The organism is Streptomyces sp. NPDC051738, assembly GCF_044453205.1.
Lineage (GTDB): Bacteria > Actinomycetota > Actinomycetes > Streptomycetales > Streptomycetaceae > Streptomyces.
The window spans coordinates 340910-456252 of record NZ_JBITCM010000007.1 but is presented as its reverse complement, the minus strand read 5'-3'; the positions used below and the strand labels follow the sequence as shown (position 1 = coordinate 456252).

Sequence of the window (115343 nt, the reverse complement as noted above, 5' to 3'; positions counted from 1 at the left end):
CCCTCCCGGACGGTCGCCCCATCCCCCTCACGACCGGCCCCGAACTCCCCATGCTCGAAAGCTGGCTCGACTTTCACCGCGCCACCCTGGAGCTCAAGTGCGCGGGGCTGGACGACTCGCAGGTGCGGCTCGTCTCCGCCGAGCCGTCGCGGCTGACGCTGCTCGGGCTTGTGCAGCACCTGGCCGAGTGTGAGCGGAACTGGTTCCAGCGGGTGGTGGGCGGGCTGGACGTGGCGCCGGTGTTCGAGGACGCGACCGGGTACGCCCTTGATCCCGGGCGGGGGATCGACGAGGCGCTCGCGGTGTGGCGGCGGGAGATCGCGCGGGGGCGGGAGGTGTGCGCCGGGCGGTCGCCTGAGAGCGTGGGGCGGATCGAGGACGCGCCGATGGCCGGCGTCGAGGTCAGTCTGCGGTGGGTGTTCATCCACATGATCGAGGAGTACGCGCGGCACAACGGCCACGCCGACATTCTGCGTGAGCGCATCGACGGCGTTATCGGCGCGTGAATTCCGCGTAATTCCGGGAGTTTTTTTGAGGGCAGCTTCCCATACTCTTCTGCCCGCTTTTTCCAAGCCTAAACGCAAAGATTCCGCGAACGTCAACCGGAGGAATTCGGGCAGATCTCGTGAGAGTTACACGGCTGTGACGCGTTCCACATCCCGCCCGATTTGCCTGGTATTAGGGTAGCAAAAGGGGCGTTTCGCACCCCTCAAGCGGCACTGCTCACGCCCGCGTGATAACACACCCAGCCCGCACGCGTAACCCCTCACGGCCATGCAATTTCGAATTTCCCTCGGTAAATTCAATTCGCATGACTGCCGCACAAGCAGACCTGCAAATCGACCGTCCGGCGGTGGCCGACGGGGCCGCGCTGTGGCGGATTGCCAGAGACTCCAAAGCCCTCGACCTCAACTCGTCGTACAGCTATCTGCTGTGGTGTCGGGACTTCGCCGGCACGTCGGCCGTCGCGCGTGACGAGCGCGGGGAGCCGGTCGGGTTCGTGACCGGGTACGTACGGCCCGAGCGTCCGCACACCCTGCTCGTCTGGCAGGTGGCCGTGGACGACGCCCATCGCGGCCGCGGCATCGCCGCCGCGCTGCTCGACGGGCTCGTCGCACGGGTCGGCCGCGAGTACGGCATCACCAGCGTCGAGACGACCATCACACCCGGCAACACCGCCTCCGAGCGGCTGTTCGGCTCCTTCGCGGAGCGGCACGAGGCCGCCCTGGAGCGCGAGGTGCTCTTCCCCACGAGCGTGTTCCCGGACGGACCGCACGACCCCGAAGTGCTGTACGTCATCGGTCCCCTCTCCCTCTGACCTCCCCCCACGCAAACGAGGAGCGATTCGTCGTGACCATCACCCAGCCCGACCTCAGTGTCTTCGAGACCCTCGAGTCCGAGGTGCGCAGCTACTGCCGCGGCTGGCCCACCGTCTTCGACCGCGCGCGCGGCAGCCGCATGTACGACGAGGACGGCCACGAGTATCTGGACTTCTTCGCCGGCGCCGGTTCGCTGAACTACGGGCACAACAACCCCGTCCTCAAACGAGCGTTGATCGACTACCTGGAGCGGGACGGCGTCACGCACGGGCTCGACATGTCCACCAGCGCCAAGCGTGCCTTCCTGCAGACCTTCCAGGACCTGGTGCTGCGGCCGCGTGACCTGCCGTACAAGGTCATGTTCCCGGGTCCGACCGGCACCAACGCCGTGGAGTCCGCGCTGAAGTTGGCCCGGAAGGTGAAGGGGCGCGAGGCCATCGTGTCGTTCACCAACGCCTTCCACGGGATGTCCCTCGGCTCCCTGGCCGTGACCGGCAACGCCTTCAAGCGCGCCGGCGCCGGCATCCCGCTCGTGCACGGCACGCCCATGCCGTTCGACAACTACTTCGACGGCACGGTCGAGGACTTCCTGTGGTTCGAGCGGCTCCTGGAGGACCAGGGCTCCGGGCTCAACAAGCCGGCCGCCGTGATCGTGGAGACCGTGCAGGGCGAGGGCGGCATCAACGTCGCCCGCGCGGAGTGGCTGCGCGCGCTCGCCGACCTGTGCGAGCGGCAGGACATGCTGCTCATCGTCGACGACATCCAGATGGGGTGTGGTCGGACCGGCGCCTTCTTCTCCTTCGAGGAGGCCGGGATCACGCCGGACATCGTCACCGTGTCCAAGTCCATCAGCGGCTACGGACTGCCCATGTCGCTGTGCCTGTTCAAGCCCGAGCTGGACATCTGGGAGCCGGGCGAGCACAACGGCACCTTCCGCGGCAACAACCCCGCCTTCGTCACCGCGACCGCGGCCCTGGAGATGTACTGGGCCGACGGCAACGCGATGGAGAAGCAGACCCGGGCGCGCGGCGAGCAGGTCGAGCAGGGGCTGATCGCGATCTGCGAGGAGAACCCCGCCGACGTGAAGGAGTACCGGGGCCGCGGCCTGGTGTGGGGCATGGAGTTCCACGACAAGGAGCGCGCCGGCCGGATCGCCCAGCGGGCCTTCGAACTCGGGCTGCTCATCGAGACGTCCGGCCCTGAGAGCGAGGTGGTCAAGCTGCTGCCCGCTCTCACCATCACCCCGGACGAGCTGGACGAGGGCCTCAGCGTCCTCGCCCGCGCCGTCCGCGAGACCGCCTGAGCGGTCGAGAACACGAGAACACCACCACCTAGGAGGCATCGCAGCACCGTGATCGTGCGTTCGTTCAAGGAGATTGAAGGCACCGACCGGCACGTGAAGTCGGCGTCCGGCACCTGGGAGAGCAAACGCATCGTCCTCGCCAAGGAGAGGGTCGGCTTCTCCCTGCACGAGACGATCCTGTACGCGGGTACGGAGACGTCGATGTGGTACGCGAACCACATCGAGGCCGTCGTCTGTGTGGAGGGCGAGGCCGAGCTGACCGACCACGAGACCGGGCGGACGCATGTGATCACGCCCGGGACCATGTACCTCCTGGACGGGCACGAGAGGCACACGCTGCGGATCAAGGAGGACTTCCGCTGCATCTGTGTCTTCAACCCGCCCGTGACCGGCCGGGAGGACCACGACGAGAACGGCGTCTACCCGCTGCTCACCGAGCCCGAGGAGGTGTGAGAACCCCATGACCACCGCCATGACCGGAAGCGTCACCGATCTCTACCCCAGCCGAGCCGCCACCGAGGTGGCGACCCCGCGCAAGGACCCCGTCGTGTGGGGCTCGCCCGACACCCCCGGCCCGATCGCGACCACCGACCTGCAGTCCTTCGAGCGCGACGGCTTCCTCGCCATCGACCAGCTCATCACCGAGGACGAGGTCGCGGTCTACCACCAGGAGCTGGAGCGGCTGGTCACGGATCCGGGGATCCGTGCGGACGAGCGCTCGATCGTCGAGCCTAAGTCCAAGGAGATCCGGTCCGTCTTCGAAGTGCACAAGATCAGCCAGGTGTTCGCGAACCTGGTGCGCGACGAGCGGGTCGTCGGGCGGGCGCGGCAGATCCTCGGCTCGGACGTGTACGTCCACCAGTCGCGGATCAACGTCAAGCCGGGCTTCGGGGCCAGCGGCTTCTACTGGCACTCCGACTTCGAGACCTGGCACGCCGAGGACGGCCTGCCGAACATGCGGACGGTGTCCGTCTCGATCGCGCTGACCGAGAACTACGACACCAACGGCGGGCTCATGATCATGCCCGGCTCGCATCGGACGTTCCTCGGCTGTGCTGGCGCCACGCCGAAGGACAACTACAAGAAGTCCCTGCAGATGCAGGACGCGGGCACGCCGTCCGACGAGGCGCTGACCGCCATGGCGAGCGAATACGGCATCAAGCTCTTCACGGGCAGGGCCGGTTCGGCGACGTGGTTCGACTGCAACTGCATGCACGGTTCCGGGGACAACATCACCCCGTTCCCGCGCAGCAACGTCTTCATCGTGTTCAACAGCGTGGAGAACGCGGCCGTCGAGCCCTTCGCGGCTCCCGTACGGCGTCCTGAGTTCATCGGCGCCAGGGACTTCACCCCGGTGAAGTGACACTCACCCCGGTGAAGTAACCCTCACAGCCACGCCAGCGACGCGGCCCGCTCCAGTACGTTCCGTACGGCGGCCGCGTCGCCCGTGGCGCCCCTCGGTACCGTCCGAGGTGTGTACCGCCCGCCGACCAGCAGGCAGAAGTCGACCGGCTCCAGGACGAGTTCGGCCCGTACCGGCTCGTCCGCGGAACCCAGCACCCACTCCTCGCCCCCGGTGACCGAGAACAGCACCGGGGGCGCGCCGGTGCCCAGGGCCAGACCGAGGACGCGCACCGCGAGGCGGACCAGCTGCCCCAGGTGCTCCTGCGGCGGCGGTGGGACGGAAAGGCCGAGGGCACGGCCGATGTCGTCGGTGTGGACCCACGTCTCGAAGGCGCGCACCACGAAGTGGTCGGCGATGGGCAGCCGCAGCCCCATCAACGTCACGGCCCGTGCCGCGAGTTGGGGATCCCGGGCCTCGGGCGTGGCAAGCAGTTCGTCCGCCTGCGCGGTCCAGTCGGCCACGGTCTCCTCGGGCGTACGGCCGTGCTCGTGGGCGATGACGTCGGCGGTACGGCGGTCCCAGGCATCCTCCCAGGGCGTCCCCTCCTTGATCCGCGAGGGCGGCACGCGAGAGCCGATGCCCAGCAGCGCGGCCAGGTGCTCGTCGGCGGCGAGGAGGTGGGCGACGGTGGCGTGCGCGTCCCAGTCGTGCACGACCGGCATGGCCCAGCGGCCCGCCAGCTCGGGCAGCAGCGCCTGCAGCCCGGCGACGGCGGCGGCGTAGGGCGCGGCGTGCCCGGCGACACGTGCGGCTGCCGGGCGGCTGCGCAGGGCGAGGGACAGCGCGCCGTCGGCCGACCGCGCGGGAGCCGCCGGCGGCGGCCCGTCCAGCAGCCGTACCGTCTCCCGCAGCCGTGCCGCCTCCGCCGCGCAGCTCCCGCAGTCGGCCAGGTGTGCCGTGAGCGTCTCCTCCTCGGCCGGGTCCAGGGCGCCGAAGGCCCAGGCGGCCAGCAGGTCACGTACGGCCTCGTGATCGTCGGTCATCGCGTGCCTCCTCCCGGTGCCGCTTTCCCCGCGAGTACCCCTCTCGCCATCATGCGCCCCTTTCGAGCGCCGGGTCCGGCGGGTCGGCCAAAGTTTCCGCCAAGGAGCGCAGGGCCCTGCGCAGCCGGGTCTTGGCCGTGCCCTCGGGGATCCCCAGTTCGACGGCGGCCTGCCGGTAGGTGCGGCCGGCGAAGTAGGCGAGGTGCACGACCTCCCGTTGCGGCTGCGGGAGTTCGGCGAGGGCGGAGTGCAGCAGAAGGGAGCGCTCCCGGTCGACGACCGTCTCGTCGGGGCCGGGACCGGCGTCGGGGATGGCCTGGAGCGCCGAGTCGTCGGCTCCGGCGTCCTTGCGGTGCCGGGCCTCGCTGCGGACCCAGTCCACGGCCCGCCGGTGGGCGAGCACGGACAGCCAGGTGCGCAGCGAGCCGCGGTGCGGGTCGAAGGCGTACGGCCTGCTCCACAGCTGGGCGAAGACCTCCTGCGCCACGTCCTCGGCGGCGCCCGGCGAGCGGGTCACCCGCACGGCGGCCCGCCGCACCAGCCCGCCGTACGCCGCGTACACCTCGGCCAGCGCGGACTCGTCGCCGTACACCAGCCGCCGGTGCACCTGCGCGTCGGCAGACGGCTGGACGGACGTGTCGCCCGTGGACTCCACCGGTACCACCACCCCTGGTGCCCTTCCTAGCGCCCCGGGCGGGCCCGCGCCAGTGGTTCAGGCAGACAGGGCGTCCAGCAGCCGGTCGACATCCTCGACGGTGTTGTAGAGGTGGAAGGCCGCGCGCAGATGGCCCGCTCGGTTGGAGACCTCGATTCCGGCGGCGCTCAGCGCGGGCTGGCGGGTGCCGAGGCCGGGCACGGACACGATCGCCGAGCCGGGCGAGGGCACCGGTTCGTGGCCGAGGGTGGCCAGTCCCGCGCGGAAGCGGTCGGCGAGGGCGAGGTCGTGGGCCCGGATGGCGGTGACGCCGAGTTCCTCGACCAGCTCCAGCGAGGTACGCAGTCCGGCGTAGGCGAAGAGGGCGGGGCTGATGTCGAAGCGCCGGGCGGAGCGGGCGAGATTCTCGACGGGGCCGTAGCAGCTCTCCCAGGGGATCTCCCCGGCGACCCAGCCGGCGAGCAGCGGCGACAGCCCGCCGAAGTCCTCGGGGACGACGCAGAACGCGACTCCGTGCGGGCCCAGGAGCCACTTGAAGCCGACGGCGGCGAGGAAGTCGTACTGGTCGGCCTCCAACGGCAGCCATCCGGCCGCCTGGGAGGCGTCGACGTAGGTGCGTGCCCCGTGCTCCAGTGCGGCGGCGCGCACCGCGGGCAGGTCGGCGATCCGGCCGTCGGCGGACTGCGCGGCGCTGACCGCGACCAGCGCGGTGTCCGGGCGGACCGACTCGGCGAGGCGGTCCAGCGGGACGGCGCGCACCTTGAGGTCGCCGCGCATGTGGAAGGGGTTCACCAGGGAGGAGAAGTCGGCCTCGGCGGTGAGGACTTCGGCGCCGGCGGGCAGCGAGGCGGCGATCAGCCCGCCGTACTCGGCGACCGAGGCCCCGGTCGCGACCCGCTCCACGGGCACGCCGGACAGCCGGGCGAAGGAGGCGCGCACGATCTCGACGTCCTCGTACAGCGGGCCCAGCGGGATGCCCTCGGCCCGCATCCGTGCGGCTCGGTGCAGGGCGGTCACGGTGCGGGCCGGGAGGAGCCCGTTGCTCGCGGTGTTGAGATAGACGCTCTTCGGGGCGAACTCGGCACGGACGAGGCTCTCGAAGGTCTCCATGGCTCCACTGTGGGCCCTGGGCACCTATCGGTCTATTGCGATTCTTTACGTGGTTTTACTAAGCAACGCTTATATATCGGTCCCGACCTGCGGGTTCGCTCAGCGCTGCGGTACCGCGCAGCCGTCCGGACCGCACGCGTCCGCGTCACCCTGATCGATGAGCGTCAGCGGCGACCGCTCGCCCCACGCCTGCGTCAGCGCCTGCTGGAAGACCTCGGCGGGCTGGGCGCCGGAGACGCCGAACTTGCGGTCGAGGACGAAGAAGGGCACGCCGTTCGCGCCGAGCTGGGCGGCCTCGCGCTCGTCGGCGCGGACGTCGTCGGCGTAGGCGTCCGGGTCGGCGAGGACCTTGCGGGCGTCGTCGGCGTCAAGACCGGCGGCGACGGCCAGCTCCACGAGCCGCTCGTCGCCCTCGGCGAAGACGGACCGCTCCTCGGCGAAGTTCGCCCGGTAGAGGATCTGGATCAGCTCGTCCTGCCTGCCGTTCTCCTTGGCGAGGTGCAGGAGGCGGTGCATGTCGAAGGTGTTGCCGTGGTCCCGGCCCTCGGTGCGGTACGCGAGCCCCTCCGCGGCGGCCTGCGCACCGAGGTTCTCCTCGCCCGCCCGGGCCTGCGCCGCGCTCATGCCGTACTTCTTCGTGAGCATGGTGATCACGGGCTGGATGTCGCCCTTGGCCCGCCCGGGATCCAGCTCGAACGAGCGGTGCACCACCTCGACCTGCTCGCGGTGCGGGAATGCCTCGAGCGCCTTCTCGAAGCGGGCCTTGCCCACGTAGCACCAGGGGCAGGCGATGTCGCTCCAGATCTCGACGCGCATGTCTGTGGCTCTCTCCGGTCGTACGGGTACGGAGACTCCCTCCGCTTAGAACGTGAACGTTCAACCAGGAGGCTTCATTCCCGGGTGACAGGGTTCATTCCCGGGTGACGGAGAAGCGGAGGCTCAGGTGGTGGTCGCCGTTCGCGGGCGGGTTCTCCGGGTCCGGGATCCAGCCCTGACGGGCGTAGAAGCCCTGGGCGCGCCGGTTGTCGACATGCACGTCGAGGACGGCCGTCCCCTTGCCGTCGGCCCGCCACTCCTCGACGCAGGCGGCGTGCAGAGCCGTACCGACGCCACGGCTCCAGTGGTCGGGGTCGACGTGGAACTGGAACAGTTTGACCTTGTCCGCGGGGGCGTCCTCCGGGGTGCGGAACAAGGCCAGGCCGATGATGCGGCCCTCCTCGACGACGCACAGCACATGCGCGTCCGGGCGCGCGATGGCACTCTGCCAGGCGGCGAGCCAATCCGTGCCGTCCTGCGGGAGCCCGTCGGGGTAGTAGGTCGCCCGGGCGCGGGTGTGCAGTGCGACGACGTCCTCGACCTCGGCGGACAGAACGGTGCGAATCACGCGACTTGTGGTCACTCGGTCACTGATCATGCAACGGAGGACGTGACCCCGACTGCTCCGGTTCCGGTCGCGGTTGCGGTTCCGAGCCGGCTGAACTGCGCCCGATAGGCGCTCGGCGTCAGTCCCGTACGGCGCACCAGATGCCCCCGCAGCGAGTCGGCCGTGCCCAGACCGCAGGCGCGGGCCACCTGGTCCATGGGCAGGGCGGTGGTCTCCAGCAGTTCCTTGGCGCGCTCGATGCGCTGGTGGAGCAGCCACTGCAGCGGGCTCACCCCGCTCTCGGCGTGGAAGCGCCGGGTGAGGGTGCGGACGCTGACGCCGGAGTGGCGGGCCAGGTCGGTGAGGGTGAGCGGCTTGTCGAGGTTGCGCATGGCCCAGCCGCGGGTGTCGGCGCAGGCGGTGCCGCGCTCGGGCGGCAGCGGGGTCTGGGTGAACTGGGTCTGGCCGCCGGGCCGTACGGGTGCGACGAGGGCGCCGCGGGCGACCTCGTTGGCGACGGCGGCGCCGTAGTCGGTGCGGATGACGTGCAGGCACAGGTCGATGCCGGCGGCGTAGCCGGACGCCGTCAGGTACGGGCCGTCCTGTATGTACAGCACGTCCCCGCACAGGTCGATCTGCGGGTACCGCCTGCGCAGTTCCTCGGCGTGCGCCCAGTAGGTGGTGGCCTTGCGGCCCTGGAGCAGGCCCGCCTCGGCCAGTTGGAAGGCGCCGGTGCACAGCGACGCGATGCGCTTGCCGGCGTCCGCCGCCTCCTTGACGGCGGCCACGATCCGCGCCTCCGGCTCGTACGGCGCCCCGGTGCCCGCCACGATCACCGTGTCGGCGTCCCGCACCGCGTCGAGGCCGTGCCGTACGTACAGGTCGAGGCCGCCGGAGGTGGGCACGGGTCCCGGCTCGGCCGCGCAGACCAGCACCTCGTACCCGGGCCGCCCGTCGCTGACGACCTTGCCGAAGAGCATCTCCGGGATGGCGAGGTTGAACATCGACACCGGCGACGGCGCGATGACGGCGATGCGGTGCGGCGTGAACGGCTGGGACATGGCCAGAACCTCCGGGTGCATGGCATTCCGGCCACTACTGTACGGCGGCGGAGATCCGCAGCATGGAGTCATGTCATCGAACCCCACCCTCCAGGCGGACGAACTCGCCGAATCCGAGCGTGCGTTGGAGTCCACCAGGCCGTCCCCCGCGCTCACGCTGACCGCCGCCCTCCTCGGCTTCGCGCTGATCTGCCTCGACGCCTCAGTGGTGAACGTGGCGCTGCCCGCGATCGGCGACTCTCTCGACGGCGGCATGTCGGGCCTGCAGTGGGTGGTGGACGCCTACACGCTGGCCTTCGCCGCGCTGATGCTGTCCACCGGGGCGTTCGCGGATCGGGCGGGCGCGAGCCGTGCCTACGCGCTCGGCACCGTCGTGTTCACGCTCGCCTCGGTGGCCTGCGGGCTGGCGCCGAACCTGCCGACGCTGATCGGTGCGCGGGTGGTGCAGGGCGTGGCGGCGGCCGCCGTGCTGCCCGCCTCCCTCGCCCTGGTGCGGCAGGCGTACGCCGATCCGGCCCGGCGGGCCCGCGCTGTGGCGCTGTGGGCGGCGGGCGGTTCGGCCGCGGTGGCGCTCGGTCCGGTGGCGGGCGGCGCGCTGACCACGGCCTGGGACTGGCGGGGGATCTTCTTCGTCAACGTGCCGATCGGCCTGGTGATCCTGGCCCTGCTGATCCGGGCCCCGCGCTCGGAGCGCCGTCCGGCGCCGCTGGACGTACCGGGCCAGGTGACCGCGGTGGTGGCGCTCACGGCCCTGGCGTTCGCGGTGATCGAAGGCGGGACGGCGGGCTGGGCGGCGCTGGCGGTGGCCGTCGTCGCGGCCGTGGCGTTCCTGCGGATCGAGGCGCGCGGAGCGCATCCGGTCGTCCCCCTCGACCTCTTCCGGAACCGGACGGTGACGGCGACGGTCGCGGCCGGAGCGGCGGTCAGCGTCGCCTTCTACAGCCTGGTGTTCGTCTTCTCGCTCTTCTTCCAGCAGGTGCAGGGCCGTTCGGCGCTGCACGCCGGGCTGCTGTTCCTGCCGATGACCGGGCTGATCGCGGTGACGAACGTCGTGGCGGGCAAGCTCGCCGGCCGCTACGGCCCCCGGCTGCCGATGCTGGTGGGGCAGGCCCTGGCCGTCGTAGGCCTGCTCCTGCTGCTCTACGTCGACGCCGGCACGCCCTCGTCCCTGGTGGCCGTGCTCCTCGCCCCCATGGCCCTGGGCTGCGCGCTGACGGTGCCGCCGCTCACCGCGGCGATGATGGACGCCGTGCCGGCCGAGCGTGCGGGCCTGGCGGCCGGTGTGCTCAACGCGGCACGCCAGGTGTCCGGCGGTCTCGGCATCGCCGCCTTCGGGGCGCTGATCTCCGACGGGTTCGTCGGGGGGATGCGGCTGAGCCTGGTCATCAGCGCGGCCCTGCTCACGGTGACGTTCGCGCTCAGCTGCCGTCTCGCAGGTCCTTCGGCCAGTTCGGCCTGAACTCCAGGTGGTCGTAGGTCACGACGCAGCCCTCCCCCATCGGCGACTGCGTCATGAAGCCGACCAGGGCGGCGTCCGCCTCCTTCTCCTCGCCCAGCGTGAACAGCCGGACGAAGGTCCAGCGCTCACCGTCCCGGGAGGCGTGGAAGGCGAAGGCCCGCCCGGTCCGGCTCAGCCGCAGCCAGACCGAACTGCCCTCCACGGTGAAGGAGTTGGCGTCGTCGGAGTGGCCTCGCGTGACCACCGTGCACACGGTGGGCACGTCCGGGGAGTACTCCAGGCAGAGCTTGGCCCAGGCGCGCTCGCCGACATGGACGTAGAGCACCCCGGCGTCGAATGCGGCGGCGAAGCCGACGGTGACCCGGGCGATGAGCTGGAAGTCGCCCTCGGGCGACCCGAGCAGACGCGGCGCGTCGGAGGCGGGGTCGACGGCCTCACCGGTGGGCGGGACGAAACGGTCCTGCCGGGGTCCGGCCCATCCGGAGAGGAAGCCGTCCTCGTAGGACCAGTGGCCGTCGGGGCCGTAGGTGCGGAGCGGGAAGGGCAGTTCGGGAAGTTCCAGGTCCATGAGGGGATTCTTACAGGGCCCGCGCCTCGCCGGGTGTCCCCGGGGTGATCCCGTCAGCGGGAGCGAGGACGACGGTCGCGGCGGGGAGCGGGTGTTCACTTTCGTCGTTCGCGGGTGCGCCGAAGGGCGGATGCGGGCGGCCGGGGGTGAGTGTCTATCGTCTGCGCGTGGACGCAGCACTGACTCCCCGTACCGACCGGCCGCTCCGCGCCCGGCTCGTCGCCGCCTCGCCGTGGCCCCGCAAGCGGATCGTCGGGGAGGCCGTGCTCGCCGTCCTGCTCGCCGGGTTCGCGGGCCTCTTCGACGGGAAGGCCGGGTTCGGGGCGTGGACCGTCGCCGTGGCCCTGGCCGTCGCCGTCCTGTCGCTTGCCCGCCGCTCGCTGCCGGCGACGGTGGTGCTCGTGTCGTCGGCCATGGCCGGGGGCATCGCCGGTGCGACACCGCTGCTGATCTGTGCGAGCTGGTCGGCGGGCAGCCGCATTACGCGCCCCGGACGGGCACTGGCCGCGTACGCCGCGGGGCTCACGCTCAACATCGCCGTCGGAGCCCACATCGCGTCCGGCGAAGAGGTCGAACTGTCCCTTCTGATGACCGTCGTGCTGTCCGCGAGCGCGTTCCTGACGCTGGCGGTCGTGCCCGGTCTCGCCTCCCGCTACCGCGCCCAGCGCCACCGGCTGCTCGACACCCTGCGCCGGCACAACGCCCAACTGGTGCGCGAGCAGGCGATGGTGGCGCACCAGGCCCGCCTCCTCGAACGGCAGCGCATCGCCCAGGACATGCACGACAGCCTCGGCCACCAGCTCGCCCTGATCGCCGTGCACGCCGGGGCGCTGGAGGTCGACCCGGAGCTGGGCGACCGGCACCGGGAAGGGGTGGGCATCCTCCGGGAGGCCTCCAGGACCGCGATGCAGGAGCTGCGCGAGGCGGTGGGCATCCTGCGGGACGACGTCGCGGCGCCCGCCGGACAGCGGCCCGGGGCGGCCGACGCCGAGCCCCCGACGGCCCGCGTGGCGGCCTCTGTCGACGGCCTCGTCGAGTCGTCCCGGGCCGCGGGCGCGGCAGTTGAGCTGCACCGCTCCGGCACCGTACGGCCGCTCGCGCCCGCCGCCGACCACGCGGCGTACCGCATCGCCCAGGAGGGCCTGACCAACGCGCACAAGCACGCGCCGGGCGCCCCGATCACCGTGGCGCTGCGCTATGAACCGGACAGCCTGGTCGTCGAGGTGGCCAACGGGCCCGTGCCCGACTCGGCGCCCTCGGGCCCGCCCGCGGTGAGCGGCGGCCAGGGCCTGGCGGGCCTGCGGGAGAGGGCCCGGCTGGTCGGCGGCATGGTGCACACCGGGCCCACCCCCGACGGCGGTTTCCGCCTCGCCGGTGTGCTGCCCTACGGCGACGGGGAGCCCGTGCCCCGCCCCGAACGCGCGACCTCCGTCGCCCCGGACGACGACTTTCGGGGGCAGATCGCCGAGGGCGCGGCGGGCGACGGTGGAGCGGTCATCGACCGTTCCGATCCGCAAGGGGAGTTCGCCGCCATCATGAGCAGCAAGAAGAAGGTCGCCCTCGGCTGTGTCGTCACCTCCGTCGTCCTCGTCGGGGGCGTTGTCGCCCTCGGGGCCTGGGGGCTGACGGCGCTGTTCGACGAGGTGGAGAGCGGCACCATATCGGCGGGCGTGTACAAGTCCGCGAAGGTCGGCGACGCCGAGAAGGACGTCAAGGCCAAGCTGCCGGAGGGCAGTTCCCTGCTCACCGACGGACAGGAGAAGCAGGGCCCGCCGCTGCCCGAGGGCGCGACGTGCCGTCACTACCTCGACATCGACGAAGACATCGTCTACCGGTTCTGCTTCCGCGACGGGAAGCTGGTCGCGAAGGAGTCCTACAAGGACGAGCTCTGAACGGCGCCAACGAGGTCGCACGCGCGTCCGGATCGGGCATGATGGCGGGGCTTTGCCATCCGTTCATCGCACCCACACCGCGCAGGAGGCCGCGTGATCCGGGTCCTCGTCGCCGACGACGAGCCGCTCATCAGGGCCGGCATCAGGATGATCCTCACCTCGGCCGACGACATCGACGTCGTCGCCGAGGCGGCGGACGGCCGGGCCGCGGTGGAGACCGCCCGGAGCACCGCGGTCGACGTGGCCCTGCTGGACATCCAGATGCCGGTGATGGACGGACTGGCCGCGCTGGCCGAGCTGGGCCGGGCCGCGCCGGATGTGCGCGTGCTGATCCTGACCACGTTCGGCGAACGCGACAACGTGCTGCGGGCGCTGGGCCACGGCGGCGCGGGCTTCCTGCTGAAGGACTCCGCGCCGCAGGAGCTGATCCACGCGGTCCGTGCGGCGGCGGCCGGCAACGCCTATCTCTCCCCGGCCGCCACCCGGCACGTCGTGGACACCCTCGCCTCCCCCGCCGCCACCGCGCGCGGCGACCAGGCCCGCCGCCGTCTTGCCGACCTGACCGCCCGCGAACGCGAGGTACTGGCCCTGCTGGGCGAGGGCCTGTCCAACGCGGACGCGGGCGCCCGGCTGCACATGAGCGAGGCCACGGTGAAGACGTACGTCAGCCGCATCCTGACCAAGCTCGACTGCGAGAACAGGGTCCAGGCGGCCCTGCTGGCCCGGGACGCGGGCCTGGAGCCGAACAGGGGTTGACCGGGGTCAGAGCCTGTGTCATGTCTCCGGCCGGATCAGCGCGCGGCGTCATGGGGGTCCCCCCGCGCGAGGTTGTTCGAGCGTGGGGGCGCGTGCGATCGCAAGGCGCCGGAGCGCCCTCGTGGCGGAGCCACGTGGGCGGTTCGGCAACGCGGCTGGGGGTCCCCCCTCTGGGGGAGTGCGTGCCAGGCGTCGCGCGCCCGGCCGGAGACATGACGCAGGCTCTCAGCGCTCCAGCCGGCCGTTGAACCTGCGGGGCAGCCCCAGCGGGTTGTCGTCCCGCAGCTCCTGCGGCAGCAGTGCCTCGGGGACGCCCTGGTAGGCGACCGGCCTCATCCAGCGCTCGATCGCCGTACCGCCCACGGAGGTGGACGTCGAGGTCGTCGCCGGGTACGGACCACCGTGATGCTGGGCCGGGGCTACGGCCACACCCGTCGGCCAACCGTTCACCAGCACACGGCCGGCCAACGGCGTCAGCTCCGCGAGGATCTCCGCCCCGCGACCCTCACCCGCCGTCTCCTCGGCCGACAGATGAACCGTGGCCGTGAGGTTGCCGGGCAGACGGGACAGCACGGTACGGGCCTGGGCGTCGTCGTCGTAGCGGGCCACCACCGTCACCGGACCGAAGCACTCCTCCAGGAGCAGGTCGTACGCGCCCTCACTCGTGAGCTTGTCGGCCGCGACCGAGAGGAACCCGGCGCTGACCGTGTGCTCGCCGCCCGCGCCCGGCGTCACCGGCGACTCCACGTCCGGCAGCCCGGCGCGCTCGGCGACCCCGGCGACGAAGTTGTCCCGCATGCGGTGGTCGAGGAGGACACCGGCGTCCGTGTCGCTGACGGCGTCCGTGAGGGACTTGACCAGGCCGTCGCCCGCCGCGCCGGACGGCACCAGCACCAGGCCCGGCTTCACACAGAACTGGCCGACGCCCAGCGTCATGGACCCGGCAAGACCCGTGCCGATCGCCTCGCCGCGCTCGGTCGCGGCGGCCTCGGTGATCACGACCGGGTTCAGCGACCCCAGCTCACCGTGGAACGGGATCGGCACCGGACGCGCCGCGGCAGCGTCGAAGAGGGCGCGACCGCCTCGTACCGAACCGGTGAAGCCCGCGGCGGTGACCAGCGGGTGCTTGATCAGCTCGATGCCGGCCTCGAAGCCGTGCACGAGCCCGATCACGCCCTCGGGAATGCCGTGCTCGGCGGCGGCCGTACGCAGCACCTTGGCGACCAGCTCCGACAGCGCCGGGTGGTCGGGGTGGGCCTTGACGACGACCGGGCAGCCCGCGCCCAGCGCGCTCGCGGTGTCGCCGCCGGCGACGGAGAAGGCGAAGGGGAAGTTGGAGGCCGAGTAGACCGCGACGACGCCGAGGGACACCTTGTAGCGGCGCAGGTCCGGGATCGGCGGGGTGGCGGTGTCGTCGGGGTGGTTGATGACGACGTCCAGGAAGGCGCCCTCGTCGACGATGTCCGCGAAGGCCCTCAGCTGGTAGCAGGTGCGGGCGAGTTCGCCGGTGAGGCGGACCGGGCCGAGCGCGGTCTCGGCGTCGGCGGCCTCGACGAGCTGGTCCTTGGCGGCCTGCAGCCGGTCGGCGGCGCCGCGCAGGAAGGCCGCGCGGACCGTGCGGTCGGCGAGGGAGCCGCGCCCGTCGTGCGCGGCGCGGACGGCGGCGTCCACCTCCTGGGCTGTGGCCTCCACCGCAACCTGTTCACGCTGCTTCCCGGTTCGGGGGTCGACACTCCAGACTGGTGCTGCTGCCACCGCGGGTCCCTCCACATGTATTGCCGCAGTACGGGGGTCATTCACCAGGGTCGTTCGATATACTGAACGCTGTCTCTGATGATGAATATGCTGTTGGAGACTATTTCCCGTCGAACGAAGGGGTCAAGGGCGATGTCGGCTGGCGAGACGGGCGGCGGGGCGCAGGTCAAGTCCGCGGTACGGACGGTTGAACTGCTCGAATACTTCGCCGGACGCCCCGGCATGCACTCCCTCGCGTCGGTCCAGGAGGCCGTCGGATACCCCAAGTCCAGTCTCTACATGTTGCTGCGCACGCTTGTCGAGCTGGGCTGGGTGGAGACGGACGCGACGGGCACGCGGTACGGCATCGGCGTACGGGCGCTGCTGGTCGGCACGTCGTACATCGACGGCGACGAGGTGGTCGCGGCGGCGCGACCGACGCTGGACCGCCTCTCGGACGACACCACCGAGACGATCCACCTGGCCCGTCTGGACGGCACGAACGTCGTCTACCTGGCCACCCGCCAGTCCCAGCACTACCTGCGCCCCTTCACCCGGGTCGGCCGCCGGCTCCCCGCCCACTCGACCTCCCTCGGCAAGGCGCTGCTGAGCACCTACACGGACGAGCAGGTCCGCAAGCTGCTCCCGGAGACCCTCCCCGCGCTGACCGAGAACACGATCACCGACCGCGAGAAGCTCATCGAGGAGCTGCACCTGGTGCGCGAGCAGGGCTTCGCCGTGGACCGCGAGGAGAACACGCTGGGCCTGCGCTGCTTCGGCGTCGCGATCCCCTACCGCACCCCGGCACGCGACGCGATCAGCTGCTCGGTGCCGGTGGCGCGGCTGACCCCAGCGCACGAGCAGATGGTGAAGGACGCGCTGTTCGACGCGCGCGACCGGCTGACGCTGGCCACCCGTAGGCTCTGACTCCCTCGTAGGCTCTGCTGCCATGGATGTGGTACTCCGCGAGGTTCACGACAGCGATCTGCCGGTCTTCTACCGGCAGATGAACGACCCGGCGGCCCTGCGCATGGCGGCCTTCACCCCCAAGGACCCGGCCGACTGGGACGCCTTCGACGCTCACTGGGAACGGATCCGGTCCTCCTCGGACGTCCTGCGCACCATCCTGGCCGACGGTGACGTGGTGGGCAGCGCCGCCGTCTACGGGCAGCCGGGCGAGCGGGAGGTGACCTACTGGGTCGACCGCGCGTACTGGGGCCGGGGCGTCGCCACGGCCGCGTTGCGGGGGCTGATCGCCGAGGTCCCCGAACGCCCGCTGTACGCACGGGCGGCGGCGGACAACGAGGGCTCGCTGCGGGTGCTGGCGAAGTGCGGCTTCCGGGTGACCGCCCAGGCCAGGGGCTTCGCGAACGCGCGGGGCGAGGAGATCGACGAGGTCGTGCTCCACCTGGAGGGCTGAGGGCCTCTCCCCCGTCAGGCGGAGACGGATCATCGCCGCGCAGGAGGTGCCGGCCGGGGCCCTCGCGGGAGCGTGGTCGTATGACGCAGACACTCGCTCCCGCCCCTGAGACCGAGCAGCGCACGGTCGGTCTCAGCCGGGCCCGTCGCGCCCTGAGAGCCGTCGCCATCGTCTCCTGCGCGCCGTATCTCTCGCTCAAGGTCGCCTGGATCGCGGGGAGTCGGATCGGCATCCCGGACGGCAGCTCGCTGCTGGAGCACCGGGCGAGCATCGCCGTCGCCAACAGCGTCACCGTGCTCATGGACGCGGCCGTCATCGTGCTCGCGCTGGTGCTGACCCGGCCGTGGGGGCTGCGGGTGCCCGCGTGGCTGCTCGCCGTCCCCGCGTGGGTGGCCACCGGGCTGCTCGCGCCGATCATGGCCGGGTTTCCGCTCCAGGTCGCCGTCGACGCGCTCGGCGGGCCCACGAACACCACCGTCGCCGGTGGTGAACCCTTCCTCGACGCCTGGGTCTTCGGGGTCGTCTACACCGGGTTCATCGTGCAGGGACTCACCCTCGGCGCCCTGTTCGTGCTCTACGCCCGTGACCGCTGGGGCCGGTTGTGGGAGGGGCGGGTCTGGGAGCTTCCGGTCGGCCTCATCGGGGCGGCCCAGCGTGCCGTCGCCGTCGCCGCGGCCGGCTGCGCGCTACCGCCGCTGATCGTGCATGTGCTGTGGGCGTGCGGCGGCACCGCCGGGCTCGACGAGGCCCACCTCGCCGACCGCACCAGTGGCTTCTACGTCATGGAGGCCCTGTCCGCCGTGTTCCTCGCCATGGCCGTCACGGGTGGCCTTCTGCTCGCCTTCCGGCGCGGCCGGGCCCTGCCCGTGCGGCTGCCCCTCGCCCTCGCCTGGGTCGGCTCGGCGGCCGCGGTCTGCTGGGCGGCCTGGCTGTCGCTGGCCCCGCTCACGGACATGGCCGACGGCCCGACACCGGTGCTGAGCCTCACCTACGCTGGCCAGATGATCGTCGGCATCCTCGTCGCCTGCCTCGGCGTCCACTTCCTCGCGGAGCGCGCCGCGAGCGGGAAGTCCCGTACGGCGTGAGCCGGTTCGCGCGACTCCTGTTCGGGCGGCGGGCGCGCCGGCGCTGGATCCATCTGATCCTCGGCGGCGCGCTCGCCATGCCGTACGTCTTCGTGGGCCAGCTCGTCGTCGGCCCCGCCACCGACTCCCGGTACGTCTTCAACGACCTGCCCCTGCAACTGCTCTCCTTCGCCGTCGGGTTGCCCCTCGCCACGATCACCGCCGTCCTGTTCCCGCTGACCCGGTCCCTGGAGGCGGGCGCGGTGCGGTCGCTGTGCGGGGTGGAGGCGGGCCTGCTCGCCCACGGGCCGGCCCGGACGCGGGCGGCGAAGGGGCGGGCTGCGGCCTGGTTCACGCTGCATCTCGGGTTCGGCGGGATCATCTCCGGGATGTCGCTGGCGGTGCCGCCGTTCGCCGGCTTCCTCGTCGCGCTGCCGCTGCTGGTCTGGCTGGGCGGCGCCGAACTCGTCGACCTGCCCGAAGCCCTCGACCACACCTGGGTGTTGGCGCTCGCGCCGGTCGCGGGCGTGGCGACCATGGTGGCACTCGCCGGCTGCGCGGCCGTCTCCGGCACACTCCTCGCCCGCTGGGCGCCCGCGCTGCTCGGGCCCACGCCGGAGGACCGGCTCGCGGCGGCCGAGGCGCGCGCCGCCGACCTCGCCGTGCGCAACCGGCTCGCGCGCGAGCTGCACGACTCCGTCGGCCACGCCCTCAGCGCCGTGACCCTCCAGGCGAGCGCGGCCCGCCGGGTCCTGGACAGCGACCCGGAGTTCGTCCGCGAGGCCCTCGCCGCGATCGAGGACACGACCCGGCGCACGGTCGGCGAACTCGACGCCGTCCTGGGCGTGTTGAGGGAGGGCAACGCACCCGGTACGGCCCCGGCGCCCACCCTCGCCGCCGACCTGGCCGGCCTGCTGCGTCGCACGCGCGCGGGCGGACTGCGGGTGACGGCCACGCTCACCGCCGACGCCGAGGCCCTGCCGCCGGTCCTGTCCCGCGAGGCCTACCGGATCGTGCAGGAGGGGCTGAGCAACGCCCTCAAGCACGCCGGTGCCGGGGTGACCGTACTGCTGCGGATCGAGGTGGCCGACGGGCACCTGGGGATCACCGTCGAGAATCCCGTGGACGGCGCCCCCGAGTGCCGCCCCGGCGGCGGCCACGGCCTGCGCGGCATCGCCGACCGGGCGCGGCTGCTGGGCGGGACGACGGAGGCGGGCGCCGCAGAGGGGACGTGGCGGCTGCGGGTGCGGCTGCCGATGAGAGGACCTGTCGACTGCCCCTGAGAGGGACCGTCGACCGCCCGTGAAAGAACGCCCCGACTGCCCATGAAGGGACCCGCATGACGCCCCGCCCGACCATCCGGATCGTCCTCGCCGACGACGAGCGCATGGTGCGCACCGCCCTGCGCGCCATCCTCTCCGCCGAGCCGGACCTGGAGGTGGTCGGCGAGGCGGCGACCGGCGCCGAGGCGGTGTCCGTGGTGCGGGAGCGGCGGCCCGACGTGGTCCTCATGGACGTCCGCATGCCCGAGATCGACGGCATCCGCGCCACCGAGCAGATCCTCGCCACGCTCACCGACCCGCCCCGGATCGTCGTCGTCACCACCTTCGAGAACGACTCCTATGTGTACGACGCCCTGCGCGCCGGGGCCGCCGGGTTCCTGCTGAAGCGGGCGGAGGCCGACGCGCTCGTCCAGGCAGTACGGCTGGTCTCGCACACCGACACCCTGCTGTTCCCGTCGGCCGTACGCGGCCTCGCCGCCGAGCACGCGCGCGCGTGCCCCACACCTCCGCCCTGGGTGGCGCGGCTCACGGGCCGCGAGCGCGATGTGCTGCGGCTGATGGCCCAGGGCCTGACCAACGCGGAGATCGCGCGGCGGATGGAGGTCGGTCCGGCCACCGTGAAGTCGCATGTGGCGGCGGTTCTGGCGAAGACAGGCACCCGGGACCGCACACAGGCCGTGATCGCCGCGTACGAGGCGGGCTTCATGAACGCTCGATGAGAAAACGGGGCGCAAGGGAACGATTGCCCTCATCCCGCTCGTCTTCTCGAGTGGGATGAACAAGACGATCAGGCGGGTGTCCGTCTTCACACTGCTGCTGGTGCTCGCTCTGCTGGTCAGGGCGACCTGGGTGCAGTTCTACGAAGGCCAGGCCCTCGCGGACGACAAGCACAACCGGCGGAACACGATCGCGCTGTACAGCGAGCCGCTCGGCAACATCGTCGTGGGCGGCGAGGCGATCACCGGCTCGGCGCGGACGAAGAGCGGCGACCTCGCGTACAAGCGGACGTACACGGACGGCTCGCTGTACGCGGCGGTGACCGGATACAGCTCGCAGGCCTACGGCGCCACCCAGCTGGAGGGCGTCTACCAGGACCTGCTCGACGGAACCGACACCCGCCTGAAGAGCGTGCTCGACACGGTCACCAACAAGCGGTCCGACCCGGGCAACGTGATCACGACGATCGACCCGGACGTGCAGAAGGCGGCGTACGACGCGCTCGGCGACAACAAGGGCGCCGCCGTCGCGATCGACCCCACCACCGGAAAGATCCTGGCGGTCGCCTCCACTCCGTCGTACGACCCGTCGCGGATCACCACGGGCGACTCGGACGCCTGGAAGGAGCTGACCAAGGACGCCGAGAAGCCGATGACGAACCGCGCGCTGCGTCAGCCGCTGCCGCCGGGTTCGACGTTCAAGCTGGTCGTCGCGGCGGCCGCGCTGGAGGACGGGCTGTACTCGTCGGTGGACGACAAGACGGACAGCCCGAACCCGTACGACCTGCCCCAGTCGAGCAGCAAGCTGACGAACGAGAACGCGTCCGCCCCCTGTGAGGACGCCTCGATCCGGGTGGCCCTGCAGTACTCGTGCAACAACGTCTTCGGGAAGATGGCCGTCGACCTGGGCCAGGACAAGGTCAGGGCGACGGCCGAGAAGTTCGGCTTCAACGACGAGGAGCAGGACGTGCCGGTGCGGGCGTACACCAGCGTGTACCCCTCGGACATGGACAAGGCGCAGACGGCCCTGTCGGGCATCGGCCAGTTCGACGTCACCGCCACCCCGCTGCAGATGGCCATGGTGTCGGCGGCCATAGCCAACGGCGGCAAGCTGGTTTCGCCGCACATGGTGTCCAAGATCACCGACAGCGGTGGGGATGTGTTGGAGAACTACGACGGCCGGGCCGGCACCAAGGAGATCGTCAGCTCGGACACCGCGGAGCAGCTCCAGTCGGCGATGCAGACGGTCGTCGAGGAGGGCACCGGCACGAACGCCCAGATCTCGGGCGCGACGGTGGGCGGCAAGACGGGCACGGCCCAGCACGGCGAGAAGAACAGCAAGACGCCGTACGCCTGGTTCACGTCGTACGGGAAGGCCGACGGCAAGGAGGTCGCCGTGGCGGTGGTCGTGGAGCAGTCGGACGCGGCTCGGTCGGAGGTCAGCGGCAACGGGCTGGCCGCCCCCGTGGCCAAGAAGGTCATGGAGGCGGCACTCAAGAGCTAGCTCACTTGACGCCCAGGATCTGCTCGATCGGGTTGATCGCGAAGTACACCAGGAACAGCACCGAGGTCCCCCACATCAGCCAGTGGACCTCCTTCGCCTTCCCGAGCACCGCCTTGATCACGACGTAGGCGACGAACCCGGCCCCGATGCCATTGGTTATCGAGTACGTGAACGGCATGACGGCGATGGTCAGGAATGCCGGGATCGCGATCTCGTACTTGTCCCAGTCGATGTGCTTGACCTGCGTCATCATCAGGAAGCCGACCGCGACGAGCGCAGGCGCCGCCGCCTGGAGCGGAACGATGGTGAGCAGCGGGGTCAGGAACAGGGCCAGGGCGAACAGGCCGCCGGTGACCAGGTTGGAGAAGCCCGTACGCGCGCCCTCGCCGACGCCCGCCGCCGACTCGATGTAGGAGGTTGCGGAGGAAGAGGACGCCGCACCACCGGCCGCCGCCGCGGCGCCGTCGATCAGCAGCACCCGCCCGAGGTTGGGCACCTTGCCCTGCTCGTCGAGGAGGCCGGCCTCGGCGCTGATGCCGACGACCGTGCCCATGGTGTCGAAGAAGTCGGACAGGACCAGGGTGAAGATCAGCAGGACGACGGTGATGGCGGTGGTCTGGCCGAACGCGCCGAACAGGCTGAAGTCGCCGATGAGTCCGAAGTCGGGGGTGTCGACCACCTTGTCGGGCCACGCGGGCGTGGTCAGGCCCCAGACCTTGATGTCGGCGATCGAGTTGATGATCATCGCGAGGACCGTCATGGTCACGATGCTGATCAGGATCGCGCCCTTCACCTTGCGCGCGAGCAGGGCGATCGTCAGCAGAACTCCGAGGCAGAACACCAGGATCGGCCACCCGGTGAGCGTGCCGGTGCCGCCCAGCTGAACCGGCACGGTGGTGTTCGCGGCGTCCGGGATCCGGCTGACGAATCCGGCGTCGACGAAGCCGATGAAGGCGATGAACAGGCCGATGCCCACGCTGATCGCCTGCTTGAGCGGTTGCGGGATGGCGTGCATGACGGCCTCGCGCAGCCCGGTGACCACGAGCACGCAGATCAGCAGGCCTTCGAGGACGACCAGGCCCATCGCGTCGTCCCACGCCATCAGCGGGGCGATCTGGAAGGCGACGACGGCGTTCAGGCCGAGGCCCGCGGCGAGGGCGAGCGGGAGGTTGCCGCCGACGCCCATGATGATCGTCATGACCGCGGCCACCAGGGCGGTGGCGGTGGTGAGTTGGACGGCATCCAACTGGTGGCCGAACTTGTCCTTCGCGCTGCCGAGGATGATGGGATTCAGGACAAGGATGTAGGCCATCGTGAAGAACGTGGCGAGGCCGCCGCGTATCTCACGGGCGAAGGTGGATCCCCGGTCGGAGATCTTGAAGAACCGGTCGACGCTGTTCACGCCTGGTGGCGTGGCACTTGGCCGGTCGGCCACCTTCTGGGATTCGGACATGGCTCTCGCTCCTTGGTGCCTGACGGATCGGTGTGCGGATGCTGGCTGGATTGTTCCCGCGTTGAACGTGTTTCAGGTTTTCTCCGTGTTACGGAATCAGGGCTGCTCACGTGCGACGTACCACACGGCGTTCGAAGCCCCGTACGAACTGAGCATTCGATCACTGCTACGCTTCCGGACCTCGACCGGATGATCGCTAAATGATCGCCGGACGACCACATGTCATTCACATGCCACTCTCAGGGGGAGAGGTCGCCCGTGGGCACAGTCGTCGACGACGCCGCCTCCGTGGAGTTCCACGCCTTCTTCGAGCGCCACTATGCCGAACTCTCGCGCCTGGCTCATCTGTTGACGGGTGAGGCGGACGCGGCGGACGATCTGGCGGCGGACGCGTTGCTGGCGCTCTGGCACCGCTGGGACCGGGTACGCGCGGCCGACCACCCGGTGGCGTACGCGCGCGGCGTCGTGGCCAATCTGGCCCGCACCAAAATCCGCAGCGCGGTCCGGGAGCGGCGGCGGATCGCGCTGTTCTGGTCGCAGCGCGAGGAGAAGACCGAGAACCCGGACGTGGCGGGCGTCGTCGACGTCCAAGAGGCATTGCGTAGACTTCCGTTCCGCAAACGCGCCTGTGTGGTGCTGCGGCACGCCTTCGACCTTTCCGAGAAGGACACCGCGCTCGCCCTGGGCATCTCCGTCGGTACGGTGAAGAGCCAGACCTCGAAGGGGATGGCCGAGCTGCAACGGCTGCTCGGCACCACGGGAGCTCCGCTCAGGGTGCACGCGGCGGCGATGGCCCGCACCGGGAACGCCGCAGGAAGGAACCGATGATGCGGCGGGACGTGCACGACGAACTGCGCTCCCGGCTGCACGAGGCGGCCGAGACGCACCAGCCCAACCGCGAGCGGATCCTGGCCCGCGTCGAGCGGGGCATGGCGGACCCCTCCGGGCAGACCCGCCGCGACCACCGGGCGACCCTGCCGCCGGCCTACGGCTGGTTCCGGGTCGTGACCGCGACGGCCGCGGTGGCCGGTGTCCTCGCGGTCGGCGGTTACGCGGTGGCGTCCGCCGTGAAGGACGACACCCCGCAGCAGACGGTGGCCACGTCGCCGACACCCACCCCGTCCCCGGACGCGACGAGCCGCGCCCCGGTCCCGCCCGCCCCGCCGGCCGACCCGACGCCCGAGGACACCCCGGGCTCCCGCGAGACGGCGAAGCCCCCGGCACAGCCCACCGCCCCGGCCGATCCGCCCGCCGGCGAGGGCGAGGAGGACGGCCCGCTGTGGTCGGACGGCTCGGTGGACCCGCACAGCAACGACTTCTGGGCGCAGAGCAACCTGACCCTCAAGGCGAGCGAGCAACTCACCGCGCTCACCGTTCAGTTGAAGGTCGCCCAGACCGGCGGGGTCACCTCCACCGGCGCCTGGCGCTCACTGCCCGAGGACGACTTCACGTTCACGGTCGAGGAGAAGGACGGCTTCCTCGTCCACACCTGGGTGCTCAAGGAGGGCCGTACGGTCCGCGCGGGCGAGTGGGTGTTCGCGGGGCAGTACGACCATGAGCGCGGCGGCCGGGACGCGCAGCGCGACAGCTATGCGATGACGGCGACGGCGGGCGGCGAACAGCTGTCCGTGGCGGGCGACTTCGCAGGCCGCGATGACAACTCCCCTACAAATGAAGGGGATTCGTAAAAGAATCCCGAGCACGCGGCAACCCTTCCTTCACCTGGGGGCGACCAAGAGTCGCAACGATCCCCCAGGCAAGGAATCGGGTAATGACAGCACGAGCCGAACAGCGCGTCAGCCACCGCCGCAAGGCCACGAGGCGAAGGACGCTGATCGCCGGAGCCTGCGCCCTCGGCATCACCGGTGCGGCGATCGTCACCACGACGCTCATGTCCACCGCCGGTGCCGCGGCGTCCTGGCCGACGCCGAACGGCAGCAAACCGGTGCCGAAGACGATCCCGGTGTCGGGCACGTACGACGGCAAGATGGCGAAGTTCTACGGCACCGGCGATCTGGGCGGCAGCGGCCAGGAGGAGGGCCAGGACCCGATCTTCGAGCTGGCCGACGGCGCGGTGCTGAAGAACGTCGTCATCGGCAGCCCGGCCGCGGACGGCGTCCACTGCAAAGGCTCCTGCACACTGCAGAACGTGTGGTGGCTGGACGTCGGCGAGGACGCCGCCACCTTCAAGGGCAAGTCGTCCTCGGCGGTGTACACGGTGTACGGCGGCGGCGCGAAGAACGCCGACGACAAGGTGCTCCAGTTCAACGGCGCGGGCAAGCTGGTCGTGACCAAGTTCCAGGTGGAGAACTTCGGCAAGCTGGTGCGCAGTTGCGGCAACTGCTCCACGCAGTACAAGCGCTCGATCATCATCAACGACGTGGACGTCACCGCGCCCGGCAAGTCGATCGTCGGCATCAACTCCAACTACGGCGACACGGCCGCGCTGCGCAAGATCCGCATCCACGGCGACAGCGGCAAGAAGGTCAAGACCTGCACCCGCTTCGAGGGCAACAGCAGCGGCAAGGAGCCGAAGGAGCTCGGCACCGGACCGGACGGGACCTCCTGCAAGTTCTCGTCGTCCGACATCGCGTACCAGTGAGTGACGGCCGTCCCCACGGCTCCCACACAACCCTCGACGCGTTCCCTCACCAGAGGTTCCCATCAGGGGGACAACCACGTGTTCACGTTCGACGTCTTAAGTGGTGAGTGAGCAGTGCGTGAGTGAGCCGTGCGTGGCAGACGGCCACCTCTTTGGACCTGCTGGCCTGAGCCCCCCTCGGTCAGCAGAAGAACGCCCCGCCGGTGACGACCGGCGGGGCGTTCTGTTTGCGGGCTCGCAGTTCTCCTGGCCCTCAGTTCATCGTCGAGCCGATGGTGGTCGAGCCGGTGGTGAGGAAAGAGGTAGCCGGCAGCGAGCCGTCCGCCGTGCGGGCGCCGTACGCGGTCGCGGCGTCCGTGGACTTGAAGGACGGGGTCGCCACGCCGCCGTCCCAGTTGTTCGCGGCCGACACGGACGACGACCCCGGCTTGGACAGCCCCTTCTTGTTGCTCACCGCGAGATTGTGGGCGAGGCGCGCCTTGCCGGTGGCGAAGTAGAACCCGGTCTCGGCGTTGGCGTACGCGGTGTTGCGGTTGAGGACGATCGCCCCGGTGTTGGAGTTCTCCGTGAAGCCGTGCAGCGTGTTGTCCCAGGCCGCGTTGTTGTTGACCAGATGAGCCACCGAGGCGCCCCCGCCGCCCAGTTTGAACCCGTTGCCGTTGCCCTCGAAGGCGGAGTCCCCCCAGCGGTTCTCGCCGTTGCCGAAGGCCCAGGTGTGCTCGATGGTGACCGGCGAGGAGAACTGCCAGAGGTCGAGGCCGTCGTCGGAGTTGTTGTAGAGCCGCGCCCCGGTGACCTTGTTCCCCGTCCCGGAGCCGAACTTGATGGCGATCCCGTCGGCGTTCTGGCCGTGCCCGGCGGGGTCGTAGTTGCCGTAACTGTCCAGGTTCTGCACGAGGTTGCCGGTCGTGCCGTCGCCGCGCAGCGTGAACCCGGAGTCGCCGTTGTTCGCGGTGACGAGGCTCTTGAAGACGCCACCCACGGACGATGTGGCGACGAAGCCCTGGGCCGGGGAGTTCTGGAAGGTGAGGTTCTGCACGGTCCAGTAGTCACCGTAGATCCCGGCCAGCCAGGACCCGTCGGGCAGCTTGGCGCCATCGATCCGCACCTTCTCGCCGCCGTACGCCCGCAGCGTGATCCGCGCCGAACTCGTGCCGTTCGCCGTGGACTTGAGGGTGGCGGTCGGCTGGTAGGTGCCGCCGCGCACCTGGATGGTCGTCCCGGCGACGGCGTTCTTGACGGCCGACTCCAGCTGGGCGGTGGTGGACACGGTGACCGTCGTCGAGGCGGCCTCGGCACCGCCGCCCGAGAGGCCGAGGTAGACGCCGCCCGCCCCCGCGGAGACGGCCACCGCGGCGGCGATCGAGAGGGTGCGTGTCCTGCGGTGGCGACCGGTGCTGAAACGCACGGGGCGTTCCTTTCCTGGGGGATGAGAGATGCCCTGCAGTGGTCACCGCGCCCCGGGGAGGTTGCCGCACCTCAGCGAAATCGACCGAAACTTTCGCTGCCCGTCATCCCGCACTCACCGATTGACGTGCTGTTTCCCGCTGGCAACACTCCGAGGGCGCGCACACCGACCAACAGAAACCCCCACGCCCCCACAAGGAGTGACATGCGTCCCCGCACCCTCCTCCTCGCCTGTCTCTCTCTCCTGCTCGCCCTCCTCACCGCCCCGCCCGGCACCGCCCAGTCAGGAGCACCACCCGTGAAGCAGCCCCGGTACGCCGGCTACCTCTTCGCCTACTTCACCGGCGAGGGCACCGCCGACGGCGAGCAGATCCGCTACGCCCTCAGCCGCGGCAACGACCCGCTGCACTGGCGCGAGCTGAACGCCGGGAAGCCGGTCCTGTCCTCCACGATCGGCGAGAAGGGCCTGCGCGACCCGTTCGTGATCCGCTCCCCCGAGGGCGACAAGTTCTACATGATCGCCACCGATCTGCGGATGTACCAGAACAGCAGCGGCAGTTGGGACCAGGTCCAGCGGCACGGCAGCAAGTCGATCATGGTGTGGGAGTCCACCGACCTGGTCCACTGGACCGACCAGCGCCTGGTGAAGGTGTCCCCCGACAACGCGGGCAACACCTGGGCGCCGGAGGCCTACTGGGACGACACCCTCGGCGAGTTCGTCGTCTTCTGGGCGTCGAAGCTCTACGCGGCCGACGACCCCGACCACACCGGATCGACCTACAACAAGATGCTGTACGCGACCACGAAGGACTTCCGCACCTTCAGCGAGCCGAAGGTCTGGGACGACCCCGGCTACTCGGTGATCGACTCGACGGTCGTGCAGCATCAGGGCACCTACTACCGCTACACCAAGGACGAACGGGACCCCGGTTCCGCCGGCCCCTGCTCGAAGTTCATCACCGCGGAGAAGTCGACGAGCCTGACCGACACGTCGTACGACTTCGTGGCCGACTGCATCGGCAGCGGTGCGATGGAGCGCGGTGAGGGCCCGACGGTGTTCAAGTCGAACACCGAGGAGAAGTGGTACCTGTTCATCGACGAGTACGGCGGCCGCGGCTACGTCCCCTTCGAGACGACCGACCTCGACTCGGGCAAGTGGACCCCGTCGCAGAACTACCAACTGCCCGCAAGTCCCCGGCACGGCACGGTGATTCCGGTGACGCAGGCGGAGTACGACCGGCTGCTGGCCGCGTATCCCGCGAGCCCCGCCTCGGTGATGGACGCGACGGTGAAGGACCAGAAGGGGTACGCGATCGTCACCGAGAGCGCCTCGAAGGTGGTCCTGCCGATGCGGCCGGACGCGGATCTCGCGCACCTGGCCCCCGAACTGTGGGTCGGTGAGGGTGCGAAGGTCAGCCCCCGCTCGGGCACCCGGCGCGACTTCCGCAAGCCGCAGAGGTACACGGTGACGGCGCCCGACGGCACCACCCGCACCTGGACGGTAGAGGCGGCCCGCACCGGAAGCCCCGTCCTGCCCGGCCTCAACGCCGACCCGGACGTGCACTACCTGAACGGCGAGTACTGGATCTACCCGACGACGGACGGCTTCCAGGGCTGGAGCGGCACACGGTTCAAGGCGTACTCGTCGAAGGACCTGGTCCACTGGAAGGACCACGGCGTCATCCTCGACCTCGGGCCGGACGTGTCGTGGGCGGACAAGTACGCCTGGGCGCCGGCGATCGCCGAACGCGACGGCAAGTACTACTTCTACTTCTGCGCCGAGCAGCAGATCGGCGTTGCCGTGGCCGACTCCCCCGCCGGCCCCTTCAAGGACGCGCTGGGCAAGCCGCTGGTCGCCAAGGGCGGTTCACTGAAGGGCCAGATGATCGACCCGGCGGTGTACACGGACGACGACGGGACGTCCTATCTCTACTGGGGCAACGGGCACGGGTACGTGGTTCCGCTGAACGACGACATGGTGTCGTACGACGCCTCGGCGGTTCGGGACATCACGCCGGACAACTTCCGCGAGGGCTCCTTCGTGATCAAGCGGAAGGGCACGTACTACTTCATGTGGTCGGAGGACGACACCCGCAGCGAGAACTACCACGTGGCGTACGCGACCGGCCCGTCCCCCCTCGGCCCCTGGACCAAGCGCGGCACGATCCTGCAGAAGCGCCCCGAGTACGGCATCCTCGCCACCGGCCACCACTCGGTGGTGAACACGCCCGGCACGGACGACTGGTACATCGTCTACCACCGCTTCGCCCTGAACGGCCCCGGAAAGGCGGGCGGCGACGGCATGCACCGGGAGACCACCATCGACCGCATGGAGTTCGCGGCCGACGGCACGATCAAGCCGGTGGTGCCGACGTTGGAGGGGATCAAGCCTGTGCGGCGGTGAGCCCTGATGCGAAAACCGGGACCAGCTTGATCAAATTCTCAATCAGCCTGTTCCCGCTTCGTGTTAGCGTTCCCAGCGCCCGATGATCAAGGTTTGACGTCGGGAAAAGCGGGAGGAAAACAGGGAAGGGCATCCCCACGCTGAACAGCGGGGGCGTCCAGTTCAAGGACGCCAAGTACAAGTTCGAGCCTTCGCACACCAACAAGGGTGCCTTCCACTGGAAGGGCACAAGCTGAACTACGACGGTGCCGCGCTGCACACCGATGACGCGTCGATACGGGCCTGCCGTGACCGGGGTTCGCTCCACTCGGACGACTACTCGGTGACGAAGAGCTACCACCGCTAGATAAGACTGACGGGTCACACCGCCAGTCGTGCAACAACCCTTGGGCCCCGGTCTGACCGCCGGGGCCCTCCGGCTCCCCGGGGGACACGATCAGTACCAGTACGTCAGACACGTCACACATCCTCTCCGCGAGCGGAGTCGAGTTCTCCTACGGCTCCACACCGGCCGTGCGCGACGCGCATCTCGCGCTTGCGCGGGGTGAGGTCGCGGCGATCACCGGGGCGAGTGGTTCCGGCAAGTCCTCGCTGCTCTACTGCTTGGCGGGAGTGCTTCCTCCGTCCCGAGGCCGGATCAGTTTCGAGGGGCAGCCCTACGCCGACCTGGACGACGAGGAGATCAGCGCCCTGCGCCGGGAGCGGTTCGGGTTCGTCTTCCAGTACGGCGAGTTGCTGCCCGAGCTGACCATCGAGGAGAACACCGCCCTGCCACTGCGCCTCGCCGGTCAGCGCAAGCGCCCCGCGCTCAACGCCGCCGCCGAGGTACTCGACCGTCTTGGCATCGGCGAGCTGCGCGAGCGGCGGCCGTCCCAGGTGTCCGGCGGGCAGAACCAGCGCGTCGCCGTCGCGCGGGCCCTGGTGCACAAGCCCGCTGTCGTGTTCGCGGACGAGCCGACCGGCGCCCTCGACAGTGCCAACGCCGGTGCCGTTCTCCAGGAGTTCCTGGATCTGGCGCGCTCGCAGGGCACCGCCGTGCTGCTGGTCACCCACGATCAGACGGTGGCCGCGCAGCCATAGCGATCGCGGGCACCCTCCCCCTGGTCGGCCGCCGCATCGACCCCGAACTGATCCGCCGGGACTGACGGGTCGTACACGACTGCCCCAGGAAGCGGGCCGGAGGACGTGATCCTCCGGCCCGCTTCGTCTGTCACCGACAGCTCAGTCCATCGTCGCCCCGATGGTCGAACTCCCCGTCGTCAGAAACGTCGTCGCCGGCAGAGTCCCACTCGAACTGCGCGCGTTGTACGTACTCGACGCATCCGTCGACCGAAACGCGGGGGTCGATATCCCGGAGTCCCAGTTGTTACCGGCTGAGACCACCGACGAGCCCTTGTTCACCTGGCCGCCGCCGTTGCTCACGGCGAGGTTCTTGCCGAGGCGGGCCGCGCCGGTGGCGAAGTAGTAGCCCCACTTGGCGTTGGCGTAGGCGGTGGTGCGGTTGATGACGATGGCGCCCTTGTTGCTGTTCTCGGTGAAGCCGTTGCCGGCGTTGTCCCAGGCTGCCGAGTTGTTGATGACGTGGGCCACGGTCTCGCCGTCGCCGCCCAGCTTGTAGCCGTTGCCGTCGCCCGCGAACGCGGAGTCGGACCAGCGGTTCTTGCCGTTGCCCATGGCCCAGGTGTGCTCGACGGTGACGGGCGAGGAGAAGGACCAGAAGTCCAGACCGTCGTCGGAGTTGTTGTAGAGGCGGGCCCCGGTGATGAGGTTGCCGGTGCCGGAGCCGAACTTCACGGCGATGCCGTCGGCGTTCTCGCCGTGGCCCGCCGCGTCGTAGTGGCCGTAGGAGTCGATGTTGCGGACCGTGTTGTTGACGGTGCCATCCCCGGTGAGCGTGAAGCCGGAGTCGCCGCCGTTGATGGTCTTGATGTTGTTCCAGTTGGTGCCGGTGCAGGACTGGCAGACGACCGCGCTGTCCGGGGAGTTCTGGAAGGTGATGTTGGAGACGTTCCAGTAGTCGGCGGTCAGCTTGAAGATCCAGGAGCCGGAGGGCAGCGACGACCCGGCGATCTTCACGGTCTCCGAGCCGTACGCGGTGAGCGTGATCGGCGACGACGAGCTGCCGTTGGCCGTGGACTGGAGCGTGGCCGTCGGGTAGTAGGTGCCGCCGCGGACCTGGATGACGGTGCCGGCGGTGGCGTTCTTGATGGCGTTGGACAGGTCGGTCGAGTTGCTGACGACCACGGTCGCGGCCTGGGCCTGGGTGGGGAGGACGGCCAGGCCGGTGCCCAGGGTCAGGGCTGCCAGGGCGGTGAGAGCGGTACGACGACGAGACATGGGGAGCGGTTCCTCTCTCGTGCGGGTGGGGGGGATGGTTCACAGGACGGAATGGAGCCCGACCGTGTCCAGCCAGTCGAAGGCCTCGTCCTGCATGGGAGCGGTGAAGACATGGCCGAGGTCCGGCCAGGTCTCCAGCCGCAGCCGCTCCTCGGCGTGGCAGGAACGCCAGACGGCGCGCAGCTTGGTGTGGGCCACGCGGACGCCGTCGGCGGGGAACAGCGGATCGAGGCCGCCGTTCAGGAAGAACATCGGCCTGGGGGCGGCGATGCTCGCCACGTCGGGGAAGTCCAGATGCCGGGCGAGCCCGGGATGGAGCATGTAGTACGACGACTGCCCGCGCAGGGTGTTGTTGCCGGGCACCATCATTTCCTTCAGGCCGGTCATCCAGCCGACGCTCACCGCTGCGGCGATGTCGTCGCTGAGCGCGGCCGTCTGCCAGGCGCGGTAGGCGCCCATCGAGAACCCGACGGCCGCGACCCGGCGTGCGTCCACGCGGTCGAGGCCCGCCAGGAAACCGGCGGCTCGGGCGTCCTCGCGGGCCATGAGTCCGGCGAGTGAGGAGCCGAGGTTGTAGAAGTTGGAGGCGAGGGCCTGTTGCTGGTCGTAGGCGAGCGGGCCGCGGTCGGCCCAGCCGAGGGCGTCCAGGCAGAGGACGACGTAGCCGCGCCGGGCGAGTTCGTCGCCCACGAAGCGTCCGCTGAAGTACTTGTCCGCCCAGGTCTGCGCCGAGGCGAGCCGCGTGTCGTCGTACCAGGGGCGGACCAGCTTCTCCTTCCCGATGTCGAACTTGGCACCGTGGTCGTGGAGCAGCAGTACGGCGGGGAAGGGGCCGGTGCCGCCGTGCGGGGTGAGCAGGACACCGCGGACGCGTTCGTACGGGGTGAGGGCGAGGGTCACCAACTCCCTTCCGTATCCGTCTCCTTGGGGACCTTCCGTGAATTCGGGCGCGTACGGCGTCCGGTCCTGGCGTGGCACGAGGAGGTGCTCCTCGACCTTGGCGCGGGCGGCTCGGCGCCAGGCGCGGATGTCGCGGATCGGGGACCGTCCCCAGGCGAGCGGGAAGGTGAGCCCGTCCTTGAGGGCGGGGTGGAAGTCGGGCAGCGGCCCCTCCACCACGGCAGCCTCCACCACGGCAGTCTCCGCCGCACCAGCCTCCACCACGGCCGCCTCCGCCCCGCTCGCCGTTCCTCCGCCGAACAGCGCCGCCGCCCCGGCCCCGACCACGAAAGCCCGGCGTCCCACGGCGTCATGGCCGCTCATAGGGCCTCCCGGTGCCAGCGTGCCGGACGACGTACTCCTCGACCGCCGACGCGGACGTGAGGGGCCGGTAGTCATAGACGTCGGCGGGGTCCCAGCCGACGTCGCCGGTGAGGCCGAGACCGCTCGCGACCGCGTTCAGGCGCGCGGGACGGCCGTTGAACCACGACCCGGTGTCCTGGAACCGGTCGCCGCCGTAGTCCGCGACCGCGAGTGCGGGGGCGCCCTGCCGGTACCGGAACACGTTGCGCTCGGAGAAGATCGCGGACTCCACGCCGACACCGAGGGCGTAGACGGTCCCGTCAGCCCATCCCCGGTACACGTTGTTGACGACGTGCACCTGCCCGAAGCGGACGCGCGGGGCGCGCTGCGCGATGTCGGTGAAGAGGTTCCGCAGGAACGTCACCTTCAGGTGTCCCCGGTCCCGGTCCCCGCGCCCGTCGCCGGACCCGACGAGGATCGCCTTGTCGTGGTCGGCGAAGCGGCTGTCGGAGACGGTGAGGAAGTCGGAGCCGTCCTCGATGTCCAGCAGCCCGTCGTGCCGCCCGACCCGCTCGCCGTGGAAGCCGAGGGGGGCCTCGCGGTCGGGGAAGCGGCCGTCGGTGAAGGTGCAGTGGTCGATCCAGATGTTCCTGCCGGTGATGACGGTCATCGCGTCGAAGCGGGCGTTCCAGCTGCCCTGCGCTCCGTCGCCCGGCGACCAGGTGGTGAAGTAGTCGACGGGCGCTTCCAGATGCAGGTTCCGTACGACGATGTTCGTGCCGGTGTTGACCGTCAGGAACACCCCGAGGAGCCGTGCGTCCTCCCCGGCACCGACGAGCGTGGTGTTGCTCGGCACGGTCAGCTGGATCTGCGCCTTCTCCTTCGCCGACCCGGCCTGCCGGAGCTGACGCTGCTGCCTGCAGTGGTCGTAGCGGGTGTCGGACCACTCGGCGCCGTCCTCGCCGAAGCAGGACATGTACTTGGCGAGGTCGTATCCGGGCGCGTAGTCCTGCTCGCCGAGCAGCGAACCGTCGTCCGCCTCATGCCCGTTTATGTCGCCGACGACCCGGATCACCTTGGGTGCGCCGGAGTCGCCGCGGTTGGCGAGGGCCTCCTTGAGCTCGGCGCGGGTACGTACGGTCCAGCTCGTGCCGCCCGCGCCGCCGGTGGTGCCGGTGCCGGTGGCGGCCCAGCCGACGGGTTCCCGGACGGGGGCCGCCGAGGCGGCGGGAGCGGGCCACAGCAGGCCCACGCAGACGAGGAGGGCGGCCACGCTACGCATAGGGCCGCCAGTCCCGCAGATACGCCTTCCTCGTATGCAACTCGGCTTCCGCAACATCGAGTTGAGGCCGGTTCTCCGGCACCGTGATCACCGCACCCGGCCCGCTGTTGCGGTACTCCCCGAACCGCATGGTCTGCCAGGGATACTGCTCCCGCATGTTCGTGTACGGCGCCACCACGTCGATCCCGGGCCCGATCCGGGTGTCCCGTACGACGAGCGACGGCCAGGCGGTCGTCTCGTAGGACGGCACCCAGGGCCGGGCCAGCTTGTACGCCCCGTCCTCGGCGCCGGAGGTGATGCGGGAGCGGACGGCGAGGATGCCGTACGGGTTGGCACGGGCGGTGGACGGGGCGAAGACCATGCCCTTGGGGGTGAAGTCCACGTCCCGTCGCAGCGTGCGGAAGTGACACTCCTCGAAGACGGCTGTCGCCCGCCCGAAGACGAAGTCGACGTCGCCCTCGATGTAGCAGTGCCGGAAGTACTGCCGGTCGAAGGCGTCGAGCGCGGTCGTGTCGACGAAGAGGGTGTCCTGGTGGGCGAGGAAGCGGACGTGTCCGAAGGACGACCGGTCGCCGGTGACGTACGCCGCCACCGCCTGGGTGCCGGTGATGTCCGGGTGGTCGGCGCGCAGCCAGTCGTTGGCGAGGGTGAGGTCGCGGACGGTGAGGCCGGGGGCGGCCGAGGTGAAGGTGGCGGAGCCCGCGGTGCCGTAGGTGCCCGACCCGTCGGGCTTCTGGGTGCCGTTGGCGTTGTCGTGGACGATGACGGCGTCGCGCGGGTTCCCGGTGGCGCCGCGCAGCGTCAACTCGGCCGTCTCCACAGGGACGTTCACCACTTCGCGATACGTCCCAGGGTGCACGACGATCGTCCAGCCGGGCCCGTCCACCGCGTCCACGGCCGCCTGCACGGAGTCACCGGGCCGGACGTGCAGCACCCGGCGGCCGGTGCCCCCGGCGAATGCGGGGGATCCGACCGCGACCAGTCCCCCGGAGACCCCGGCGATCCCGGCCATCCCCGCAAGGAGAGTCCGCCTGCGCATCTCAGCGACCCCCCTTCCACGGCGTCCAGTCGCCGAGGTACGCCTCGCGGGTCGCCGACTCGGCCTGTACGGCGGTGAGTTGGGGCCGGTTCTCCGGGACGGTGATCTCCGCTCCCGGCCCGGTGTTGCGGTACTCGGCGAACCGCTGCTCCTGCCAGGGGAAGGAGGACGACATGTCGGTGTAGGGCGCGACCGCGTCGATGCCGGGGCCGACGTGGGTGTCGCGGACGGTGAGGGAGGGGTGGGCGGTGGGGTCGGAGCTGGGCACCCAGGGGCGGGCCAGCTTGTAGTGGGCGTCCGGGGCCTCGCTGGTGATGCGACTTTGGGTGACCAGGTAGCCGCGCGGGTTGGCACCGGCCGTCGAGGGTGCGAAGACGAAGCCGTACGGGGCCGAGGAGAGGTCGGTCCGGGTCAGGGTCCGGAAGTGGCAGTGCTCGTACACGGCCGTGGCCCGCCCGAAGACGAAGTCGACGTCGCCCTCCGCGTAGCAGTGCGCGAAGTACTGGCGGGCGAAGACACCGAGTGCCATGGAGTCGGCGTACAGGGTGTCCTGGTGGCCGAGGAAGTGGCAGTGGTGGAAGGCCGACCGGTCGCCCTGCACCTTGATGGCGACGGCCTGGGTGCCGGTGATGTCGGGGTGGTCGGCGCGCAGCCAGTCGTTGGCGAAGGTGAGGTCGCGGGCGGTGAAGCCGTCGGCCTGGACGAGCGTGGTGGCGGAACCGGTGGTGCCGTAGGTGCCGCCGCCGGGCTTGGAGGTGCCGGCGGCGTTGTCGTAGACGATGACGACGTCACGCGGGTCCCCACTGGCGCCGAGCCAGGTCATCTCCGTACGGGTCACGTCGACGGCGACCGTCTCGCGGTACGTCCCCGGCGCGATGACCAGCGTCCAGCCGCTGCCGGTCGCGGCGGTCACGGCGGCCTGGACGGTGGTGAAGTCGCCCTGGCCGGACGGGTCGACGTAGCGGGTCTGCGGGGTCAGGCGGGCGGCCGGTGAACCGTACCGGCCGAAGGGGCAGGGGCGGGCGGCGGCTCGCGCGGGGAACGGCGCGAGGGCGAGTGCGGTGCCGGCGCTCGCGGTGAGGAATCCCCTTCTGGACAGGGGCGGTCGGAGGTGGGGCGAGGGCATGCGGGTGCTCCTTCGCGGGGCGGCTCGTGCTGGGGGTTGCCGGGGAGGGGCGGCCGAGCCTGCTGTGCGCCCCTCCCCCGTTGAGTGCGTCAGCCCAGACGGCCGGCGCCCGCACAGCGGTTGACGATGCCCGGCACGGCCTTGGGGTTGTCGACCTTGGTCCGCAGCGTCGGTGTCCACCCGGCACCGGACTGGAGGGTCTCCGCCGGGATCTCGGCGTTGTGGACGGCGATGAGATCCGTCAGCTTCCCGTTGACGTAGTTGTTCTCGGCGGTCAGCGGGGACTCGTTCCACTTCTTCAGCACCTTGCCGACGCTCGCGCCGGCCGGCAGCGAGATCGCGTTGTCGGTGGCGTGGAGCTGCGAGGAGATGCCGACACCGAAGAGGTAGTAGTCGTCCTTCTGCTCCTCGGTCACCACGTAGTGGTTGTTGTAGACGTCGACCTGGCCGAACCGCACGCGCGGGGAGCGCTGGAGGATCCCGTCGAAGCGGTTGTGGTGCATCGTGACCTTGAGCTTGCCCCCGTCGGTGGAGGCGAGGCCGTCGCCGTTGCCGATCAGCATGTTCTTGTCGTGGTTCTCGAAGCGGTTCCAGGACACGGTCACGTAGTTGGAGCCGCGCACGATGTCCGTCAGACCGTCATGCTGCTGGAAGACCTTGCCGAAGTAGACCGGCCGCTCACTGTCGGGGTAGCGCCCGTCGGTGAACGTGTTGTGGTCGACCCACACATGGTCGGTGCCGTAGACGACCACGGCGTCGTACTCGGAGTTCCAGTTGCCGGTCTTGTTGTCGTCGGTCGGGTCCCACTTGGGGAAGCAGTCGAGCGGGGCCTCGATGGTGAGGTTGCGCATGATGACGTTCGAGACGCCCTTGATCTGCAGGCTGCCGCCGAGGATGCCGGAGTTCTTGCCGACGCCGACGATGGTGGTGTTGCTGGGGATGTTGGCCTTGATCTCCGTGTCCTGGTTGGCGGCGGAGGCGACCCGCGCGTCCTCCTGCGGGCCGCTGGCGACCTCGTCGTTGCCCCAGACGGCCGGGTCGTAGTCCTTGAGGTACTGCTGGAGGTCGTAGCCGCCGGTGACGAAGGCGTCGCAGCCCTCGGAGACGGCGTCGATCATGCCGTCGACCTTGATGACCTTCGGCGCGTCACCGCCGGCCTTCAGCGCGGCCTTGAACTCGGCCCAGGTGGTGACGGTGTAGACGTGCTCGGCGTCGGCCGCCGAACCGCCGGTCGTCCCCGCCCCCTCCGAGCCCCAGCCGTCCCCCGCGCCGAGAACCTGCCGGCCGAGGTCACGGGACCCGGCCTGCGCTCCGGTGCCGGTGAGCCCGAGGACGAGCGCGGTGCAGCCGATCAGAACGGCGGCCTTCTTCGCGACATGCCCTTTTGTGGCATGCCCATGCCATGTCTGTGTGTGCATTGTGCGGCTCTCTCTTCTGCGATCTGGGGGTGGTTGGTGAAGTGTTAAGCGGCGGAGCCTTCCGGCCAGGTGATCCGGGACTCCGAGATCTCCTCGCCGAGCCGACGCACGTCCTGCGGACCGAGCACCCGCGTACGCAGCAACTCCCGCGCCACGAGACGCGCCACGGCGATCGCGCCGGGCGGGTTGAAGTGCGTGTTGTCCTGCTCTGCGGCGGTCCAGTTGAAGTACTTCTTCGTCTCCTCGACCCCGAGCCGCTGCCACAACGCGAGCGACAGCGCCTGGATGTCGAGCAACGCCACACGCTCCTCCTGAGCGAGCGCACGCATCGCCGCCGGATAGTCGCCGTGGGTCGGCACGGCGTTGCCGTCGGCGTCGAACCGCCGCCGCTCGACGGCCGTCGCCAGCACCGGCCGCGCACCCCGGGCCCGCGCGCCGTCGATGTACAGCCGCAGATAGTCCTGATACGTCGTCCAGGGCTCGGTGTACCGAGCGGGATCGGTGACCTTCTCGTCATTGTGCGCGAACTGGATCAGCAGGAAGTCGCCGGGCCGGATGGCGGCAAGAATGACTTCCAACCGCCCTTCATCGACAAAGCTCTTTGAACTGCGCCCGTTCACAGCGTGATTGGAAACGAGCCGGTCCTTGTGCAGAAAGAAGGGGAGCGCCATGCCCCACCCGGTTTCGGGCGCGGCGTCAGCGTATTTCTGGGCGGCCGTGGAATCACCGGCGATGTAGAGAGTGCGATGACGCGGGCTGGCCTGGGCGGTACCGGCGACCGCGGCACCGAGGGGAACGGCGGCGAGAGCCGCCACGGTGACCTGTCTACGGGTGAGAGACACAAGGAGTCCCTTTCAGGCAAGGGGAGCGCACCCCCCTAGGGGCGCGGGGAACTGCGCGACCAGCCACAAACAACCCGCAGCCGGCCACGCAGCAAAGCGACCGAGCTCTCAGCCGTTCCGTTCCGTCCACTCGGCCTGAGCCTCATTCAGCTGACCGGCCATCGTGTCCAGAAACTCCTTCGCAGTCAGGTCCCCGTTCAGCACCTTCTGAAAGTTCGGCTCATTGTCAGCCTTCGAGATGGTGTTCCAGTCAGGCAGGTAATACGGCAACTGCACAATCGTCGTAGACCCGTCAGTCAACGCGGCGGCAGCCAACTTCGTAGGCTCGGCCTCAGAAATCCACGCGTCCTTCGCGGCGTCATTGTTCGACGGCACCTGCCCAGCCGTCTCATTGAACTTCGAGTTCTCCTCGTGCGAGGTCGCGAACTCGATGAACTTCCAGGCCGCTTCCTTGTTCTTGGAGCTCTTGAAGAGGCCCATCCCGTCAACGGGGTTGGACACCTGAACCCGCTTACCGGCGGAGCCGACCGGCTGGGGAATCCCCCGGAACTTGTCCGTCCCCAGCGCCTTCACATGGTCCTGGTACGACCCCAGGTTGTGGTTCAGCATTCCGATCGTGCCGGAATCCCACTGCGCGACCATCTTGGTGAAGTCGTTGTTGAGGTCGGCGGCCGGAGTGACCTTCTTGTACAGGGCCGCGTACTTCTCCAGCGCGGCCACGTTCTTCGGGTCGTTGACGGTCGTCTTCGCACCACTGGAGTCCCAGAAGGACGTGATCCCGGACTGCCCGTACATCGCGTCCAGCGCCTGCGCGATGGACCCGGAACCGCCACGGATGGTGTACCCGAACTCGTTCTTCCCGGCGTCGGTCAGCTTCTCCGCGGCCTCGTAGAACTTGTCCCAGGTCGTCGGCTCGTCCAGCCCGGCCTTCTTGAACAGGTCGGTCCGGTAGTACAGCACACCGTTGTTCGCGGAGGTCGGCACCGAGTACAGCTTGCCGTCACCACCGCCCGCGGCCTTCAGCGAAGCGACCATGTCCTCGTTGAGCTTGCCGCTCAGGGAGGACCCCGCGACCCGCTCGTCCAGCGGCTCCAGCGCGTTCTGCGCGGCGATCCCGGCGAGCATCGCCGCGCCGACACCGCCGACGTCCGGCAGGCCGCCGCCCTGGATGGCGGTGTCCACCTTGGACTGGTAGTCGGTGGACGGGATCCCGACGTACTCGACCTTGATGTCGGGGTTCGCCTTCTCGAAGTCGGCGATGATCTCCTTCCAGATGTCGGTGCGGACACCGCCGTTGTTGTCCCAGAAGACGATCTTCCCCTTGCCGCTGCCCTCGGCGCCCTTGTCGCCGCCCGTGCCGCTCCCGTCGTCGCCGCAGGCGGTGGCGGTCAGGGCGAGCACGGCGCTCAGGGCGACGGCGGCCGACGTGCGGCGCCCGCCTCTGCTCCTGCGATTGCTGATCTTCATTGGTCGGCTCTCTCTTCTGGATCAGACGGAGATATGAAGTTGTGGGGGTCAGTGGTTGGCGTACGGCTTCCAGCCGTCGGCGCCCTTCAGGTAGGCGGCTACGGTGTGCGCCCGCGCCGTCTCCTCACTCATCTGCGGCCGGTCCGCGGTCACGGCGGCCCCCGGCCCGTGGTTCCGGTACTCCGCGAACCGCGCGTCCTGCCACGGGAACCCGCTCATGTCGGTCCACGGCGATGCCTTGATCGCGGTGGCCAGCCACGTGTAGCGGATCGGCACCTGTGCGACGGCGTTCGGCCGCCCGCGAGGAAACACTGGGTAGTCAATCCGGTACAGTTGGCAACGCCCGTCAGCGATAGCCAAGTTGGCGGGCATTCCGCCGGGCTGGTGGATGTGGCCTGTGGAGCGAACGTAAGACCGTTGGGCGGCACACCGTCCCTTGCACGTACGTGGACGGCAGGACGCTGTGAAGCAGGAAGCCGAGTCAGCGATGACTGGAGCCTCGTCTCCGACGAGGCCAGGCCAACAGGGTGTCCTGGTTGCACCTACCCACTGGCCATGGGGGCGCCTCATCGGGGCGCCCCCATGGCCAGCGCCTGCGCACCGTTCAGCTCGTGCGCGGCCTCGTCGAAGTCGTTGCTGAAGGTGAGGTTGCGGGCGGTGACGTCGTGCGCGGCGATCCGGACGGTCGCGCTCCCCGTCGAACCCCCGTACGCGGCAGGGGTGTCGAAGACGATGACGGTGTCGGACCGATTCCGCCCCGTCCCCTCCAGCACGATGTTCGCCTTGCTCACGGGGATGAACACCTTCTCGCGATACGTCCCCGGCGCCACGGCGATCGTGACCCGCCCGGCGTTCCCGTCCGGCACCGCGTCCACGGCGGCCTGCACCGTCGGGTACTCCCCCGGCACGCTCAGCGTCACCGAGTCCCCGATCCGCTTCTGCGGCCCGGAGAACCGCGTCACCAGCGCCGGAACGGCGGCCGCCGGGTCGAGCCGGTAGTCGTAGAACGCCCGCGGATCGAAGGCGGCACCCCACTCGTCCCGCCGCCCGCTGACGTTCTTCAGGATCGACCCGCGCTCCACCAACTCGGCCGTCGCATCGGACTGATAGGGATGCTGGACCCCGTCGTAGTAACTGTTCTCGATGACCATCCGCGTCTTGCCGCGCGACCAGTTCCCGTACGTCCACGTCGGGTCGCCGTCGGCCACCTGTGCCGACAGGTAGTTGTTGTACAGGTGCGCGTAGGCGCAGTTGTCGGCGGACGGATTGCGCTGCTTGGTGCCCGTGAACCAGTTGTGGTCGACGGTGATCTGGGTCTGGACGTTGGTGGTCCAGCCGATCCCGAACGCCTTGTTGTGGTTGCTGAACTGGTTGTAGGAGACGGTGATGTACTGGCTGTCCTTGCGGATGTCGAGCAGCCCGTCGCCCATGTGCGTGAAGCGGTTGTGGTCGATCCACACGTGGTCGACGGTGTCCATCTGGATCGCGTCGAAGTCGGTCGTCTTGCCGTCCCAGTCGCCCTCGACGTAGGAGTCACGGATCGTCAGGTTGCGGATGATGACGTTGCTCGTGCCGGGGTTGAGGTGCAGCTCGCCGTGCACGATCTCGCCGGTGTCGCCGACGCCGACGAGGGTCTTGTTCGACCCCACCACGATGTCCGAGCCGAAGGGCTCGACGTCGATCGCCCCCGACACCCGGATGATGTACGGCTCCTCGGCCGCCGCGTACTTGGCGAGCGAGGACTGGTCCGTGACCGTCACGACCTTGCCGCCCGCCCCGCCGGTGGTGCCCCCGGCGAGGGAGGCGAAGCCGTGCGGCCGGTCGCTCCAGCGGTCGACGGAGGCCGAGGAGGCCGAGGAGGCCGAGGAGGCCGAGGAGGCCGAAGTCGTCGTAGGACTCGCGGCCTTCGCCTCCCCGATCGCGCCGAGGCTCAGCGCGGCGACGAGGCCGAGCACGGCGGCCAGGACCTTGCCGTGCCCCGTCGCCGGGCACGGTCTGTGCAAGCGCTTGCTATCAAGGTGCTGCGTCATTGCGGCTCCCAACAGGCTTACGGGTCAGGTGCGTTACAGGGGATCGATCCTGAAGTGCGAGAAGGTTGCCGCGCCGGCGTGTCCGGTTCCGGCGGGCGCGAGGGCGAACAGGCCGAGCAGGGCACCGACCCAGCGCCAGGGCGTGGCGGCGAACACGGGCCCCGAGGCACGAAGGCCGTCGCCGACGTCGTAGAAGAACCGGCAGCGCGCCCCCGCCCCGATCTCGATCCGCAGCCGCACCCGCCCCTCCGGCGCGAGCCGCGCGTGTTCGGCGTCCCGTTCCCTCTCCGCGACCGCCTCCGCAAACCGGTGCACGACATGCACCGCCCCGTCCGTGCCCCGCTGGAGCCCGATCCAGCCGAACGCGTCCCCGAGCACCGCGAGCCCCGCCCGCGCCCCCGGCTCCACGCTCTCCAGCCGGAGCCCGACCTCGACCGCGCAGGGCGTGCCGGGCAGCCGCTGGGTGAGGACGTGCGGGAGTTTGCGCAGGTCGTGACCGTCGGCCGAGCGGACGCAGGCCAGTTTCAGGCCGTCGCCGGAGTGCTGGGTGGCCCAGCCGTCCTGCGGGTTGGCGGTCCACGACCACTGGCGGCCGAAGCGTCCGCCGGGGAAGTCGTCGTCGGTGGCGGGCGCGGCGGGCGGCTGCGCCGGCAGGTCGGGGGTGCGGTGTACGGCGACGGGCGCGCCGTCGTCGCCGAGCACCGGCCAGCCGTCGGTGCCCCAGCGCATCGGCTGGAGGTGGACGACCCTGCCGTACGCGCCTCGCTGCTGGAAGTGCAGGAACCAGTCCTCACCGGACGGGGTGCGCACCCAGCCGCCCTGGTGCGGTCCGTTGATGTCGGTGTCCTTCTGTTCGAGGACGATCTTCTCCTCGTACGGCCCGAAGAACTCGCGCGCGCGTAAGGCCCCCTGCCAGCCGGTCTCCACTCCCCCGGCGGGCGCGAGGATCCAGAACCAGCCGTCGTGCCGGTAGAGCTTGGGTCCTTCGAGGGTGAACCAGCCGGGGATCCGGTCGCCGTCGACGATCAGCTTGCCCTCGTCGAGGAGTTCGGTGCCGTCGGGGTGCATACGGTGGCCGGTGAGGCGGTTCTTGACGCCGGAGCGGGACTTGGCCCAGGCGTGCACGAGGTAGGCCTCGCCGGTCTCGTCGTCCCAGAGGGGGCAGGGGTCGATCAGGCCCTTGCCCGCCTTGACCAGGTGCGGTGTGGTCCAAGGGCCGCGGATCTCGGGGGCGTTGACCTGGAAGATGCCCTGGTCGGGGTCGCCCCAGAAGATCCAGAAGCGGTCGTCGTGGTGGCGCAGGGACGGGGCCCAGACTCCGCAGTCGTGGCGGGGGGTGGCGAACTCCTGCGCCGGTTCCAGGTGGTCGACGGCATGGCCGACGAGGGTCCAGTTGACCAGGTCGCGGGAGTGCAGCAGGGGCAGGCCCGGGGCTCGGCCGAAGCTGGAGGCGGTGAGGTAGAAGTCGTCGCCGACGCGGACGACGTCGGGGTCGGACCAGTCGGCGTTCAGGACGGGATTGGTGTACGTCCGGGTCGTCACTGGCTCACCGCCTTGCGGACCAGGGCCGCCACCTCAAGACGGGGAAGCCGTCCGTCGGCGACGACGGTGACGATCCGCCGTACGACGGTCTCGCCCGGCGGAATCGGCAGCCGCTCCTCGGAGGCCAGTGAGGAGCCGACGCCCGGATACTCCTCGGTGCGCACGAACCACGGGTCCCGCCGGGTCTCCTCGGTGGCCCCTGCGAAGACGAGCGTCCAGGTGTCGCCCGTCAGGGCGACCCAGTCGGCGCGGGTGCCGTGGATGGCGGCCTCGCCCTCGCGGTCGACGGTGAACACCTGCGGCGGCTCCTGCTCCTTGCGGGCCCGCCAGAAGAAGCCGCCGTACGCCGCGCCGGGCCGTCCGTTGGTGGCCGGGCTGCCGATCGACAGCGCGCCGGAGGTGACGTTGGTGAGGGAGAAGGTGAAGTCCAACGCCCAGGCGGACTGGGTGAGTTCGGTGGCCGCGACCGTACGGCGCTCGCGCAGCAGCTCGGCCCCGGAGGCCACCCAGCGCAGTTCCTCGACGAAGCCGTCGGGGTCGCGGAGCTGGAAGGCGGTGTGCCGCTGGGCGCCGTGGTTGTCGAGTTCGGTCGGGCCCTGGTCGCGGACGTAGGTGCGTCCGCCCCAGAAGTTGGACCCCTCGACGTCGGGAACGGCGACACCGACGCCGAGGTGGTGTGAGTGGTCGGCCGGGCTGAGCTCGGTGACCGCCGTGCCGGCCAGGGTGGTGACGGGGTGCAGATACGGGCGCGGGGAGAGCCGGGCCGGGAGTTCGGGCCGGGTGACGTACCGGCCGACCGGCCGGCCCGCGACGCGCAGCACCGGGGTGTCGTGGGGGGGCATCAGGTGCTCACCTCATTCGTTCGTGCCGGGGGCACCCAGGGGGCGCCCAGCTCGGAGTAGAGGGCGAGGGTGTCGGCGGCGGCGGCGACCAGGCCGTCGATGCCGGGCACGACCCGGCGCTGCTCGTCGGGGAGCAGCTGCCAGGCCCCGTCGGGCAGCGGGGCCGGGTCGGGGGCCAGTCGAATCGCTTCAACGACCTTCATGAAGGCGCCGGTCGCATCGGGTGTGACCAGCAGGTCCGTGCCGTCGGTGAGGTGCTCGACGAGGTTCTCCAGCAGGTCGGTGCGGCCGTAATCGAACTCCTCGGGGCCACGGTTCGCGCGCTGGAGCAGGACGCGGTCCTGCTTGTACCAGAAGGTGATCCGGCCCTGTTCGCCGTGGACGACGACGTACGGATCGTCGGGGTCCTCGGCGCACAGGGTCGCGCCGACGACGACCGGGCGGCCCTGCGTGGTGGTGACGCGGACGCAGGAGGTGTCGTCGGACTCGATGTCGTTGGCGCGCAGCAGCTCGGTCTCGATGCCGGTGACGTCGTCGGCCAGCACGGTGTCGCCCAGGGCGAGCGCGGTGGCGACGGCGTGCGCGAGCGGGTTGGTGAGCACCCCGTCGATGACGTCGACGCCGTTCAGCCTGCGCCTGCCGGCCCAGGGGGCCCGCCGGTAGTACGCCTCGGGACGCGCCCAGGCACCGGCCCCGCCGATGCCGACGATCTCGCCGATCGCCCCCTCGGCCATGAGCGTCCGGATGGCGGGCACCGCGTGCGAGCCCAGCGACTGGAAGCCGATCTGACAGGCGACCCCGGCCTCGGCGACCCCGTCGGCCATGCGACGGAACTCGGCGTACGACGGGGCGGGCGGCTTCTCCAGCAGGATGTGCACGCCCCTGCGCGCGGCCGTGAGCGCCAGGTCGGTGTGGGTCGGGATCGGCGTGCAGATCACCGCGATCCTCGCGCCGGTGGAGTCGAGGAGGGCACCGAAGTCGGCGGACTGTTCGGGCGCGCCGGAGGGCAGGACGAGCCCCTCGGGAAGCTCCTCCTCTCCCAGCGGGGTCAGCTCGCAGATCCCCGCCAGCCGCACGATCCCCTTGTCCTGGAGCCGGCGGATGTTGTCGAGGTGCCAGCGGCCGTGGCCGCGCGCGCCGGCCAGCACGATGGGTAGGGCAGTGCTCATGGGATCCTCCCTGCGCCCGCGCCGCGTGCGACCGCTCGGTCGGCCGCCTCGGCGCTGTCGATCTTTGTGTGCAGGGTAGGTGTCCAGCCGACGTCGGCCGTGAGATCGCGCTCGCTGCCGGAGTTGTAGGCGTTGTAGATGGCGAGCAGGTCGACCGGGAAGCCGTTGAAGAGGGTGCCGGACTGGTGGAGGGCGCTGCCGTTCCAGCTCTTGACCAGGTCGGCGACCTCTACGTGGCCGGGGGTGTGGAAGGCGTTGTTCTCGGCGTAGACGGCGGACTCGGTCGAAACGCCGAGCGAGTACCGGTAGTCGTGGGCGTCGGCCGGGACGACGTACCGGTTGTTGTAGAGGTGCACCTGCCCGAAGCGGACGCGGGGCGCGCGCTGGACGACGGACTCGAACTCGTTGTGGTGCAGGGTGACGCGGAGCCTGCCGCGGTCGCCGGTGGCCGTGTCGCCGTTGCCGATGAGGATCGCCTTGTCGTGGTCGGCGAACCGGCTCCAGGAGACGGTGACCAGGTCGGAGGCGTTGGTGATGTCGAGCAGGCCGTCGTGGCGGAGGTAGTTGCGGCCGAAGTACGTGGGCTCCCGCTCGTCCAAGTGCCCCTTGTCGCTGAGGGTCACATGGTCGATCCACACATGGGTGGCGCCGCGCAGCCATATGTTGTCGTACGCCGTCTTCCAGTCGCCGAGGCCGCCTGTGTTGGGCTGCCACACAGGGAAGCAGTCGTAGGCGTCGCGCAGTTCGAGGTTGCGGACGATGACGTTGTGCGCGTCCTTGAGCTGGAGGCTGGCGCCCTTGAGTACGGCGCTGTCGCCGAGCCCGACGAGGGTGGTGTTGGAGCCGACGGCCAGCTCGACCCGCTCGGCCTGCCTCGCCGCCGAGGCCTGCCGGGCCTCCTCCTGCGGGCCGCTGGGCTTGGCGGAGCCCCAGGTGCGGGGGTCGTAGGCGGCCAGGTACTCCTTGGTGCCGTAGCCGTCGGTGGCGTAGTCGGCGCAGTCCAGGTGGTCGCCGTCGTCGTCGGTGTTGGCGTCGATGGTGCCGGCGACCTTGATGATCTTCGGGGTCGCGCTGCCGCCGTCGAGGGCACGGACCAGCTCACTCCGGTTGCGCACGGTGAAGACGTGGGCGTCGTCGGCGGTGGAACCCCCCGTGGTACCACCGTCGGCCGCGGCCCAGCCGTCGTTCGGGGCGAGGGTGTCGCGGCTGATGTCGCGGGCGTCTTCTGCGTGGGCGGGGACGCAGAGGAGTCCCAACAGCGTGGTCAGCACTGCTGTCTGACGGAGCCTCATGCCAGCCCTCGGACGGAGTCTCACCCCTTCACCGCCCCCGCGCTGAAGCCCGTGATCAGCCACTTCTGGATGAAGGCGAACACGATCACCACGGGTACGGCCGCGATGATGCCGCCCGCGGCCAGCGCGCCCAGGTCGACGCTGTCCGCGCCCATCAGGGTGTTGAGGCCGACCGGGATGGTCTGCTTCTCCTGGTTGTTGAGGAACATCAGGGCGAACAGGAAGTGGTTCCAGGAGTGCACGAAGGCGAAGGAGCCGACGGCGATCAGACCGGGCCGCAGCAGCGGCAGCACGATGATCCGGAAGGCCGTGAACCGGTTGCAGCCGTCGACCCAGGCCGCCTCCTCCAGTGAGTACGGCACGTTCTTGATGAAGTTGCTGATCAGGATCATCGACAGCGGCAGCTGGAACACCGTCTCCGCGATGATGACGCTGCCCAGCGAGTTGATCATCTGCAGCTCGGCGAAGATCTCGAACAGCGGCACCAGGAGCAGCGCGCCCGGCACGAACTGGGAGCAGAGCAGGGCGAGCATGAACGCCCGCTTGATCTTGAAGTTGAAGCGCGCGAGGGCGTAGCCGCCGGCCAGGGCGACGAGCGTGGTCATCAGCAGGGTGACGAGGCCGACGAGCACGCTGTTCTGGAAGTAGGTGCCGAAGCTCCGCTCCGTCCAGACCTTCTCGAAGTGGTCGAAGGTCATCGGCCAGGGCACGAGCGAGGTCGAGCCCGGCGGGCGCAGGGAGAACAGCAGGATCCAGTAGAACGGGATCAGCGTGAAGACGAGGTAGATCGACAGCGGGAGGTAGATCTGCCAGCGCGGGACCTCGTCATAGGCGCGGTGCTTCTTCCTCGGACGGGGCGGTTCGGAGGCGGCGCGCACGGGTGCGGGCGCGGCCTTGGTGGCTTCCTTCACGCTCACTTGTCCTCACCTCCGAACTTGCTCAGCCGCAGATAGACCATCGAGCAGAAGAGCAGGATCACGAACGCGACCGTGGTCAGGGCGGACGCGTAGCCGAAGTTGTGGGCGTCGACGCTGGTGTTGGCGATGTAGAGCGGGAGGGTCGTGGTGACTCCCGCCGGGCCGCCGCCGGTCAGCGTGTAGAGCAGGTCGACGTTGTTGAACTCCCACACCGCTCGCAGCAGCGTGGACAGGACGATGGCGTCCTTGAGGTGGGGCAGGGTGATGTGCCAGAACTGCTTGATCCGGCTGGCCCCGTCGACCTCGGCGGCCTCGTACAGGTCCTTCGAGACGGACTGGAGGTCGGCGAGGATGAGGATCGCGAAGAAGGGCACGCCGCGCCACAGATCGGCGACGATCGCCGCCGGGAACACGGTCGAGGTGTCCGACAGCCAGCTGGTGCCGTAGGAACCGATGCCGACGTCCGCGAGGTAACGGGTGATGCCCGTCTGGGAGTTGTAGAGCAGCACCCAGATCGCCGAGGTCAGCACACCGGAGACGGCCCACGGGGAGAACACGAGCGCACGGCCCATGGCCCGCCCCACGAACGTCTGGTTGACGATCAGCGCGAGCGCGAGCCCGAACATCAGCTGGAGTCCGACCTCGACGAACACCCACTTGGCGCTGAAGACCAGCGTGTCCCAGAACAGCGGGTCGTCGGTGAAGGCGTGGACGAAGTTGTCGAAGCCCGCGAAGCCGTTCCGCCACGGCTTGGTCGGGTTGTACTCCTGCAGGCTGTAGTAGAAGACGCTGATCACCGGGTAGGCGATGAAGCCCAGCATGAGCAGGGCGGCGGGGGCGATCAGCAGATACGGGAGCCGGCGCGGCGTGGCGGAGGCACGGCGTCGCCGGGGTGGCGCGGGCGGTTTCGCCACGGCTGCGGCTTGGGCCATGACTGTTCTCCGTTCTCGGTGAAGCGCTTTCCGATCATCGTTCGGGATTTCGGCCACACAAGGGCGTGGGTCAGGGGTGGTTCAGCCCGCGTAGGGGTCGTGCACCTTGCCCGGCCGGGCGAGAAACTCGAAGTCGCAGCCGGTGTCGGCCTGGGTGATCTGTTCGTTGTAGAGCGCGCCGTACCCGCGCTCGTACCGTGCGGGCGGCGGCGTCCACTCCGCCCTGCGCCGCGCCAACTCCTCGCCGTCCACGTTGAGTTGAAGAGTCCGCGCCCCGACGTCCAGGGTGATCAGGTCCCCGGTGCGGACCAGGGCGAGCGGGCCGCCGACGTACGACTCCGGCGCCACGTGCAGCACGCACGCGCCGTAGCTCGTGCCGCTCATCCGGGCGTCGGAGATCCGGACCATGTCCCGCACACCTTGCTTGAGCAGGTGGTCGGGGATGGGGAGCATGCCGTACTCGGGCATGCCCGGCCCGCCCTTGGGTCCCGCGTTGCGCAGCACCAGCACGCTGTCGGCGGTGATGTTCAGCGACGGGTCGTTGATGGTCCGCTGCATGGTCTTGTAGTCGTCGAAGACGACCGCGGGACCGGTGTGCGCGAGCAGGTGCCGCTCGGCGGAGATGTGCTTGATGACGGCACCGTCCGGGCAGAGGTTGCCGCGCAGGACGGCGACTCCCCCCTCGGCGGCGACCGGGTTCTCGCGGGTGCGGATGACGTCGTCGTTGTGGACGACGGCACCTTCGAGCTGCTCCCTCAGCGTGCCGCCCACGGTCGGCCGGTCCAGGTGGAGCAGGTCGGTGATCCGCGAGAGGAAGGCGGGCAGACCGCCGGCGAAGTAGAAGTCCTCCATGAGGTACGTCTGACCGCCGGGCCGCACGTTCGCCAGCACCGGGACGGTACGGGCGATGCGGTCGAAGTCGTCGAGGGTGAGCTTGTGCCCGGCGCGGCCCGCCATCGCGATGATGTGGATCACGGCATTGGTGGAGCCGCCGAGCCCGAGCACCGTGGTGACGGCGTCCTCGAAGGCCTCCCGGGTGAGGATCTCGGACGGCTTGAGCCCGGTCCACGCCAGCTCCACGCAGCGGCGTCCGGAGGCGGCGGCCATCCGCTCGTGCCCGGAGTCGACAGCCGGGATCGAGGAGGCGCCCGGCAGCGTCATGCCCAGTGCTTCCGCCGCCGCGGTCATCGTGGACGCGGTCCCCATGGTCATACAGTGACCGGGTGAACGCGCCAACCCGCCCTGCAGCTCCCGGAGTTCACAGTCCGTCAGGTTGCCCGCGCGGTGCTCGTCCCAGTACTTCCACATGTCGGTACCGGACCCGAGGGTCTCACCGCGCCAGTGCCCGGGCAGCATGGGCCCCGCGGGCACGAAGATCGACGGTACGTCTGCCGAGGTCGCGCCCATGAGCAGCGCCGGCGTCGACTTGTCGCAGCCCCCCAGCAGCACCGCCGCGTCGATCGGGTACGACCGCAGCAGTTCCTCCGTCTCCATCGCCAGCAGGTTGCGGTAGAGCATCGGGGTGGGCTTCTGGTACGTCTCCGAGACCGTGGCGACCGGGAACTCGAGCGGGAAGCCCCCGGCCTGCCACACCCCTCGCTTGACCGCCTCGGCGCGCTCGCGCAGATGGACGTGGCAGGGGTTGATGTCGGACCAGGTGTTGAGGACGGCGATCACCGGACGGCCCCGGTACTCCTCCGCCTCGTAACCCAGCTGGCGCATGCGGGCGTTGTGCGACCAGGTGCGCAGCTGGCCCTCGGTGCCGTACCACTGATGGCTTCTGAGTTCCTCGGGGCGCTTTCTGTCGGTCATATGGACCATCCGGCGGCTATCGCGGCGACCTCGGCGCGCTCGTCCTCGGGCAGCTGCCGGCTCGGCGGACGGACATCCCGGCGGCACAGGCCGAGGGAGGCGAGGGCCTCCTTGACGACGGTGACGTTGTTGGCGGAGCCATTGGCGGCGCGCAGCTCCTCGAAGCGGCGGATCTGCTCCCAGACCTTCATCGCACCCGGGTAGTCCCCGGATCGAAGCGCTTCGATCATGTTCATGGAGACGGCGGGGGCGACGTTCACGAGCCCCGAGGTGAAACCGGTGGCGCCCGCGGAGAAGTACGAGGGCGCGTACGGCTCGGCGAGCCCGGCGACCCAGACGAAGCGCTCCAGCCCCGCGTCACGGGCGAAGGCGGCGAACCTGGCGGCGTCCGGGACGGCGTACTTCACGCCGATGACGTTCGGGCAGTCGTCGGCGAGTTCGGCGAGGCGGGCGCCGCTGAGCTGGGCGCCTCGGATGTACGGCACGACGCCGAGCTCGGGTACGGCCGCGGCGATGGCGCGGTGGTAGTCGACCCAGCCGTTCTGCGAGACGTACGGGTGGACGGGCTGGTGGACCATCACCATCTGGGCGCCGAGCTCACGGGCGTGCCGGGCGGAGGCGATGGCGGTCGGTACGTCGTGGCCGACACCGACGAGGATGGCGGCGTCGCGGTCGCCGGCCTCCTCGACGGTCAACTCGGTGACGAGGCGGCGCTCTTCGGGGGTGAGGGCGTAGAACTCGCCGGTGTTCCCGTTCGGGGTCAGGGTCCTGATCCCCCCGTCGAGGAGACGACGCAGCAGGGCCCGGTGGGCGTCCTGGTCGACGCGGCCGTCCTCGGCGAAGGGGGTCACCGGGATCGCGACCACGTCGGCCAGGGCAGCCCGCTGGGCCTCGAACGTCGTTGTCGTGCCAGACCGTGTTGTCATGCCCGACCGTCCTCTCCCTGGGCCTCGACCTCCGCGTCGGGGAAGGCCCGCTGCACGAACGACGCGATGTGGGCGTACAGGGCGCGCGCGGCGCCGTCGGCGTCCCCGTCGAGTGCGAGCCGCAGGATCTCCCGGTGCTCGCCGGCCTCCCGCTCCCAGGAGGGCGAGGCCGCCCAGGCGACGGCGGAGACGAGGGCGGCCTGGTCGCGGACCTCGTCGAGCATCCGGCCGAGCAGCGGGTTGCCGCACGGCAGGTACAGGGCGCGGTGGAACTCCCGGTTGGCAAGGGACCGTTCGGCGGTGTCGGCGGCGTCGTCGGCCCGGGTCAGCGCGTCCCGGGCGGCATCGAGCGAAGCCCCGCGCCGCACGGCCCGCTTGAGCGCCTCGGGCTCCAGCAGCAACCGCACGTCGTAGACCTCACGCGCCATGTCCGCGTCCACCATCCGCACCGTGACGCCCTTGTACTGGCTCATCACGACCAGCCCGGTCCCGGCCAGCGTCTTGAGCGCCTCGCGCACCGGGGTCTTCGACACCCCGAACTGAGCGGCGAGCTCGGTCTCGACCAGCGCCTGACCGGGCGTCAACTGCCCTGTGAGGATGCGGCGTTTGATCTCCTCCAGCACGTACTGCGTGCGGGAGGGGATCGGCGTGGGCACAGAGGTCATGCGCGCCTCTCGGATCTTCGCGGGACGACGGGTCTCGCGTATGGGATCTCACATATCGCGTCTCATATATGACGTACGAAGTACGACGCGATGAAGGTAGGAGGGGGCGCATGTTTCGTCAATGCTTCTGACAAAGGAAGTTGGGGTTGCCGGTCGCGGTCGGACACACGGCGCCGCATCGGTGTGCCGGATCGGTGTGCCGCCGCAACTCCGCAAAGCCGTGGGCTTCTACGGCCGCTGCCAGCCCGGATCCCGCCCACTCAACCCCACCGCCCGGTCGAGCAGCGGCGCGTCGTCGGGCACCGGGACGACCGGGCCGAAGATGTCGCCTCGGTCGGGGTCGTCGGCGGCGGCCAGGAGGAAGTCGTGGCACGCCTGGAGCGCGGCGGGGTCAGGGGTGTACGGCTGGGCGGTCGCGCGGGCCAGGTCCCAGCCGTGGATGACGAGTTCGTCGATGGCGACGGCGCCGGCGATCGCGCCGGGGAGCTCCACGCCGCCCGCTCGCGTCATGCCGGTCCAGGCGGCCGGGGCGCGCCAGGCGTCGGTGAGTTCGTCGAGGACCTTGGGCAGGTCCTCGCGCCAGCCGGGGCCGATGTCCGGGACGGCGTCGGTCGGGCTGGTGTCGGTCGTGGCGCCCAGGTCCTTGTGGGCGGCGTCGCGGAAGGCGGCCGCCAGATGGATCAGGTGACCCAGTACGTTGCGCACCGCGTAGTCCGGGCACGGGGTCGCGTCCGCCAGCTGGTCGTCGGTCACCGCGGCGGCGAGGCGGGCGATGGTACGGGTCTGGGGGCCGAGGTCGAGGGTCGGGTCGGCGGTCATCGGCTGCTCCTCACGGTTCCGGGCGTCCTGCCCTGAACTGTGGACCGTCCCGCACCCGGAAACTCATCGCACCGCGGGCCCTCCGCCGGTCCCGGCTCTGTGCCGGTGACCGGCCTCAGTCCTGTGAGCGACCGCTCAGGACCGGTCATTCTCCGGCTGACGGACGGCATTCTCTTCCGTCTCGCCCGCCTCTGCGCGCTGCCTCTTCAGAAGGTTCTTCAGAGCGAGCTCCCGCGCCATCTTCTCCGAGTGCAGCCTCATCTCCGCTTCTTTGCGCAGTTCGAACACGATCGCCTCCTTCTTGCTTTACCTTTTCTTTGCTTGAAGGTTACAGCACGAGCAGGGCTCACGTCACGACCAAATTGCGGGCGCACACAGGCAGTTGGCCGAGTGTTCACCTTGTGCGAGGGACGCCTCTCAAAAGACAAGGGCAAGGAGAGAGATCTCCTTGCCCTTCTCAACGTATAGCGCGCCGGGGGGCTTGCCACAAGACCCCGGTCACGGCGCAGAATCGTCGACCGATGCCACGACCTGCGGAAACGGGGGCGGGAGGGCAGCCAGAGACGAGGACATGATCGCGATGATCGAGCAGTACGTGCGGGATCTGCAGGATGTCGACGAAACGCAGGTCGCGGTCGTCGGCGGCAAGGCCGCGCACCTGGGCGGGCTGTCACGGATCGAGGGCATCCGCGTGCCGGCCGGCTTCTGTGTGACGACGGACGCCTTCCGGCGGATCATGGCGGAAGCACCGTCGATCGACGATCTGCTCGATCAGCTGGCGCGCCTGGACCCGGACGACCGGGAGGCGATCCGCACGCTCAGCGCGCAGATCCGCCGGACCATCGAGGACATCGCCGTCCCGGGCGATCTCGCGGCGGCGATCACCCGCGCGCTCGGCCGGCACGGCGAACAGGCCGCCTACGCCGTCCGGTCCAGCGCGACGGCGGAGGACCTGCCGACGGCCTCCTTCGCCGGCCAGCAGGACACGTACCTGAACGTCGTGGGGCCGGCGGCGATCCTCCGGCACGTCAGCCGCTGCTGGGCCTCGCTGTTCACCGAGCGGGCCGTGACCTACCGTCAGCGCAACGGCATCGACCACCGCATGGTCCACATGGCCGTGGTCGTGCAGCGGATGGTCTTCCCGCACGCGTCCGGCATCCTGTTCACGGCCGACCCCGTCACCGGCAACCGGACGGTCGCCACCGTGGACGCCGGCTTCGGCCTCGGCGAGGCCCTGGTCTCCGGCCTGGTGAACCCGGACGTCTTCAAGGTGCGACACGGCGAAGTCGTCGCCAAGGCGATCGCCGCCAAGGAGCGTGCCGTTCAGGCCCTGCCGGGCGGCGGTACGCGGGAAGTGGCGATCGACTCGCAGCGCCAGGAGCAGCCGGCGCTGACGGACGCGCAGGTCGTGCGGCTCGTGCAGCTCGGGCGGCGGATCGAAGCGAACTTCGGCCGCCCGCAGGACATCGAATGGTGCCTGGTCGACGACGGCTTCCGGATCGTGCAGAGCCGGCCGATCACGACGCTGTTCCCCATCCCCGAGAGCGGCGACCAGGAGAATCACGTCTACGTCTCCGTCGGCCACGGGCAGATGATGACCGACCCCATGAAGCCCCTGGGGCTCTCCATGTGGCAGCTCACGGCCATGGTGCCGATGCACGAGGCCGGCGGAAGGCTGTTCGTCGACGTCACCCCGCGCCTGGCCTCCCCCACGACCCGCGCCGGCCTCCTGGACGCCCTGGGGAAGGGCGATCCGCTGATCAGGGACGCTCTGGAGACCGTCCTCGACCGCGACGATTTCGTCCCGTCGCTCCCGGACGCGGCTCCCGTCACGCCACCGGCCGGCGGTGCGCCCGCCCCGATCGAGACCGATCCGGCCCTCGTCACCGAGCTGATCGAGCGCAGCCGGGCGTCCGTCGCCGCCCTGGAGCGCGACATCCGGACGAAGAGCGGACCGGAGCTGTTCGACTTCCTGCTGGAGGCCTTCGAGGAGCACAAGCGGGTCCTCGGTGATCCGCTGAGCATGCAGGCGATCATGGCGGGGATGGAGGCCACGTGGTGGCTGGGCGAGCGGCTGCTGGAGTGGCTGGGCGAGAAGAACGCGGCTGACACGCTGACGCTGTCCGCCCCCGACAACATCACGTCGGAGATGGGGCTGGCGCTGCTCGACGTCGCGGATGTGATCCGCCCGTATCCGGAGCTGGTGGCGTTCCTGAAGGGCGTCGAGCACATCGAGTACGCCGAGAACGCGGCCTTCCTCGACGAGCTGGCCAAGCTAGCGGGCGGGACCGCGGCGCGCGACGCCATCGAGGCCTACCTCGACCGGTACGGCGTGCGCTGCGTCGGCGAGATCGACATCACGAGGCCACGTTGGCGCGAGCGCCCCACCACGCTCGTGCCCGTGATCCTCGACAACGTCAGGAACTTCGAGCCGGGCGCCGCCGAGCGGCGCTTCGAGCAAGGGCGGCAGAAGGCGCGGGAGAAGGAACAGGACGTGCTGGAACGCTTGCGGGCCCTGCCGGACGGGGACCGGAAAGCCGACGAGACCAAGCGGATGATCGACCGGGTCCGCACTTTCATCGGGTACCGGGAGTACCCCAAGTACGGCATCATCAGCCGCTACTTCGTCTACAAGCGGGCCCTGCTGGAGGAGGCCGAGCGCCTCGTGCGGGCGGGCGTGCTTCCTGAGCGGGAGGACGTCTTCTACCTCACGTTCCAGGAGTTCCACGAGGCCGTGCGCTCGCACCAGGTGGATGACGGGCTCATCCAGCAGCGCAAGGAGGCGTTCCGGTCGTACCACGCGCTCACGCCGCCCCGGGTGCTCACCTCGGACGGTGAGGCCGTCACCGGGGCGTACCGGCGCGACGACGTGCCGGCCGGCGCCCTGATCGGCCTACCGGTTTCCGCCGGGACCGTCGAGGGACGGGCCCGCGTCATCCTCGACATGGCGGACGCCGATCTGGAAGCGGGCGACATCCTGGTCACGCCCTTCACGGACCCCAGCTGGTCACCGCTGTTCGTCGGAATCGCGGGCCTGGTGACGGAGGTGGGCGGCCTGATGACCCACGGCGCGGTGATCGCCCGGGAGTACGGCTTGCCGGCCGTCGTGGGCGTGGAGCAGGCCACCCGGCTGATCCGGGACGGGCAGCGGATCCGCGTGCACGGAACCGACGGGTACGTCGAGATCCTGCCTTGACCGTGAAGGCCCGAGGCGCCCGAGGCCCCCGAGGCTAAGGCACCTTCCCGATCCGCGCCTGCCCGCCTTAGAGCCACGATGGCCAGGCATGACGACGACTTCGACGACCTCGACCGTCCTGCGCGACCGCAACGCCCGCCTCTACCTCACCGGAGTCGTGATCTCCGGCTTCGGCACGTCGGCGTTGTGGCTGGCATCCGGCGTCTGGGTCAAGGACCTCACCGGGTCCGACGGCCTGGCCGCACTGTGCCTGCTCGCCATGTGGGCGCCCACCATGGCCGGCCCGCTGCTCGGCACACTCGCCGACCGCACCCGCCGCAAACCGCTGCTGATCGGCGTGAACCTCCTCCTGGCCGCCCTTCTGCTCACCCTCCTCACGGTCGACTCCCCGGACCGACTCTGGCTCCTGTACGCGGTCCTGTTCGTCTACGGCGCGGCAGGCGTCGTGCACGACGCGGCCGAGTCCGCCCTCGTCGCCGGCGCGATCCCCGCGCCCCTGCTCGGCGACTTCAACGGGCTGCGCATGACGGCCACCGAGGGCATGAAACTGCTCGCCCCGCTGGCCGGCGCGGGCGCCTACGCGGCGTACGGCGGGGCGAGTGTCGCCCTGCTCGACGCCCTGACGTTCGTGGTGGCGACCGGCCTGTACGCCGCTCTCCGGGTCCGGGAGAGCAGGCCCGGGCCGCCGAGCGGAGGCTGGCGGGCGCAGACCGCCGAGGGCGCCCGGTATCTCTGGTCGCACCCCCGGCTGCGCCCGCTCGTCCTGGCCGGCGGCACCACCATGCTGTGCGCCGGGCTCAGCGGGTCGATGCTCTACGCCGTCATAGACGGCCTCGGGCACGCTCCCGCGTACGCCGGTGTGCTGTACGCCGTCCAGGGCGCCGGTTCGGTGGCCATCGGGCTGCTCTCCGGCAGGGCCCTGGGCCGCCTCGGCGAACGCCGTTTCGCCGCGTACGGCATCGCGCTGACGGCCGTCGCCGCGGGGCTGAGGGCGATCCCGTCCGACGCCGTGGCCCTGGTCTGCAGCGCGGCGATCGGCGCGGGCCTGCCCTGCGTGCTGATCGCCGCGCTCACCGCCGTACAGCGCGAGACGCCGGACGCGCTGCTCGGCCGTACGGCCGCCACGGCGAACACACTCGTCTTCACGCCGAACGTCATCGGGCTGGCGGCGGGGGCGGCCCTGGTCGAACTGGTCGACGTACGGCCGCTGTTGGCGACCCTCGGCGTCGCGTGGCTGGTGACCGCCCTACCGCTGCTTCACAGCCCGGCGAGCTCCGCCCGCACCGCCTCCAAGTCGCCGTCCGACGCCAACCCCGCGTGATAGAGCCGGATTTCGGTCGCGCCCAGCTCACGCGCGCGTGCCGCGTCCGACGCCAGCGTGCCCGGGCTGCCGCCCATCCCGGAGACCACACCGAAGTTGGCGGCGATGACGGCGCCCTCGCGGCCCTGCTCGGCGAAGGGGGTCAGCAGACCGGGGCCGCCCGCGCAGGGCACCACCACGCCGTCCGCGACGGACAGGATGTGCGCGGGGTCGACGCCGGGGTTCGCGCCGACGTGGTAGGTCACCGGGTCGGCGTGCAACAGCACCTGGAAGCCGGCGGGGGCCGCCCCCCGGACGGCGGCGATGGCCGCCTCCTGGAGGGTACGGGCGGTTTCGTCGCGCCACGCGCGCGTGGCGGCAGCCGTCTCCGAGCCGAGCAGCTTCTCGACTCCCGCCCAGCCTCCGTCGTCCTGCACGCCCTGCCACAACGGCTCCAGCGCGGCGCGTACGGCGGCCGCCAGCTCGTCGGCGTCCAGACCCTGGGCGCCGTATCCCTCCCGGCAGGTGGGGCAGAAGCAGAGCGCCATCAGGTACATGCCGGCGTCCCCGAGCGGGACCCCGGCCGTCTTGTCGTGGGCGTGCAGGTGCTGGAGGCCGTACCAGCCGAGGGACTCCAGTTCGGTGCCGCGTGCCCCGGGGCGTACGGCGGCCTCGGCGGCCAGGTCGACGAGGTACGCGCGCGTGGCGGGCTGTGCGATGCAGGGGGCCCAGGGGTAGCGGTCGCCGTAGGCGTTGACGACCGAGGTGGCCGGGTGCTCGGCGCCGAGGCGGGAGTTGTGCGCGAGGACCACCCAGGTGTGGACTTCCAGGCCCGCGCTCGCGAGTGCGGTGGCCGCCTCGCCGTACGCGTCGCCGGGCGCCCAGTCCCCCGCCGGGTACGGGCGCAGCTCCCGGCCCGCCCAGCGGTCGTCCGTCGGGTAGAGCACGGCCGCGTGCTCGGCGGTGACGATGCGGTGGCGCGGGTGGCGGGGGGTGAGGGCGCGAGTGGAGTGGTAGGCGGCGGCGAGCGTGACCTGCCGCACGCCGAGGGCGGCGATCCTCTCGGGTGCCTCCGGGTCCCCGTTGACGTCCCAGGGGTAGACGAATGTCGACGCCTTCACTTGGTCTCCTCCGGGTCCTTCTCCGGGCCCTTCTCCAACAGCGCGTAGCCGCGCTCGATCAACTGGGCGAGCTGCTTGACATGATCCTCGCTCGGCTCGTGCAGCGGGGGCCGCACCTCCCCCACGTCCAGCCCGCGCAGCCGTACGCCGGCCTTGACCAGGGCGACGGCGTATCCGCGGCCCTGGGCGCGCAGTTCGACGAACGGGCGGTAGAAGCCGTCCAGGAGGCGTTCGACGGTCCTGTCGTCACCCGCTTCCAGCGCCCGGTAGAAGGCGAGGGCGATCTCCGGGGCGAAGCAGAACACGGCGGAGGAGTAGAGCGGGACGCCGATCGCGCGGTAGGCGAGCTGGGTCTGTTCGGCGGTCGGCAGGCCGTTGAAGTAGAGGAAGTCGCCGGGGGCCTCGGTGCGCACGGCGCTGACGATCCGCTGCATGAGGTCCAGGTCGCCCAGGCCGTCCTTGAGCCCGATGACGCCGTCCGTGCGGGCCAGTTCGACGACGGTGTCCGGGGTGAACACCGCGTTGTCTCGCTGGTAGACGATGACGGGGAGCGCGGTCGCGGCCGCGATCTCCCGGTAGTGCCGCAGCAGCCCCTCCTGTCCGGCGACGACGAGATACGGCGGCATGGCGAGCAGCCCGTCCGCGCCGGCGCTCTCGGCGAGCCGGGCGTACCGCACGGCGAGGGCGGTGCCGTATCCGGCGCCCGCGACGACCGGCACGCGTCCGTCCGCCGCCTCGACGGCCGCCCGCACACACGCCTCGTACTCCTCGGGGGCGAGTGCGTGGAACTCCCCGGTGCCGCAGCACGCGAACACGGCGGCGGCCCCGGCGTCGACGCCCCGGCGCACATGGGTGCGGTAGGTGTCGAGGTCGACCGATCCGTCGGGGCCGTAGGCGGTGACGGGGAAGAACAGCGGCCCGCTGGGGATGCCGAGTCGAGCGGCAAGGGGGGCAGGCGTCACGGGCTCTCCCTGGAACGAGACGGTTGGAACGAGACGGAACGAGACGGAAACCAGAAAGAGGTACAGGTTTCTGATCAGAGTTTACGTTTATGAACACGACCTGCACCACCCTTGACGAGGAAGGGCGGTGATCCTTAACTAGTCCATGAATGTGAATACCGTGCATACAGGCGGCCGACGCCCCCAAGGAGACCCGAGGATGCCCGCACCCCGCACCGTTCTGCTCACCGGCGCCGCCGGCGGGCTCGGCACCCTGATGCGGGACCTGCTCCCGGCGTACGGCTACGACCTGCGACTGCTCGATCTGCGCCCCGTCGAGGGCGCGCCGGACGCGATCGTCGCCGACCTCGCCGACAAGGAGGCCGTGCGCGAGGCCGTGCGGGGCGTCGACGCGATCATCCACCTCGCGGGCATCTCCCTGGAAGCCCCGTTCGAGAAGATCCTCCGGGCGAACATCGAGGGCACCTACCACCTGTACGAGGCCGCCCGCGAGGAGGGCGTGAGCCGCATCGTCTTCGCCTCCTCCAACCACGCGGTGGGCTTCACGCCCCGCCCCGAGGGCACCGCACCCCATGACGCGAGCGCGTTGATCCCCATCGACACCCCGCGCCGCCCCGACACCTTCTACGGCCTGTCCAAGTCCTTCGGCGAGGACCTCGCGCAGTTCTACTGGGACAAGTACGGCCTGGAGACGGTGTCCGTGCGCATCGGCTCCTGCTTCCCCGAGCCGACCAGCGTGCGCATGCTCTCGGTGTGGATGAGCCCCGCCGACGGCGCCCGGCTCTTCCACGCGGCCCTGACCGCCGAGAACGTCGAGCACACCGTCGTCTACGGCTCCTCCGCGAACACCCGCCTGTGGTGGGACCTGACCACCGCCCGCTCCCTCGGCTACGAGCCGCAGGACGACTCCGAGCCGTACGCCGAGAAGATCGTCGCCGAGCAGGGCGAGCTCGACCCGGACAACATCGCGCACGCCTACCTGGGCGGCCACTTCGTGAGCGACCCACCCATCTGGCCGTACTGACCGGAACACATCGTCGACATGGCGTCGCGAGCGGCGGGGGGGGCCCCCCCCGCGCCCCCCCCCCCCCCCCCCCGGGGGCGCCGCGCCCCCCCCCCCCCCCCCCCCCCCCCCCCCGCCGGCGCCCCTACCCGTCCCATCCCCAGGGGCTGCCGCCCCTTCGACCCCGGGGCCTTTGGGGGGGGGGGGGGGGGGGGGGGGCCCCCCCCCCCCCCCCCCCCCCCCCCCGCCGCATTCGGGCGTCGCGAGCGCCCGATCTCACGCGCCGCATCACAACCATGCAGGTCCGCGACGGGCACCGCGCACGGTGAACGGGCATACACGGGCAGCATCGGGCAGGCAACAGACCTGGTCAGCGCCGAACCCCCGCTGTAGAACTTCCCCCATGGGCCCCACCGGGCCCGAACGGGCAGCGAAGCGGAAGGCAGGTGTCGATCATGAGCACGCATACGGCGGAAGAACGCCAACGCGAGATCGTGCTCGCCGCACGCCGTGACGGCTCGGTCGACGTGACCGCGCTCGCCGCCGAGCTGGGCGTGGCCAAGGAGACCGTGCGGCGGGATCTGCGCGTCCTGGAGGACCACGGCCTGCTCCGTCGTACCCATGGCGGCGCCTACCCGGTGGAGAGCGCCGGCTTCGAGACGACGCTCGCCTTCCGCGCCACCAGCCATGTCCCCGAGAAGCGCCGGGTCGCGGCCGCCGCGGCCGAGCTGCTCGGGGACGCCGAGACGGTCTTCGTCGACGAGGGCTTCACCCCGCAGCTCATCGCCGAGGCCCTGCCCACCGACCGGCCGCTGACCGTGGTCACCGCGTCCCTGCCGGTCGCGGGCGCCCTCGCCGAGGCGGAGCACGCCTCCGTGCTGCTGCTCGGCGGCCGGGTGCGGCCCGGCACCCTCGCCACGGTCGACCACTGGACGACGAAGATGCTGGCCGGATTCGTCATCGACCTGGCGTTCATCGGCGCCAACGGCATCTCCCGCGAGCACGGCCTCACCACCCCCGACCCGGCGGTGAGCGAGGTCAAGGCGCAGGCGATCAGGGCCGCGCGCCGCACGGTGTTCGCGGGCGTCCACACCAAGTTCGGAGCGGTCAGTTTCTGCCGGTTCGCCGACATCGGCGCGCTGGAGACGATCGTGACGAGCACGCTGCTTCCGGCCGCCGAGGCACATCGGTACTCGCTACTGGGACCTCAGGTCCTCCGCGTCTGACCTTCCAACTCATGTCCCCTGCAAGGCACATCCATTCCCGACAGCGCCCTTTATCTCCCCTATCTCCTCATACGTCATCCCTCCATACGTCCCCCATATGTCCAGGAGCGATCCATGCGAACCCAGAGCCGGCGGAGGTCGCGAGCCACGCTCGTCGCGGCCGCCGCAGGGACGCTGCTCGCCCCGCTGCTCTCCGGCTGCTGGGTCGGAGCCGGCGGGGCCGGGTCGGGCGGCGACTCGATCAACGTCCTCATGGTCAACAACCCCCAGATGACCGAGCTGCAGAAGCTCGCCCCCCGCTTCACCGAAGAGACCGGCATCAAGGTCAACTTCACCGTCCTGCCCGAGAACGACGTCCGCGACAAGATCAGCCAGGACTTCGCCAACCAGGCGGGCCAGTACGACGTCGCCACCCTCTCCAACTACGAGATACCGATCTACGCCCGCAACGGCTGGCTGCAGGAGATGAATTCCTACGTCGCCAAGGACCCGGCGTACGACGAGCAGGACGTCCTCAAGCCGATGCGCCAGTCCCTGACCGGCGACGACGGCAAGCTCTACGGCCAGCCCTTCTACGGCGAGTCGTCCTTCCTGATGTACCGCAAGGACGTGTTCCAGAAGGAGGGGCTGACGATGCCCGCGCACCCCACCTGGCAGCAGGTGGCGGACCTCGCCGCGAAGGTGGACGGCGCCGAGCCGGGCATGAAGGGCATCTGTCTGCGCGGCCTGCCCGGCTGGGGCGAGGTGATGGCCCCGCTCACCACCGTGGTGAACACCTTCGGCGGCACCTGGTTCGACAAGGGCTGGAAGGCGCGGCTGGACTCCCCCGAGTGGCAGAAGGCGACGAAGTTCTATGTCGACCTGGTGCGCGAGCACGGTGAGTCGGGGGCCGCCCAGTCCGGCTTCGCCGAGTGCCTGAACAACATGACCCAGAGCAAGGTCGCCATGTGGTACGACGCCACCTCCGCGGCCGGTTCCCTGGAGGCGGCGAAGTCCCCGGTCAAGGGCAAGGTCGGCTACGCACCCGCGCCCGTCGAGAAGACGGAGTCCGCCGGCTGGCTCTACACCTGGGCCTGGGGCATCCAGCAGGCGTCCCGCAACCCCGACAAGGCCTGGAAGTTCGTCTCCTGGGCGTCGAGCAAGCAGTACGAGCAGCTGGTCGGCGACGAGATCGGCTGGTCCAACGTCCCGGCCGGCAAGCGCGCCTCCACCTACGCCAACCCCGCGTACCGCGAGGAGGCGGCCGCCTTCCAGGAGATGACGAAGGAGGCCATCGAAGGCGCCCGCCCGAACGACCCCGGCGTACAGCCGCGCCCCGCGCCCGGCATCCAGTTCGTCGGCATCCCCGAGTTCACCGATCTCGGCACCAAGGTCTCCCAGGAGATCAGCGCGGCCATCGCCGGACGCCAGTCCGTCGAGTCGGCCCTGAAGAAGTCCCAGCAGCTCGCCGAGAAGATCTCCGAGGAGTACGAGGGGCGATGACAGCGACGACAACGGCCCCCGTGGCCACGACACCCGTGCACACGACCCGCAGGCCCTCCGCCCGGCTGCGCGCCTGGGCGACCCGAGCCCCCCTGCTGCCCGCCCTGATCTTCATGATCGTGGTGACCCAGCTGCCCTTCGTGGCCACGCTGGTGATCTCGTTCTTCGACTGGAACTCCCTCTATCCCGACGCCCGCCAATTCGCCGGCATCGACAACTACCGGGAGGTCCTCACCGACGCCGACCTGCGCCAGTCGGTGTGGACGACCGTGCTGCTGACGGCCGCGGTGGTGCTGGCCAGCCTGGTCCTGGGTCTGGTCCTGGCACTGCTGCTGGACCGGAAGTTCAAGGGCCGGGGTGTGGTCCGCACCCTGCTGATCGCCCCGTTCCTGGTGGTACCGGTGGCGGCGGCCCTGCTCTGGAAACATGTGCTCTACAACCCCGAATACGGCCTGTTCAATGGGTTGTTGCACTATGTGGGCGGCCCACAACCGGACTGGATCTCCAACACACCACTCCTCGCGGTCGAAGCCTCCCTCGTCTGGCAGTGGACGCCGTTCATGATGCTGATCCTGCTGGCCGGCCTGCAGAGCCGCGACAACGAGCAGATCGAGGCGGCCCGGGTCGACGGCGCGAGCGACTGGCAGATCTTCCGCCACCTCACCCTCCCCCACCTGCGCCGCTACCTCGAACTCGGCGCCCTGCTGGGCTCGATCTACATCGTCCAGAACTTCGACGCGGTCTTCACGATCACGTCCGGCGGCCTGGGCACCGCCAACCTTCCCTACACCGTCTACCAGAGCTTCTACCAGGCCCATGAGAACGGCCTCGCCTCGGCCGCGGGCGTCCTGGTGGTCATCGGCTCGATCATCATCGCGACCTTCGCGCTGCGCGTGGTGTCGTCCCTGTTCCGCGAGGAGGTGTCACGCGCATGAGTGCAGCAGCCGTACGACTTCGTACTCCCAGCCGCCGCAAGGGAGTTGGCCTGGGCCTGGTGGCCTGGCTGCTCGGGATCCTGTTCTTCCTGCCGATCGCGTGGATGGCCCTGACGTCCTTCCACTCCGAGCAGGACGCGGCGACCAACCCGCCGTCCTTCGCCGCGTCGCTGACGCTGGACGGCTACCGGGAGTTCTTCGGCGCGGGCGGTGGGGCGAGCCCCTGGCCGGCGCTGATCAACTCGACGGTGGCGTCCGTCGCCTCGACCCTGTTCGTCCTGGTCCTGGCCCTCCCGGCGGCGTACGCCCTCTCGATCCGCCCGGTGAAGAAGTGGACGGACGTCCTGTTCTTCTTCCTGTCGACGAAGATGCTGCCGGCCGTGGCGGGCCTGTTGCCGCTCTACCTGTTCGCGAAGAACACGGACATGCTCGACAACATATGGCTGCTGGTCATCCTCTACACCTCCATGAACCTGCCGATCGCGGTGTGGATGATGCAGTCCTTCCTGGCGGAGGTCCCGGTCGCGATCATCGAGGCGGCAAGGGTGGACGGCGCGAGGCTGCCGACGATCCTGACCCGTGTCGTAGCCCCCATCGCCCTCCCGGGCATCGCAGCCACAGCCCTCATCTGCTTCATCTTCAGCTGGAACGAGCTGCTGTTCGCCCGAGTACTGACCGGCGTGGTGGCGGAGACCGCCCCCGTCTTCCTGACCGGCTTCATCACCAGCCAGGGCCTGTTCCTGGCGAAGGTGTGCGCCGCGTCGCTCGTCATCTCCCTGCCGGTGCTCGCCGCGGGGTTCGCCGCCCAGGACAAGCTGGTCCAGGGCCTGTCGTTGGGAGCCGTGAAATGAAGGCCGCCGTCATCGAGTCCGTGGGCAAGGCCGTCGTCGCCGAGGTCCCCGACCCGACGCCGGGCCCGCGCGAGGTCGTCGTCGAGGTCGCGGCCTGCGGCCTGTGCGGCACGGATCTGCACATCCTCCAGGGCGAGTTCGCGCCCAAGCTGCCGATCGTGCCCGGACACGAGTTCGCGGGGGAGGTGGTCGGGGTCGGCACCCAGGTCACGGAGGTGTCGGTGGGCGACCGGGTCGCGGTCGACCCGTCGTTGTACTGCTACGAATGCCGCTACTGCCGCACGGGCCACAACAACCTCTGCGAACGCTGGGCGGCGATCGGCGTGACGACGGCGGGCGGCGCGGCGCAGTACGCGGTGGCCCCGGTGGCGAACTGCGTACGGCTCCCCGAGCACGTCCGCACCCAGGACGCGGCACTGGTGGAACCCCTCTCGTGCGCCGTCCGCGGCTACGACGTCCTCCAGTCCCGCCTCGGCGCCCACGTCCTGATCTACGGCTCGGGCACGATGGGCCTGATGATGCTGGAGCTGGCCAAGCGGACGGGGGCGGCGAGCGTGGACGTGGTGGACGTGAACCCGTCCCGCCTGGAGACCGCCCGCAGGCTCGGCGTCTCGGCCTCCGCCGCGAACCCCGACGAACTGGACCGCCCACAGGGCTGGGACCTGGTCGTCGACGCCACGGGCAACGCGGCCGCGATCCAGGACGGCCTGGACCGGGTGGCGAAGGCGGGCACGTTCCTGCAGTTCGGGGTGGCGGACTACGCGACGCGCGTGACGATCGACCCGTACCGCATCTACAACCAGGAGATCACGATCACGGGCTCCATGGCCGTCCTGCACAGCTTCGAGCGGGCGGCGGAGCTGTTCGCGAACGGGGTGCTGGATCCGGAGATCTTCATCAGCGACCGGATCCCGCTGGAGCGGTATCCGGAGGCGTTGGAGCAGTTCGCTTCTGGGGTGGGGCGGAAGATCGTGGTGGTGCCGTAGGGTTTTCCGCCCCCGCCAGTGGGCTCTGCCCCCTGGCGGGGGCGAAGGTCCGGGGGGGATGGGCGTCGGCCGGGCCGGCCGTCCCTGCGTTCGCGCGCGAGGCGCGTTGGAAGATCCGCTCGTGGTGTGATCGTCGCCACAGAGACGACGAGTGCCGAGCGGACAGGGCTGGTTGTGGAACTTTCCCTGCGTGACCGGATACGCGCCGGCGATCCGGACGCCTTCGCCGAACTGTTCGGCGCGCATGCCCGGGCCGTCTACGGTCATGCCGCCCGCCTGTCGGCGGACCGGGGCCTTCGCCTCGGGCGTGGTGGTGGCCCTCGTCGGCGTGGGGACAGCGTCGCGCCGGGCGTCCCGGGTGAAGCCGCTGGAGGCGATGCGGGAGGCGGCCGTGGACAGCCGGCCGATGACGCGGCGCCGCTGGGTCGCCGGGCTGGCGGCGACGGCCGTGGGCGCGGTCTGCTCGGTGGGCACGGCCTTCGCGGGGGCCGACGCCATCGTGCTGCTGGCGCTCGGCACGGCGATGAGCCTGACAGTCGGCCTGACCCTCCTCGCACCGGTGCTTGTCGGACCCGTCATCGGGGCACTGACCCGGCCGCTCGCCCGGCGCCCCGGTGCGACGGCTGTGCTCGTACGCGAGAACATGATCACCGCGGTGCGCCGAACCTCCGCCACCGTCGCCCCGGTGCTGGCGACCGTCGCTTTCGCCGTACTGATCACCAGCACCGTGCAGACGACCCGGAGTGCCGACACCTCCCGGCAGGCCGCGGCCGTACAGGCAGAGGCGGCGGTGGTGCCCAGAGGAACGCCGGGCCTGTCGGACGCGGCGGTGGCCCGGGGCGAGGGCACGTCACTGCTGTCGACGACCGTGTACGGCGGTGACGGCGGAGCGGCCCTGTCCGCGGCCGGGGTGTCGTCCGGTTTCGAGCGGGTGTACGCCGTGTCCGCGCCCTTTGGCGAGACGGTCGTCGTCACGGAGGCAGTGGCGGCCGCGCACGGCTGGCGGAAGGGCCAGGTCGCCCCACTCACCCTTGAGGACGGCCGTACGCGGAAGTTGCGTGTGACGGCCGTGGTGGACGACTCGATGCCGTACCAGGTCCTCCTCCCTCGCGACCTGGTACGCGACCACGACCCGTCCGCACTGGCGGACGTCGCCTACCGCACGACCCACGCCCCCACACCCCTCCCGTCCGGGCTCAGCGCCGACGAGGTCTCCGTGGAGGCGTACGCGGCCTCGGACGACGCCGAGGAGGACCGGCTCGTGTGGATCTTCACCCTGATGCTCGTCGCCGTATCGGCGGGCTACACGGCGATCGCCGTCGCCTCCACTTTGCTGACGGCCACCGCGGGCCGGGTGCGCGACTTCCGCGTACTGCGCCTGTCCGGTGCGACGCCCCGCCAGGTGCTGCTGGCCCTTACAGCCGAAACGTGCTGTGTCGTCACCCTGGGCGCGGCCCTGGGCCTGGCGGCGGCCGCCCCGGCCCTGTTCGGCACGGTCCACGGCCTTCGCCAGGAGCTGGGCCTGCCAGTGGAGTTGTCGCTGGCCTGGCCCTGGCTCACGGGCGTGGTGACAGGCTGCCTGCTGCTCGGCACGGCGGCCACCGTCCTCCCGGCCCGCGTCGCTCTGCGGCGTATGCGGCGGGCGTGAGCAACCGTCCGCAGGGCCCGCAGGAAGCCGCGATCATTTTGTGGTGCGGTTCCCGTCGGCGTTCGAACTCAGCCCAGCGACCTGTGCAAGCACCTCAAAGGTGCTGCTTCGCTGAGCCGACGAGTCGGCTGATGTCGTCACGGGTCCGTGTTCTCAGCTCGTCCAGCTCGGCCATGAGAGTCGTCGGCGGCTGTCGTTGTCGGCTGGCCTCGGACGGCCCAGAGACGGCCCGAGGCTCGCAGATCCGCGAAACGGACCCTTCGGACGCGGGCGCGAGCCCTCCGCCGCCGGTCGGAGCCGGGATTGCCGTTCGCGGAGCACCTCGGGGCGGCCTAGGCTGAGATCAAGGGCCCTCGACTGGAAGGGAACCTCAAGATGCATTTCGTCCTGATCGCGACCCACACTCCGGAAGTCTGTCCGACCTCCAACGCGACAACGCGCGACCTGATGCTGCAGACCGCCCCTGACATCCCGAACCTCGCCCAGAAGGCGGGCGTCGAGATCGTGGCCGGCCCCTTCGTCAACCGCGAACACACGATTGTCATCGTCGTGCAGTCCGACAAGGTCGAGAACGTGGACCGCTTGCTGATGGAGTCTCGCCTCCCTCACTGGAACCGCGTCCGCGTGCTGCCGTCGCTGACCATGGAGGAAGGACTCACCGAAGTCGAAGCGCAGACGCCGATCTTCTGAACCCATTCGCTCAGGCACGCGACCGGTGTTCGATGGGGCGCCGAGCCGCACCATCGCGCAGACGAACACTGTCGGCCCCTGCCTTTCGCCCTCTTCATGGCCGCGTGCCGCCATCTCGGTTTGAAGATCGCGTATGCGGACCGGACTGAGCTGGAGAGACGCTGACCTGCTCGTTCTCGGGAAGCTGCCGAGGTTCCCCGTTGTTCCGCAGGTCGCTGCCCGATGACGTCACATGGTGCTTGGAGCCGGGGCGGCTGCGGTCGACCGGCGATGGCCCCGCGTGAGCCCCCCATTGAGTGCCCTCACGTGTGAGCCGTCGATGGCGCAGTCGTCCATGTCCGCGAGTTCGGCGCGGCGGAGCTCGATGAGCAGGACCTGGTGAAGGCGAGGCCAGACTCCTGCTTCGGTCCACTCCCGCAGGCGACGCCAGCACGTGACGCCACTGCGGCAGATCGTCTCGGCTGGTACGTCTCGCCAGGTCACACCCTTGCGGAGCACATACACGAGGCCGGCCAGTGCGCCCCGATCGTCCACGAGATCGTCAGCGACATGGCAGCCCGGGCCCGACAACCGGCTCAACTACCAGCCACCATGCCGAAGTCAACAAGTAATCAGAAAGGCCGTCCGGTGTTCGCGACATCTCAAGACCGGCTGGCCGCGTTGTCGGCCGGATCCTCATCGTGTAACGGAGGGCTTGACCTGGGCCTTGGTCGTGGAGCGGGTGACGAGAATCGAACTCGCGCTCTCAGCTTGGGAAGTGACGGTGCTTGCGCGGGGAAGCGGCTTCTGCGTCGAGCCACATCACTTGCCCCGGTCCGGCGCGCCTTCATCGCGGGCTCAGTCGAGGGTGGCGAGATGATCGGCGTCCCCGCCTCGCCACTCGACCAGGAAGATGGTCGCGTCGTCACTCGTGGTGCCGCCACGTTCCTGCTTCAGGGTGTGGGAGAGCGCTCGCACCACCGTCCGTACCTGGGTACGGTCGCGGAGGACGCGGTTGGTCCACTCGATGAGCTGCTCCTCACCGAACTGTTCCCTGCCGGTCTGGTGCTCCTCGAACAGGCCGTCGGTGAAGCACAGCAAACGGTCCCCGGGTTGCAGAGTCCGTTCACTGACCACCGGGTCCTCACCGCCGAAGCCGACCGGCAAGGTGGTCGGGCTCTCCAGCCGGTCCACCACAGCGCGGTCTCGGATCAGGAACGGAGCCGGGTGGCCGGCGTTGACCCAGTGCAGCCGGCCTGTGGCGATGTTCAGAACCATCATCTGTGCGGTGACGAAGTGGTCGGGACCGAACTGCTCATCGATGGCCTTGTCCATGAACGCGTACACCTGGGACAGATCGGTATGGGCCCGTCGCGTGTGGCGATAGGCACCGATGGCCACCGTCGCCATGGTCGCCGCGTCCAGCCCGTGGCCCATCGCGTCGATCATGGCCACGTGAAGGATGTCGCCGTTGAGGGCGTAGTCGAAGCTGTCGCCGGCCACGTCGTAGGCGGGCTCCAGGATCCCGGCCACCTCGACCTGCGGAACGGTCATCGACAGCGGGGGCAGCAACGACCACTGGATCTCCGCGGCCACGCTCATCGGGGCGCTGCGGCGGGCCTGGAAGAACAGGTCGGTGTAGGCGTCCTTGGTGACGATCATGTCCGCGACGAGACCGGCGAGTCTGCGGAGCAGCCGCCGGTCGTCGTCATCGACACTGTCCAGGGTGACGGCCATCGCCCCGATCTGGTCGCTGCCGTCCAGCAGCGGCAGGTACATCCGCACACTGCCGTCCTGCGGCACCTCTACCGTTCTGCGGCTCAGGAACGCCTCGCCGGCCGGGGAGTCCTCGACCGGCTCGGGGCCGCCGACCTTCAGCCTTCGGCCCCGCAGCGGCACCAGCAGCACCTGTTCGTAGTCCTGCAGGAGGATGGAGACCTCCCGCCCCCCGACCCTGGCCACCTCTTCCGCGACGAGTGGGGCGATCAACTCCGGCGGCATCTCGTGGGCCCGGTCCAGCAGCACCCCCAGCAGCCGTTCGCCAAACCCCTCCGACCGGTCCACCCCGATCCTGTCCGGCTTGCGCCCACCGTCCGTCATCGCTGTTCTGCTTCCCTTCGTCCCGGGGCATGGGGATGCCGGCCGGAACGGCGCCTGCAATATTCCGACCACATGTCCCGACGAAACGCACACCCCGACCCGCTCGGATCCAACCGGCGGTCAACGGCGATCAGCGTGGCCCGACGCTGCCGACCGGCACAGGCTTGCATCGCCGACCGGTGCAACGAGCTGATTACGCCACAGGCGGCATGTCGCCCCCAAACACCCGTCGCAACAAGAGGCTTGGGCCGACGGGGACATGGGTGCGAGAGGCCCTCCTCGCCCTCCGGAAAGTGGGACGGGTGACGGCCCGGCCCAGGCTCTGGGACGGCTGTGGCGGCACAGGGCTCCGGGAGCGGGTTCCGGGGCGGATGCACCCGGCGGACCCGTAGGTCCGGGTCCGCCGGGAAACACGGAGGCGATGCCACAACGGCCCCGGCGTATGCACACCGGGGCCGCCCTTCCGGGCTCTGGCACGTGAGAGTGCACTCGCCCACTTGCTATCGTATGCCCGATACGCGTGAAATGTTCTCGCAGTGCCCGGGGTGGACGGTATTCGCTGACGCGGGCGTCAGGCAGCGCCTCTGACGCCCGGAGCGACGAAGCACCTGTGGAGCGGGAAGAACTCCGGCTCTCTTGCGCACCGCGTCGTACAACTCGGGCGTGATCTCGGGCCAGACAAAGGTCATGCAGCTCGCGGTGTTGCCCGGACCGGAAGTGCGCTGGTGGTTTGTCTCGGGCGGTGTCGACAGGGGCGGAACCGGTTCGGCTCCCAGTAGGGGTGTGTGGCCCCTGTGTGGATCGACAATTCGTCCGGGTCGCTCGTGTCGCCCTCTCTACCATGAGTACTCCAACGGGGGACGGGGGATTCGTGGAGGACACGCGACTCAGTGAGCTGGCCGCCCGCGTACGGGAGTTCGGCGACGGCGGAGAGCCGCAGCGCGTACTCGAAGACGATGCCTTGGCTCTCGCGGTGAATCTCTTCTCCTCGGTCGACGGGCGCCCCGAAGAGGCCGACCCCGATGTCCTTCACACCATTGCCGCGTTCTATTAGGCGCGCTCCGTGGCGCACAGGAACGGCGCCCTTGCCGCTGAGGACCTCGAGACAGCCATCGGTGTGTTCGGCCTGCTCTACCTGGTCGATCACCGGCGAGTGCCGCGTGAGCTGTGGCCCCGGTTCGCCGATGAGACCGGGTACGACCCGTGGAGCGACCCGCTGGACCATGCGGCAGATCTGGTCGTCGATGCCGAGGAGACGGGTGACGTCGTTGCCCTCGACCAGGCCATCAGTCTGATCAGGACCGTGGCGGACAGCGGTGACAACTCGTACCGGGACACCCTCCACGGCCTCGCACTCCAACACCGCGCGGCTCTCCCCGACCGTCCTGCGGTGGAACGGAGCGCCGACGCCGATGCCGCGGTAGAGCTGCTGGCCAGGGTGGCCGCTCTCCCGGAGCCGTCGGCCCTGCGGCGCGTGAGCCGCCGATCATCCTTCGCCGATGCCCTCGTACGCCGCTTCGAGGTCGCAGGGGACATCAGGGATCTCGTTCGGGCCGAGAGTGCCTGTCGGGATGCTCTCGTGGACGCTGCCGGGGACGCCTCCGCGTATGCGCGTGCGGCAGCCGGACTCGGATCGGTTCTCGGCCGTCGCGCGGAAGCAGTGGCAGCAGTGGAAGCAGTGGAAGCGACAGTCGGGGAGGGGGACGACGTCGTAGCCCTGCTCCGCGAAGCGGCCAGGTGGTTGCGTCAGGCGGTCGACCTGACGAACGGCGCCCATCGCGAGGCGCACCTCGCCAACCTGAGCAGAGTCATGAGACTTCTTCTCGAGTGGACTTCCCGCGCCAGGAGAGCCGGCGGGGCCGACGAGTCTCCCCAGCCCGACGCCCCAGCCGTGGCTGAGGACGGCGTGCCCCACGCGGACGATCCCGAGGTTCGGCGCCAGGCCCGGACCCTGGTCGCGCTCGCCGGACAGCTCTCGGCGCGCGTGGTGACAGAGAGCGAGGCCATACGCCGGGTGAAGGACCCGTCACTCGTGCTCTCGGAGGCCGCTGTCGAGTCCGTGGTGTTGGGAGCCATACGTCGGGTGAGTGCCGGCGAGCCGCGTGACGCGGTGCCGGCGCTGACCCTCGCGCTGGAGGCTGCGCACGCCCGTTGGGCCGCGAGACCGGGAACGCCCTGGTGGTGGGCGGCCGATGCCTACGTCGAGGCAGGACGGCTCGCACTGATCGACGTGGCCGACGGGCTGCTCTTCCGCCACGTCTGTGCCGTTGCGGACGAACAGATCGCCGTGCTGCGCGAGAGCGGCCGCGCCGAGGACGTCACCGAACTCGCGGAGACACTGTTCGCCGCTGGGCTGCTGCGCGTCAGCCCGTATCTGGGGAACATGTCGGGACTGACCTTCGAGTCGGCCCACGATCTGTGGCGCGAACGCCAGGCTCGGCACCGCTCGATCCACCCCGACGATTCCGGCGCGCCGGAAACCGCGGAGATGCCTCCTCCCTTGGTCGCCGCCGAGGAGGCGCTCCCGTATCTGCGCGAGGCCGCCGCACTGTCGCACGGGCACCGGCGGGGGCGTGTCCTCAAAGCCCTGGCCGAGGCGCTGTCCATGGTCGCCGGCCTCAGGCAGGAGTCGCGCGACGAGGAGATACGGGCGGCTGCCCGTGAGGCGTGCGACCTGCTGGATCCGGCCGAGGATCCCCTCACTCATCTGTACCTGCTGAGAGTCCTGTGCCTACTGGGTGAGCTCTCGCTGCCCGGCGACGTTCAGGACCTGCTGCCCCTGCCGCTGGCCGCCATCCGTGACCGGCAGGGGATGCGGGAGGCCGCGAGCGTCTTCGCCGAGGCGCTCACGCTCGCCGAGGAGGCCCGTCGGCCGGACCTGGAGTTCCAGCTGATCGAGATCGCCGACCGCGAACTGCCGGACCTGCCCGGCGATTCCTACCGCCGGCGCCGCTGGGCCAGTGAAGTGCACTGCCTGGCGGACAACCGCATGCGCTGCTCCCCGGGGCCGATCCGAGTGGAGGTGGCCGCGGGACAATTCCGCACCATCGCGGACCGGGACGGCTGGCCTCCCGAGCAGCGCGCGGCGACCTTCATCCATCTCGCAGCGCACGCCCGCGGAAGCGATGAGGAGCACATCGGCCGCGCTCTCATAGCGGAGGCACGGGAGGTGGCTCCTGAGCTGTTCGGCCAGTCTCCACCGGCACTCGACTACCTCGACGGCACGCTCTCGTACGACATGGGACTGCGCACGTCGGCGACGGGACAGCATGCCCTCGCCGCAGGTCACTTCGCCGACGCACTTGCCGCCTATGCCTTGTGCGGCCAGATCGACATGGCGCTGAACAGCCTCGATGCCGGGCTGCGCGGTGCTCTGGCAGCCGACGAGAACAACGCCGGCGAGGCCGTGGCGGCACTGATCCCCGCCGCCGTATGGCTTCGGGGCGGCATCGACGAGGTCATCGGCTGGAAGCTCCGGGATCTGTACCAACAGCTGATCGTCAAACTGAGCGGTTCCACCATCTCGTACGGCCTGATGATGGCGCTTCACCAAGCCGCCAAGGGACTCGACTTCACGGTCATCACCGCACGGCCCGGCCCGTTCACCCCCACCGCGCCACTCTCGCGGCTGCTGGCCCGCATCAGGGCGGACGAGTCGCGGCTGTCCGAACCGCTGGGCGAGCCCGAACTGCCGGGCCCCGACGAGGCGATGCTCTTCTACGTTGGCACCGGCGAGTCCGAGCCCGGAAACGACGCCGAGACGGAGCACCGCAACATGCAGCGTGCCGCGGACCGGTGGATCAGTCAGGAACTCCTCTCCTCAGGCCGCATGGACCGTATGCCGATGATGTTCCCCGACGAGTTGCAGGCGCTCCTGACCGAGGACACGGTGCTGCTCTCGCTGTATCTCGGCCACCACCACCGGGACGGCACCGAGGCGCCGGTGACCTCGCTGTCCGGCATGGCGGTGACTCGCGACGACATGGAGCACCACACCGTGCTCCTGCCGAACTTCGAAGCCGGGCTCATCCGCTTCATGCGCGCGGGGCACACTCTCTCCGCCCACCCGGTGGCCTTTCACGTCGCTGCCCTACGACAGGGCGTCGTCGCGGACCCGTTGCATCGGCCGGTCAGCCGTGACGCACAAGGGCGACTCAGGGACGACAGCGTCTCTTATCTGGCGGCCTTCACTGCTTCGCTGGACAGCTGGTGGGCCCAGGGAAAGCGGCACTTGTGCATATGGCCCAACGGCCCGCTGCACTACCTTCCTTACCACCTCCTGGAGGTCAACGGCCGTCCCCTCGCCGAGGACTGGACGGTCACCCAGGTGCCGAGCCTGGGCTTCCTCCGTACGCAGGCACCCGGACTCCACCGTCCGTCCGGGCGTGGGCTCGTGGCCTTCGCGTCCGCGGCCGGGGGTGCCCGGCACGGGCTTCTCGCGCAGGACGCCCTGGAGACACACGCCGCCCAGGTCGCTGCGGCGATGGGCGGTCACACGGTGCTGGGAGCCGCGGCGACACCGCGGCGACTGCTCGGCGAACTCGCCGACGCGCGGTACGTCCATGTGGCCGCGCATGGGGCACACAACGAGTGGGCGTCGTGGTACCAGTGCCTGTTCCTGTCGCCAGATGCGGACAACGACGGTCGTGTCTTCGCCCACGACGTCCTCCAGGCAGACCTGCGGGGCGTCGAACTGGTGACGATGAGTTCCTGCGAATCCGCCCTGGGCCGGTTCGACGTCAATGACAATCTGCGCGGCCTGCCCGCCGCGTTCCTGGCCGCCAGCGCCTCGGCCGTCATCGGGTGCCTGTGGCCGGTCCACCCGCAGGTGGCCACGGAGTTCTTCGGGACGCTCTACGAGTGCCTTGCGCGGGCACCGGACCGGCGGGCCGCCTTTCGCACCGCGCAGTCGACCGTCCGCGCCCGCCACCCGGCCTACCGGGACTGGGGCTCGTTCTGCTTCATCGGCGACTGGCGCCACTCGGATTCGAACCACGGAGCTGCTTCGTGACCCATCTGGAACTGCCCCTGACCCCGCTTCACGAGATCGACCTGGTGGAGGTGCCCCGGCTGCAGTCGCCCGCACCGCAGCATCGCATCGAGGGGCGGGTGTCGCTCAGCACCGCCGTCGTCCACCCACTGACGGCGGAGGAGGCAGCCGCGGGCGAGGCGGAATGGCTCGGCTTCCTGACCGCGGAGTCGTCGCACAGCGACTATTTCCTCCTCAGCCTCACGTGCGCCTTCCGCCCACCGGCACATGGCGATCCCTTCGCCGACGCTGCCGTCGGCGTGCTCCTGGAGTCCCCCGGTGAGCCTGCGGACCGACAGCCGATCGCCTGGTCGATCTCTCCCAAGAAGCGCTCCCACCCGGTAGACCGTGCCACCACCGTTGGGCTGACCGCCAAACTCGCGATCATTGAATCCACGCTCGAAGTCACCCCCGGCCAAGGTCGGGAGGAACTCATCGTCATCGGAATGGGCGAAAGGGACAGCGACCCGGAATGGCGCGTCAAAGCGACCAGCCGTCACGCCCTGATCGGTGACGAGACCTTCACCCTGATCGTCAAGGCCACCGCCGACGCACCAGTCCAGGCTCATATGACGGTGGCGGCCACCATCAAGCATCGCCGCTTTGGCCTGATCCCCTACCGGGCAGATCTCCCCGCCACATTGCGAACCATCGACCTGCGCGGCCGGACCGACCCGCGGGACGGAGACACGAGGGTTGCCTCGGGTACGAGCGGCGCCTGAGGCAGAGCGCGATCAGCGCCTCGACATGGACCGGACAACAACAAACCCCAGGTCACTGACCTGGGGTTTCAATCTGGAGCGGGTGACGAGAATCGAACTCGCGCTCTCCAGACCCGCATCGTCTCTCAAGCTGGTCCGGACTGTTCGTCGCGACGGCGAGGTTGCGGTGCTCGCCCTCGGCCCCAAGCATGGCCTCAGGGGAACAGCGACAGAGCCCCTCGAAAGGGGCACGTCCCGGGAAGACATGAGAGCCATGACGCTTCTTGCGGCCCGGCCCGCCGCCCGTCGCCGGACAAGGCGCACTCGACCGGCAGGCGTGCGATCGGCATGACCGACGACGACCGGCCGCTGCGCTGTCTGGTCACCGGCGCCACCGGTTACCTGGGCGGCAGGCTGGTGCCGGAGTTGCTGGCGGCCGGGTACTCGGTGCGCTGCCTGGCCCGCTCGCCCGGCAAGCTGCGGGACCATCCGTGGGCAGGGCAGGCGGAGGCCGTGCGCGGGGACGTGACGGACGAGGAGTCCGTGCGCGCGGCCATGGACGGAATGGACGTCGCGTACTACCTCGTGCACGCCCTGGGCACCGGGCGGGGCTTCGAGGAGACCGACCGGCGCGCGGCCAGGATCTTCGGTGAGCAGGCGCATGCTGCCGGAATCCGCAGGATCGTCTACCTCGGCGGGCTGACCCCTTCCGGCGTACCCGAGCACGCGCTCTCACCGCATCTGCGGTCCCGCACCGAAGTGGGCCGCATCCTCCTGGCCTCGGGCGTACCGACCGCCGTACTGCGGGCAGCCGTGATCATCGGGTCGGGTTCGGCCTCGTTCGAGATGCTGCGCCATCTGACCGAGCGGCTCCCCGCGATGGTGACCCCGAGCTGGGTGCGTACCCGCATGCAGCCGATCGCCGTCCGCGACGTGCTCCGCCTCCTCGTGGGATGCGCGCGGCTGCCGTACGACGTGAACCGTGCCTTCGACATCGGCGGGCCGGATGTCGTCACGTACCAGGAGATGATGCGGCGGTACGCCGCCATCGCCGGGCTGCCGAGGCGCGTCATCGTCCCCGTTCCGCTGCTCACCCCCCGGTTGTCCAGCCTCTGGGTCGGTCTGGTCACCCCGGTGCCGGGCGCTCTCGCGCGCCCGCTGGTCGAGTCGCTGAAGCACGAGGTGGTCTGCGCCGAGCGGGACATCGTCCGTCACGTGCCGGACCCGCCGGAGGGACCGGTCACCCTCGACCGGGCGATCCGGCTGGCTCTGCGGCGCGTGCAGGACGCGGACGTGGCCACCAGGTGGTCCTCGGCCTCGACTCCCCGCGCCCCCAGCGACCCGCTGCCGACCGACCCCGACTGGGCGGGCGGCAGCCTCTACACGGATCACCGCGAGCGTACGGTCGCGGCGTCGCCGCAGGCGCTGTGGCGGGTGGTGGAGGCGATCGGCGGCGAGAACGGCTGGTACTCATCGCCGCTGGCCTGGTCCCTGCGCGGCTGGCTGGACACCCTGGTGGGCGGTGTCGGCCTGTGCCGGGGCCGCCGGGACGCGATCCGGCTGCGGGTCGGCGACAGCCTGGACTTCTGGCGAGTGGAGGAGATCGAGCCGGGCCGGCTGCTTCGGCTGCGCGCGGAGATGCGGCTGCCGGGCCTGGCCTGGCTGGAGATGGCCGTCGACCCGGGTCCACAGGGGTGCGCGGTGTACCGGCAGCGCGCCCTCTTCCATCCGCACGGCCTGGCCGGGCACGCCTACTGGTGGGGCGTGGCCCCGTTCCACGCCGCGGTCTTCGGCGGCATGGCCCGCAACATCGCGGCAGCGGCCGAATCGGCCGCTCCTGGACCGGTTCGCCCCCGCTGAGGGGATCGAGGAACCTTGCGCGTCTGTGTCGCCCTGTTCCCCCGCGGACCTGCGGTTGCACGACAACCCGGTCCTGCAGGCCGCTCTGAGGGACGCGGACCGCGTGGTCCCGCTCCTCGTCGTCGACGCCGGCATCCGCCGCGCCGGCTTCGCCGTGCCCAACCGGGCGGCGTTCCTGGCCGACAGCCTGGCCGACCTCGACGGGGCCATGCGCCAGCTCCGCCACGAGGGCTGGATGCCGGGCCGGGCCTGACTGCTCGCGGCCGGCACGGACACCCGCTCCAACCGGCTCCTCAACCTCCTTGTCCAGGCACACCGTTTCGACCCCGACGGGGAGTACGTACGCCGCTGGCTGGTACCGGCGTCGGACGAGAAGCATGCTGCACGTTGCACAGCCGGATCGGGGGGATGCGCCCGGCTATCCGCGTCCTCCCCACGAGCCTCCGCGCGCCCTCACACCACAGCGCCTGAATCCCGCGCCCGCCCGCGTCGCTCCAGCGGACTGCGCGCCCCGCTGTCCTCGCTGCGCTTGGGGCGCACTGGCGGCGCCGGGCGGCTGCCCTCAAGCTGCACGGCGATCGGCACGGCGGTGAACACCGTCGATGCCATACCGATCACCACGCCGGCGATCAGCGCCACGGAGAAGTCCGCGAGCGAGTCACCGCCGAGCACGGCCAGGGCTGCCAGGATGAACAGCGCGCCCATACCGGTGTTCACAGTGCGCGGCAGCGTCTGGATGACGGCCTTGTTCGCGGTGGTTTCCAGGTCCGCCGCCGGATCGCGGCGGCGCGCCTCGCGCACCCGGTCGAAGACGACGACGGTGTCATTGACGGAGTACCCGATGACCGTGAGCAGGGCCGCCAGGAAGACGCTGTCGACGGGCCTGCCGAGCCAGGCGAACAGGCCCACCACAAGCAGCACGTCGTGCACCATGGCCGACACCGCCGCGGCGGCGAACGTCCACCGGAACCGCACGCTGAGGTAGATCAGCTGGGTCGCGACGGCGATGCCGAGCGCGATGAGCGCGTGCCGGCGCAGCTCGTCGCCGAGGCTCGGGCCGATCAGCTCGTCCCGCTCGACGGTGACCTCACCGCCATCCTTCGCCAGCGCCGTTCTGATCGTGTGCTGCTGGTCGTTGCTCAGCTCGCCGGTGCGTACCGAGATGTCCCCGTCCCCCGACTCCTGCACCACCGCGCGCGGGAACCCGGCGTCCGTGACCGCCGTACGTGCCGCGTCCACGTCCATGGGCCTGCTGGTGCTGTACTCCACCAGGCGCCCGCCGGTGAACTCCACCCCGAACTCCAGGCCGCGCAGGCCGATTCCGGCGACGGCAACCGCGATCAGCAGCGCGCTGACGCCGAGCCAGCGGCGCCGGTGGTGCACCAGGCGGGGTTTGCGGCGCGCGAGCCAGGCACGCACCCGGCCGGTGGAGGTGATCCCGGTCAGGCCGGGCCGGCCCCGCACGTAGCGGCGCCGGATCGCGAAGTCTGCGAGGACCCGGGTGATCACCAGGGCCGAGATCATCGAGACGAGGACACCTATGGAGAGCGTGACGCCGAAGCCCTTGACGGGTCCGGTGGCGAAGAAGAAGAGCAGCCCGGCCGCGAGCAGCGTGGTCACATTCGAGTCGACGACCGCGCTCCATGCCTTGCCGAAGCCGATGCGCAGCGGCTTGTCCAGGTGCGACGGACCCGACTTCAGGGCGCGGACTCCCAGATACTCCTCGCGGGCACGCTCGAAGACCAGCACGTTCGCGTCCACCGCCATGCCGATCGCCAGGACGAAACCGGCGAGTCCGGGCAGTGTCAGGGTCGCGCCCAGAGCGACCAGTACGGCGTAGGAGATCAGCCCGTACAGCGCGAGCGCGATGGTGGCCAGGGCGCCGAGCAGCCGGTAGACGACGAGGATGAACAGCCCCGTCAGCGCGAGCCCGATGATCGCGGCCTGGGTGCTGGCGGCGATGGCGTCGGCACCGAGCGTGGGGCCGACGGTGCGCTGCTCCACGACCTCTACGGGCACCGGCAGCGCACCGCCCTTGACGAGCGCGGCCAGATCGCGGGCCTCTTCTCGGCCGAAGCCGCCGGTGATCTGCGTGGAGCCGCCGGAGATGCCGACCTCGCACGCCACATCCGCGTTGACGCCGGGCGCCGAGAGGACCTTGCCGTCCAGAACGATGGCGACGCGCCGCTCGGGGGCGCCCTGCGGGGCACAGGCCGCCGCCCCGGTGACCCGTGCCCAGTCCTTGCCTGCCTGCCCGCGGAAGGTGAGGTTGACCATCCAGCCCGACATCGTCTGCTGGTCGAGCACCGCCTCGGCGTCCTTGACGCCCTCGCCGGTGAGGACGGTGGGCCCGAGCTTGAGGAACGCCCCCTTCTGGTCGGGATCGGCCAGGGTGCGCGAGCCGTCCTTGGCCGGCTCCCCCTTGTTTGCGTCCTGCTGGTCCGTCGCGCCCTTCACCGGGTGGACGGTCAACTGCGCGGTGCGACCGATGACTTCGGCGGCCTCGCGCGGGTCCTGTACGCCGGGCAGCTCGACGAAGATCCGCTGCTGTCCGGACCGGTACAGGCTCGGCTCGGACACGCCGAGCGCGTCGACCCGCTGGCGGAGCACCTCCAGGGCCCGCTGGGTCGATTCGGCATTGGCCTCGACGACGGGTGAGTCCTTGGTCTCCAGGACGATCTGGGTGCCGCCGCGCAGGTCGAGGCCGAGGCGGGCGGACTGGGTGAGAGCGAAGAAGAGCGAGGCGGCGATCACACCTAGGGCGACGATCGCCCGCCACATGGGCGCGCGAGACATGAGTTCTCCACGATGGGCAGGCAGACGGAGTCGACGTCTGCCCCGGGCGCGGAGGCGAACGGTCAGGCGTCGATACGGACTTCGGTGCTCCATCGGGACGGCGGGCCGCGCGGGCGATACGCGTGGGCGCCCCGGCTCGCTCCCGCGGCCGCGGCCGCCACGGCCACGGCGGGGCCGCCGACAGCGCGGTGCGGGGCCGCGTCCCCGGTGCCAGGACCCAGGAAGCCGTGGTACGGGTACGGCACGGCGTCGGCGTGGCCGAGCACGGAGTGCGCCACGGCGACGGGTCGCTGCGCGTCGGCGGTCGCGGACGCCTGCGCGGTCGCTGTCGCGGCCGTGCCCGTCGAGGACGGGCGGGGCGCCGGCGTCGACTTGGCCGACACCGGCAGGAGGAAGGTCAGGACCGCGAGCAGCGCGGAGAGCACGACGGCGGCCGGGCGCGTGGGGTGTGCGCGGTGCGGCTGCACGCCTCTTGCCCCCCGGTCAAGTCGTCGTACGGAATCAGCAGTTGAGCACTGTGAGCCGACGGCTCGGCTCGTCCGGCCGTCAGTGACACGAACGCCGTCGGGCGTCCGGAGGTTCCCGACTCACCGCAGGAATGTTGCTCCGTACGTTTGTCGGCGCTCGCCGGGAGGTCACTTCCAGCGGCGAGACCCGCCCCCCTCCCGGTCGCGGCGCGGAAGAGGCCCGTCCACGAGTGCGTCAACGGACCCTCCGTCGATGGACTTCGCCTCGGCGGCGGTGGCCTCCGGGCCGCCTCCCTCAGCCGGAAGGCCGGTCGCAGGTGACGTCCGTGGCCGGCAGGCGGCCGGTGGCCAGGTAGGTGTTGACCGTCGCGTCGGCACAGGAGCTGCCGAAGACGCCGTACACGGCATGCTGGTCCGCGCCACGGAGGGTGACCAAGCGGGAGGAGGACCACATGCTGCGCACCGTCTGCGCGTTCCGGTAGGTGGTACGCGGGTCACCGGTTGCGTTGACCAGCAAGGCCGGAAAGTCGCCGCGGATCGTGGTGGGGCGTTCGCGTGGCGGGTCCCAGAACGCGCACGGACCGATGTTGTTGGTGACGGGACCGAACAACGGGTCCTGCGCACGGGCACGTTGGACATCGCGCCAGTACACCTCGGGAGAGCGCGGCGCGGACGCGTCTCCGCACAGGATCGCTGTCTGGGCACTGCCGTATGCGGAGTCGGATCCGTTCAGCAGGAAGCCGAGCGTTTCGGCCAGCCACGGCGAGGGGGCGACCGTGTGGCCGTCGGCGGCGCGACGCATGTCCCGTACGGCCTGCGCGAGATCGGCGTAGGCGGCGTCGTTGTCCTGTGAGAGGCCGTTGAAGACGACGAGGGCACCAGATGCTCATCCACCCGGTGGGCGCCGATCGGCAGGGGCGTACGTCCGGCCGCCGCCTGGACGCTGTCCACGGCCGCCAGCACCTCGCCAGGGGTGCGGCCCAGACCGTAGGCGGTGTCGCGGGCGGCTGCCCAGGAGGCCCAGCCCTTGAGAGCGTGCCGGTTGGCCGGTTCCGTGCCGCGCAGCAGCCGGGGGTTGTAGCCGTCCGGAGCGACGACGCCGTCCAGCACGACTCGGTCGGTGCGGCCGGGGAACATCGTGGCGTACACCTGGCCGAGGTAGGTGCCGTACGAGTATCCGAGGTAGGAGATCCTGGGCTCGCCGAGCACGGCGCGGATGACGTCCATGTCGCGTGCGGTGTTCCGGGTCGTGACGTACGGCAGGACGTCGCCCTGGGACGTCCGGCAACGACCGGCGAGTTCCTCGGCCAGGGCCACCGCGCGGTCGAACCCCGCACGGTCGATCCCCGCGCCGCGTATGAAGGAGCCGGTGGGCCAGTGGCAGTCCAGCGGTGTGCTGCGGCCGACGAAACGGGGGTCGACGCCCACCACGTCGTACCGCTCACCGACCTGCTTCATCGCCGTGCGCACCCACGGCGGGTCGCCGATCGTCTGCCCGCCGGGGCCACCACCGTTGAGCAGCAGCGCGCCCACGCGGTGGGCCGTGTCGGTGGCCCGGCTCCGCGAGATCGCGACAGTGATCGCGCGGCCGTCCGGGTCGTCATGGGTCAACGGGACGGTGACATCGGCGCACTGCGCGCCCGCCTGCTGGAGTTCCTTGCCGGTCTCGTCGTCGGGTCCGAGCAGGCAGCTCTTCCAGTCGAGGTGCTGCCGGTGGTAGCGGGCGAGGGGGTCCGCGATCGCAGGGGCGGGTTCGGCCGCCGCTGCGGGCGACGCGGCGACGGTGAGCGCCCCGACCAGGCACAGGGCGGCCCCTGCCGCGGTGCGCGACACGAGCCGGTGCAGGCCGCCGGCCGTGGAACCGCGCGGTCCGGAGCGGATGGTGCATGCCCTGGCGGTCGGCAGTCGCGACGGGGTCCTGTTCACCGACGACATCCGTTGCCCATTGCATGTCGAAGACCTGGCCGCAGCCTTGTGGGAACTCGCGCTCTCCGACGCGGCCGGTGTGTCCCACCTTGCCGGGCCAGATGCCCTGAGCCGCCACGACCTCGGTGTCCTCATCGCCCGGAATCAAGGACTTGACGGTGTCCGACTGCCTGCCGGGCGACGAGCCGACACCAACCTGCCCGGGGCGATCGACGTACGCCTCGACAGTCGCGCAACGCAGGAGCGATTGCAGACCAGGCTCCGTGGCGCCCACGAGTTCCTCCGCTGAATCGGCCGCATCATTCACCGACCGGCCAGGGCGCTCGATCAGAAAGTCTGGGAGTACCGCCTCAGGAGAGACGCTGGGGCACTTTGCCGATGACCTGCGGCTTCTCCGGTCGCGCCGTGAAAACCGTTGGGGCTACCGCCCCCTTCCACCTACCATCCCGACCATGCCCCGACCCTACGGATTCACCTACCAGGAACACGCGAACGGCACCGTCCACATCACCCACCACGGCCGCCCCGCCACCACCCTGAACGGCCCCCGCGTCGCCCAGTTCCTCGCCGAAGTCGAGGCGGCCGACCCTCAGCTGGTCATGGCCCGCTGGACCGGGAACTACAAGCACGGCAACGAGCGCACGGCCCGCAATCACCCCCGTAACCGCCGCTGACCCGAACGGTCGCGGGTAAGGGAACGGTAAATCGCCCCCGCTCGTTCACCGGGCATGACAGCTATGACCCCCGGCTCGAACATCCCTCTCTCCACCACCCGGGTGACGGTGGACGTCGCCGCACCGGTGCGGCTCGACGTATCGGGCCTGCTGCTCACCGCCGACGGCAAGGTGCGCTCCGACGACGACTTCATCTTCTACAACCAACCCCAGGGCCCGGGTGTGACGTACCGCTCGGGCGGCGGCACCAGCCCCGACGCGATCACCGTCGACACCACGGCCGTTCCCCCCGGCATCGAGAAGATCGTCGTCACCGCCAGCCCGGACGCCGCCGGCCAGACCTTCCAGGGCATCGAACCGACGGCCACCATCCGCAACGCCGACGACAACAGCGTCCTGGCCACCTTCACTCCCCCGCAGCTCGGCACCGAGACGGCACTGGTGATCGTCGAGGTCTACCTGCGCAACGGCGCGTGGAAGGCCCGCGCGGTGGGCCAGGGCTACGCCAACGGCCTGGCCGGCATCGCCACCGACTTCGGCGTCACGGTCGAGGAACCGGCCCCGGCCCCGGCTCAGACACCGGTGGCTCCGCCGCAGCCCACCATGCAGCCCCCGGCCACCCCGCCGGCCCCGCCCATGTCCACGCCCGCGGCCCCGACGACTCCGGCCGCTCCCCCGGCACCCCCCGCCCCGCCCGCCGCCCCCGCGCCCGGCGCCGGCAAGATCAACCTCGACAAGGGCCGCGTCAGCCTCCAGAAGAACCAGACGGTCTCCCTGATGAAGGGCGGCCAGCCCCTGCTCTCCCAGGTCAAGATGGGCCTCGGCTGGGAGCCGGCGTACCGCGGCAAGGACATCGACCTCGACGCCTCGGTCATCGCCTACGGCCCGCAGCGCAACCACATCGACAGCTGCTACTTCGGCAAGCTCCAGATCGTGCAGGGCGCCATCCGCCACTCCGGCGACAACCTCACGGGGGAGGGCGGCGGGGACGACGAGGTCATCACCGTCGACCTCGGGCGGCTGCCGCAGGAGGTCACCGGACTGGTCTTCACCGTCAACTCCTTCTCCGGCCAGAAGTTCACCGAGGTCGCCAAGGCCTACTGCCGCCTCCTCGACGCCGCGACCGGCGAGGAACTCGTCCGCTTCGACCTGACCAGCGCCGAGCCGCAGACGGGCGTGATGATGGCGAAAATGATCAGGCAGTTCTCCGGCGAGTGGGAGATGACGGCCATCGGCGACTTCGTGAAGTCCCGCACGGTGCGGGGGATGGTGAAGCCGGCGGCCCAGGCACTGTAGGACGTGATCGGCCGGCCTTCAGGGCGGATCCGGGGTTGCCGACGCCCGGACCGCCCGAGGCAGGCCGGGCGATGACGTTCGCGATAAACCGGAAATCTCCCCGTACGGCGGGCAACGCACAGTAGCCTTGTGCCCACGGTGTGAACGGGGGGCGCGTACATGGCCGTTGGCGACGGGGCGTTTTCGTGCTTCATCAGCTACGCACGGGACGACCAGGTCTGGGCCGAGTGGGCTGCCTGGCAGCTCGCGGACGCCGGATACGCCGTGTGGATGGACACCTGGTCACTCACTCCGGGTACCGACTGGATGGACGCGACCCTTGCGGCGGTCCGCGCGTCCGGTCAGATGCTGGTGCTCGTCTCACCTTCGTACGCGCGCAGCGGGAACGCCCGGGCGGAACTGCAGGCCGCTGTCGCCGCGGACAAACCGCTGGTCCCCGTTCTGCTCTCGGACGGCCCGTTCCCGGACGGCCTCGGCAGCCTCCGCGAGCTCCAACCCCTGCGCCTCGTCGGCCTCGACGACCGGGCCGCTCGTGAGGCCCTGCTGCGCGCCCTCTCCCCCGAGGGCCCACCGTCCGGCGGCCGACTGCGCCGCCTCGGCGCCACCAGCCCCCGGCTGCCGGGCAGCCGCCCCCGGGTGTGGAACGTTCCGGAGCGATACGACCGCTTCGTGGGCCGGGTCGACCTGCTGAAGCAGCTGCGGACCGCGCTGACCGAGCAGTGCCGGGTGGTCCTCGTCGGGGAACCCGGGATGGGCAAGACACAGTTGGCGGTCGAGTACGCCCATCGCTTCGCGGGCGAGTACGAACTCCTGTGGTGGATCGGGCACGGCCGGGGCTCCGTCCCCGCCCAGCTTGCCGAGCTGGCGGTGCGGATCGGCGCCGCCTCCCCCGACGCGTCTCCCGGAGAGACGGTCAGGGCCCTCGCCGCCGAGCTACGGACCCGTAATCGGTGGCTGTTGGTGTTCGACGACGCCCTCGGTCCCGGCCAACTGCCCGAGGACCTGACGAGGGACACCGCCAACGGCCAGTTCCTGGTCGTCTCCCGCGCCCGGGACTGGTCCGGCTTCGCGGAACTCGTCGTGGGTCCGCTCGCCGCCGACGAGTCCTACGCCCTGCTCCGCACGCTGGCGCCCACGCTGAGCGACCAGGAGGCCAAGGTGGTGGCGGCCGACATGGGGGACAGCCCGCTGGCCGTGGGGATGGTGGCCGGCTCCCTCAGCGGCGGGGTCACCATCGGCGCCGTTCTCGGGTCCCTGTCGGCGGAAGGACCCGCCGAGAACCGTCCGCACGGGCTCCGGCACGCCATGCGGATCGGCCTGGAGCAGCTGAGGGCGGAGGACACGAGGGCGGTCGCGCTCCTGTCGGCCTGTTCACTGCTCGCACCCGAGCCCTTCCGGCTCCGGGACTGCGTACGCGTACCGGACTGGGCCCCGGAGGAGCTGGCCGAGCTGCTGCGCCATCCCGAGCCGAGGGAGGCGGCGCTTCGGGCCGTTAACCGGTCCGGGCTCGCCCAGGGCGGCGACGGCATCCTCCGCATCCATCCCGCCACGCACTCGGCCCTGCGCGACCTGCTGTCCCCGAGCGATCGCGCGACCGCCGCCCTCGGCGCTCAGGCTCTGCTGCTGGCGGCCCTGCCCTCCCTGCACGCCGGCCCGGAGGCCTGGGCACCACTGCTGCCGCACCTGCTGGGGGTGGCCGCAGCGGACCTGACCCGGCGCGAGGGTCTCGCGGCGGCGGGCCTGGCATGCGCCCGCCTGATGCGGGACGGCGAAGCCTCGGCCGCCGTGCCCCGGCTGCGGGAACTGCGCGAGGCCGCGCAGGACACACTTGGTACTGATGATCCGGCCACCATGGACATCACGTCGCATCTGGTCGATGCCCTGCGTGCGACGGGAGAGCCGGCAGAGGCTCTGCCGCTGGCCGAGGTGGTGCTGGCCTGGGCCCGCCACCACATCGGCGACGAGGAGCCGGCGACGCTCAGGGCCGCCACGCAACACGCGGTGCTGCTCTCCGACGTGGGAGAGCCGGCGGCGTCCGTGGACCTCGGCCTGACGACCAGGACCAAGATCCGCGAAACCTTGGGGCCCGACCATCCTCTCGCGCTCTACCTCTCCGCGATCCTGCTGGAGCCACTGCGTGCGCTGGGCCGGAGGGAAGAGGCCCGGATGCTCGGCGAGGACACCCTGTCCCGGCAGCGGCGCGTGCTCGGTCCGGAACACCTGGACACACTCCGCACCGCCGCACAGCTGGCGGACCTGCACGTCGAGCTCGGCGACCTGGAGTCGGCCCTGACCCTGCTCGACGACGTCTTCCAGCAGCTCTACCTCAGACTCGGCCCGAGTCACCAGGCCACGCTGCGAGCCGCGACCGCGCTGGCGGCGCCGCTGATCCGTGTGGGGAACATCGAGGGCGCCCAGCGGCTCCTCCATGCCACGGTCGAGCGCCAGGCGGAGACGCTGGGCGCCGATCACATCGACACCCTGCGGACCACCTGGCTGCTTGCCTGCACCTACCTCCTGGCCCGTGACTTCGACGTCGCGCTGGACTACGCCGACCGCACCTACGCGAACCAGCTCCGCGTTCTGGGGGCCGAACATCCCGACACACGGCAGGGCGCGGCCCTCTTGGCCGTATGTCTCCAGGCGACCGGCCGCACGGAGGAAGCGCGGACGTTGCTCAGCGCCGGCCTTCTGGCCGCCCTGTCGGGCGTCGACGCAACGCAGGCCATCGCCCGGCTGCTCGACACCTGGTCCCGCACCGTGGGCGACGTACCGGAGCCGGGCCACCACGCCGCCAGGCCGTCGAAGTCCCGGTCCGCGCGTCCCGCGGCATCCCGTCCGGAGCGGGAGTACGTGCTGGTCAGCCATGTCGAGGCAGACCGTGTGTGGGTCGACTGGATCACCTTCGAGCTGGAACAACTCGGCTACGAGGTGGCGACGGAGGCAGAGGACACCCACCTCGGGCGGCCCCTGTCCGGGGAATCCGACATCGTCCTCGTGATGCTGTCCCCCAGCTATCTGGCGTCGATGACCGCCACCGCCTGGGCCTCCGAGGAGTGGACCGAACTGATGCGGGACGACGCTCTCGGCCGACGGCGTCTCGTGCCGATCTTCGTCCACCCCGTGGAGACCGAGCGACTGCCGCCCGTGCTCCAGGCTCGGACCACGCCGGCCCTGTACGACCTCGATCCCGACGCCGCCCGCGATCTGCTGCGGTTCACCCTCGACGAGCCGACCCGCCCCGACCGTTCCCCGGTGTTCCCTGGAGCGAGCGAGCCCGACGAGACCGGTCAGGCTCTCCTGACCCGGCGCCTCGTCAACGCGTTGGAGCGCTCGGCCGTCGTACAGAGCCGGGAGGGCTTCCACGCCCTGGTCACTCCGCTCGGCGTCACCGTCCGGGACGAGTTGACGGCGCGTACCAGGCTGTTCGAGCTCGTCCGTGCTCTCAAGGCCCGTCCGGACGGTCTGACACGCCTCGTGGACGCCCTCGAAGTGCTCGAACCGGAGAGTCTCGCGGTGACGGAGGCCCGCCACATCGTCGGTGAGATCGAGCGTGCCCGGGCGACCCGGTGACCGCCCCCGTCCCGCCGGGCGCGGCCGTCGAGGACCCGCCGCCCGTACCGCACTGGTTCTTCACCGGCTACTCGGACGTCAGAGCCAACTTCCCGCTGGTCGAACGCTTCCACAACGACGTCCAGCATCGGGTCAAGATGATGCTCGGCAACGCGGTCCCCGGCGCGGGGTTCGTCGACTTCAAGGACATCATCCCGGGTGAATACTGGGAGAAGCGGGTCGTGGAGCACGGCGTCTGCACGGCCAGAGCCATGCTGGCCCTGTACTCGCCCAGTTATTTCCAGAGTCACTGGTGCGCCCACGAGTGGACCGTGTTCAACGCCCGGCTCGGACGCTTCCGGAGGGAGGACGCCCGCTGCCTCATCGGTGTGCTGTGGCAGAGAGGCGGACGGAAGTGGCCGGCCGCGGTCACCGCGGCCCAGTACGTGACCCTCGGTGATCCCGAGTCCATCTACGAGCAGGCCGGCCTCTACTACATAGTTCCGCGCGGGAACGAGCCGGTACGGGAGGAATACGAGCGCCTGGTCAACAAGGTGGCCGGCCTCGTCGTCGGCGCCCACGCTGCCGCGCTCGAACCCCTCAAGGCCGACGGCGTCGACAAGTTGCGCCCCGTGTTCGGGGCCGAGTCGGATCTGTCCGTCGACTGCGTGCTCGCCTACGCCGACCGGGACACGGATCGCCGCTGGGGCGAGTGGGCGTACGCCCAACTCGCCGAGAGACGCGATGTCGACGTCCTGCCCGCGGAGTGTTTCGGCCGCGCGCCCGCCAGACTCCTCAGATCCTCGTTGCGCCGCGCTCAGCGCGTGGTCGTGCTGCTGTCCCGCAACAGCCTCACCGACCCCTGTCTGCACCGAACGGTCCTGGAGGAGATCTACGCGGACCGGGAGCTCGCCCCCGATCTCCCGCGCCTCATCCCGATGTTCATCGAGCCTGTCCCCGAGGAGGAAACCCCAGCGGGCCTCGCCCCCGGTGACGGCAACGCGTTGTACGACATCCCCGACCTGCACGCCAAGCGGGAGATCCTCCTCTCCGCCGTCAGCAAGCCCGTTCTCGCACCCGCCGTCGCCCGCAGGCCCCCGCCCCCTGAGCCGCAGAACGCCGTCAGCCACTTCGAGCGCACCCTGGTCGACAAGCTCTCCCAGGCTTCGTCCCTGATGGACGACGACATCCGGCGCGTCTGGTTCGAGGCGACCGGCCTCGACCCGGCCGAGGAACCCGAATCCCGATGGCCCACGCGCATTTGGCTCCTTTCGGTGGTGCGCGTCGCCAGGAAGCTGCCCGACGGCTACACACGCCTCGCCCTCGCTCTGGAGGCCATCGACTCCGAGAGTCCGGAGAGCGTCGAGGTGCGCAAGCTCGTCGACGGCCACGAGCCCGGGCCGGAGGACTGAACGGGACGAGAGGACATCGGGCCGACGGCTGGCGGGTGCGCCTCACATCTTCGTCGCCCCCGCCGCCAGATCCCGCAGGAAGTGCCGCGCCCCGAGCAGGAACACGATGATCAGCGGGACGACGCTCATCAGCGCGCCGGCCATCACGAGCGCGTAGTCGGAGTTGTACAGGGTGTTGAGGTTCGCCAGGGCGACCTGGAGGGTGACCTTCTCCGGGTTGATCATGACGACCAGCGGCCAGATGTAGTCGTTCCACAGACCGATGAACGTGAAGATGCCGAGGAAGGCGAGCGCCGGCCGGAACAGCGGCAGCGCGACCTGCCAGTAGAGGCGGAAGAAGCCCGCGCCGTCGATCCGCCCCGCGTCCAACAGCTCGTCCGGCAGCGAGTTCTGGGCGTACTGGCGCATCCAGAAGATGCCGCGAGCACCAGGGCCAGGAACAGCATCGGCACCGTGGACAGGAACCAGATCTCGAAGGTGTTGAGCACCGAGTGCCAGAACACCGAGTCCTGCAGCAGCCAGCCGTACTGCTGAAGCCCGACGAAGCGCATGTCGCCGATGCCGTCCCAGTCCTGGAAGGACAGGTAGAGGGAGTAGAGCACCGGGAAGGTGCCGAAGACGGCGAACAGCACGTAGAACGGGGAGATGGCGAGGAGGGGCGGGATGTGACGTCGGCGTCCGCCCGGGCGGTTGGACGGGGTACGGCGGCCAGCCCGCCGCTCGTCGGCCGCCGGCGCTCCGGCCTGGTCGAGAACCGTGGCCATGTCAGCTCACCCCCACCCGGGAGAGCGTGGTCTCGGCGGTGTTCACCGCGTCCCGCCAGGCCCTGTCGGGGTTCTTGCCGAGCATTTCCACGTTGGTCAGCTCCTGGAAGAACGGGGTGTTGGCGGTCTCCTCGTACGGGCTGAAGTAGACGACCGGAGCCTTCTGGGCGGCCGGGCCGAAGACGTCGATGGGCTGCTGACCGCCGAAGAAGGGGTCGGCCTCGTGCATCGCGGGGTCGGCGTAGGAGGCCGGAGTGGTGGGGAACAGGGCCATCTCCTGGTAGCTCTTGAGCTGGTTCGCCGGGCTGAGCAGCCACGTCAGGAAAGCGAAGGCCGCCTCGGGGTCCCTGCAGTAGCGGGTCAAGGTCAGATACGAGCCGCCGTAGTTGGCCGGGCCGTCCGGCATGGTGGTCAGCCGCCAGGTCCCGGAGGTCTTCGGCGCGGAGTCCTTCAGGCCGTTGATGGCCCACACGGCCGTGGTCATGGTGGCGACCCGGCCGCCGCTCATGGCCGCGTTGAAGTCGGGTGTCCCGTCCGTGATCCGGGCGCTGAGCCGCTGGCGGAGGATCTCCACGGAGAGGTCCCAGGCCCGTCGGACGTGCTGCTGGTCGCCGATGAAACGGTTCTCCGCGTCCACGAACTGCTGGGGGCTCTGGAGCAGGACCTGCTGGAACACGTTGCCGATGTTGCTCACCAGGTACGGCTTGCCGGGCCCCTTCGCCCGCAGCGTCTTCCCTGCGGCGATGAACTTCTCCCAGGTGGGGACCTCCTCGGCGACGTCCTCCGGTTCGTGGGCAAGTCCGGCCTTCCGGAAGAGGTCCCGGCGGTAGTAGAGCGCGGTGGGGCCGGCGTCGAGCGGGAAGCCGATCATCCGGCCCGACGGGGTGAAGCAGCTCTTCCACTTCCAGTCGAGGTAGCTGTCCCGGACCGATTCCGCGCCGAGCGTCCTGAGGTCGAGGAACTCGTCCTCGTCGGGGAAGAATGTGGCGAGGTTGTCGGAGTTGGCGACCGTGATGTCCGGTACGTAGGCACGGGCGGCGAGACTGGTGCGCACCTTCGAGTCGATGTCGCCGTCCGGTATCTGCGAGCCCCTCACCTTCAGCCCCGGCACACCGGGGACGCCGCGCTCGGCGGTGGCGAGCAGCTTGTCGCTCAGCGCGCCCTTCCAGTACCAGAGGCTGAGGTGGTCGGAGCCCACCGAGGCCGATCCGCCGGCGGCTCCGCAGCCCGACAGGCCGAGCAGGGTGGCGCCCGCTCCGCCCAGGGAGGCCCCCAGGAAACGTCTGCGGGACATCGTTCGGTGTTCCATGGGCGCGCACTCGCTTTCGGGATGTGCGATGACAACGATGTCGGCCCGTCGTCCTGGGCTCGACATCGTGCTGTGGGGAGATCGATGTGGGGGCTCGCTGTGCGGGGGAGAGGGCTCGCTGTGAGGGGCTCGATGTGGGGAAATCGGCGCTCCGTGAGCGTTCACGTGAACGTTGCCGTCGAGTATCGAGGCGTCCGAAAACCACTGTCAAGGGACGTGCACGACCTATGTGTTGACGGCCTATGTGGCCCGCCCCTACAGGCTTGGCGCCTCAGGCGGAGGCCCGCACCACCAGCTCGGGAACCACCCAGGCATCGCTGCCGCTCATCGGCTCCTCCCCCGCCCGCAACCGCGCCACCTGCTCCACGGCCAGTCGTCCCAGCTGCCGTTTGTCGATGTGCAGGGTGGTGAGGGCCGGCTCGACCAGCTCCCCTAGCGACAGCCCGTCGAAGCCCAGCACCGCCAGATCGCCCGGCACCTTCCGGCCACGACGCCGGGCGGCACGCATCGCGCCGACCGCGATCAGATCGTTGAAGCCGAACACCGCGGTGATCTCGGGCCGCGCGTCCAGCAGCAGCTCCATGCCCACCTCGCCGCCCGCCACGCTGTGCTCGGGGCACATGGCGATCCAGCCGTCGTCGACGGGCAGGCCGTGCCGCCGCGCCTCCGCGAGGAAGGCCTGCCGCCTGGGGGCGGGACCATGCACACCGTCGAGCATGCCGATACGGCGGTGCCCCGCACGGACCAGATGGGCCAGGCCCTGTGCGAGACCGGCCGCGGCGTCGATGCCGACGGCGGCGAACCGGGTCTGCTGCGGGCCGCGTTCCAGCAGCACCAGCGGTACGCCACCGAGGTGCCGGGCCAGCACGTCGTCCGGGTTCTTGAAGTAGCCGACTACCGCGTCCGCCTGGTGGGAGAGCACGTCGAGCGCCTCACGCTCCCGGGCGTCGTCGGTGCGCGTGTCCCACACGACCACCTGCCAGCCGCGCCGCTCGGCGGCCTCCAGCACCCCGGCGGCCACCTCCGGGAAGAAGGGGTTCATCAGGTCCGGGATCACCAGACCCGCGGTCACCGTGCCCTTCCGGACCAGGCCGCGCGCGAACCGGCTGGGCCGGTAGTCTAGCAGCCGCGCCGCTTCGAGGACGCGCTCCTTGGTTCCCGGGTCGATCTCGCCCTTGTCGTTCACCGCGCGGGAGACGGTCTGGCGCGACACTCCGGCCAGTTTGGCGACGTCATGGATCGTGGCCCGGCGGCGGGGGCCGTCGGTCCGGTCGACACTCGGCTCCTGCTGCTGATCGTCCGCCAACACGCTGTGCACTGTATCCGGCCAGGTGGACGCCAGGGCAGGGCTCGGAACGACGAGGGTGGCCCGAGCCGTGGACGCCGGGGCCGTCCGGCCCGTGTACCGAAGCCGGCCAATTCTGAACGAGGAAGGCGCCCAGCCCTCGCATGCCGAAGCCGCCGAGCCTCTCGGGTCGAAGCCCGCGAGCCCGCATGCCGCAGCCGCCGAGCACCCTGGCCGAAACCCACGAGCCCCCAGCCCCTAGCCCCCAGCCCCTAGCCCCTAGCCCCTAGCCCCTAGCCCCTAGCCCCTAGCCCCGCAGGGTCGAGCCCTCAGCCCCCGCAGGTCGAGCCCCCGCCCCCGGCAGGTGGACAGCGCCGGTTGGCCTAGAACAGTGCGCTGTACGCGTTCAGTGCCGGCTGCCCGCCGAGGTGGGCGTAGAGCACGGTGGAGTCCCGGGCGATCTCTCCACGCTGGACCAGGTCGATCATTCCGGCCATCGACTTCCCCTCGTAGACGGGGTCGGTGACCATGCCCTCGGTCCGCGCGGCGAGGCGCATCGCCTCCAGGGTCGTCTCGTCCGGAATGCCGTACGTCCCCGCGTGATACCGGTCGTCCAGCTCGACGTCGGCCTCGGTCAACTCGCGCTTGACGCCGATGAGTTGGCCGGTGCGGTGGGCGATCCGGGCGATCTGCTCACGCGTGGTCGCGGGCTTGGCCGAGGCGTCGATGCCGACGACGCGGCGCGGACGCCCGCCGGCCTCCTCAAGGGCCGCGAACCCGGCGACCATGCCCGCCTGGGTGGAGCCGGTCACGGAGCAGACGACGACCGTGTCGAAGAAGACACCCAACTCCCGTTCCTGCTCGGCGACTTCATACGCCCACCCGGCGAACCCCAGCCCACCGAGCGGGTGGTCGGAGGCACCGGCCGGGATGGCATACGGCTTGCCGCCCGACTCCTCCACCTCCCGCAGCGCCTGCTCCCAGCTCTCCTTGAAGCCGATCCCGAACCCGGCCCGCACAAGCCGTACGTCAGCTCCGGCGAGGCGGCTGACGAGGATGTTGCCGACCTTGTCGTACACGGAGTCGGGCCAGTCCACCCAGCTCTCCTGGACCAGCACGCACTTGAGGCCGGCGCGGGCGGCGACGGCGGCGACCTGGCGGGTGTGGTTGGACTGCACGCCGCCGATCGAGACGAGCGTGTCGCAGCCCTGCGCGAGCGCGTCGGCGACCAGGTACTCCAGCTTGCGGGTCTTGTTGCCGCCGTAGGCGATCCCGGAGTTGCAGTCCTCCCGCTTGGCCCAGAGGGAGGCGCCGCCGAGGTGGGCGGTCAGACGCTCCAGGGGGTGGACCGGCGACGGGCCGAAGAGGAGGGGGTAACGCTCGTACGAGGAGAGGGACGGCGAGGGGGACATGGGGCACCTCCAGGGGCAGCGGCGTCGATCGGTGTCGGCGTCAGTCGGTGTCGATCGGTGTCGGCATCAGTCGAAGTCGGCCAGGTCGGCGAGGGTGCGCCAGATCTCCGCCGTGACGCGGACCGCCGCGTCCGCCTCCCCGGCGGCGCACGCCTCGATCAACCGCTCGTGCAGCCCGGCCGAACGGCAGGTCCCGCCCTCGCCGAAGCGCCGACGCTCCAGACGGCGGATGAGCGGGGTGTAGCGGGCGACGGTGGCGGCGGCCGCGCGATTGCCGCTCACCCGCACCAGGACGTCGTGCAGTTCGTCGTCCGCCCGCAGGGCGAGGTCCACCTCGCCCGCGGTGACGGCGGCGGCGAAGCGCTCGTTGGCGGCGCGCATGATCTCCACGTCCGCGGCCATCAGCCGGGGCACGGCGACCCGCGTCACGAGTTCGTGCATGGCGCCGACCACGGCGGCGGCGTCCCGTACGTCGGCGGCCACGACCGGGGTCACCCGTGTGTAGCTCTGCGGTTTGCTCTCCAGCAGCCCCTCGTCCACGAGCCGCGAGAACGCCTCCCGCACCGGCGCCCGGGACAGCCCGAGCCGCTCGGCGAGGTCGGCATCGCGCACCACCGCGCCGGGCTCGATCTCCCCGGCCACGATGGCGTCCCTGATGGCTTCGTAGGCGCGGTCCCTGAGCAGGGTCCGGCCGACGGGGCGTATGGCCTCCATGAACTGAAATGTTAGATGTCAATCCTGGTCCGGACAAGGGTGTGGCCCGCACCCCCGTGAAGGTGCGGGCCACTCTCAGGGGCTCAGGCAGCCCACGGCCAGTCGGCGTCCCGAGCGCTCTCGAGCAGCGGAACCATCCGGAACGCCGCGTCCGAAAGGCCTCCGAAGGTGTGCCGGTTCGCCCTGCCCGACGGGCCGTGGCCCGCCCGGTACCCGGCGAGGTTCCAGGTGTAGACCGGCACGTCGGCCGGGACCTGCTCGGTCGGGTCGCCGTGGTGGCTGGGCGCGTACTGCTCGTCGGTGACGATCAGCACCCGGTCGTGCTTGCGGTAGTGCCGGCGCACGGCCTCGGTGGTGTTCGTGCCGCCGAGGTCCGCGAAGCGCTCCAGGACCTTCAGCACCGACTCGCCACGGCGGAAGGGGATCTCGCGGCTGTCCGTGCCGAACTGCACGAGGTCCGCGTCCGCCGCCCGCAGCGCGAGCGCCGTGCCGAAGATCGCCGCCGCGTCGGCCCGGTTGAGCTCCGAGCGGTCGGACAGCCGCGACCAGAACATCGAGCCCGAGCGGTCGACGAGCACCAGCGTCCGGCCGGGCAGCGCGGGCACGTTGGCCAGCGAGTGGCCGAGCGCCTGCTCCAGCGGGTACGCCCAGCGCAGCGAGGGCGCGTGCTGGTACGCGGCGAGGTACCGGAAGGGGAACTGCCGCGACCGCGCAACCTCCGCCGGGTCACTGATCCGCGCGGCGACCTGGGCCGCCACCTCGTCCGAGACGCCGGCCTGGTCGAAGTTCCGCAGGTTCCTTACGAGCGCCATGGCACCCATCGATGGAATCACGGCCTCCCAGGCCTCCTTGTCCATCGGCCCCTGCAGCCAGCCCGCCAGCGCCTCCCACGTCATCCCGGCCGCCGCGAGCCGCTCGGCACCGCCGTCCGACGTGACCACCGCACGCCGTGCCTCGACGGGCAGCGCCATCAGCTCGTGGTGCGCGACCAGGGTGCGGTCCGACGCGGGCGGCAGCGCGGTGTCCGGGTTGTGCCGACGGTCGAGGGCGTACTGGAACAGCTCGCCCTGCCACGACTTGTCCGGGTCCGGGGCCGCGTGCACGAGGTTGAGGACGTCACCGAAGCGGTAGCCCTTGGACGCGGTGTCGTACTTCAGCAGCGACTTGCCGCTGTAGAGGCGCCGTACGGCGTCGGCGACACCGCGCTTGACGGGCTTCGGGACGTTACGCCCGTACGTCGCCGTCCAGTACGCGAGCAGTTCGCCGGGCTCGTCGGGCCGCTGGAGCACGGAGTCGACGACCTGCCGGTTCGAGGGACCGTCGGTGGCCCCCGCATCCAGGCGTGCCTTCACGTACTCGGCGGCACCCACGACCGAAGCCGTACGGAGGTTGCCCGCGCCGCGCAGCCAGCCGAGGAGGCCCGCCGTCCACTCGGGGTCGGTGATCGCGAGCTCGCCCACGAGGCGGGCGAACCGGTCGTCACGGTCGGCGCCGGTCTCGTAGAAGGTCTGCTGCGAGACGAAGTTGCCGACCGCCAGCAGGAAGAGCTCGGAGCGCGCGTCGCGCTCACGGCCGCGGCCGCCCTCGTAGGTGCGGAGCACTCGCCCCGTCGAGGTGACCCGCGAGGTCGGCCGCGCCTTGGCGGTACGCGTGTTGAATCGCGCCATGGTGAATTCCCCCCGAATTCGTTTGTGTTTCGGAGGAGGCGCGGCAAAAGGTGGGTGCCCGAGATCAGGAGTCGGCGACGGACTTTAGCCTGGTGCTCTTCCGAATTGAGCTACACCGACCCGAAGTCGATGACGGGATTCGAACCCGCAACCACCAGATCCCAATGAAGTAACCGTTGCCTGCGCACCGGGCACCCACCATGAGCTGCGCCTCCCGAGATCAAGTCGGCCGCGGCGTGGATTCTTTGAAAGAGAAGTAGCCGCTGCCATCGCACCGGGAGGTGCGTTGACGTTGTGATCTCACTGTAGGAGGCGCAACTCCGGCCGGGCGAATGAATTTATTCGCATGGCGCGTCCATCAGGGCGGTGACATAGGCATCCAGCCGCTCGCTCGCGGTCGCGGCCGGCACCCCGCCGCCCTCCTCATACGCCTCGGCGAACCGCAGACCCCACGCCGGGCCGTGCAGCAGCGCGAGGTCGGTGGAGCAGTGCGCCACATCGAGATCCGCCGGGCCCCAGGAGGCACTCGCCCAGTCGACGACGCCCGTGATCCGGGCATCTGCCGGCCGTGGGGACGGCACGTCGAACAGCACGTTGCCTGGGTGGAAGTCCCGGTGCAGGAATCGCCCTTCATATCGCCACGAGTTGACGGGCCAGCGCGGGGGACGCGCGTCTCCAGTCCCGCGTCGTCGAGGACCGTCCGGCCCGCCAGATGTGTCATCAGGAGCGATGGATACAGTCCTCGGCGTGCTCCACGTCGCCGAAGGTCCGCAGCACCAGGTCACGGGTGCAGACAGCCCCCGGTTACCGCCGCTGCCGCTTCCAGGGCCCGGTGATCGCCAGCATGATCCCCGGCGTCTGAATGCTGGCGTACAGCGTCCGGCCGTCGCACGAGAACGTGACGCCGGCGAACTCGCTGTACTCCGGCTCCTGAGCGGTGCCGATGTTCAGCTCGTTGCGGGCGATGGGGTACGTGCGGCCGCTGTCGGTGGCGCCGAAGAGGTGCTGGATGCCCTCGCCGTCCTCGGCGATGACGAGGCCGCCGTACGGGGAGACGGTGATGTTGTCGGGGCCGTCGAGGGCGCCGTCCTTGCTCGGGTCGGGGTTGACGCCGAGGAGGACCTTCAGGGTCAGGGTGCGGCGCTTGGGGTCGTAGAACCAGACCTGGCCGTCGTGCTGGACGGGGCTCTCGTCACGGGCGTACGAGGAGACGATGTAGGTGCCGCCGTCGCCCCACCACATGCCCTCCAGCTTGCGGGCGCGGGTGATCTCACCGTCGGGGAACTGCTTGCGCACGGGCGTGGTCTTCGCGTCGCGGTCGGGGACGTCCACCCAGTCGACGCCGTAGACCGTGCCGATCCTCGTGGCGCGGGACAGGTCGTCGACGAACTTGCCGCCGGAGTCGAAGCACTTGGGCGCCTGGAGGACGCCGGCGTCGTCGGCCAGCTGGCGGAACTTGCCGCGGCCGTATTCGAAGCCCTTCGGCGGGGTCCAGCGGAAGAGCAGGCCGTTGGGCGAGGCCGCGTCCTCGGTGAGGTAGGCGTGGCCGCGCTTGGGGTCGATGACGACGGCCTCGTGGTCGTAGCGGCCGAAGAACTTCAGGGGCTTGGGGTTCTGGTTGGCCCGGCGGTCGCTCGGGTCGACCTCGAAGACGTAGCCGTGGTCCTTGGTCATGCCGTTGGTGCCGGCCCGGTCGGAGTTCTCCTCGCAGGTGAGCCAGGTGCCCCAGGGGGTGCTGCCGCCCGCGCAGTTGGTGGAGGTACCGGCGATGCCGACCCACTCGGCGACCTGTCCGTCGGGGCGGACCTCGACGACCGTGCAGCCGCCGGACGCGGCCGGATCGTAGACGAGGCCCTCGGTCAGCGGGACCGGGTACTTCCAGTTGGCGCGCGGGCCCTTCAGCTCGTGGTTGTTGACGAGGAGGGTGGTGCCGCGCGGGCCGTCGAACGTGGCCGTGCCGTCGTGGTTGGAGGGCGTGAACTCGCCCGACTCCAGCTTCGTCTTCCCGCTGTAGGTGATGACGCGGTACTTGAACCCGGCGGGCAGCGCGAGGATGCCCTTGGGGTCCGGGATCAGCGGTCCGTAGCCGACACCGGCCCCGCCACCCTGAGCGTCCGCGGACTTCTCGCTCGCGATCTCGGTGTCCGTGGACGCGAGCGCGTTCGGCGCGGTGCCGAGGACCCCGGCACTGCCCGCCAGCGCGACACCGGCACCGGTGATCGCGGAGTTCCTTGCGAAGTCCCTGCGGGTGAGCGACATGGTGTCTCCTGTGACAGTGGGTGCCGTGGAGGGTGGCGGACCTCGAGTCGGCGCAACAGTCCCGCGTACGTCTGAACTCCAGTTGAACAACGCCCAAAGGGGCGCGGGCCTGTGCCGAATATGCGGCTCCGCCGCGTGGGCGCGACCAGCCACACTCCACCCGCACCCGCCAATCAAGCTCAGCCCCCCTGCTGCGACCGGGCCTTGAAGGCAGCCTTCCGCGCTTCCTTCGCGATCTTCTTGTCCGGATGCAACCGCCCCATCGCCTCCAGCACATCCGCGGTCGCCGGATGATCCACCCGCCAGGCCGCGGCGAAGAACCCACTGTGCTGCGCGGCCAGCCCCTGCACCAGCTCCCTCAGCTCGTCGGAGTTCCCCTCGGCCGCCAGCTGCGCGGCCACCGTGTCGACGGTCAGCCAGAACACCAGGTCCTGCGACGGCGCGGGAACCTCGGAGCAGCCCGCCTCGCTCAGCCAGACCCGGGCCAGCCCGCCCAGCTCCGGATCGTCGAGGACCTCCCGCAGCGCCGGCTCGGCCTCCGCGCCCACCAGGGACAGCGCCTGCTGGCAGCGCAGTCGTCGCAGGGGCGCCCCGGCGTCCAGGCCACGCGCCGCGGCCAGCAACTCCCGTGCCGCGGCGAGAAGTTCGGGCCGGGCGGCGAGCCACTGCTCGGTCTCGGCGTGGGCGGCGGCCGGCGGGTAGGTGGCCGTCCCGTCGAGCAGCGCGTCGGCGCCCTTGTCCGCGAGGTCGCCGACCGCGGGCGCCTCGAACCCGGCCTCCAGCAGTCGGGCTCGCAGTCCGTACCGGCCGAGCGGGGTCAGCCGTACCATGCCGTAGCGCGACACGTCGGTGTCGTCGACGGCGCCGGACGGATCCTCGGCGGCGGCCTCGGCGTCCGCCATCAGTGCCTCGTCCACCGGCTGGTACTCCACAAGACCGACCGGTTCCAGCAGCCGGAACTGGTCGTCGAGGCGCATCATCGCGTCGGAGACCTGCTCCAGCACGTCGTTCGTGGGCTCGCCCATGTCGCTGGGCACGATCATCGACGCGGCGAGGGCGGGCAGCGGTACGGGTGCGTCGCCCGGGCCGTCCTCGCTGACCGTCAGCAGATACAGGTTGCCGAGCACGCCGTCGAGGAACTCCGCCTCGGCCTCCGGGTTCCAGTCCAGCGAGGAGAGGTTGACCTCGCCGCCGGTGTCCATGGCGTCGACCAGGTCGTCGAGGTCGGGCACGCTCGCGTCCGCGAGCACCGTCTCCAGTGCGCCGAGCCAGACGCCGAGCACGTCCTGCGGTGAACCGCCGGTCAGCACGGCCAGGTCGGCGCCGGCCGCCACGGTGCCCGCCTCCTCGTCGACGATCTCGACGAGTCCGGTGTCGACGGCCACCCGCCAGGCCTCACCGGCGTACGCTGCGGCGTCGTCCCCGCTCAGCCCGAGGGCCTCGGCCGCCGCCGGCAGTTGTTCGTCGACGAGCCCGCCGCCGGCGTCGACCTGGGTGTCGGGCCCGGCCCAGTGGGCCAGCCGGGCGGCCCGGGCGAGCAACGGCGTGGACAGCGCGTCCCGCGCCAGCTCCGCTTCGGGGTGCAGCCGCACCGGCGGCAGGGGGGAGCGGGAGCTGTCTGACATCGGCTGGTTCTCCTAGGGCGCTCTACCTGGCCGTACGCATCACGACACATCACGACGCAGCACGAGGCATCACAACGCATCACGGCTCAGCCGTTACACATCACGGCTCAACCGCTCAGCCTAGACGGATTTCCACCCATGCCGCCCGGTTCATCTCTCCTACAGGGTGCGTACATGGCCGAAACCTTGACAAGTGGCCTGAGCAGGCAGGAGATTACGCGCGTAGAAATCTGGCGGACATCTGTTCACTGTATTTTCTACGCGCGTTGCCGCCACCTCACCGGTCGCGACCCCACGTTCCACGCTTCACCTCAGGTTCCACCCTCGTCCCGGCACCCACGTATGACCCACGTATGTCCCTGGAGGGATCCCTTGCCGAGCAAGAAGTCCGCCCGTCTCGCCGCGCTCACCGTCGCCGCCGTCTGTTCCGCGGCGTCCGCCGTGGTGCTCACCGCGCCCGCGCACGCCGACTCCGTGCGCATCCATGACATCCAGGGCAGCACCCGAATATCCCCGTACGCCGGCCAGCAGGTCACGGATGTGGCCGGAATCGTCACCGGCGTGCGCACCTACGGCTCGTCCAGAGGCTTCTGGATCCAGGACCCGCAGGCGGACGACAACCCGGCCACCAGCGAGGCCATCTTCGTCTACACCAACTCCACGCCGACGGGCGTCGCCGTCGGCGACGCGGTCACGGTGGCGGGCACGATCCAGGAGTACGTCCCGGGCGGCGCCGCCACCGGCAACCAGTCGATCACCGAGATCACCAAGCCGACGTTCACCGTCGTCTCCAGCGGCAACGCCGTCCCGGCCGCCGTGGTCGTGTCCGCCAAGTCCGTGCCGGCCGCGTACGCCCCCGCCGGCGACACCGGCGCGAACGGCTCGGTCAACGGCCTGACGCTCAAGCCCTCGGCGTACGCCCTGGACTACTACGAGTCCCTGGAGCACATGAACATCCGGGTCGCCGACGCCCGGGTGGTCACCGGCACCGACTCCTTCAACGAGCTGTGGGTCACGGTGAAGCCGCGCGAGCACGCGAGCCGCCGTGGCGGTACGGTCTACGGCTCCTACGAGTCGCAGAACACCGGCCGCCTCCAGATCCAGTCCCTCGGCGCGGCCGCCGACTTCCCCAAGGCGAACGTCGGCGACACGCTCACCGGCACCACCACGGGTCCGCTGGACTACACCCAGTTCGGCGGCTACACCCTGGTCGCGAGCGAGCTGGGCACCCTGGAGAGCGGTGGCCTGAAGCGGGAGACGACGCGGAAGCAGGGGCGCGGCGAGCTGGCGGTCGCGACGTACAACGTCGAGAACCTGGACCCGTCCGACGCAACCTTCGCCGAGCACGCGTCCGCGATCGTGAACAACCTCCAGTCGCCCGACATCGTGTCCCTGGAGGAGATCCAGGACAACAACGGAGCGAAGAACGACGGTACGGTCGCCGCCGACCAGACGATGAAGAAGCTGGTCGACGCGATCGTCGCCGCGGGCGGCCCGGCGTACGACTGGCGCTCCATCGACCCGGTCGACAAGGCCGACGGCGGCGAGCCGGGCGGCAACATCCGCCAGGTCTTCCTGTTCAACCCGGAGCGGGTCTCCTTCACCGACCGCGCGGGCGGCGACGCCACGACCGCCGTCGGCGTGACCAAGGCGAACGGCAAGGCGGCCCTGACAGTCTCCCCCGGCCGGATCGACCCGGCGAACGCGGCCTGGACGAACAGCCGCAAGCCGCTGGCCGGTGAGTTCGTCTTCCGCGGCCGTACGGTCTTCGTGATCGCCAACCACTTCGCGTCCAAGGGCGGCGACCAGGCGCTGCATGCGCAGTACCAGCCGCCGGTCCGCAGCTCGGAGACCCAGCGCCACCTCCAGGCGACCGCGGTGAACGCCTTCGTCAAGGACATCCTGGCCACCCAGAAGAACGCGGACGTCGTCACGCTCGGCGACATCAACGACTTCGAGTTCTCCGGCACCGCCGAGCGGCTGGAGGACGGCGGCGTCCTGTGGTCGGCGATCAAGTCGCTGCCGAAGAGCGAGCGTTACTCGTACGTCTACCAGGGCAACGCCCAGACGCTGGACCAGATCCTGATCAGCCCGTCGATCCGGCGCTCCTGCGACTTCGAGTACGACAGCGTGCACGTCAACTCGGAGTTCAACGACCAGATCAGCGACCACGACCCGCAGGTCCTGCGGTTCCGCCCGTAGTCTCCGTCGGTTCTCAGGGCTGGCTGAACACGCCGTTCAGCCAGCCCTTCCACGTCTCCTCGTCCGCCTTGGCGTCGGCGCCCGGCGCGAAGTCGTGCACGGACATGCCGACCATGTAGCCCCAGTGGTTGCGGCCGAAGAAGCGGATCAGCGCGTCGTCCGTGCGCAGTCCGAGGAAGTACGGGTTGCGGAAGTCGACGACGGCGTCCAGGTCCTGGCCCTCCGGCCCGCTCACCCGCACGCGCGCACCCTCCGCCGTGTCGTCGGCGAGCCCGAGCGCACGGCCCACGGTGACGAACGCGTCGGACGCCTTGGACGCCTCGGGCCCGTCGAAGGTGGCGAAGGCGGTGACCGGGCGGCCCCGGAAGCGGGTGAGGTACTCGCGCAGGGTGTGCAGGTAGAACTCGGTGTGCCGGGCCGCACCGTCGTACTGGTTGTCCCAGTCGTCGACGAAGATGCCGCTGTGCACGTACCGCACCCAGGCGCGGCGGCCCTCGTCGCGCGGCTCGATCGTGTAGTCGAGCTGGTTGAGGGTCTGCTCGGAGATGCCCTCGACGTCCTCGACGCGGTTGGTGTAGTGGTGCGGCGGGTCCCAGGCGGTGACCTTCGATCCGAAGGGGCCCTTGCCGCCCTCGCGGGGCTCGGGTGCGTCCATCGGCCACAGCCAGCCGCCGGTACCGGCGGTCACCGCCTCCCACACCTCCTCGGGCGTGGCATCGACCTCGAACTCGCGGGCGATCTCGAATTCCTTGGACATGGTGGGCTCCTGAGTACTACTCGTCCGGTTCCGGGGTGGGCTGGTCTTCGACGCTGGGCTTGACCGTGGGCTTGAGCGTGGGATGTACGGCCACGACGATCCGGTGATCCCGGCCGCCCTCGGCGCCGGGTGCGTCGTACTTGCGGATCAGCGCGCTGACGCCGGCCGTCAACTCCTGGATGAAGGCGGCCCGTTCGGCGGCCGAGGCGAAGCGGACCTCGCCGTCCAGTGCGTACGTCGCCAGCCGCTTGTTGGCCTTCGTCGCGCCTGTGATCAGCGAGCCGACGTCCCGGACGAGCCGGGCGCCGAGCGCGAGCAGCCAGCGGGCGGAGAGCTGGTCGCGGAAGCGGTCCGGGTCCGGCTGCACGGAGGCGAGCGCGAGCGGCGAGATCACGTACGACGCGGCGGTCGCCCGCATCAGCCGCTCGGTGACGTTCCCCTTGCGGCGCTCGCCGGCCAACTCGACCAGTCCGTGCCGCTCCAGCGCCTTGAGGTGGTAGTTCACCTTCTGCCGGGGCAGCCCGACCCGGCCGGCCAGCATGGCGGCCGACGCGGGGCCGGCCGCCAGCTCGGCGAGCAGCCGGGCCCTTATGGGGTCCAGGGAGACGGCTGCGGCCTCGGGGTCCTCGATCACGGTGACGTCCAGCATGCGTCCACTGTCTCACCGAAAACTTTTTTTGTCCAGACGGTTCGAGTTTTCGGAACGTGAGAGGCGAGGTCGGTTCCCGTGCCGGTGTTCAGCTGGGGACGAGGCCGAGAGCGTGGTCGTACCGGCTGACCGTGCTGCCCTTCAGCCCCGGCCAGGTCTGCACGCGGTGCCACAGCTCCGTCGCCGAGCCGATGCCGTCGCCCGGGGCGGCGAGGGCCTCGATGTGGGCCTGGGCGCTCTCCCACTCGGCGTAGTTGAGGACGCGGGTGCCGTCGGCGCTCAGGTGGAAGTGGGCCGCGATACCGCCGGAGTGGGGGTTCGGTTCGGCCTCCAGCGCTTCGGCGACGGCGTCGACCCAGGCGCGCTGCCGCTCGGCATCGGGGCCCTCGAACTCGATGTCGACGATCACGATGCAGCCGGGGACGCGGGTGTCGTCCGGCCGGCTGAGGCTGCGGTAGTGCCGGTACCGGCCGAGCCACAGGCGTGCGATGCCCGGTACGGCGGTGTCGATCTCGTCGACGCGCTCCTGCCGGTGCGTCTTGACGAACGCCTCGTAGGCCGCCTCGCTCCTCCACTGCGAGTAGTGCAGGAGGGTGGAGGCGTCGTGGCCGGTGTAGACGTGGTAGCCGAGGAGGCCGTCGGCGGGCCAGGGGCGGCGCTGCCAGGTTTCGGCGATCGCGTCGACGGTCTGGCGCTGCCGAAGGGGGGTGCCCACGCGCCAGGTGCTGAAGAAGGGGGCGCCGATCTCGGGGTGGGCGAGGTCGGGGTGGGTGTGGGTACGACGGGTCACGGAGGCCTCCGGGAATCGGTGGTCGATGGGTACGTCGATCACCTTTCGACCTCAACCGGACTTGAGGTCAAGTGGCTCCTGGAGGGAGGGGTTCGCGGGGCGCGGGGGCACACGGCTGGGCGCGGGATCAGACGGCAGGGCGCGGGACCGGTGACCGATCCCGCGCCGTCTCGCCGCCTCGCCGTCTCGCTTCCTCGACGTCCCGCAGCCTCGCCGCCTGCGTCGTTGCTCGGTGTCCGGTGTCTCAGCCGTGCCCGTGGCGTCGTCGCCGCAGGATCTCGGCCGCGACCACCGCTCCCACCACAGCCCCGGCGACCAGCACAGGCTTCGGATGCCGTAGGCCGGCCTGGACGACGTTGCGGACGGGGCCCGGCATGCTGCCCTCCACGGTGTGATCCGCGCGCGTCGCCTTGTCGTGGACGGTGTGTCCGGTCCGGGTCGCCCGGTCCTGCACCACATGGCCCGCATGCGCCGCCCGATCCTGGACGGCGTGCCCGGCCTGGGCCGCCCGGTCCTGCACCACATGGCCCGCATGCGCCGCCCGGTCCTGGACGGCGTGCCCGGCCTGGGCCGCCCGGTCCTGCACCACATGGCCCGCATGCGCCGCCCGGTCCTGGACGGCGTGCCCGGCCTGCGTCGCCCGGTCGTGCACCACGTGCCCCGCCTGACCCACGCTGCTCCGCAGTTGCACGGTCATGGCACCTGCCTTGTCCATGAGGTCGGCGGTGCGGGTCATCGCCCGGCCCTTCACATCCGCCTTCCCCGCGAGGTCCGCCGCGGTGTCGCCGGGTCCGCTCCGCGTCTCCTCCATCTGCCGTCGCAGCTCTTCGGGCCCCTTGGCTCCGCCGCCTTTCGCGGCACGGCCCTTGGCCCTCTTGCCGCCCGGCTCCCCCGCGGCCCCTTCCGCCCCCGTCCTCTTGTCCGTCATCGATGCGCCCTTCCTGTGCCTCGTCTGCTCTCGTCTGTTCTGGTCCGCTCCCCGGTCAGGCGCACGCCTGTTCCCGGTTCGGAACACCCGGGTACCCGGACCGGCCCCCGCTATCCCCGCCGTCCGCCTTCACCCGGGCCCCGCTCACCCAGCCGGGCCAGCTGGGCCTGGAACCAGTCGAGGCGGGCCTGCAACAGCGCGGCCTCGGCGGCGAGTTCGGGCACGCCGAGATCGTCGGCCGGAGCGAGGTCGGCCATCGCCACGGACGCGACCTGGCCGGCCACCACGCGCAGCCGCTCCCCCGCCAGCCGGGCGAACCCCGCGAGCGAGACGGACGTACGGCCGAACAGGCAGCCCGCGCAGGAGGGGGCGAGCGCCCGCCAGCCGGAGCGGCCCCAGCCGGCGTCGGCCAGGGCGGCGGCGACCGTACCGCAGGCGCACGGGCCGACCGTGGCGGCGCGCACCCGCTGGCGGGCGTAGCGGAAGCCGCGCTCGAAGCGGAGGTAGCGGCCCAGCACGGTGACTTCGAGCAGGACGGCCGCCCGGTGCTCGGCCGTGCACAGCAGCGCCTCGGCGGTCGTACGGTCATGCACGCAGTGGAAGCCGCAGTCGCAGCGGCGGCTCGGCGCCCGGTGTCGCAGGCCGTAGACGCAGGACGCGTCGGCCAGGACTCCGTACGGCAGCGCGCCGCCCAGCGACACACCGGTGAACCCGGCCCGGGTGCCGTCCTGGGACAGCATCGGGTGGGCGATCTTGTATCCGGTCGGCGGCTCCGTCGGGCGTTCCTCCGGAAGCCGCAGCCTCATCGGGCGGCCGGGACCTCTTCGGGAGCCTTCAGTTCCTCGGTCGCCTCGGGGAGTTCGAGCTGTTCCTCGTGGGCCTGCGGCTGTTCTTCCGCGACTCCCGTGGCCAGTGCCTTGCCGAGCTTCATGACGCCTCCATGGGCCGATGGCGGTGACCGTCCCGGCCATGGTGGCCCATGGCGGGCGAATTGGGCAGAGGGCCTGGGCGGGGCTTCGTCGCAGCAATGCTTACGTATATCTCGTAGCAGAATTAAGTGGAGCTTCACTGTCGGTCTGCCGAGACTGGTTCCATGACGACACCCGCTTGCGCCGCCCCGCCGTTCGGCCGCGCCCTGTGCGCGATGATCACGCCCTTCTCCGAGGACGGCGGGCTCGATCTCGACGGGGCCCAGCGGCTCGCCGACCGGCTGGTCGCCCAGGGATGCGACGGTCTGGTGCTCTCCGGTACGACGGGCGAGTCACCGACCACGACCGACGCCGAGAAGGCGGCCCTCGTCGAGGCGGTGCGGGAGGCGGTGGGCGGCCGGGCGTCGATCGTGACCGGGATCGGCACGTTCGACACACGGCACACCGTGGAGCTCGCCCTTGAGGCCGAAAAGGCGGGCGCGGACGGCGTGTTGGTGGTCAGCCCGTACTACAGCAAGCCTCCGCAGGACGCGCTGGAGGAGCACTTCCGGACCGTCGCGGACGCGTCGGGACTGCCGCTCGTGCTGTACGACATCCCGGGCCGCACCGGCACCCGTATCGAGCCGGAGACGCTGATCCGGCTCGCCGAGCACCCCCGGATCGTCGCGGTGAAGGACTGTTCCTACGACTTCCTCGGCGCCCAGAAGGTCATGGGGCGCACCGAGTTGGCGTACTACGCGGGCTGCGACGAGCACATCCTCGCGCTGTACGCGGTGGGCGGTGCCGGCTACATCAGCACGGTCGCGAACGTCGTACCGGACCGGCTCCGTGCGGTCCTCGACGCGTTCGAGGCGGGCGACACCCCCGTGTCCGCCCGCCTCCAACAACGTGCCACGCCGCTCATCGAGTTGATGATGTCGGCGGGCCTGCCCGGCACGGTCACCGCGAAGGCCCTGCTCAATGAGCTCGGCCTGCCCGCGGGCCCGGTCCGCGCCCCGCTGCGGCCCGCCGGCCGGGAGGCGGTCGACGGGCTGCTTGCGGCGTACGAGGAGCTCACTACCGGCTGATCAGCGCCGGGCGAGGACCGGCTCCCACTCGAAGGACAGGTCCTCGTCCTTCTGCGCGCTCGGGCCGCTCAGCCACTGGACCTCGTCGCTGCCGATCGTCACCAGGACGAGCCGTGGCCGGTACGGCCCCTCGCCCGCGGTCCGCTCCTGCGCGATGAGCCGCTTTCCGTCCACCCAGGCGAGCAGCTCCGCGCCGCGCACCTTGGTGATCTCCTTGCCGGTGAGCGGATCGCGGATCGAGGAGTAGGACTTGTCGGGAACCTCCTTGGACAGACCGGTGGCCGCGAGGCTGCCGTCCGGGGAGAGCCTGGCGCCGACGTCCGTGCGCAGGTGGCGCTCGTTCGCGGGCGCCGCGACCTTGTTGCCGTCGAGGTCGTAGAACTGCTGCAAACCGTCCCTCGGCCCGATGACCTGCGTGTACACCAGGTCACCGGTCCGGCTGAAGGCGAAGTCCTGGCGGGAGTTGATGTCGCGACTGCCGGACCGGACGCCGGTCCAGGAGGCCGTGCCGGAGGCGACGTCGACGACATGGAAGCCGCTGCGGCTCGACTCGCCGAACTCCGCCACCCAGGAGACCGCCCCATCCCCGCCCGTCTGCCTGATGCGCAGGTCGGGGTTCTCGTCGTAGGTCGTCGCGACCAGCTTCCGCCCGTCGTACGAGTACGCCAGCCCGCCGACCCCGTGGTCCACCGGAATCCACCGCTCGACCTCCCCCGTCGCGAGATCGAGCAGGCCGATCCGCCGCACGGGCAGGTTCCGCTCCAGTACGGCGGCCGTTCTGATCCCGGGCGCGACGGCGACGAAGGACCACCTGTCGTCCTTCTCGTACCGTCCGGTCTTCGGGTCCAGGAGCCAGTAGGTGCGCTCGGCGACACCGCGGTTCTTCGTCTGCGGGACGATCCGCGAGGTGGTGTAGGCGGCGAGCGCCACGTCCCCGGCCGCGATCAGGTCACGCGGCGGCGACTGGTCCGGGTGGGCGCTGGTCCCACGGCCGTCCAGCACGCTCGCCGGACGCAGGTCCTCCCGGCCGGCGTCCAGCAACGGCACCGCGACCGCGATGCCGACCACGGCCGCGGTGGCCGCGGCGACGGTGGCGATCCTGCGGGTGCGGCGGCGTCGGCGGACGGCCAGCACGCGGTCCGCGTAACCGGGGCCCGCCGACGGCTGTTCGGCGGCCAGCTCCCTCAGGGAGTCTCGTACGAGTTCCTCGACGTTCACTCAGCGCACCTCCACGGGCGAGAAGTCACGGGACGGCCGGGGCGCGGCGTCGGCCGGGCCCAGGGCGGCCAGTTCGGGCGCGAGGGTGCGCAGCCGGGCGAGGGATCGGTGGGTGGTGGACCGTACGGTGCCGACCGAGCAGCCGAGGATGCGGGCCACGTCGGCCTCCGGCAGGTCGTCGAAGTAGCGCAGCACCAGCACGGTGCGCTGCCGTGCGGTGAGCCGGGCCAGCGCGCCGCGCATCAGCAGCCGCAGCTCGGCGGCGGGGGCGGCGTCCGGGTTCGCGCCGGGCTCGGGCGGCTCGGCGACGGTCAGCTCGCGCCGCCACCACTTCAGCCGCCAGCGGCTGATCTGCTGCCGGTACAGGATCTGGCGTATGTACGCCTCCGGCTCGTCGATGCGATGCCAGCGGCCGGCCGCCTTGATCAGCGCGTTCTGCAGAAGGTCCTCCGCCGCGTGCCCGTCGCCGCCGGTCAGCAGCACCGCCGTCTTCAGCAGCGCGGACGACCGGTTCGCCACGAACTCCCGGAAGCTCTCCTGCGCTTCGGCATCCATCGTCACCTTCTCTTCCCCCGGGCGGGCCCGGTGCCCGCCTCTCCTACCCCTTGTGACGCGTGCGGCGTGCCGCCGCTATGCCGACGCACAGAAAATAGATCAGGGCATACGGCGGGGCCCGTACCGCCTCTTGGTGCGGTACGGGCCCCGGCCCACGCTCACGGTGCGCCGTGCGCGATCAGCCCCACTTGTACCCGTCGCCGAAGAGCAGGAAGTGCTCCAGCACATCCTCCATCGGGTCGTCGACCTGCCCCACGTTGACCAGCCCGATGCGGGGGCCGTTGTGCGAGCCCGTGTTGGTCTCGTCGGCGTGCGCGGTCCCGGCCGGCAGCCAGCACGCCGCCCCCGCGGCCAGCACCCCGACCACCAGGCGCAGCACGGTCCTGGTCCGCTCGCTCGTCTTCACTCGACCCGTCATCAGCCTTCGGCCCTCGTTTCGTCGGTTCGGCAGGTGATCGGAAACTGCGTCCACCCGTTCATCTGCCTGGACCGCCCGGAGGTCACGACGAGTAACCCGTACGTGAGCCCGCTGCCGTGGGACTGACGGCGCAGTCAGGCCCTCTGGCCGTCGCCGGCCTAGCCGCGGTGAGCTCCGCGCCAGGGGTGCGGGTCGACCGATGTGGGTTGGGGGGCCTCATGGGCCATGTCGGCCTCCTTGGGTCGCGGAGCCCCCGGCATTCCGACGCCGTGGGGGTGACGTCGGCCACCGACGACTGACGCCCACGACAGAAGCCCACGGCATCTGAGCTGGTCAGAGCCGTGGGCTTCGGGTGTCCCGCTGGTCGGCGGAAAGGGCGATCAGTGGATCGGCGTCAGGTCAGGACGCTGATCGACCAGGCAGCCGCAGGTCACGGCCGCCCATGATCAGTTGTGGCTGTGCAGGATGTCGTTCAGGCCGCCCCAGACCGCGTTGTTCGGGCGGGCCTCGACGGTGCCGGTGACCGAGTTGCGGCGGAAGAGGATGTTGGAGGCGCCGGAGAGCTCGCGGGCCTTGACGATCTGGCCGTCGGGCATGGTGACGCGGGTGCCCGCGGTGACGTACAGGCCGGCCTCGACGACGCACTCGTCGCCGAGCGCGATGCCGACGCCCGCCTCGGCGCCGACCAGGCAGCGCTCGCCGATGGTGATGATCACGTTGCCGCCGCCGGACAGCGTGCCCATCGTGGACGCGCCGCCGCCGATGTCGGAGCCGTCGCCGACGACGACGCCCGCGGAGATACGGCCCTCGACCATGGAGGTGCCCAGGGTGCCGGCGTTGAAGTTGACGAAGCCCTCGTGCATGACGGTGGTGCCCGCGGCGAGGTGGGCGCCCAGGCGGACCCGGTCGGCGTCGGCGATGCGGACGCCCTTGGGGGCGACGTAGTCCGTCATCCGCGGGAACTTGTCGATCGAGGTGACCTGGAGGTGCAGGCCCTCGGCGCGGGCGTTCAGCCGGACCTTCTCGACGTCGTCGACGGCGACCGGGCCGAGGGAGGTCCAGGCGACGTTGGCGAGGAAGCCGAACTGGCCCTCCAGGCTCAGGCCGTGCGGCTTTACCAGGCGGTGGGAGAGCAGGTGCAGGCGGAGATAGACGTCGTGGGCGTCGATCGGCTTGTCGTCGATCGAGGCGATGACCGTGCGGACCGCTACGACCTCGACGCCCCGGCGCGCGTCCGGACCGATCGCCTTAGCGGCACCCTCGCCGAGCAGCTCGACGGCGCGCTCGGCGGAGAGCCGCTCGCTGCCGGAGGGTCCGGGCTCGGCTACGAGCTCGGGCGCGGGGAACCAGGTGTCGAGAACGGTGCCGTCGGCGGCGATGGTGGCGAGGCCGGCGGCCACGGCGCCGGTGGTGCGAGGAGCAGTCGTGTCGGTCATGAGGGCAACCTAACCGGCGGGGGGCCGCGCGGGCCAACCGGTGGCGGGGGCGTCTCAGGGTGCGGGCCCTCGGCGGCCCTCTCGTCACGAAATCACGCGGCGCAGCACGTCGCGCGCGTACTCCTCGTCGTACGGCGCCTCCGTGAGCAGCACCTGCAGACAGATCCCGTCCAGCAACGCCACCAGCGCCCGCGCCGTGACCGGATCCGTACGGCGGGACAGCCGCTCGGCGAGATCGCGCGCCCACTCGTCGGCGACGGCGCGCAGGGCGGGGCGGCGCAGGGCGGCGAGGTAGAGCTCGTACTCCAGCTCGACGCCCGTGCGGTCCCCGGCGAGCCACTCGCCCATCCAGCCCGCGAGTTCGGCGGCCAGGTCGGCCTCCGGGTCCTCCAGGCCGCCGCGCGAGGCGAGCACCTTGGCGAAGCCCTCGTTGGCCTGGCGCAGAGCGGCGACCAGCAGATCGTCGAGGGTCTTGAAGTGGTACGTCGTGGAGCCGAGCGGCACGTCCGCCTCGGCGGCGACGGTGCGATGGCTCAGCCCCGCGATGCCCTTCTCCCCGACGACCCGGATCGCCGCGTCGATGATCCGCTGACGTCGCTCGGGGTCGTAGCGCCGGGCCATCAGTGCGCGCCTCCCAGGTTCAGCACCACCACGCCGACGATGATCAGCGCGATGCCGGCGGCCTTCGTGACCGTCATTCCCTCCCCCAGGAACAGGATCCCGATGGTGGCGATCGCCGCGGTGCCGACGCCGGCCCAGATCGCGTAGGCCGTACCCACGGCGACGGTCCTCAGCGTCTGGGCCAGCAACGCGAAGGAGACGACGTATCCGAGAGCGGTCAGCAGCGACGGCCACAGCCTGCTGAAGCCGTCGCTGTACTTCATGGCGGTCGTGGCGGCGACCTCGGCCGCTATGGCTCCGGCGAGCAGCAGGTATCCCATGTGTACAAGCGTACACAACGTTGCGTACGACCGTACACAAGCCTGTGCCGGGCCGGCTCGGTTCAGCAGGCGCGGCGGCGGTATCCGCTCTCCCCCGCCGGTACGACGTCCAGGTCGCGCAGGACCACCGACAGCCGGTCGGCCCATTCGGCGCAGGCGGCCTTGAGTCCGTCCGCGCGGTACTCGATGACGAAGACCCGGTCGTCGTAGGCGTCCGCGTAGGCGCCGCACTCGTCGTACTGTCCGCACTCCTCGGCGACCGCGAAGTCGAAGCCGATACGGTGTCCCTGCCGGGCCAGTTCGGCGGCGTTCTTCTGGCCGATCGCCAGACCGGCGGTGTGCGCCCGGGCGGCGAGCAGCTTGCCGAAGGCCAGGTTGTCGTCGGCGGTCAGCAGCCCGTCGGACCGCTCGTTGGAGTCGAGGTTGTCGGCCTCGACCGCCTGGAACCCGGACTCGGCGCAGGAGTCGATCCACTTCCCGACGATCCCCGCGAGCCGTTCGCGCTTGGCGGCCGTCGAGATGTCCAGCAGGGCCTCGTCCCAGTCCTGGTCGACGACCGTCTTTCCGTCGGCGTCGCGGAGCAGCAGGTCGGGGTGGCGGTCCTGCCACCAGTCCTCGGTGTCCGGCTGGGCCTGGAAGGCGTTGACGTAGCAGATGCTGTACACGCCCGGCGCCGGTTCGGCGGTGCGGTCGCGGGAGACGGCGCGCACGCCGGCGGGCGGCGGGTAGGAGCCGCCGATCTGGTAGTCGAAGGCGACCCCCGGCTCGGGCAGTTCCACCTGCTTCGGGTCGTCGCCCCCCTCCCCCTCGGACGACGTCGCGCATCCGCCCGCGGCCACGGCGAGCACACCGCAGAGCGCCGTGGCCACGAGCGTTCGGCGGAGGGCGTGAGGGATGCGGTGGACCATGATCCGGGGGCTCCTGACGGTGCGTGATCTTCGACGCTGCCCGGCCATGATGCCCTGCTCCGCGCCCGGACCCGGCAACGCCTCCTACCCCGCCGGGACGGACATCCGGCGCGCTCGGCGCACAGATACCCCACGTCCGGCTCGATCCGTTCCTGGCCGCCCCACTCCGGATGCCGCCCGATCAACAGCGCCCGCACCGCGGCCGCAATCTCGTCCTCGCCCGTGGCGCAGTCCCGCCGCCAGGTCTCGTCGCTCAACTCCCGCACGTAGTCACTGACATCGGCGAGCACCTGCGGACCACCGAGGTCGCCGCGCCCCGGGACCAACGCGCGGGGACCGGTGGCGGCCGACCGATCCGGCACCGCCAGGCGGCGCACGCCCGAGCCGTGCAGGCCGTGCGCTGGAACAGCACCGTCGGGATGGCTCCGCTCGGGCACCGGATGCCGGAGGAGCCGGCCGTGGTGCCGGTCGTCGACGTGGCACCGAGTCGGGTGGGGCGGCGTGGAACGAGGTGACGGGAACCCGTTGATCCGCTCGCCGGTCGGGATCGCGACGGACACGTACCGCGACTGACAGCCGCCTGTCGCAGCCGAGGGCACCCCGGGGCTCCGCCGGCCGCCCACACACCCCAACTCCGCCGCGCCCGACCCCCGTTCACGCCTCAACACTGCCACCACCGGGCACGGCGAGTCTCGGCTGGCGCCGAGAAATCGATGTGGATACAGCTGTTTCCAAAGGGCTGCTCCGGGACTACTGGTTCCACTACTGTTGTTCACCGTTCACATACCGGGCCTTCGCAGCCGCGGTCGTCGCCCCATGACGCCGCTGGGGGGAACAGCGCATGCCAGAAAACAAGTCCCGGCCGTCTCAGGACCAACCTTGGGAGAACGGCTGGGCCCCGGACACCTCCCGGGCGCCGGGGACGCGCCGCCTGTGGCTGGCGGGCGGGATGGCCGTGGCGACGATCGTCGCCTGCGCCACCGCGATCGCCGTATCCGAAAGGGAATCCGAGGCCAGGTCGCCCTCGGCGTCGCCCTCCGCCGAGAACCCGTCGGCCCCCGGCCTGATCTCCTTCGCCACCCCGTCGGGGACGACTCCCCCGAAGGGCAAGAGCGGCCTGTCGACGCCACACCCGGGGACCAGGGCACCCGGCCAACA

The 115343-nt window shown here is 70.6% G+C and carries 96 protein-coding genes and 7 pseudogenes (2 of these 103 running past the window's edge); 43 read left to right on the top strand and 60 right to left on the bottom strand.

The annotated features are described in order from the left end of the window. The 5 genes from ACIA8X_RS19720 to thpD all read left to right on the top strand — a co-directional run. Positions 1-506, top strand: partial view of a DinB family protein gene (locus ACIA8X_RS19720; protein WP_399458752.1) — the 3' portion only. The gene continues 22 nt to the left of window position 1, outside the view; the window shows 506 of its 528 coding nt (coding positions 23-528); the start codon falls outside the window, past its left edge; its stop codon occupies positions 504-506. Between the two features lie 305 nt (positions 507-811). Next, entirely contained in the window at positions 812-1318 is a 507-nt protein-coding gene (gene ectA, locus ACIA8X_RS19715) for a diaminobutyrate acetyltransferase (RefSeq protein ID WP_393443030.1), read from the top strand. A gap of 32 nt (positions 1319-1350) precedes the next feature. Next, the gene (gene ectB / locus ACIA8X_RS19710; protein WP_393443028.1) at positions 1351-2622 is read left to right on the top strand and encodes a diaminobutyrate--2-oxoglutarate transaminase; all 1272 of its coding nucleotides are present in this window, start codon (positions 1351-1353) and stop codon (positions 2620-2622) included. A 48-nt stretch (positions 2623-2670) separates the two neighbouring features. Next, entirely contained in the window at positions 2671-3075 is a 405-nt protein-coding gene (locus ACIA8X_RS19705) for an ectoine synthase (protein WP_393443026.1), read from the top strand. Positions 3076-3082: 7 nt separating this feature from the next. Further along, complete coding sequence (thpD, locus tag ACIA8X_RS19700; protein ID WP_393443024.1) at positions 3083-3985, top strand: ectoine hydroxylase; 903 nt, start codon at positions 3083-3085, stop codon at positions 3983-3985. 23 nt (positions 3986-4008) lie between these two features. Here thpD and ACIA8X_RS19695 read toward each other — a convergent pair whose 3' ends face one another. From ACIA8X_RS19695 to ACIA8X_RS19670, 6 genes are all read right to left on the bottom strand, one after another. Continuing rightward, the gene (locus tag ACIA8X_RS19695; RefSeq protein ID WP_399458750.1) at positions 4009-5010 is read right to left on the bottom strand and encodes a maleylpyruvate isomerase family mycothiol-dependent enzyme; all 1002 of its coding nucleotides are present in this window, start codon (positions 5008-5010) and stop codon (positions 4009-4011) included. Positions 5011-5059: 49 nt separating this feature from the next. Then, a complete protein-coding gene (locus ACIA8X_RS19690) occupies positions 5060-5677 on the bottom strand; it encodes an RNA polymerase sigma factor (protein ID WP_399458749.1) in 618 nt (205 codons plus the stop codon). Between the two features lie 45 nt (positions 5678-5722). Beyond that, a complete protein-coding gene (locus tag ACIA8X_RS19685) occupies positions 5723-6775 on the bottom strand; it encodes an aminotransferase class V-fold PLP-dependent enzyme (protein ID WP_399458748.1) in 1053 nt (350 codons plus the stop codon). A 99-nt stretch (positions 6776-6874) separates the two neighbouring features. Then, positions 6875-7591 (bottom strand): DsbA family oxidoreductase, encoded by a 717-nt coding sequence (locus tag ACIA8X_RS19680; protein WP_393443016.1) that lies wholly within the window; start codon positions 7589-7591, stop codon positions 6875-6877. 94 nt (positions 7592-7685) lie between these two features. Continuing rightward, positions 7686-8189 carry a GNAT family N-acetyltransferase gene (locus tag ACIA8X_RS19675; protein WP_399458747.1) on the bottom strand — a complete coding sequence of 168 codons (504 nt, stop codon included), beginning with the start codon at positions 8187-8189 and terminating at the stop codon, positions 7686-7688. After that, positions 8186-9199: a GlxA family transcriptional regulator gene (locus ACIA8X_RS19670; RefSeq protein WP_399458746.1), complete on the bottom strand. Its 1014-nt coding sequence runs from the start codon at positions 9197-9199 to the stop codon at positions 8186-8188. The genes ACIA8X_RS19675 and ACIA8X_RS19670 overlap by 4 nt, the downstream gene beginning before the upstream one ends. 70 nt (positions 9200-9269) lie before the next feature. On the opposite strand from ACIA8X_RS19670, the gene ACIA8X_RS19665 reads away from it, so the two are divergent. Continuing rightward, positions 9270-10658 carry an MFS transporter gene (locus ACIA8X_RS19665; RefSeq protein ID WP_399458744.1) on the top strand — a complete coding sequence of 463 codons (1389 nt, stop codon included), beginning with the start codon at positions 9270-9272 and terminating at the stop codon, positions 10656-10658. Here the strand turns inward: ACIA8X_RS19665 and ACIA8X_RS19660 are convergent. After that, positions 10618-11226: a DUF1349 domain-containing protein gene (locus ACIA8X_RS19660; protein WP_093907283.1), complete on the bottom strand. Its 609-nt coding sequence runs from the start codon at positions 11224-11226 to the stop codon at positions 10618-10620. The two genes, ACIA8X_RS19665 and ACIA8X_RS19660, sit on opposite strands and share 41 nt — an antisense overlap. A 167-nt stretch (positions 11227-11393) precedes the next feature. Between ACIA8X_RS19660 and ACIA8X_RS19655 the strand changes: the two genes are divergently transcribed. Together ACIA8X_RS19655 and ACIA8X_RS19650 are read left to right on the top strand one after the other, a co-directional pair. Beyond that, the gene (locus tag ACIA8X_RS19655; protein WP_399458743.1) at positions 11394-13118 is read left to right on the top strand and encodes a sensor histidine kinase; all 1725 of its coding nucleotides are present in this window, start codon (positions 11394-11396) and stop codon (positions 13116-13118) included. Positions 13119-13211: 93 nt separating this feature from the next. Beyond that, positions 13212-13874 carry a response regulator gene (locus ACIA8X_RS19650; RefSeq protein ID WP_393443006.1) on the top strand — a complete coding sequence of 221 codons (663 nt, stop codon included), beginning with the start codon at positions 13212-13214 and terminating at the stop codon, positions 13872-13874. 225 nt (positions 13875-14099) lie between these two features. Here ACIA8X_RS19650 and ACIA8X_RS19645 read toward each other — a convergent pair whose 3' ends face one another. Beyond that, entirely contained in the window at positions 14100-15629 is a 1530-nt protein-coding gene (locus tag ACIA8X_RS19645) for an aldehyde dehydrogenase (NADP(+)) (RefSeq protein WP_399458742.1), read from the bottom strand. A 132-nt stretch (positions 15630-15761) separates the two neighbouring features. On the opposite strand from ACIA8X_RS19645, the gene ACIA8X_RS19640 reads away from it, so the two are divergent. The 6 genes from ACIA8X_RS19640 (at position 15762) to ACIA8X_RS19615 (ending at position 21595) form a co-directional block, all read left to right on the top strand. Beyond that, positions 15762-16535, top strand: coding sequence for an IclR family transcriptional regulator (locus ACIA8X_RS19640; protein WP_093907279.1), 774 nt, complete (start codon positions 15762-15764; stop codon positions 16533-16535). 22 nt (positions 16536-16557) lie between these two features. Beyond that, entirely contained in the window at positions 16558-17028 is a 471-nt protein-coding gene (locus tag ACIA8X_RS19635) for a GNAT family N-acetyltransferase (protein WP_393443002.1), read from the top strand. Between the two features lie 80 nt (positions 17029-17108). After that, positions 17109-18113 carry a hypothetical protein gene (locus ACIA8X_RS19630; RefSeq protein WP_399458741.1) on the top strand — a complete coding sequence of 335 codons (1005 nt, stop codon included), beginning with the start codon at positions 17109-17111 and terminating at the stop codon, positions 18111-18113. Next, the gene (locus ACIA8X_RS19625; RefSeq protein WP_399458740.1) at positions 18110-19375 is read left to right on the top strand and encodes a sensor histidine kinase; all 1266 of its coding nucleotides are present in this window, start codon (positions 18110-18112) and stop codon (positions 19373-19375) included. Before ACIA8X_RS19630 ends, ACIA8X_RS19625 begins: the two co-directional genes overlap by 4 nt. 56 nt (positions 19376-19431) lie before the next feature. After that, positions 19432-20094, top strand: coding sequence for a response regulator (locus ACIA8X_RS19620; RefSeq protein ID WP_393442996.1), 663 nt, complete (start codon positions 19432-19434; stop codon positions 20092-20094). A gap of 55 nt (positions 20095-20149) precedes the next feature. After that, on the top strand, positions 20150-21595 hold the full coding sequence (locus tag ACIA8X_RS19615; protein WP_393442994.1) for a peptidoglycan D,D-transpeptidase FtsI family protein: 1446 nt from the start codon (positions 20150-20152) through the stop codon (positions 21593-21595). Position 21596: 1 nt separating this feature from the next. Here the strand turns inward: ACIA8X_RS19615 and ACIA8X_RS19610 are convergent, their stop codons facing one another. Then, positions 21597-23048 (bottom strand): NCS2 family permease, encoded by a 1452-nt coding sequence (locus ACIA8X_RS19610; protein WP_393442992.1) that lies wholly within the window; start codon positions 23046-23048, stop codon positions 21597-21599. Between the two features lie 258 nt (positions 23049-23306). On the opposite strand from ACIA8X_RS19610, the gene ACIA8X_RS19605 reads away from it, so the two are divergent. The 3 genes from ACIA8X_RS19605 to ACIA8X_RS19595 all read left to right on the top strand — a co-directional run bounded on the left by ACIA8X_RS19605 (position 23307) and on the right by ACIA8X_RS19595 (position 25650). After that, positions 23307-23876, top strand: a complete 570-nt coding sequence (locus tag ACIA8X_RS19605) for a SigE family RNA polymerase sigma factor (protein ID WP_393442990.1) — start codon at positions 23307-23309, stop codon at positions 23874-23876. Beyond that, entirely contained in the window at positions 23873-24736 is an 864-nt protein-coding gene (locus ACIA8X_RS19600) for an anti-sigma factor (RefSeq protein ID WP_393442988.1), read from the top strand. The genes ACIA8X_RS19605 and ACIA8X_RS19600 overlap by 4 nt, the downstream gene beginning before the upstream one ends. Positions 24737-24819: 83 nt before the next feature. After that, on the top strand, positions 24820-25650 hold the full coding sequence (locus ACIA8X_RS19595; protein WP_393442986.1) for a pectate lyase: 831 nt from the start codon (positions 24820-24822) through the stop codon (positions 25648-25650). Positions 25651-25903: 253 nt separating this feature from the next. Here ACIA8X_RS19595 and ACIA8X_RS19590 read toward each other — a convergent pair whose 3' ends face one another. Further along, positions 25904-27058 carry a right-handed parallel beta-helix repeat-containing protein gene (locus ACIA8X_RS19590; RefSeq protein WP_399458739.1) on the bottom strand — a complete coding sequence of 385 codons (1155 nt, stop codon included), beginning with the start codon at positions 27056-27058 and terminating at the stop codon, positions 25904-25906. Between the two features lie 204 nt (positions 27059-27262). Here ACIA8X_RS19590 and ACIA8X_RS19585 point away from each other — a divergent pair, with 204 nt between their 5' ends. Further along, positions 27263-29461, top strand: coding sequence for a family 43 glycosylhydrolase (locus ACIA8X_RS19585; protein WP_393442982.1), 2199 nt, complete (start codon positions 27263-27265; stop codon positions 29459-29461). A gap of 513 nt (positions 29462-29974) precedes the next feature. Further along, positions 29975-30541 carry an ABC transporter ATP-binding protein gene (locus tag ACIA8X_RS19580; RefSeq protein ID WP_393442980.1) on the top strand — a complete coding sequence of 189 codons (567 nt, stop codon included), beginning with the start codon at positions 29975-29977 and terminating at the stop codon, positions 30539-30541. Between the two features lie 141 nt (positions 30542-30682). Here the strand turns inward: ACIA8X_RS19580 and ACIA8X_RS19575 are convergent, their stop codons facing one another. The 21 genes and pseudogenes from ACIA8X_RS19575 to ACIA8X_RS19475 form a co-directional block, all read right to left on the bottom strand. Continuing rightward, positions 30683-31798 (bottom strand): chondroitinase-B domain-containing protein, encoded by a 1116-nt coding sequence (locus ACIA8X_RS19575; RefSeq protein ID WP_393442978.1) that lies wholly within the window; start codon positions 31796-31798, stop codon positions 30683-30685. Between the two features lie 39 nt (positions 31799-31837). Continuing rightward, complete coding sequence (locus ACIA8X_RS19570) at positions 31838-33061, bottom strand: dienelactone hydrolase family protein (RefSeq protein ID WP_393442976.1); 1224 nt, start codon at positions 33059-33061, stop codon at positions 31838-31840. Next, positions 33048-34322, bottom strand: coding sequence for a polysaccharide lyase family 1 protein (locus ACIA8X_RS19565; protein ID WP_393442974.1), 1275 nt, complete (start codon positions 34320-34322; stop codon positions 33048-33050). Before ACIA8X_RS19565 ends, ACIA8X_RS19570 begins: the two co-directional genes overlap by 14 nt. Beyond that, a complete protein-coding gene (locus ACIA8X_RS19560) occupies positions 34315-35361 on the bottom strand; it encodes a pectinesterase family protein (RefSeq protein ID WP_393442973.1) in 1047 nt (348 codons plus the stop codon). The genes ACIA8X_RS19565 and ACIA8X_RS19560 overlap by 8 nt, the downstream gene beginning before the upstream one ends. Before the next feature lies 1 nt (position 35362). Next, positions 35363-36487, bottom strand: coding sequence for a pectinesterase family protein (locus tag ACIA8X_RS19555; RefSeq protein WP_399458738.1), 1125 nt, complete (start codon positions 36485-36487; stop codon positions 35363-35365). A gap of 89 nt (positions 36488-36576) precedes the next feature. After that, a complete protein-coding gene (locus tag ACIA8X_RS19550) occupies positions 36577-37905 on the bottom strand; it encodes a polysaccharide lyase family 1 protein (RefSeq protein ID WP_399458737.1) in 1329 nt (442 codons plus the stop codon). A gap of 44 nt (positions 37906-37949) precedes the next feature. Next, complete coding sequence (locus ACIA8X_RS19545; protein WP_399458736.1) at positions 37950-38747, bottom strand: rhamnogalacturonan acetylesterase; 798 nt, start codon at positions 38745-38747, stop codon at positions 37950-37952. Positions 38748-38855: 108 nt separating this feature from the next. Further along, positions 38856-40214 (bottom strand): ABC transporter substrate-binding protein, encoded by a 1359-nt coding sequence (locus tag ACIA8X_RS19540; protein ID WP_399458735.1) that lies wholly within the window; start codon positions 40212-40214, stop codon positions 38856-38858. Between the two features lie 48 nt (positions 40215-40262). Further along, positions 40263-40490, bottom strand: coding sequence for a hypothetical protein (locus tag ACIA8X_RS19535; RefSeq protein ID WP_393442963.1), 228 nt, complete (start codon positions 40488-40490; stop codon positions 40263-40265). Positions 40491-40795: 305 nt separating this feature from the next. After that, positions 40796-42244, bottom strand: a pseudogene (locus ACIA8X_RS19530) (pectinesterase family protein); the annotation flags it as partial. A 33-nt stretch (positions 42245-42277) separates the two neighbouring features. Beyond that, complete coding sequence (locus tag ACIA8X_RS19525; protein ID WP_399458734.1) at positions 42278-43786, bottom strand: family 43 glycosylhydrolase; 1509 nt, start codon at positions 43784-43786, stop codon at positions 42278-42280. Then, positions 43783-44628: a PmoA family protein gene (locus ACIA8X_RS19520; RefSeq protein ID WP_393442959.1), complete on the bottom strand. Its 846-nt coding sequence runs from the start codon at positions 44626-44628 to the stop codon at positions 43783-43785. Before ACIA8X_RS19520 ends, ACIA8X_RS19525 begins: the two co-directional genes overlap by 4 nt. Further along, positions 44628-45797: a Gfo/Idh/MocA family protein gene (locus ACIA8X_RS19515; protein ID WP_393442957.1), complete on the bottom strand. Its 1170-nt coding sequence runs from the start codon at positions 45795-45797 to the stop codon at positions 44628-44630. The genes ACIA8X_RS19520 and ACIA8X_RS19515 overlap by 1 nt, the downstream gene beginning before the upstream one ends. Next, positions 45794-47089, bottom strand: coding sequence for a polysaccharide lyase family 1 protein (locus tag ACIA8X_RS19510; protein WP_399458733.1), 1296 nt, complete (start codon positions 47087-47089; stop codon positions 45794-45796). The genes ACIA8X_RS19515 and ACIA8X_RS19510 overlap by 4 nt, the downstream gene beginning before the upstream one ends. A 20-nt stretch (positions 47090-47109) precedes the next feature. Beyond that, positions 47110-48006, bottom strand: coding sequence for a carbohydrate ABC transporter permease (locus ACIA8X_RS19505; protein ID WP_399458732.1), 897 nt, complete (start codon positions 48004-48006; stop codon positions 47110-47112). Continuing rightward, the gene (locus tag ACIA8X_RS19500; protein ID WP_393442951.1) at positions 48003-48938 is read right to left on the bottom strand and encodes a carbohydrate ABC transporter permease; all 936 of its coding nucleotides are present in this window, start codon (positions 48936-48938) and stop codon (positions 48003-48005) included. The genes ACIA8X_RS19505 and ACIA8X_RS19500 overlap by 4 nt, the downstream gene beginning before the upstream one ends. An 81-nt stretch (positions 48939-49019) precedes the next feature. Continuing rightward, on the bottom strand, positions 49020-50750 hold the full coding sequence (araD, locus tag ACIA8X_RS19495) for an L-arabinonate dehydratase (protein WP_393442949.1): 1731 nt from the start codon (positions 50748-50750) through the stop codon (positions 49020-49022). Beyond that, positions 50747-51676: a dihydrodipicolinate synthase family protein gene (locus tag ACIA8X_RS19490; protein ID WP_393442947.1), complete on the bottom strand. Its 930-nt coding sequence runs from the start codon at positions 51674-51676 to the stop codon at positions 50747-50749. Before ACIA8X_RS19490 ends, araD begins: the two co-directional genes overlap by 4 nt. Further along, positions 51673-52341: a GntR family transcriptional regulator gene (locus ACIA8X_RS19485; RefSeq protein WP_393442945.1), complete on the bottom strand. Its 669-nt coding sequence runs from the start codon at positions 52339-52341 to the stop codon at positions 51673-51675. Before ACIA8X_RS19485 ends, ACIA8X_RS19490 begins: the two co-directional genes overlap by 4 nt. Positions 52342-52569: 228 nt before the next feature. Beyond that, positions 52570-53160 (bottom strand): TIGR03086 family metal-binding protein, encoded by a 591-nt coding sequence (locus ACIA8X_RS19480; RefSeq protein WP_393442943.1) that lies wholly within the window; start codon positions 53158-53160, stop codon positions 52570-52572. A gap of 135 nt (positions 53161-53295) precedes the next feature. Beyond that, positions 53296-53448 (bottom strand): hypothetical protein, encoded by a 153-nt coding sequence (locus tag ACIA8X_RS19475; RefSeq protein WP_393442941.1) that lies wholly within the window; start codon positions 53446-53448, stop codon positions 53296-53298. A gap of 292 nt (positions 53449-53740) precedes the next feature. Here ACIA8X_RS19475 and rph point away from each other — a divergent pair, with 292 nt between their 5' ends. Continuing rightward, positions 53741-56356, top strand: a complete 2616-nt coding sequence (rph, locus tag ACIA8X_RS19470; RefSeq protein WP_393443271.1) for a rifamycin-inactivating phosphotransferase — start codon at positions 53741-53743, stop codon at positions 56354-56356. 88 nt (positions 56357-56444) lie between these two features. After that, a complete protein-coding gene (locus tag ACIA8X_RS19465) occupies positions 56445-57677 on the top strand; it encodes an MFS transporter (RefSeq protein WP_399458730.1) in 1233 nt (410 codons plus the stop codon). Here the strand turns inward: ACIA8X_RS19465 and ACIA8X_RS19460 are convergent. Then, complete coding sequence (locus ACIA8X_RS19460) at positions 57614-58777, bottom strand: hypothetical protein (RefSeq protein WP_399458729.1); 1164 nt, start codon at positions 58775-58777, stop codon at positions 57614-57616. The genes ACIA8X_RS19465 and ACIA8X_RS19460 overlap by 64 nt on opposite strands. Beyond that, a complete protein-coding gene (locus tag ACIA8X_RS19455; protein ID WP_393442936.1) occupies positions 58774-59739 on the bottom strand; it encodes a 5-dehydro-4-deoxyglucarate dehydratase in 966 nt (321 codons plus the stop codon). Before ACIA8X_RS19455 ends, ACIA8X_RS19460 begins: the two co-directional genes overlap by 4 nt. Positions 59740-59938: 199 nt before the next feature. Here ACIA8X_RS19455 and ACIA8X_RS19450 point away from each other — a divergent pair, with 199 nt between their 5' ends. The 8 genes from ACIA8X_RS19450 to ACIA8X_RS19415 all read left to right on the top strand — a co-directional run bounded on the left by ACIA8X_RS19450 (position 59939) and on the right by ACIA8X_RS19415 (position 68560). Beyond that, entirely contained in the window at positions 59939-60763 is an 825-nt protein-coding gene (locus ACIA8X_RS19450; RefSeq protein WP_399458728.1) for an NAD-dependent epimerase/dehydratase family protein, read from the top strand. Positions 60764-61197: 434 nt separating this feature from the next. Further along, positions 61198-61968, top strand: a complete 771-nt coding sequence (locus ACIA8X_RS19445; RefSeq protein ID WP_393442932.1) for a DeoR/GlpR family DNA-binding transcription regulator — start codon at positions 61198-61200, stop codon at positions 61966-61968. 114 nt (positions 61969-62082) lie between these two features. Next, the gene (locus ACIA8X_RS19440; protein WP_393442930.1) at positions 62083-63450 is read left to right on the top strand and encodes an ABC transporter substrate-binding protein; all 1368 of its coding nucleotides are present in this window, start codon (positions 62083-62085) and stop codon (positions 63448-63450) included. After that, positions 63447-64385, top strand: coding sequence for a carbohydrate ABC transporter permease (locus ACIA8X_RS19435; RefSeq protein WP_393442928.1), 939 nt, complete (start codon positions 63447-63449; stop codon positions 64383-64385). Before ACIA8X_RS19440 ends, ACIA8X_RS19435 begins: the two co-directional genes overlap by 4 nt. After that, on the top strand, positions 64382-65236 hold the full coding sequence (locus ACIA8X_RS19430; protein WP_393442926.1) for a carbohydrate ABC transporter permease: 855 nt from the start codon (positions 64382-64384) through the stop codon (positions 65234-65236). The genes ACIA8X_RS19435 and ACIA8X_RS19430 overlap by 4 nt, the downstream gene beginning before the upstream one ends. Next, positions 65233-66222, top strand: coding sequence for a zinc-dependent alcohol dehydrogenase family protein (locus ACIA8X_RS19425; protein WP_393442924.1), 990 nt, complete (start codon positions 65233-65235; stop codon positions 66220-66222). Before ACIA8X_RS19430 ends, ACIA8X_RS19425 begins: the two co-directional genes overlap by 4 nt. Positions 66223-66466: 244 nt before the next feature. Continuing rightward, on the top strand, positions 66467-67870 hold the full coding sequence (locus ACIA8X_RS19420; protein ID WP_399458727.1) for an FtsX-like permease family protein: 1404 nt from the start codon (positions 66467-66469) through the stop codon (positions 67868-67870). Positions 67871-68245: 375 nt separating this feature from the next. Then, the gene (locus ACIA8X_RS19415) at positions 68246-68560 is read left to right on the top strand and encodes a hypothetical protein (RefSeq protein ID WP_393442918.1); all 315 of its coding nucleotides are present in this window, start codon (positions 68246-68248) and stop codon (positions 68558-68560) included. A 229-nt stretch (positions 68561-68789) separates the two neighbouring features. Here ACIA8X_RS19415 and ACIA8X_RS19410 read toward each other — a convergent pair. Next, positions 68790-69094: pseudogene (locus ACIA8X_RS19410) on the bottom strand (transposase); the annotation flags it as partial. Positions 69095-69397: 303 nt separating this feature from the next. Continuing rightward, entirely contained in the window at positions 69398-70639 is a 1242-nt protein-coding gene (locus ACIA8X_RS19405) for a PP2C family protein-serine/threonine phosphatase (RefSeq protein ID WP_393442916.1), read from the bottom strand. 841 nt (positions 70640-71480) lie between these two features. Here ACIA8X_RS19405 and ACIA8X_RS19400 point away from each other — a divergent pair. The 5 genes and pseudogenes from ACIA8X_RS19400 to ACIA8X_RS19380 all read left to right on the top strand — a co-directional run. Next, positions 71481-71693, top strand: a complete 213-nt coding sequence (locus ACIA8X_RS19400) for a hypothetical protein (RefSeq protein WP_393442914.1) — start codon at positions 71481-71483, stop codon at positions 71691-71693. Positions 71694-71702: 9 nt separating this feature from the next. After that, positions 71703-75650, top strand: a complete 3948-nt coding sequence (locus ACIA8X_RS19395; RefSeq protein ID WP_399458726.1) for a CHAT domain-containing protein — start codon at positions 71703-71705, stop codon at positions 75648-75650. After that, positions 75647-76390 carry a hypothetical protein gene (locus ACIA8X_RS19390; RefSeq protein ID WP_399458725.1) on the top strand — a complete coding sequence of 248 codons (744 nt, stop codon included), beginning with the start codon at positions 75647-75649 and terminating at the stop codon, positions 76388-76390. Before ACIA8X_RS19395 ends, ACIA8X_RS19390 begins: the two co-directional genes overlap by 4 nt. A gap of 327 nt (positions 76391-76717) precedes the next feature. After that, a complete protein-coding gene (locus ACIA8X_RS19385; RefSeq protein ID WP_399458723.1) occupies positions 76718-78229 on the top strand; it encodes an SDR family oxidoreductase in 1512 nt (503 codons plus the stop codon). A 15-nt stretch (positions 78230-78244) separates the two neighbouring features. Next, positions 78245-78446, top strand: a pseudogene (locus tag ACIA8X_RS19380) (deoxyribodipyrimidine photo-lyase); the annotation flags it as partial. 236 nt (positions 78447-78682) lie between these two features. Here ACIA8X_RS19380 and secD read toward each other — a convergent pair. The 3 genes and pseudogenes from secD to ACIA8X_RS19365 all read right to left on the bottom strand — a co-directional run bounded on the left by secD (position 78683) and on the right by ACIA8X_RS19365 (position 83325). Further along, the gene (gene secD, locus ACIA8X_RS19375) at positions 78683-81025 is read right to left on the bottom strand and encodes a protein translocase subunit SecD (RefSeq protein WP_399458722.1); all 2343 of its coding nucleotides are present in this window, start codon (positions 81023-81025) and stop codon (positions 78683-78685) included. 62 nt (positions 81026-81087) lie between these two features. Continuing rightward, entirely contained in the window at positions 81088-81492 is a 405-nt protein-coding gene (locus ACIA8X_RS19370) for a hypothetical protein (protein ID WP_399458721.1), read from the bottom strand. Between the two features lie 295 nt (positions 81493-81787). Continuing rightward, positions 81788-83325 (bottom strand): annotated as a pseudogene (locus ACIA8X_RS19365) (alpha/beta hydrolase). Positions 83326-83365: 40 nt separating this feature from the next. Here ACIA8X_RS19365 and ACIA8X_RS19360 point away from each other — a divergent pair. The 5 genes and pseudogenes from ACIA8X_RS19360 to ACIA8X_RS19340 form a co-directional block, all read left to right on the top strand. After that, positions 83366-83707: pseudogene (locus tag ACIA8X_RS19360) on the top strand (dTDP-4-dehydrorhamnose reductase); the annotation flags it as partial. A gap of 163 nt (positions 83708-83870) precedes the next feature. After that, on the top strand, positions 83871-84092 hold the full coding sequence (locus tag ACIA8X_RS19355) for a hypothetical protein (protein ID WP_393442902.1): 222 nt from the start codon (positions 83871-83873) through the stop codon (positions 84090-84092). Between the two features lie 63 nt (positions 84093-84155). Further along, positions 84156-85388, top strand: a complete 1233-nt coding sequence (locus ACIA8X_RS19350; RefSeq protein ID WP_399458773.1) for a TerD family protein — start codon at positions 84156-84158, stop codon at positions 85386-85388. Between the two features lie 159 nt (positions 85389-85547). Beyond that, on the top strand, positions 85548-88961 hold the full coding sequence (gene fxsT, locus ACIA8X_RS19345) for an FxSxx-COOH system tetratricopeptide repeat protein (RefSeq protein ID WP_393442900.1): 3414 nt from the start codon (positions 85548-85550) through the stop codon (positions 88959-88961). Continuing rightward, on the top strand, positions 88958-90352 hold the full coding sequence (locus tag ACIA8X_RS19340; protein WP_399458720.1) for a TIR domain-containing protein: 1395 nt from the start codon (positions 88958-88960) through the stop codon (positions 90350-90352). The genes fxsT and ACIA8X_RS19340 overlap by 4 nt, the downstream gene beginning before the upstream one ends. Positions 90353-90394: 42 nt before the next feature. Here ACIA8X_RS19340 and ACIA8X_RS19335 read toward each other — a convergent pair. From ACIA8X_RS19335 to ACIA8X_RS19295, 9 genes and pseudogenes are all read right to left on the bottom strand, one after another. Beyond that, a pseudogene (locus ACIA8X_RS19335) lies at positions 90395-90793 on the bottom strand (carbohydrate ABC transporter permease); the annotation flags it as partial. Between the two features lie 324 nt (positions 90794-91117). Continuing rightward, complete coding sequence (locus ACIA8X_RS19330) at positions 91118-92410, bottom strand: ABC transporter substrate-binding protein (protein WP_393442892.1); 1293 nt, start codon at positions 92408-92410, stop codon at positions 91118-91120. A gap of 286 nt (positions 92411-92696) precedes the next feature. After that, positions 92697-93743 (bottom strand): LacI family DNA-binding transcriptional regulator, encoded by a 1047-nt coding sequence (locus ACIA8X_RS19325; protein ID WP_399458719.1) that lies wholly within the window; start codon positions 93741-93743, stop codon positions 92697-92699. Positions 93744-94093: 350 nt separating this feature from the next. Next, positions 94094-95122, bottom strand: coding sequence for a 1-aminocyclopropane-1-carboxylate deaminase (locus tag ACIA8X_RS19320; protein ID WP_393442888.1), 1029 nt, complete (start codon positions 95120-95122; stop codon positions 94094-94096). A 66-nt stretch (positions 95123-95188) separates the two neighbouring features. Beyond that, positions 95189-95836: a GntR family transcriptional regulator gene (locus ACIA8X_RS19315; protein WP_393442886.1), complete on the bottom strand. Its 648-nt coding sequence runs from the start codon at positions 95834-95836 to the stop codon at positions 95189-95191. 83 nt (positions 95837-95919) lie between these two features. Beyond that, on the bottom strand, positions 95920-97503 hold the full coding sequence (locus ACIA8X_RS19310) for a TROVE domain-containing protein (protein ID WP_399458718.1): 1584 nt from the start codon (positions 97501-97503) through the stop codon (positions 95920-95922). Positions 97504-97841: 338 nt separating this feature from the next. Next, positions 97842-98239, bottom strand: a pseudogene (locus ACIA8X_RS19305) (aminoglycoside phosphotransferase family protein); the annotation flags it as partial. Positions 98240-98307: 68 nt separating this feature from the next. Then, a complete protein-coding gene (locus ACIA8X_RS19300; protein ID WP_399458717.1) occupies positions 98308-99762 on the bottom strand; it encodes an alkaline phosphatase PhoX in 1455 nt (484 codons plus the stop codon). Positions 99763-99941: 179 nt separating this feature from the next. After that, positions 99942-101387, bottom strand: coding sequence for a hypothetical protein (locus ACIA8X_RS19295; protein WP_399458716.1), 1446 nt, complete (start codon positions 101385-101387; stop codon positions 99942-99944). Between the two features lie 372 nt (positions 101388-101759). Between ACIA8X_RS19295 and ACIA8X_RS19290 the strand changes: the two genes are divergently transcribed. Beyond that, on the top strand, positions 101760-103589 hold the full coding sequence (locus ACIA8X_RS19290) for an endonuclease/exonuclease/phosphatase family protein (RefSeq protein WP_399458715.1): 1830 nt from the start codon (positions 101760-101762) through the stop codon (positions 103587-103589). A gap of 13 nt (positions 103590-103602) precedes the next feature. Here the strand turns inward: ACIA8X_RS19290 and ACIA8X_RS19285 are convergent, their stop codons facing one another. The 6 genes from ACIA8X_RS19285 to ACIA8X_RS19260 all read right to left on the bottom strand — a co-directional run bounded on the left by ACIA8X_RS19285 (position 103603) and on the right by ACIA8X_RS19260 (position 107644). After that, on the bottom strand, positions 103603-104346 hold the full coding sequence (locus ACIA8X_RS19285; protein WP_393442876.1) for an SRPBCC domain-containing protein: 744 nt from the start codon (positions 104344-104346) through the stop codon (positions 103603-103605). Positions 104347-104362: 16 nt separating this feature from the next. Continuing rightward, positions 104363-104995: an ArsR/SmtB family transcription factor gene (locus ACIA8X_RS19280; RefSeq protein WP_393442874.1), complete on the bottom strand. Its 633-nt coding sequence runs from the start codon at positions 104993-104995 to the stop codon at positions 104363-104365. Between the two features lie 88 nt (positions 104996-105083). Continuing rightward, positions 105084-105785: an antibiotic biosynthesis monooxygenase gene (locus tag ACIA8X_RS19275; protein ID WP_399458772.1), complete on the bottom strand. Its 702-nt coding sequence runs from the start codon at positions 105783-105785 to the stop codon at positions 105084-105086. Between the two features lie 244 nt (positions 105786-106029). Then, entirely contained in the window at positions 106030-106713 is a 684-nt protein-coding gene (locus tag ACIA8X_RS19270) for a DUF3618 domain-containing protein (RefSeq protein ID WP_399458714.1), read from the bottom strand. Between the two features lie 110 nt (positions 106714-106823). Then, positions 106824-107519 (bottom strand): hypothetical protein, encoded by a 696-nt coding sequence (locus tag ACIA8X_RS19265; protein WP_399458713.1) that lies wholly within the window; start codon positions 107517-107519, stop codon positions 106824-106826. Further along, positions 107516-107644 (bottom strand): hypothetical protein, encoded by a 129-nt coding sequence (locus tag ACIA8X_RS19260; protein ID WP_399458712.1) that lies wholly within the window; start codon positions 107642-107644, stop codon positions 107516-107518. Before ACIA8X_RS19260 ends, ACIA8X_RS19265 begins: the two co-directional genes overlap by 4 nt. 162 nt (positions 107645-107806) lie before the next feature. On the opposite strand from ACIA8X_RS19260, the gene dapA reads away from it, so the two are divergent. Next, complete coding sequence (gene dapA / locus ACIA8X_RS19255) at positions 107807-108709, top strand: 4-hydroxy-tetrahydrodipicolinate synthase (protein ID WP_393442866.1); 903 nt, start codon at positions 107807-107809, stop codon at positions 108707-108709. Here dapA and ACIA8X_RS19250 read toward each other — a convergent pair whose 3' ends face one another. The 7 genes from ACIA8X_RS19250 to ACIA8X_RS19220 form a co-directional block, all read right to left on the bottom strand. Next, complete coding sequence (locus tag ACIA8X_RS19250) at positions 108710-109927, bottom strand: WD40 repeat domain-containing protein (protein WP_399458711.1); 1218 nt, start codon at positions 109925-109927, stop codon at positions 108710-108712. Continuing rightward, positions 109928-110482 (bottom strand): SigE family RNA polymerase sigma factor, encoded by a 555-nt coding sequence (locus tag ACIA8X_RS19245; RefSeq protein ID WP_399458710.1) that lies wholly within the window; start codon positions 110480-110482, stop codon positions 109928-109930. Between the two features lie 178 nt (positions 110483-110660). Then, complete coding sequence (locus ACIA8X_RS19240; RefSeq protein WP_399458709.1) at positions 110661-110900, bottom strand: hypothetical protein; 240 nt, start codon at positions 110898-110900, stop codon at positions 110661-110663. A 446-nt stretch (positions 110901-111346) separates the two neighbouring features. Next, positions 111347-112336, bottom strand: a complete 990-nt coding sequence (dapD, locus tag ACIA8X_RS19235; protein WP_399458708.1) for a 2,3,4,5-tetrahydropyridine-2,6-dicarboxylate N-succinyltransferase — start codon at positions 112334-112336, stop codon at positions 111347-111349. Positions 112337-112420: 84 nt separating this feature from the next. Next, the gene (locus ACIA8X_RS19230) at positions 112421-112957 is read right to left on the bottom strand and encodes a TetR/AcrR family transcriptional regulator (RefSeq protein ID WP_393442856.1); all 537 of its coding nucleotides are present in this window, start codon (positions 112955-112957) and stop codon (positions 112421-112423) included. Further along, on the bottom strand, positions 112957-113277 hold the full coding sequence (locus tag ACIA8X_RS19225; protein ID WP_393442854.1) for a DMT family transporter: 321 nt from the start codon (positions 113275-113277) through the stop codon (positions 112957-112959). Before ACIA8X_RS19225 ends, ACIA8X_RS19230 begins: the two co-directional genes overlap by 1 nt. A 62-nt stretch (positions 113278-113339) precedes the next feature. Continuing rightward, on the bottom strand, positions 113340-114185 hold the full coding sequence (locus ACIA8X_RS19220) for an endo alpha-1,4 polygalactosaminidase (RefSeq protein ID WP_393442852.1): 846 nt from the start codon (positions 114183-114185) through the stop codon (positions 113340-113342). Positions 114186-114355: 170 nt separating this feature from the next. On the opposite strand from ACIA8X_RS19220, the gene ACIA8X_RS19215 reads away from it, so the two are divergent. Together ACIA8X_RS19215 and ACIA8X_RS19210 are read left to right on the top strand one after the other, a co-directional pair. After that, on the top strand, positions 114356-114700 hold the full coding sequence (locus tag ACIA8X_RS19215) for a hypothetical protein (protein ID WP_393442850.1): 345 nt from the start codon (positions 114356-114358) through the stop codon (positions 114698-114700). A gap of 326 nt (positions 114701-115026) precedes the next feature. Continuing rightward, positions 115027-115343, top strand: the 5' portion of a protein-coding gene (locus ACIA8X_RS19210) for an AbfB domain-containing protein (RefSeq protein ID WP_393442848.1). Its footprint extends 514 nt past the window's final position; the window shows 317 of its 831 coding nt (coding positions 1-317); its start codon is at positions 115027-115029; the stop codon falls past the right edge of the window.

What these genes read in the sequence shown, in the direction of transcription:
- ACIA8X_RS19600 (WP_393442988.1), top strand. Translation starts at nt 23,873, where the DNA reads ATGATGCGGCGGGACGTGCACGACGAACTGCGCTCCCGGCTGCACGAG.
- ACIA8X_RS19620 (WP_393442996.1), top strand. Translation starts at nt 19,432, where the DNA reads ATGACGCCCCGCCCGACCATCCGGATCGTCCTCGCCGACGACGAGCGC.
- secD (WP_399458722.1), bottom strand. Translation starts at nt 81,025, where the DNA reads ATGTCTCGCGCGCCCATGTGGCGGGCGATCGTCGCCCTAGGTGTGATC.
- ACIA8X_RS19265 (WP_399458713.1), bottom strand. Translation starts at nt 107,519, where the DNA reads ATGAGGCTGCGGCTTCCGGAGGAACGCCCGACGGAGCCGCCGACCGGA.
- dapD (WP_399458708.1), bottom strand. Translation starts at nt 112,336, where the DNA reads ATGACCGACACGACTGCTCCTCGCACCACCGGCGCCGTGGCCGCCGGC.
- ACIA8X_RS19450 (WP_399458728.1), top strand. Translation starts at nt 59,939, where the DNA reads ATGCCCGCACCCCGCACCGTTCTGCTCACCGGCGCCGCCGGCGGGCTC.
- ACIA8X_RS19640 (WP_093907279.1), top strand. Translation starts at nt 15,762, where the DNA reads ATGTCGGCTGGCGAGACGGGCGGCGGGGCGCAGGTCAAGTCCGCGGTA.
- ACIA8X_RS19465 (WP_399458730.1), top strand. Translation starts at nt 56,445, where the DNA reads ATGACGACGACTTCGACGACCTCGACCGTCCTGCGCGACCGCAACGCC.
- ACIA8X_RS19400 (WP_393442914.1), top strand. Translation starts at nt 71,481, where the DNA reads ATGAGTACTCCAACGGGGGACGGGGGATTCGTGGAGGACACGCGACTC.
- ACIA8X_RS19285 (WP_393442876.1), bottom strand. Translation starts at nt 104,346, where the DNA reads ATGTCCAAGGAATTCGAGATCGCCCGCGAGTTCGAGGTCGATGCCACG.
- ACIA8X_RS19685 (WP_399458748.1), bottom strand. Translation starts at nt 6,775, where the DNA reads ATGGAGACCTTCGAGAGCCTCGTCCGTGCCGAGTTCGCCCCGAAGAGC.
- ACIA8X_RS19615 (WP_393442994.1), top strand. Translation starts at nt 20,150, where the DNA reads ATGAACAAGACGATCAGGCGGGTGTCCGTCTTCACACTGCTGCTGGTG.
- ACIA8X_RS19260 (WP_399458712.1), bottom strand. Translation starts at nt 107,644, where the DNA reads ATGAAGCTCGGCAAGGCACTGGCCACGGGAGTCGCGGAAGAACAGCCG.
- ACIA8X_RS19695 (WP_399458750.1), bottom strand. Translation starts at nt 5,010, where the DNA reads ATGACCGACGATCACGAGGCCGTACGTGACCTGCTGGCCGCCTGGGCC.
- ACIA8X_RS19440 (WP_393442930.1), top strand. Translation starts at nt 62,083, where the DNA reads ATGCGAACCCAGAGCCGGCGGAGGTCGCGAGCCACGCTCGTCGCGGCC.
- ACIA8X_RS19480 (WP_393442943.1), bottom strand. Translation starts at nt 53,160, where the DNA reads ATGACCGCCGACCCGACCCTCGACCTCGGCCCCCAGACCCGTACCATC.
- ACIA8X_RS19520 (WP_393442959.1), bottom strand. Translation starts at nt 44,628, where the DNA reads ATGCCCCCCCACGACACCCCGGTGCTGCGCGTCGCGGGCCGGCCGGTC.
- ACIA8X_RS19675 (WP_399458747.1), bottom strand. Translation starts at nt 8,189, where the DNA reads ATGATCAGTGACCGAGTGACCACAAGTCGCGTGATTCGCACCGTTCTG.
- ACIA8X_RS19510 (WP_399458733.1), bottom strand. Translation starts at nt 47,089, where the DNA reads ATGAGGCTCCGTCAGACAGCAGTGCTGACCACGCTGTTGGGACTCCTC.
- ACIA8X_RS19310 (WP_399458718.1), bottom strand. Translation starts at nt 97,503, where the DNA reads ATGGCGCGATTCAACACGCGTACCGCCAAGGCGCGGCCGACCTCGCGG.
- ectA (WP_393443030.1), top strand. Translation starts at nt 812, where the DNA reads ATGACTGCCGCACAAGCAGACCTGCAAATCGACCGTCCGGCGGTGGCC.
- ACIA8X_RS19555 (WP_399458738.1), bottom strand. Translation starts at nt 36,487, where the DNA reads ATGCCCTCGCCCCACCTCCGACCGCCCCTGTCCAGAAGGGGATTCCTC.
- ACIA8X_RS19670 (WP_399458746.1), bottom strand. Translation starts at nt 9,199, where the DNA reads ATGTCCCAGCCGTTCACGCCGCACCGCATCGCCGTCATCGCGCCGTCG.
- ACIA8X_RS19680 (WP_393443016.1), bottom strand. Translation starts at nt 7,591, where the DNA reads ATGCGCGTCGAGATCTGGAGCGACATCGCCTGCCCCTGGTGCTACGTG.
- ACIA8X_RS19270 (WP_399458714.1), bottom strand. Translation starts at nt 106,713, where the DNA reads ATGACGGACAAGAGGACGGGGGCGGAAGGGGCCGCGGGGGAGCCGGGC.
- ACIA8X_RS19230 (WP_393442856.1), bottom strand. Translation starts at nt 112,957, where the DNA reads ATGGCCCGGCGCTACGACCCCGAGCGACGTCAGCGGATCATCGACGCG.
- rph (WP_393443271.1), top strand. Translation starts at nt 53,741, where the DNA reads ATGATCGAGCAGTACGTGCGGGATCTGCAGGATGTCGACGAAACGCAG.
- ACIA8X_RS19550 (WP_399458737.1), bottom strand. Translation starts at nt 37,905, where the DNA reads ATGCACACACAGACATGGCATGGGCATGCCACAAAAGGGCATGTCGCG.
- ACIA8X_RS19415 (WP_393442918.1), top strand. Translation starts at nt 68,246, where the DNA reads ATGCATTTCGTCCTGATCGCGACCCACACTCCGGAAGTCTGTCCGACC.
- ACIA8X_RS19220 (WP_393442852.1), bottom strand. Translation starts at nt 114,185, where the DNA reads ATGGTCCACCGCATCCCTCACGCCCTCCGCCGAACGCTCGTGGCCACG.
- ACIA8X_RS19570 (WP_393442976.1), bottom strand. Translation starts at nt 33,061, where the DNA reads ATGAGCGGCCATGACGCCGTGGGACGCCGGGCTTTCGTGGTCGGGGCC.
- ACIA8X_RS19300 (WP_399458717.1), bottom strand. Translation starts at nt 99,762, where the DNA reads ATGTCGCTCACCCGCAGGGACTTCGCAAGGAACTCCGCGATCACCGGT.
- ACIA8X_RS19585 (WP_393442982.1), top strand. Translation starts at nt 27,263, where the DNA reads ATGCGTCCCCGCACCCTCCTCCTCGCCTGTCTCTCTCTCCTGCTCGCC.
- ACIA8X_RS19385 (WP_399458723.1), top strand. Translation starts at nt 76,718, where the DNA reads ATGACCGACGACGACCGGCCGCTGCGCTGTCTGGTCACCGGCGCCACC.
- ACIA8X_RS19660 (WP_093907283.1), bottom strand. Translation starts at nt 11,226, where the DNA reads ATGGACCTGGAACTTCCCGAACTGCCCTTCCCGCTCCGCACCTACGGC.
- ACIA8X_RS19420 (WP_399458727.1), top strand. Translation starts at nt 66,467, where the DNA reads ATGCCCGGGCCGTCTACGGTCATGCCGCCCGCCTGTCGGCGGACCGGG.
- ACIA8X_RS19330 (WP_393442892.1), bottom strand. Translation starts at nt 92,410, where the DNA reads ATGTCCCGCAGACGTTTCCTGGGGGCCTCCCTGGGCGGAGCGGGCGCC.
- ACIA8X_RS19425 (WP_393442924.1), top strand. Translation starts at nt 65,233, where the DNA reads ATGAAGGCCGCCGTCATCGAGTCCGTGGGCAAGGCCGTCGTCGCCGAG.
- ACIA8X_RS19515 (WP_393442957.1), bottom strand. Translation starts at nt 45,797, where the DNA reads ATGAGCACTGCCCTACCCATCGTGCTGGCCGGCGCGCGCGGCCACGGC.
- ACIA8X_RS19445 (WP_393442932.1), top strand. Translation starts at nt 61,198, where the DNA reads ATGAGCACGCATACGGCGGAAGAACGCCAACGCGAGATCGTGCTCGCC.
- ACIA8X_RS19565 (WP_393442974.1), bottom strand. Translation starts at nt 34,322, where the DNA reads ATGCGTAGCGTGGCCGCCCTCCTCGTCTGCGTGGGCCTGCTGTGGCCC.
- ACIA8X_RS19435 (WP_393442928.1), top strand. Translation starts at nt 63,447, where the DNA reads ATGACAGCGACGACAACGGCCCCCGTGGCCACGACACCCGTGCACACG.
- ACIA8X_RS19540 (WP_399458735.1), bottom strand. Translation starts at nt 40,214, where the DNA reads ATGAAGATCAGCAATCGCAGGAGCAGAGGCGGGCGCCGCACGTCGGCC.
- ACIA8X_RS19245 (WP_399458710.1), bottom strand. Translation starts at nt 110,482, where the DNA reads ATGGATGCCGAAGCGCAGGAGAGCTTCCGGGAGTTCGTGGCGAACCGG.
- ACIA8X_RS19295 (WP_399458716.1), bottom strand. Translation starts at nt 101,387, where the DNA reads ATGTCAGACAGCTCCCGCTCCCCCCTGCCGCCGGTGCGGCTGCACCCC.
- araD (WP_393442949.1), bottom strand. Translation starts at nt 50,750, where the DNA reads ATGACCGACAGAAAGCGCCCCGAGGAACTCAGAAGCCATCAGTGGTAC.
- ACIA8X_RS19215 (WP_393442850.1), top strand. Translation starts at nt 114,356, where the DNA reads ATGCCGCCCGATCAACAGCGCCCGCACCGCGGCCGCAATCTCGTCCTC.
- ACIA8X_RS19490 (WP_393442947.1), bottom strand. Translation starts at nt 51,676, where the DNA reads ATGACAACACGGTCTGGCACGACAACGACGTTCGAGGCCCAGCGGGCT.
- ACIA8X_RS19635 (WP_393443002.1), top strand. Translation starts at nt 16,558, where the DNA reads ATGGATGTGGTACTCCGCGAGGTTCACGACAGCGATCTGCCGGTCTTC.
- ACIA8X_RS19320 (WP_393442888.1), bottom strand. Translation starts at nt 95,122, where the DNA reads ATGTCCCCCTCGCCGTCCCTCTCCTCGTACGAGCGTTACCCCCTCCTC.
- ACIA8X_RS19405 (WP_393442916.1), bottom strand. Translation starts at nt 70,639, where the DNA reads ATGACGGACGGTGGGCGCAAGCCGGACAGGATCGGGGTGGACCGGTCG.
- thpD (WP_393443024.1), top strand. Translation starts at nt 3,083, where the DNA reads ATGACCACCGCCATGACCGGAAGCGTCACCGATCTCTACCCCAGCCGA.
- dapA (WP_393442866.1), top strand. Translation starts at nt 107,807, where the DNA reads ATGACGACACCCGCTTGCGCCGCCCCGCCGTTCGGCCGCGCCCTGTGC.
- ACIA8X_RS19610 (WP_393442992.1), bottom strand. Translation starts at nt 23,048, where the DNA reads ATGTCCGAATCCCAGAAGGTGGCCGACCGGCCAAGTGCCACGCCACCA.
- ACIA8X_RS19575 (WP_393442978.1), bottom strand. Translation starts at nt 31,798, where the DNA reads ATGTCTCGTCGTCGTACCGCTCTCACCGCCCTGGCAGCCCTGACCCTG.
- ACIA8X_RS19630 (WP_399458741.1), top strand. Translation starts at nt 17,109, where the DNA reads ATGACGCAGACACTCGCTCCCGCCCCTGAGACCGAGCAGCGCACGGTC.
- ACIA8X_RS19225 (WP_393442854.1), bottom strand. Translation starts at nt 113,277, where the DNA reads ATGGGATACCTGCTGCTCGCCGGAGCCATAGCGGCCGAGGTCGCCGCC.
- ACIA8X_RS19485 (WP_393442945.1), bottom strand. Translation starts at nt 52,341, where the DNA reads ATGACCTCTGTGCCCACGCCGATCCCCTCCCGCACGCAGTACGTGCTG.
- ACIA8X_RS19595 (WP_393442986.1), top strand. Translation starts at nt 24,820, where the DNA reads ATGACAGCACGAGCCGAACAGCGCGTCAGCCACCGCCGCAAGGCCACG.
- ACIA8X_RS19430 (WP_393442926.1), top strand. Translation starts at nt 64,382, where the DNA reads ATGAGTGCAGCAGCCGTACGACTTCGTACTCCCAGCCGCCGCAAGGGA.
- ACIA8X_RS19355 (WP_393442902.1), top strand. Translation starts at nt 83,871, where the DNA reads ATGCCCCGACCCTACGGATTCACCTACCAGGAACACGCGAACGGCACC.
- fxsT (WP_393442900.1), top strand. Translation starts at nt 85,548, where the DNA reads ATGGCCGTTGGCGACGGGGCGTTTTCGTGCTTCATCAGCTACGCACGG.
- ACIA8X_RS19500 (WP_393442951.1), bottom strand. Translation starts at nt 48,938, where the DNA reads ATGGCCCAAGCCGCAGCCGTGGCGAAACCGCCCGCGCCACCCCGGCGA.
- ACIA8X_RS19665 (WP_399458744.1), top strand. Translation starts at nt 9,270, where the DNA reads ATGTCATCGAACCCCACCCTCCAGGCGGACGAACTCGCCGAATCCGAG.
- ACIA8X_RS19315 (WP_393442886.1), bottom strand. Translation starts at nt 95,836, where the DNA reads ATGGAGGCCATACGCCCCGTCGGCCGGACCCTGCTCAGGGACCGCGCC.
- ACIA8X_RS19560 (WP_393442973.1), bottom strand. Translation starts at nt 35,361, where the DNA reads ATGCGCAGGCGGACTCTCCTTGCGGGGATGGCCGGGATCGCCGGGGTC.
- ACIA8X_RS19350 (WP_399458773.1), top strand. Translation starts at nt 84,156, where the DNA reads ATGACCCCCGGCTCGAACATCCCTCTCTCCACCACCCGGGTGACGGTG.
- ACIA8X_RS19240 (WP_399458709.1), bottom strand. Translation starts at nt 110,900, where the DNA reads ATGACGGGTCGAGTGAAGACGAGCGAGCGGACCAGGACCGTGCTGCGC.
- ACIA8X_RS19280 (WP_393442874.1), bottom strand. Translation starts at nt 104,995, where the DNA reads ATGCTGGACGTCACCGTGATCGAGGACCCCGAGGCCGCAGCCGTCTCC.